The 115,343-nt window shown below is 67.0% G+C and carries 94 protein-coding genes and 1 riboswitch (2 of these 95 running past the window's edge); of the genes, 43 read left to right on the top strand and 51 right to left on the bottom strand.

Annotated elements, in window-relative coordinates; all coding sequences use genetic code 11:
- The 13 genes from ACEPA4_RS02990 to purL form a co-directional block, all read right to left on the bottom strand.
- A protein-coding gene (locus tag ACEPA4_RS02990; RefSeq protein WP_065186244.1) for a general secretion pathway protein GspN crosses the window boundary here: on the bottom strand, positions 1–507 show its 5' portion. Its footprint begins 282 nt before the window's first position; 507 of the gene's 789 nt are visible here — the first part of the coding sequence; its start codon is at positions 505–507; its stop codon lies beyond the left edge, outside the window.
- Positions 497–1,204 (bottom strand): type II secretion system protein GspM, encoded by a 708-nt coding sequence (gene gspM, locus ACEPA4_RS02985; RefSeq protein WP_231114026.1) that lies wholly within the window; start codon positions 1,202–1,204, stop codon positions 497–499. The genes ACEPA4_RS02990 and gspM overlap by 11 nt, the downstream gene beginning before the upstream one ends.
- On the bottom strand, positions 1,185–2,330 hold the full coding sequence (locus tag ACEPA4_RS02980; protein WP_065179642.1) for a PilN domain-containing protein: 1,146 nt from the start codon (positions 2,328–2,330) through the stop codon (positions 1,185–1,187). Before ACEPA4_RS02980 ends, gspM begins: the two co-directional genes overlap by 20 nt.
- Positions 2,327–3,190 carry a general secretion pathway protein GspK gene (locus ACEPA4_RS02975; protein WP_139726719.1) on the bottom strand — a complete coding sequence of 288 codons (864 nt, stop codon included), beginning with the start codon at positions 3,188–3,190 and terminating at the stop codon, positions 2,327–2,329. The genes ACEPA4_RS02980 and ACEPA4_RS02975 overlap by 4 nt, the downstream gene beginning before the upstream one ends.
- Positions 3,187–3,819, bottom strand: coding sequence for a type II secretion system protein J (locus ACEPA4_RS02970; RefSeq protein ID WP_053499709.1), 633 nt, complete (start codon positions 3,817–3,819; stop codon positions 3,187–3,189). The genes ACEPA4_RS02975 and ACEPA4_RS02970 overlap by 4 nt, the downstream gene beginning before the upstream one ends.
- On the bottom strand, positions 3,816–4,235 hold the full coding sequence (locus tag ACEPA4_RS02965) for a prepilin-type N-terminal cleavage/methylation domain-containing protein (protein WP_005415227.1): 420 nt from the start codon (positions 4,233–4,235) through the stop codon (positions 3,816–3,818). The genes ACEPA4_RS02970 and ACEPA4_RS02965 overlap by 4 nt, the downstream gene beginning before the upstream one ends.
- Entirely contained in the window at positions 4,232–4,726 is a 495-nt protein-coding gene (locus ACEPA4_RS02960) for a GspH/FimT family pseudopilin (RefSeq protein WP_049417201.1), read from the bottom strand. Before ACEPA4_RS02960 ends, ACEPA4_RS02965 begins: the two co-directional genes overlap by 4 nt.
- Before the next feature lie 6 nt (positions 4,727–4,732).
- Entirely contained in the window at positions 4,733–5,176 is a 444-nt protein-coding gene (gene gspG / locus ACEPA4_RS02955; protein ID WP_005415225.1) for a type II secretion system major pseudopilin GspG, read from the bottom strand.
- Between the two features lie 49 nt (positions 5,177–5,225).
- Complete coding sequence (locus ACEPA4_RS02950) at positions 5,226–6,446, bottom strand: type II secretion system F family protein (protein WP_005415224.1); 1,221 nt, start codon at positions 6,444–6,446, stop codon at positions 5,226–5,228.
- 24 nt (positions 6,447–6,470) lie between these two features.
- Complete coding sequence (gene gspE, locus ACEPA4_RS02945) at positions 6,471–8,192, bottom strand: type II secretion system ATPase GspE (RefSeq protein ID WP_053499707.1); 1,722 nt, start codon at positions 8,190–8,192, stop codon at positions 6,471–6,473.
- A 136-nt stretch (positions 8,193–8,328) separates the two neighbouring features.
- A complete protein-coding gene (locus ACEPA4_RS02940) occupies positions 8,329–10,182 on the bottom strand; it encodes a S8 family peptidase (RefSeq protein ID WP_262089856.1) in 1,854 nt (617 codons plus the stop codon).
- Between the two features lie 158 nt (positions 10,183–10,340).
- A complete protein-coding gene (locus tag ACEPA4_RS02935) occupies positions 10,341–18,248 on the bottom strand; it encodes an ESPR-type extended signal peptide-containing protein (RefSeq protein ID WP_374083000.1) in 7,908 nt (2,635 codons plus the stop codon).
- Between the two features lie 439 nt (positions 18,249–18,687).
- Positions 18,688–22,572 (bottom strand): phosphoribosylformylglycinamidine synthase, encoded by a 3,885-nt coding sequence (purL, locus tag ACEPA4_RS02930; protein ID WP_138953198.1) that lies wholly within the window; start codon positions 22,570–22,572, stop codon positions 18,688–18,690.
- Positions 22,573–23,390: 818 nt separating this feature from the next.
- On the opposite strand from purL, the gene ACEPA4_RS02925 reads away from it, so the two are divergent.
- Complete coding sequence (locus ACEPA4_RS02925) at positions 23,391–25,490, top strand: glycosyl hydrolase family 18 protein (protein ID WP_374082999.1); 2,100 nt, start codon at positions 23,391–23,393, stop codon at positions 25,488–25,490.
- Between the two features lie 110 nt (positions 25,491–25,600).
- Here the strand turns inward: ACEPA4_RS02925 and ACEPA4_RS02920 are convergent, their stop codons facing one another.
- Positions 25,601–26,386: a thioredoxin fold domain-containing protein gene (locus ACEPA4_RS02920; protein WP_053500398.1), complete on the bottom strand. Its 786-nt coding sequence runs from the start codon at positions 26,384–26,386 to the stop codon at positions 25,601–25,603.
- A 100-nt stretch (positions 26,387–26,486) separates the two neighbouring features.
- A complete protein-coding gene (gene xerD, locus ACEPA4_RS02915) occupies positions 26,487–27,464 on the bottom strand; it encodes a site-specific tyrosine recombinase XerD (protein WP_005415216.1) in 978 nt (325 codons plus the stop codon).
- Between the two features lie 56 nt (positions 27,465–27,520).
- Between xerD and ACEPA4_RS02910 the strand changes: the two genes are divergently transcribed.
- Positions 27,521–28,012: an RDD family protein gene (locus tag ACEPA4_RS02910; RefSeq protein WP_065179146.1), complete on the top strand. Its 492-nt coding sequence runs from the start codon at positions 27,521–27,523 to the stop codon at positions 28,010–28,012.
- A 90-nt stretch (positions 28,013–28,102) separates the two neighbouring features.
- Here ACEPA4_RS02910 and lptG read toward each other — a convergent pair whose 3' ends face one another.
- On the bottom strand, positions 28,103–29,209 hold the full coding sequence (gene lptG / locus ACEPA4_RS02905) for an LPS export ABC transporter permease LptG (protein WP_049414332.1): 1,107 nt from the start codon (positions 29,207–29,209) through the stop codon (positions 28,103–28,105).
- Complete coding sequence (lptF, locus tag ACEPA4_RS02900) at positions 29,206–30,288, bottom strand: LPS export ABC transporter permease LptF (RefSeq protein WP_111177817.1); 1,083 nt, start codon at positions 30,286–30,288, stop codon at positions 29,206–29,208. Before lptF ends, lptG begins: the two co-directional genes overlap by 4 nt.
- 104 nt (positions 30,289–30,392) lie before the next feature.
- On the opposite strand from lptF, the gene ACEPA4_RS02895 reads away from it, so the two are divergent.
- From ACEPA4_RS02895 to ACEPA4_RS02880, 4 genes are all read left to right on the top strand, one after another.
- The gene (locus tag ACEPA4_RS02895; protein ID WP_374082998.1) at positions 30,393–31,871 is read left to right on the top strand and encodes a leucyl aminopeptidase; all 1,479 of its coding nucleotides are present in this window, start codon (positions 30,393–30,395) and stop codon (positions 31,869–31,871) included.
- Positions 31,872–31,953: 82 nt separating this feature from the next.
- Positions 31,954–32,379, top strand: coding sequence for a DNA polymerase III subunit chi (locus tag ACEPA4_RS02890; protein ID WP_005415211.1), 426 nt, complete (start codon positions 31,954–31,956; stop codon positions 32,377–32,379).
- Between the two features lie 72 nt (positions 32,380–32,451).
- Positions 32,452–35,280, top strand: a complete 2,829-nt coding sequence (locus tag ACEPA4_RS02885; RefSeq protein WP_065196232.1) for a valine--tRNA ligase — start codon at positions 32,452–32,454, stop codon at positions 35,278–35,280.
- Positions 35,281–35,413: 133 nt separating this feature from the next.
- Positions 35,414–36,235 (top strand): EamA family transporter, encoded by an 822-nt coding sequence (locus ACEPA4_RS02880; RefSeq protein ID WP_111126810.1) that lies wholly within the window; start codon positions 35,414–35,416, stop codon positions 36,233–36,235.
- 142 nt (positions 36,236–36,377) lie between these two features.
- Here the strand turns inward: ACEPA4_RS02880 and rimI are convergent, their stop codons facing one another.
- Genes rimI through pssA form a run of 3 tightly spaced genes read right to left on the bottom strand, consistent with a single transcriptional unit; the run spans position 36,378 to position 38,154 of the window.
- A complete protein-coding gene (rimI, locus tag ACEPA4_RS02875) occupies positions 36,378–36,875 on the bottom strand; it encodes a ribosomal protein S18-alanine N-acetyltransferase (protein ID WP_005415208.1) in 498 nt (165 codons plus the stop codon).
- A complete protein-coding gene (locus ACEPA4_RS02870) occupies positions 36,872–37,381 on the bottom strand; it encodes a hypothetical protein (RefSeq protein WP_374082997.1) in 510 nt (169 codons plus the stop codon). The genes rimI and ACEPA4_RS02870 overlap by 4 nt, the downstream gene beginning before the upstream one ends.
- Positions 37,378–38,154, bottom strand: a complete 777-nt coding sequence (pssA, locus tag ACEPA4_RS02865) for a CDP-diacylglycerol--serine O-phosphatidyltransferase (RefSeq protein ID WP_005415206.1) — start codon at positions 38,152–38,154, stop codon at positions 37,378–37,380. Before pssA ends, ACEPA4_RS02870 begins: the two co-directional genes overlap by 4 nt.
- 80 nt (positions 38,155–38,234) lie before the next feature.
- Here pssA and ACEPA4_RS02860 point away from each other — a divergent pair, with 80 nt between their 5' ends.
- The 3 genes from ACEPA4_RS02860 to ACEPA4_RS02850 all read left to right on the top strand — a co-directional run bounded on the left by ACEPA4_RS02860 (position 38,235) and on the right by ACEPA4_RS02850 (position 41,459).
- Complete coding sequence (locus ACEPA4_RS02860) at positions 38,235–38,612, top strand: DUF4124 domain-containing protein (RefSeq protein ID WP_065196267.1); 378 nt, start codon at positions 38,235–38,237, stop codon at positions 38,610–38,612.
- Between the two features lie 535 nt (positions 38,613–39,147).
- Positions 39,148–40,851, top strand: a complete 1,704-nt coding sequence (locus ACEPA4_RS02855; RefSeq protein WP_065186252.1) for a proline--tRNA ligase — start codon at positions 39,148–39,150, stop codon at positions 40,849–40,851.
- A 224-nt stretch (positions 40,852–41,075) separates the two neighbouring features.
- Entirely contained in the window at positions 41,076–41,459 is a 384-nt protein-coding gene (locus ACEPA4_RS02850; protein WP_005415203.1) for an H-NS family nucleoid-associated regulatory protein, read from the top strand.
- A 109-nt stretch (positions 41,460–41,568) separates the two neighbouring features.
- Here the strand turns inward: ACEPA4_RS02850 and ACEPA4_RS02845 are convergent, their stop codons facing one another.
- Positions 41,569–42,828, bottom strand: coding sequence for a threonine/serine exporter ThrE family protein (locus ACEPA4_RS02845; RefSeq protein WP_046428410.1), 1,260 nt, complete (start codon positions 42,826–42,828; stop codon positions 41,569–41,571).
- Positions 42,829–42,920: 92 nt separating this feature from the next.
- Between ACEPA4_RS02845 and ACEPA4_RS02840 the strand changes: the two genes are divergently transcribed.
- Genes ACEPA4_RS02840 through ACEPA4_RS02825 form a run of 4 tightly spaced genes read left to right on the top strand, consistent with a single transcriptional unit; the run spans position 42,921 to position 46,439 of the window.
- Positions 42,921–44,042, top strand: a complete 1,122-nt coding sequence (locus ACEPA4_RS02840) for an ABC transporter permease (protein WP_065179137.1) — start codon at positions 42,921–42,923, stop codon at positions 44,040–44,042.
- 1 nt (position 44,043) lies between these two features.
- Complete coding sequence (locus ACEPA4_RS02835) at positions 44,044–44,871, top strand: ABC transporter ATP-binding protein (RefSeq protein WP_061480218.1); 828 nt, start codon at positions 44,044–44,046, stop codon at positions 44,869–44,871.
- A 3-nt stretch (positions 44,872–44,874) separates the two neighbouring features.
- Complete coding sequence (locus tag ACEPA4_RS02830) at positions 44,875–45,801, top strand: MlaD family protein (protein WP_005415199.1); 927 nt, start codon at positions 44,875–44,877, stop codon at positions 45,799–45,801.
- Positions 45,798–46,439 (top strand): ABC-type transport auxiliary lipoprotein family protein, encoded by a 642-nt coding sequence (locus ACEPA4_RS02825; RefSeq protein WP_065196227.1) that lies wholly within the window; start codon positions 45,798–45,800, stop codon positions 46,437–46,439. Before ACEPA4_RS02830 ends, ACEPA4_RS02825 begins: the two co-directional genes overlap by 4 nt.
- 75 nt (positions 46,440–46,514) lie before the next feature.
- On the opposite strand, the gene ACEPA4_RS02820 is transcribed toward ACEPA4_RS02825, so the two are convergent.
- From ACEPA4_RS02820 to ACEPA4_RS02810, 3 genes are read right to left on the bottom strand one after another with little or no spacing between them, the layout of a single operon-like run.
- The gene (locus ACEPA4_RS02820; protein ID WP_262089946.1) at positions 46,515–47,102 is read right to left on the bottom strand and encodes an alpha-ketoglutarate-dependent dioxygenase AlkB; all 588 of its coding nucleotides are present in this window, start codon (positions 47,100–47,102) and stop codon (positions 46,515–46,517) included.
- A 48-nt stretch (positions 47,103–47,150) separates the two neighbouring features.
- The gene (locus tag ACEPA4_RS02815) at positions 47,151–47,783 is read right to left on the bottom strand and encodes a CoA transferase subunit B (protein WP_065186253.1); all 633 of its coding nucleotides are present in this window, start codon (positions 47,781–47,783) and stop codon (positions 47,151–47,153) included.
- 1 nt (position 47,784) lies between these two features.
- Positions 47,785–48,516: a CoA transferase subunit A gene (locus tag ACEPA4_RS02810; protein WP_374082996.1), complete on the bottom strand. Its 732-nt coding sequence runs from the start codon at positions 48,514–48,516 to the stop codon at positions 47,785–47,787.
- 225 nt (positions 48,517–48,741) lie between these two features.
- On the opposite strand from ACEPA4_RS02810, the gene ACEPA4_RS02805 reads away from it, so the two are divergent.
- From ACEPA4_RS02805 to ACEPA4_RS02770, 8 genes are all read left to right on the top strand, one after another.
- The gene (locus ACEPA4_RS02805; RefSeq protein ID WP_065179131.1) at positions 48,742–50,130 is read left to right on the top strand and encodes a UbiA family prenyltransferase; all 1,389 of its coding nucleotides are present in this window, start codon (positions 48,742–48,744) and stop codon (positions 50,128–50,130) included.
- Entirely contained in the window at positions 50,130–51,434 is a 1,305-nt protein-coding gene (locus ACEPA4_RS02800) for an FAD-binding oxidoreductase (RefSeq protein ID WP_262089948.1), read from the top strand. The genes ACEPA4_RS02805 and ACEPA4_RS02800 overlap by 1 nt, the downstream gene beginning before the upstream one ends.
- 2 nt (positions 51,435–51,436) lie before the next feature.
- A complete protein-coding gene (locus ACEPA4_RS02795; RefSeq protein WP_053505585.1) occupies positions 51,437–52,174 on the top strand; it encodes an SDR family oxidoreductase in 738 nt (245 codons plus the stop codon).
- Positions 52,171–53,130: an NAD(P)-dependent oxidoreductase gene (locus ACEPA4_RS02790; RefSeq protein ID WP_204324509.1), complete on the top strand. Its 960-nt coding sequence runs from the start codon at positions 52,171–52,173 to the stop codon at positions 53,128–53,130. Before ACEPA4_RS02795 ends, ACEPA4_RS02790 begins: the two co-directional genes overlap by 4 nt.
- Before the next feature lie 2 nt (positions 53,131–53,132).
- Positions 53,133–54,419, top strand: coding sequence for an NAD(P)/FAD-dependent oxidoreductase (locus tag ACEPA4_RS02785; RefSeq protein WP_374082995.1), 1,287 nt, complete (start codon positions 53,133–53,135; stop codon positions 54,417–54,419).
- Positions 54,416–54,808 carry a GtrA family protein gene (locus ACEPA4_RS02780; protein WP_139726710.1) on the top strand — a complete coding sequence of 131 codons (393 nt, stop codon included), beginning with the start codon at positions 54,416–54,418 and terminating at the stop codon, positions 54,806–54,808. Before ACEPA4_RS02785 ends, ACEPA4_RS02780 begins: the two co-directional genes overlap by 4 nt.
- An 88-nt stretch (positions 54,809–54,896) precedes the next feature.
- Entirely contained in the window at positions 54,897–56,243 is a 1,347-nt protein-coding gene (locus tag ACEPA4_RS02775) for a phosphomannomutase (RefSeq protein ID WP_111126832.1), read from the top strand.
- 11 nt (positions 56,244–56,254) lie between these two features.
- Complete coding sequence (locus ACEPA4_RS02770; protein ID WP_065179127.1) at positions 56,255–57,658, top strand: mannose-1-phosphate guanylyltransferase/mannose-6-phosphate isomerase; 1,404 nt, start codon at positions 56,255–56,257, stop codon at positions 57,656–57,658.
- A 103-nt stretch (positions 57,659–57,761) separates the two neighbouring features.
- Here ACEPA4_RS02770 and rfbD read toward each other — a convergent pair whose 3' ends face one another.
- From rfbD to rfbB, 4 genes are read right to left on the bottom strand one after another with little or no spacing between them, the layout of a single operon-like run.
- On the bottom strand, positions 57,762–58,655 hold the full coding sequence (gene rfbD / locus ACEPA4_RS02765; RefSeq protein WP_065186259.1) for a dTDP-4-dehydrorhamnose reductase: 894 nt from the start codon (positions 58,653–58,655) through the stop codon (positions 57,762–57,764).
- Positions 58,652–59,209: a dTDP-4-dehydrorhamnose 3,5-epimerase gene (rfbC, locus tag ACEPA4_RS02760; RefSeq protein WP_329953639.1), complete on the bottom strand. Its 558-nt coding sequence runs from the start codon at positions 59,207–59,209 to the stop codon at positions 58,652–58,654. The genes rfbD and rfbC overlap by 4 nt, the downstream gene beginning before the upstream one ends.
- Entirely contained in the window at positions 59,206–60,093 is an 888-nt protein-coding gene (gene rfbA, locus ACEPA4_RS02755; protein WP_329953640.1) for a glucose-1-phosphate thymidylyltransferase RfbA, read from the bottom strand. The genes rfbC and rfbA overlap by 4 nt, the downstream gene beginning before the upstream one ends.
- 14 nt (positions 60,094–60,107) lie before the next feature.
- Positions 60,108–61,163: a dTDP-glucose 4,6-dehydratase gene (gene rfbB / locus ACEPA4_RS02750; RefSeq protein WP_164230063.1), complete on the bottom strand. Its 1,056-nt coding sequence runs from the start codon at positions 61,161–61,163 to the stop codon at positions 60,108–60,110.
- A 263-nt stretch (positions 61,164–61,426) separates the two neighbouring features.
- Here rfbB and ACEPA4_RS02745 point away from each other — a divergent pair, with 263 nt between their 5' ends.
- The 7 genes from ACEPA4_RS02745 (at position 61,427) to ACEPA4_RS02715 (ending at position 67,635) form a co-directional block, all read left to right on the top strand.
- A complete protein-coding gene (locus ACEPA4_RS02745) occupies positions 61,427–62,173 on the top strand; it encodes an electron transfer flavoprotein subunit beta/FixA family protein (protein ID WP_005415186.1) in 747 nt (248 codons plus the stop codon).
- Positions 62,173–63,111 carry an electron transfer flavoprotein subunit alpha/FixB family protein gene (locus ACEPA4_RS02740; RefSeq protein WP_374082994.1) on the top strand — a complete coding sequence of 313 codons (939 nt, stop codon included), beginning with the start codon at positions 62,173–62,175 and terminating at the stop codon, positions 63,109–63,111. Before ACEPA4_RS02745 ends, ACEPA4_RS02740 begins: the two co-directional genes overlap by 1 nt.
- A 77-nt stretch (positions 63,112–63,188) precedes the next feature.
- On the top strand, positions 63,189–64,439 hold the full coding sequence (locus tag ACEPA4_RS02735; protein ID WP_374082993.1) for a DegT/DnrJ/EryC1/StrS family aminotransferase: 1,251 nt from the start codon (positions 63,189–63,191) through the stop codon (positions 64,437–64,439).
- Positions 64,424–65,383, top strand: a complete 960-nt coding sequence (locus ACEPA4_RS02730) for a glycosyltransferase family 2 protein (protein WP_374082992.1) — start codon at positions 64,424–64,426, stop codon at positions 65,381–65,383. The genes ACEPA4_RS02735 and ACEPA4_RS02730 overlap by 16 nt, the downstream gene beginning before the upstream one ends.
- Positions 65,380–66,312, top strand: a complete 933-nt coding sequence (locus ACEPA4_RS02725; RefSeq protein WP_374082991.1) for a WxcM-like domain-containing protein — start codon at positions 65,380–65,382, stop codon at positions 66,310–66,312. The genes ACEPA4_RS02730 and ACEPA4_RS02725 overlap by 4 nt, the downstream gene beginning before the upstream one ends.
- Entirely contained in the window at positions 66,309–66,707 is a 399-nt protein-coding gene (locus tag ACEPA4_RS02720) for a GtrA family protein (RefSeq protein WP_164688246.1), read from the top strand. Before ACEPA4_RS02725 ends, ACEPA4_RS02720 begins: the two co-directional genes overlap by 4 nt.
- A 133-nt stretch (positions 66,708–66,840) precedes the next feature.
- Positions 66,841–67,635 carry an acyltransferase gene (locus ACEPA4_RS02715; RefSeq protein ID WP_374082990.1) on the top strand — a complete coding sequence of 265 codons (795 nt, stop codon included), beginning with the start codon at positions 66,841–66,843 and terminating at the stop codon, positions 67,633–67,635.
- Between the two features lie 75 nt (positions 67,636–67,710).
- On the opposite strand, the gene ACEPA4_RS02710 is transcribed toward ACEPA4_RS02715, so the two are convergent.
- From ACEPA4_RS02710 to ACEPA4_RS02645, 14 genes are all read right to left on the bottom strand, one after another.
- Positions 67,711–69,783: a hypothetical protein gene (locus tag ACEPA4_RS02710; protein WP_374082989.1), complete on the bottom strand. Its 2,073-nt coding sequence runs from the start codon at positions 69,781–69,783 to the stop codon at positions 67,711–67,713.
- 170 nt (positions 69,784–69,953) lie between these two features.
- A complete protein-coding gene (locus ACEPA4_RS02705) occupies positions 69,954–70,835 on the bottom strand; it encodes a hypothetical protein (protein WP_374082988.1) in 882 nt (293 codons plus the stop codon).
- A 76-nt stretch (positions 70,836–70,911) separates the two neighbouring features.
- Positions 70,912–71,463 (bottom strand): D-glycero-alpha-D-manno-heptose-1,7-bisphosphate 7-phosphatase, encoded by a 552-nt coding sequence (locus ACEPA4_RS02700; protein ID WP_374082987.1) that lies wholly within the window; start codon positions 71,461–71,463, stop codon positions 70,912–70,914.
- A 41-nt stretch (positions 71,464–71,504) separates the two neighbouring features.
- Positions 71,505–72,197: a sugar phosphate nucleotidyltransferase gene (locus ACEPA4_RS02695; RefSeq protein ID WP_374082986.1), complete on the bottom strand. Its 693-nt coding sequence runs from the start codon at positions 72,195–72,197 to the stop codon at positions 71,505–71,507.
- A 1-nt stretch (position 72,198) separates the two neighbouring features.
- On the bottom strand, positions 72,199–72,777 hold the full coding sequence (locus ACEPA4_RS02690) for an SIS domain-containing protein (protein WP_239499553.1): 579 nt from the start codon (positions 72,775–72,777) through the stop codon (positions 72,199–72,201).
- Positions 72,774–73,802 (bottom strand): dehydrogenase, encoded by a 1,029-nt coding sequence (locus ACEPA4_RS02685; RefSeq protein ID WP_164093331.1) that lies wholly within the window; start codon positions 73,800–73,802, stop codon positions 72,774–72,776. The genes ACEPA4_RS02690 and ACEPA4_RS02685 overlap by 4 nt, the downstream gene beginning before the upstream one ends.
- Positions 73,799–77,212, bottom strand: a complete 3,414-nt coding sequence (locus ACEPA4_RS02680) for a methyltransferase domain-containing protein (protein WP_374082985.1) — start codon at positions 77,210–77,212, stop codon at positions 73,799–73,801. The genes ACEPA4_RS02685 and ACEPA4_RS02680 overlap by 4 nt, the downstream gene beginning before the upstream one ends.
- Positions 77,209–78,567, bottom strand: a complete 1,359-nt coding sequence (locus ACEPA4_RS02675; RefSeq protein ID WP_111008194.1) for an ABC transporter ATP-binding protein — start codon at positions 78,565–78,567, stop codon at positions 77,209–77,211. Before ACEPA4_RS02675 ends, ACEPA4_RS02680 begins: the two co-directional genes overlap by 4 nt.
- Positions 78,557–79,351, bottom strand: a complete 795-nt coding sequence (locus ACEPA4_RS02670; protein ID WP_053497939.1) for an ABC transporter permease — start codon at positions 79,349–79,351, stop codon at positions 78,557–78,559. Before ACEPA4_RS02670 ends, ACEPA4_RS02675 begins: the two co-directional genes overlap by 11 nt.
- Before the next feature lie 2 nt (positions 79,352–79,353).
- Entirely contained in the window at positions 79,354–80,535 is a 1,182-nt protein-coding gene (locus ACEPA4_RS02665) for a cystathionine gamma-synthase (protein ID WP_374082984.1), read from the bottom strand.
- Positions 80,536–80,658: 123 nt separating this feature from the next.
- Positions 80,659–82,029: a pyridoxal-phosphate dependent enzyme gene (locus tag ACEPA4_RS02660; RefSeq protein WP_353089389.1), complete on the bottom strand. Its 1,371-nt coding sequence runs from the start codon at positions 82,027–82,029 to the stop codon at positions 80,659–80,661.
- Positions 82,030–82,329: 300 nt separating this feature from the next.
- Positions 82,330–82,566, bottom strand: a complete 237-nt coding sequence (locus ACEPA4_RS02655; protein WP_005407964.1) for a YdcH family protein — start codon at positions 82,564–82,566, stop codon at positions 82,330–82,332.
- A 324-nt stretch (positions 82,567–82,890) separates the two neighbouring features.
- Positions 82,891–83,775 (bottom strand): hypothetical protein, encoded by an 885-nt coding sequence (locus ACEPA4_RS02650; protein ID WP_374082983.1) that lies wholly within the window; start codon positions 83,773–83,775, stop codon positions 82,891–82,893.
- Positions 83,772–84,137, bottom strand: a complete 366-nt coding sequence (locus ACEPA4_RS02645; RefSeq protein ID WP_005415160.1) for a DUF4398 domain-containing protein — start codon at positions 84,135–84,137, stop codon at positions 83,772–83,774. The genes ACEPA4_RS02650 and ACEPA4_RS02645 overlap by 4 nt, the downstream gene beginning before the upstream one ends.
- A 121-nt stretch (positions 84,138–84,258) precedes the next feature.
- On the opposite strand from ACEPA4_RS02645, the gene ACEPA4_RS02640 reads away from it, so the two are divergent.
- The 3 genes from ACEPA4_RS02640 to ACEPA4_RS02630 all read left to right on the top strand — a co-directional run bounded on the left by ACEPA4_RS02640 (position 84,259) and on the right by ACEPA4_RS02630 (position 88,239).
- Positions 84,259–85,386: a PilT/PilU family type 4a pilus ATPase gene (locus ACEPA4_RS02640; protein ID WP_049416904.1), complete on the top strand. Its 1,128-nt coding sequence runs from the start codon at positions 84,259–84,261 to the stop codon at positions 85,384–85,386.
- A 128-nt stretch (positions 85,387–85,514) separates the two neighbouring features.
- Positions 85,515–86,798 carry a putative DNA modification/repair radical SAM protein gene (locus ACEPA4_RS02635; RefSeq protein ID WP_069139423.1) on the top strand — a complete coding sequence of 428 codons (1,284 nt, stop codon included), beginning with the start codon at positions 85,515–85,517 and terminating at the stop codon, positions 86,796–86,798.
- The gene (locus ACEPA4_RS02630; protein WP_374082982.1) at positions 86,779–88,239 is read left to right on the top strand and encodes a UdgX family uracil-DNA binding protein; all 1,461 of its coding nucleotides are present in this window, start codon (positions 86,779–86,781) and stop codon (positions 88,237–88,239) included. The genes ACEPA4_RS02635 and ACEPA4_RS02630 overlap by 20 nt, the downstream gene beginning before the upstream one ends.
- Before the next feature lie 43 nt (positions 88,240–88,282).
- On the opposite strand, the gene maiA is transcribed toward ACEPA4_RS02630, so the two are convergent.
- A complete protein-coding gene (maiA, locus tag ACEPA4_RS02625; protein ID WP_374082981.1) occupies positions 88,283–88,951 on the bottom strand; it encodes a maleylacetoacetate isomerase in 669 nt (222 codons plus the stop codon).
- A gap of 14 nt (positions 88,952–88,965) precedes the next feature.
- Complete coding sequence (locus ACEPA4_RS02620; RefSeq protein ID WP_374082980.1) at positions 88,966–89,955, bottom strand: fumarylacetoacetate hydrolase family protein; 990 nt, start codon at positions 89,953–89,955, stop codon at positions 88,966–88,968.
- 905 nt (positions 89,956–90,860) lie between these two features.
- Between ACEPA4_RS02620 and ACEPA4_RS02615 the strand changes: the two genes are divergently transcribed.
- The gene (locus ACEPA4_RS02615) at positions 90,861–92,279 is read left to right on the top strand and encodes a DEAD/DEAH box helicase (protein ID WP_005415154.1); all 1,419 of its coding nucleotides are present in this window, start codon (positions 90,861–90,863) and stop codon (positions 92,277–92,279) included.
- Positions 92,280–92,832: 553 nt separating this feature from the next.
- On the opposite strand, the gene ACEPA4_RS02610 is transcribed toward ACEPA4_RS02615, so the two are convergent.
- Complete coding sequence (locus ACEPA4_RS02610; RefSeq protein WP_235649869.1) at positions 92,833–95,427, bottom strand: M14 family zinc carboxypeptidase; 2,595 nt, start codon at positions 95,425–95,427, stop codon at positions 92,833–92,835.
- Between the two features lie 74 nt (positions 95,428–95,501).
- A complete protein-coding gene (locus ACEPA4_RS02605; RefSeq protein WP_374082979.1) occupies positions 95,502–98,141 on the bottom strand; it encodes a TonB-dependent receptor plug domain-containing protein in 2,640 nt (879 codons plus the stop codon).
- Between the two features lie 192 nt (positions 98,142–98,333).
- On the opposite strand from ACEPA4_RS02605, the gene queD reads away from it, so the two are divergent.
- Both queD and ACEPA4_RS02595 read left to right on the top strand, forming a co-directional pair.
- On the top strand, positions 98,334–98,696 hold the full coding sequence (queD, locus tag ACEPA4_RS02600) for a 6-carboxytetrahydropterin synthase QueD (protein WP_005407953.1): 363 nt from the start codon (positions 98,334–98,336) through the stop codon (positions 98,694–98,696).
- Between the two features lie 116 nt (positions 98,697–98,812).
- The gene (locus tag ACEPA4_RS02595) at positions 98,813–99,160 is read left to right on the top strand and encodes a phasin family protein (protein WP_329844428.1); all 348 of its coding nucleotides are present in this window, start codon (positions 98,813–98,815) and stop codon (positions 99,158–99,160) included.
- Between the two features lie 788 nt (positions 99,161–99,948).
- Here the strand turns inward: ACEPA4_RS02595 and asnB are convergent.
- Positions 99,949–101,850, bottom strand: coding sequence for an asparagine synthase (glutamine-hydrolyzing) (gene asnB, locus ACEPA4_RS02590; RefSeq protein ID WP_065196197.1), 1,902 nt, complete (start codon positions 101,848–101,850; stop codon positions 99,949–99,951).
- Between the two features lie 350 nt (positions 101,851–102,200).
- On the opposite strand from asnB, the gene ACEPA4_RS02585 reads away from it, so the two are divergent.
- Complete coding sequence (locus ACEPA4_RS02585; protein ID WP_005415149.1) at positions 102,201–102,890, top strand: winged helix-turn-helix domain-containing protein; 690 nt, start codon at positions 102,201–102,203, stop codon at positions 102,888–102,890.
- The gene (locus tag ACEPA4_RS02580) at positions 102,887–104,236 is read left to right on the top strand and encodes an ATP-binding protein (protein ID WP_053498029.1); all 1,350 of its coding nucleotides are present in this window, start codon (positions 102,887–102,889) and stop codon (positions 104,234–104,236) included. The genes ACEPA4_RS02585 and ACEPA4_RS02580 overlap by 4 nt, the downstream gene beginning before the upstream one ends.
- On the opposite strand, the gene ACEPA4_RS02575 is transcribed toward ACEPA4_RS02580, so the two are convergent.
- Positions 104,233–105,702, bottom strand: a complete 1,470-nt coding sequence (locus ACEPA4_RS02575; RefSeq protein WP_065179291.1) for an ATP-binding protein — start codon at positions 105,700–105,702, stop codon at positions 104,233–104,235. The genes ACEPA4_RS02580 and ACEPA4_RS02575 overlap by 4 nt on opposite strands.
- Positions 105,699–106,418 (bottom strand): response regulator transcription factor, encoded by a 720-nt coding sequence (locus ACEPA4_RS02570; RefSeq protein WP_065186281.1) that lies wholly within the window; start codon positions 106,416–106,418, stop codon positions 105,699–105,701. Before ACEPA4_RS02570 ends, ACEPA4_RS02575 begins: the two co-directional genes overlap by 4 nt.
- A 145-nt stretch (positions 106,419–106,563) precedes the next feature.
- Here ACEPA4_RS02570 and msrB point away from each other — a divergent pair, with 145 nt between their 5' ends.
- From msrB to ACEPA4_RS02550, 4 genes are all read left to right on the top strand, one after another.
- Positions 106,564–107,136, top strand: coding sequence for a peptide-methionine (R)-S-oxide reductase MsrB (msrB, locus tag ACEPA4_RS02565; protein WP_065179290.1), 573 nt, complete (start codon positions 106,564–106,566; stop codon positions 107,134–107,136).
- A 2-nt stretch (positions 107,137–107,138) separates the two neighbouring features.
- Positions 107,139–108,908, top strand: a complete 1,770-nt coding sequence (locus tag ACEPA4_RS02560; protein ID WP_262090896.1) for a cytochrome c biogenesis protein DipZ — start codon at positions 107,139–107,141, stop codon at positions 108,906–108,908.
- A gap of 14 nt (positions 108,909–108,922) precedes the next feature.
- The gene (gene msrA, locus ACEPA4_RS02555) at positions 108,923–109,660 is read left to right on the top strand and encodes a peptide-methionine (S)-S-oxide reductase MsrA (protein WP_065179295.1); all 738 of its coding nucleotides are present in this window, start codon (positions 108,923–108,925) and stop codon (positions 109,658–109,660) included.
- Positions 109,661–109,831: 171 nt separating this feature from the next.
- Positions 109,832–111,280: a PLP-dependent aminotransferase family protein gene (locus tag ACEPA4_RS02550; RefSeq protein ID WP_262090895.1), complete on the top strand. Its 1,449-nt coding sequence runs from the start codon at positions 109,832–109,834 to the stop codon at positions 111,278–111,280.
- A 64-nt stretch (positions 111,281–111,344) separates the two neighbouring features.
- On the opposite strand, the gene bioD is transcribed toward ACEPA4_RS02550, so the two are convergent.
- Positions 111,345–112,037, bottom strand: coding sequence for a dethiobiotin synthase (gene bioD / locus ACEPA4_RS02545; protein WP_164093533.1), 693 nt, complete (start codon positions 112,035–112,037; stop codon positions 111,345–111,347).
- Between the two features lie 68 nt (positions 112,038–112,105).
- On the opposite strand from bioD, the gene ACEPA4_RS02540 reads away from it, so the two are divergent.
- Positions 112,106–112,588 (top strand): GAF domain-containing protein, encoded by a 483-nt coding sequence (locus ACEPA4_RS02540; protein WP_004140850.1) that lies wholly within the window; start codon positions 112,106–112,108, stop codon positions 112,586–112,588.
- On the top strand, positions 112,585–112,947 hold the full coding sequence (locus tag ACEPA4_RS02535) for a TfoX/Sxy family protein (RefSeq protein WP_065179286.1): 363 nt from the start codon (positions 112,585–112,587) through the stop codon (positions 112,945–112,947). Before ACEPA4_RS02540 ends, ACEPA4_RS02535 begins: the two co-directional genes overlap by 4 nt.
- Positions 112,948–113,038: 91 nt before the next feature.
- Here the strand turns inward: ACEPA4_RS02535 and ACEPA4_RS02530 are convergent, their stop codons facing one another.
- On the bottom strand, positions 113,039–113,617 hold the full coding sequence (locus ACEPA4_RS02530) for a histidine phosphatase family protein (RefSeq protein ID WP_065179285.1): 579 nt from the start codon (positions 113,615–113,617) through the stop codon (positions 113,039–113,041).
- 143 nt (positions 113,618–113,760) lie between these two features.
- Positions 113,761–113,984: riboswitch (cobalamin riboswitch) on the top strand.
- Positions 113,985–114,099: 115 nt separating this feature from the next.
- Between ACEPA4_RS02530 and btuB the strand changes: the two genes are divergently transcribed.
- A protein-coding gene (gene btuB, locus ACEPA4_RS02525; RefSeq protein WP_164093532.1) for a TonB-dependent vitamin B12 receptor crosses the window boundary here: on the top strand, positions 114,100–115,343 show its 5' portion. The gene runs 598 nt beyond the window's last position; 1,244 of the gene's 1,842 nt are visible here — the first part of the coding sequence; the start codon lies at positions 114,100–114,102; its stop codon lies beyond the right edge, outside the window.

Genomic DNA, 115,343 nt, shown 5'->3' with positions numbered 1-115,343 from the left:
CAGCACCGTCGGCGGCTCACCGCCCTGGCCGTTGAACACGGCCAGTTCCAGGACCTGGTTGCCACCGGGGCCGATCACCGTCGCCTGGCGCGGCTGCAGCGCGACCAGCTGCCAGCCATCCACGGCTTCGCCGTTGAGACGCAGGCGCAGCGAGCGGTTCTGTTCGGTGGTGAAGGTGGCCATGCCGAAATCGCCGGTCAGCAGCACGCCGGTCAGGCGCAACGCGGCACTGGCCGCCGGTTCGCTGCCCCCCAGCAGATAGGGCCGCGGCCTGCGGTCTTCGGCGAATAGCGGGCGCTCACCGATCGCGCTGTAGCTGTCGGCGCTGGCCATGCGCTCGGCCGCCAGCGGCGGCAGCGATGGCAGCGATGGCGCGGCGTCGGCATCACCGTCGGCGCCCGGCAGCTGGCTGCCCAGCCCGAACACGGTTGACAGCCAGACCGCCGCCGCCCAGCCGGCCAGTGCCAGCAGGAAGCCGGTACGCAGGCTGATCTGCTCAAGCTTCATCGGCCACCTCCGGCCCTTCGGACGGGGGCGCCGGCTGGGGCGCAGGCGTGGCCTCGGCCGGCGACGTGGACGGTGCCGGTGCCGCAGCGGGTGCCGGTACCGTGCCGTCGGCGGCGGCGCCTGGCAGCAGATAGCCGGCCAGCTCGAAGGACACATCCAGGCCCAGCCCCGATTCGTTCGGCGATTGCTGGAAGCGCTGCGCGATCAGGTTGAGGTTGTCGACGAACAGGCGGGGGCTGCCGGTTTCGAGGCTGTGCAGCACGGTGGCCAGTTCGGCCACGCCGCAGCGCAGGCGCACCTGCATGGCGACGCGCACGAACTCGGCATCGCGCCGGTTGTCGGTCAGCGGCGTGCGGTTGCTGATGGTGCAGCTGCGGTTGCCCGGGCTGGCCATCGCCACCGCATCCTGCAGCCGGGCGCCCAATGCAGCGGCGGCAGCTTCGGCAGTGGCTTCGCGCAGGAAGCCTGGCCGCTGCTGCAGTGCCTCGCGGGTAGCGCGAAGGCGCTGTTCGATCTGCGGCTGCTGCTGCAGCTGCGCCTGCACGCGCGACTCGCGTTCGCGCAGGGCGGCGACATCGGCATCGATCGCACGCAGCGGCTGGGTGAACCAGGGGTGCACCAGCAGCAGATAAGCCAGGCCCAGCACTGCCAGCAGCAGTGCCAGCGCCAACCAGCGATCACGGCGTGCGCTTGGCATCGGCATCGGCCGCCTCCGGGGTCGGTGCTGCGGCCGGCAACGGCTGCAGTTCGGCGGTCATGGTGAAGCGGTCGCGGCCACTGGCCGCGCCATCGGCCTGCAGCACCCCGGTCAGGTTGACCTTGCGCCACTGCGGTGCATCCTGCAGCAGCTGCACCAGCTGCGATGCTTCGCGGCTCAGGCCGATCAGCTGCAGGTTGTTGTTCTCGATCGCCAGCTTTTCCAGGTAGGTGCCTTCCGGCAGGCGCCGGGTCAGTTCGTTCCAGATCTCCACGGTACCGGCGCGCTGGCTGCGCTGCTTCTCAAGGAATGCAGCACCATCGATCAGCGCCTGCAGCTGCGCGCGTTCGCTGGCCACGCCACGCGCGCTGCGCGCGCTGCGCTCGACCTGCGCACGCAGTTCGTCGGCGGCGGCCTGGCGGTTGTCCAGCAACTGCACCGCGGCCAGTACCAGCATCACGACGGATGCCGCTGCCAGCAGCAGGTTCCAGCGCCGCATCGGGTCTGGCCGCAATTGGCGCTGCGCGGGCGGCAGCAGGTTCACCTGCAACACGTTGCCCTGCGCATCGATGGCATCGACGCCGGCCAGCGCATCGGCCCATTGGCCCACCCGCGTGCGCCATGCTTCCAGCTGCCGCAGTGGCCACGCTACCAGTTCGACCTGCAACTGCCCTTCGCCGCCCGCGCCGAGTTCACGCACGTCATAGCTGACCTGGGACGCTTCGAACGGGGTCTGCCGGTCGATCTCGAAACCGACCACGGCACGCAGGCGGTCAGCCGCCGCGGCGGGCAGGCGCAGCGTGCGCCGCAGCACATCCGCCGCGGGCAGCAGCCACACCCGGGGCAGGCTGCGCAGGCGCGGCTCGAGTACCCGGTCCAGTTCCACCGGCGACAGCGGCCACGGCAGGCGCGCCACCACTTCGCGGCGTTCACCGGCCTCACGCCAGACCTGCAGCTGGTCGCTCTCAGGCTGCAGCAACAGGCGGGCCTGGCCCCAGCCCAACGCCCATTGCCAGCGCACCGGTACCCAGGCCAGCAGCGACTGCCGCCACCAGCGCAGGAAGCGGCCAGCACCCGGGCCGATCCGGCCCTGCACTTGCCGCAGACTGTCCTGCCACGCCGTCATCTTGCTGTCATTCCCTGCTCCCAGCGAAGCACTGTGTAGGTCCGCCCGGGAACCCCGCCCGAGCCACTGCGTACCACTGCCTGCAACACCGACCTGCGTCCACTGCTGTCGATGGCAGCGGACTCGATACTATAGGTGCCGCTGCTGCTGGCAAGCGTTGTCGTACCACCAGCGGAATCTGCATCACGCTCCTGCTGTGCGCGCTGCGCCATCACCCTGTCCGCATCCAGCCCCAGCGCGCTCAGCACCGGCGCACTGGCGAACTGCGGATCCGGCCGGGCCTGGCGGCTGTACAGGGTCAGGTGCGGCAACATCGCCCGGTACAGCGTGCCGCGCATGCCCAGCACGCGCTGCAGCTCGCCCAGGGTCTCGAAGCGCTTGTTGCGTGGGCCATAGGGCAACCCGGCTGCGGCGTAGTCCTGCGCTTCAGCACCACCGCCCGGCTGCAGCAGGCTGTCCTCGTCACGCCAGTCGATGATGGCCGCCGCCAGCTGCCGGGCCTGGGCATCGTCTTCACCCAGCGCCTTGAGGAAGGCGGCCAGCAGCGCGGCGTCGGCCAGGTTCAGGTTGATCTTGCCGTTCTCGTCCAGCACCTTGATCTCGATGCTGGCGTCGTCGAACTGCCAGCGATAGGTCCGGCCATCGGCACGCCAGGGCGCGCGCTGCGGATCGGCCGACAGGCGCAGCAGGGCATATTCGAGGCCGGCACGCGCACGTTCCTGCCCGCGTGCATCGTCATCCAGCACGCGCTGCTGCAGGTGTTCGACCCGTGCGCTCAGCGCGAATGCGCCGACCAGCGCGGTCATCAACGCGATCAGCCACAGCACCAGCACCAATGCCGCCCCAGCCTGACGCCTCATCGCGCGCCTCCGCTGCCACCGGCGCGCAGCGCCACCACCAGCGGTGGCCACGGCGCTCCACGGGCCGGCACGATCTGGATCTCCACCAGCATCGGCAGGCGGCGGGTGTCGTCCCAGCGCGGCATCCAGTCGGTCACCTGCCCAGTGCTGGCATCGATACCCCGATAGCGCAGCTGCACCGACTTCAGGTTCTCCACCAGCACCTCGGGCGGGCGCGGTGGATTCTCGGCGATGCGCTCGCCTTCCTGCAGCAGCACCAGGTCCAGCAGCAGGCGCTGTTGGCCATCGCGTCCGTCGACCTGCAGCGCGTGCAGGTAGGGGCCGCCACGGCCGAGGTAGCCGGGCAGGTCGGCGGCGAACAACATGCGTTGCTCCTCCCCCTGGAAGAAGATCGGTTCGCGGGTGGGGTCCGGAACCTCAAGCGGGGTGCGCAACGCGCCCGCCAGCTGCCTGCGAAGCAAGGACTCGACCGCGCGCATGCGTTCGCTCTCGGCGGCGATCTGCTCGCCACGCTGGCTGACCGCCATCGCCGAGCGCACGCTGGCAAAGGCCAACGCCAGGCCGCCGGCCAGCAGCACGGTGGCCAGCATCACTTCGACCAGGGTGAAACCTGCGGCGCGGCGCCTCACCGTGCATTCTCCAGGTCGGGCGGCAACAGGCGCAGGCTGCGCCAGCGCAGCTGCTCGCGCTCGCTGTCACCCCAACGCACCTGCAATTGCAGCTCTGCCAGCCATGGGGTCCCCGGTGACGTGGCCTGCACGACATTGCCAGCGCGTGGTTCCACCCACGGCTGAACCTGCAGTTCCCAGTGATAGCGCCCCTGTTCCCAGTCACCCTGCTGGCTGCCCACCTGCAGCGGTGCGTCGACGCCGGCCTCGGCCAGCAACGACTGTGCATGCAGCACCGCGCGCGTGCGCAGCTCGGCATCGCGCACCTGTTTTGCGCCGCCGGACAGGCTGCCCAGCAGCAGGGTCAACGCCAGGCCCAGCAGGGCGAAGGCGATGATCACTTCCAGCAGGGTGAAGCCACGCGCGCGCCGCTTCATTGCGCCCGCCAGGGGCCGGAGCGGACCTCGCCGGTGAGCCAGCCGACGTCGACGCGCCATTCGGCGCCGTCGCGCTGCAACCGGATGCGGCCACCGCTGGAGCCACCATCGGGATGGAATTCGATCACGCCCTGCCCCGGCGCGGTGGCCAGCTGCGCGGCGCCTTCGAACTGCACCTGCAGCTGTGCGGGCACCTCACCGTGGCGCTGGTTGGCGCCCTCCCAGCGCCGCCGCGCCGGCTCGATGACGAAGCGCTGCGGTTCGCCGCGGGCGATTGCCTGCGCGCGCACCATGCGCAGCTGGCTGGCGATGTCCTTGCCGGCGCTGCGCAGCTGCATGCCGGCGAAACCACGCGACAGGCCAGCGGCGGTGATCAGGCCGATCGCCGCGATCAGTGCGATCACCAGCAGCATTTCCAGCAGCGACAGTCCCGCCGCGCGCCTGCCGTGCAGGCGCGGGTGGGGCAACCGGCGCGGCAGGAAATACGTCATGCGCGGTTACGGCTGGTAGCGGATGTCAGCGTCGACGCTGCTACCGCCGGCCTTGCCATCCTTGCCCAGGCTGACCAGCTCATACGGCTGGCCTTCGCCCGGTGCGCGGTATTCCAGGGCGTGGCCCCACGGGTCGTTCAGGTCGGCCGGCTTGGCGTACGGACCGAGCCAGCCGCCAACACCGGCCGGTGCGGTCACCAGGTCATTGAGCGAGCCGGGCAGCTTGCCGGTGTCGATCTGGTAGTTGTCGATCTTGGACGCCACGGTCTGCACCTGCGCCTTGGCGATGTTGGCCTTGCCACGGTCGGCACCGCCCAGTACGCGGCTGGCGACCAGGGTCAGCACCGCGCCGATCAGCACGATGACGATGATGATTTCCAGCAGGCTCATGCCCGACTGGTTGCGCGCGGCGGTGAAGGAAAGGCGGATCGGTCGGCGACGGGCAATCATGGACGGTCCTTTCAGTTGCGGAGTGTCGGGGTTGCAGGGAGTGCCATCATCAACCGATGGCATTGGTCAGGTCGTACAGCGGCACCAGCACGGCCACGATCACCGCGCCCACCACCGAGGCCAGCACCAGGGTGATCGCCGGCACCATCGCCGCCAGCAGGCGGTCGATGCGCCGGGCACTATCCTGTTCGAAGGTGTCGGCGGCCTTCAGCAGCATGGTATCGAGGGCGCCGGATTCCTCGCCGACCTGGATCATCTGCAGGGCCAGGCGCGGGAAGCGCTTGCCGCGCGACAGTGCCAGCGACAGGCCGGCACCATTTTTCACTTCATCGGCGGCCGCTTCCACATCGGCGGCCAGCGCGCGGTTGCCCAGTACGTTGCGCGCGATGCCCAGTGCGCCCAGCAGGGGTACGCCGTTGCGCAGCAGGGTGCCCAGCGTGCGCGCCAGGCGCGCGGTCTCCAGTTCACCGACGAGACGGCCGATGCCACGGCGCTGCAGCAGCCAGCCATCCAGCGCCAGCCGGAACGCCGGTTGCCGCGCCTTGCGCTCGAAGAACAGCGCCAGCAGCGCCGGCACCACCAGCAGCAGCACCCACCAGTCGCGCACGAACAGGCCCAGCTGCAGCACCGCATTGGTGAACCACGGCAGCGCCACGTCCAGGCTCTCGTACATCTGCGCGAACTGCGGCACCACGTAGCCAAGCAGGAACAGCAGCGCACCGCCCACCACCACCAGCAGGATCGCCGGGTAGACCAGCGCGTTGATGACCTTGCCCTGCAGCGCGCGGCTGCGCTCGAGGTAGTCGGCCAGGCGTTGCAGGGTTTCATGCAGGCTGCCACCGGCTTCGCCGGCGCGCACCATGTTCACGTACAGCCGCGAGAACAGCCCATGCTGGCGTTCCAGCGCGGTGGACAGCGGTGCACCGCCGCGCACCACGTCGCGGATGTCGGTGATCGCGCGGCGCGATCGTTCGTCCTCAGGCAACCCCAGCAGGATCGACAGCGCGCGGTCCAGCGGCTGGCCGGCACCGAGCAGGGTCGCCAGCTGCTGGGTGAACTGCAGCAGGGCGGCGCCCTGCAGGGGGCGCTGCTGCAGCAGGTTGCGCCAGCTGCGGCCGCCGATCGCGCCGGCGTCGGCCAGCTGCGTCTCCATCGGCAGGTGGCCCTGGTCCTGCAGGCGCGCGATCAGCTCGGCCTCGCTGGCCGCTTCCATCTGCCCGTCGAAGACCTCACCGTGCGGATTGAGCGCCTTGTAGCGGTAGTTCGGCATGTCAGCCCCGGCGTCCTGCGCGCATCAGCTTTCCTCGGTCACGCGCAGCACTTCCTCGATGGTGGTCTGTCCGCTCAGCGCCTTGGACAGGCCATCCTCGTACATGGTGCGCATGCCGGCTTCGCGGGCGATGCGCTCGATCTCGCCCATGCCATCGCGACGCATCACCGCACGCCGCAGCGCATCGTTCATCACCAGGAATTCCATGATGGTGGTACGCCCCAGGTAGCCGGTCGGCGCCAGCGCCGAGGGCTTCGGGCGGTAAAGGTGGATCGGTCCCTCCGGCTGCAGGCGGCGCAGCTCGAAGCGTTCGATCTCCTCTGGCGAGGCTGCGTAGCGTTCGGCATGGGTGGGCTCCAGCCGGCGCACCAGGCGCTGGGCCAGGATGCCGTTGATGGTCGAGGTGAGCAGGTAATCCTCCACGCCCATGTCGAGCAGGCGGGTGATGCCACCGGCCGCATTGTTGGTGTGCAGGGTGGACAGCACCAGGTGGCCGGTCAGTGCCGACTGGATGGCGATGCGCGCGGTTTCCAGGTCGCGCATTTCACCGATCATGATGATGTCCGGATCCTGGCGGACGATGCTGCGCAGCGCGTTGGCGAAATCCAGGCCGATCTGCGGCTTGGCCTGGATCTGGTTGATGCCCTCGATCTGGTATTCGACCGGATCTTCCACCGTGATGATCTTGACGTCGGCGGTGTTGAGCTGGCTCAGCGCGGTGTACAGCGTGGTGGTCTTGCCCGAGCCGGTCGGACCGGTCACCAGCAGGATGCCGTGCGGCTGTTCCAGCACCTTGCGGAACTGCGGCAGGAAGGCGTCGGTGAAGCCGAGCCGGTGGAAATCGAAGACCACCGTTTCGCGGTCCAGCAGGCGCATCACCACGCTTTCGCCATGCGCGGTAGGCACGGTACTCACGCGCAGGTCCAGCTCCTTGCCCTGCACGCGCAGCATGATGCGGCCGTCCTGCGGCAGGCGGCGCTCGGCGATGTTGAGCCGGGCCATGATCTTGATGCGGCTGATCACCGCGGCGGTGAGGTTGGCCGGCGGGCTTTCGCCCTCCACCAGCACGCCATCGACCCGGTAGCGGACCTTCAACCGGCTCTCGAACGGTTCGACATGGATATCCGAAGCGCGCAGTTCCACCGCACGCTGGATCACCAGGTTGACCAGACGGATCACCGGCGCTTCCGAAGCGAGGTCGCGCAGGTGCTCGATATCGTCGACCGCGCCGCCTTCGCCATCGGCGGTTTCCACGATCGCGCCCATCGCGCTGCGGCCCTGGCCGAACCAGCGCTCGACCAGGTCATCGATCTCCGCGCGCATGCCCAGCACCGGTGTCACCGGAACCCCCAGCGCCAACTGCACGGCCTGCTGCGGATAGGCATCGTGGGCATCGGCCAGCCACAGACGCACCCCGTGTTCATTCAGCTCCAGCGGGCACACATGGAACTGCTTCAGGAAACGCAGCGACAGCGGCAGTCCCTCGGCCAGCGCCTGCGGCGGGGCCTCCGGCACCTGTTTGCCCTCCAGCAGCGGCAGGCCCAGCACCTCGGCGCTGGCCTGTGCCTGGTCGCGTTCAGACACCAGGCCCAGGCGCACCAGCAGGCCCAGCAGGCTGCCGCCGGCCTCGGCGTGCAGCGGCCGCGCGCGCGCCAGGTCTCCTTCCTTGAGCCGGCCGCGTGCCAGCAGCGCATCCAGGATGCGGCCTTCGGCATCGTCGGTAACGGTTGCAGCGAGCGCGTTCACGTGACTCTCCTGTCAATCGGACCGACTTTAGCAGTTAAGCCATGATTTCCGCCGCCCTGCGGCCAGCTTTCGTAAAAAGACGAAGCCCGTCACACAGGATGACGGGCCTCGGCCGTTCAACTACGACACGTCAGGCTTACTGCGTGGCGAGGATGCTCACGCCGTTGTAGGCCGCTTCGCCCACCACCTTGATGTAGTAGGTGCCTGCCACCGGCTTGTTCACCCGTACCGTTTCGGACGTGCCGGGACGGGTCGACTTGCCATCGTTGTCGCTGGCGCTCGGCTCGCGTCCCTGGGCGATGTAGACCGACACGTTGCCGGTGCCACCGTAGGTGATCACGCTGAGCTGCTTTCCGGCGGCTGCCTCGAAGCTGTACAGGCGGCTGCTGCCGGCCGTACCGTTCAGGCCCCCCACGGCGGCCTTGTTGGTCAGCGGCGTCGCCACCGGCCCGCAGTTCTCGGTGCACGGCTCTTCCAGTGCCTTGGCCAGCGCCGCCTTGGCATCGACGATGCCGGTGCCGATCGGAGTGGCGGCCGGGATACTGACCGGGAACGGGCGCGCGGTTTCCTTCAGCAGCGCGCGCATCGCGGCGGGGGCCAGCGGATCCTTGCCCTTGGCGATCAGCGCGCTCTGCACCAGTGCAGCGACGGCAGCCACGTGCGGCGAGGCCATCGACGTGCCACCCATGCCCATGTAGCTGTAGCTGCCTGACTCCGGCGTGGTGGCCGCATCGGAACCGGACTGCCAGACGTAGCCGCCCGGATTGCCATCGACGCTGCCGCCACCACCCGGACCGGACAGGTCCACGCGGGTGCCGTAGTTGGAGTAGTAGGTGATGCCGCCGGTGATGCGGGTGGCGCCGACGGTCACTACGCCGTCGCAACTGGCCGGACGGTACTTGGATGCGTTGTCGGTCTCGTTGCCGGCCGCCACGACCACGGTGGTGCCACGCGAGATCGCGCCATTGATCGCATCCTGGTAGGTTCCGTCACAGCTGCCACTTCCACCCAGGCTCATGTTGATGATCTCGGCCGGGTTGGCATTGGCGGGCACGCCCGCCACGGTGCCGCCGGAGGCCCAGGTGATGGCGTCGGCGATATCGGAAAGGTAGCCACCGCACTTGCCGAGCACGCGGACCGGCAGCACCTTGGCCTTGTGCGCGACACCGGCCATGCCGACGCCGTTGTTGGTCTGCTCGGCCACGGTGCCGGCCACATGGGTACCGTGCCAGGAGCTGTCCTCCGCGACGGAGCCGGTGTAGCACTCATTGTCGTTCTCGACCCAGTCGCCATAGTCCTGCGCGCCCGGCACGCGATCGTTGGTGGCACGGCGCGACGTCTCGGCGTCGCTGATGAAGTCGTAGCCTTCCAGCAGGTTGCCGACCAGGTCCGGGTGCTGCGGCAGGATGCCGGTGTCGAGCACGGCCACCACCACGCCCTCGCCCTGCGATACATCCCAGGCAGACGGTGCGTTGATGCCACCGGTGGCGTTGTGCAGGTGCCACTGGTACTGCTGGTAGTACGGATCGTTCGGCGCCAGCGCCGGCTGCACGTCACCGGCGCGCAGCTCGGTGCGGCGCAGCTTCACGTCGGCTTCGGCGTACTGCACGGCCGGGTCGGCATTCAGCTCCTTCAGCACGCGCTGCAGTTCCGCAGGCGCCAGGCGGCCCTGCAGGCGGATCAGGTCGGCACCGACGCCGAGCTTGCGCACGACCTGCGGGCCAAGCGTGCTGGCGCGGGCGGTGCCACCGGACAGGCTGGCGCGGGTCAGCGCGGACTGCACGGCGGACAGCTTGGCCGAACGGTCGTCCGCCGCAGCGGTGCCAGCACGATACTTGACGATGATGCGCTCGGCGCCCGGCTCGGCGGTGCTGGCCTGGCGCACCGGTTCACGGGTCGGCAACCCGGCGGCGTGGACGGCACCCACCGCGGTCATCGACAGCACGGCGGCGGCAAGCACATTGATGCGAAGGTTCTGCTTCTTGATCACGTCGAAATTCCTCTTCTGGGTCATGGATCGAACCAACACTGCGGCCATCATTCCTTGACGACTCCCGGCCGGCCCAGCCGGGATTGCCGTGACCTCCCCCCAGGCCCTGATTGCAGGTTTGGCGCCGGCGTGGGTGGCCACCGGCGCAGTGGTTTGGCTTACCAGCCGAAGCCGGCACCAACGCCGACCGAGCTGTCGTCACTGCTGAAGGCACCGCCGAAGGTGACCGTGGCGCGATCGCTGATCGCACGCTGGTAGCCCAGCGACAACGCCGACTCGCCGCCCTGGAAACCGATGCCGACGCCGACCCGGTTCTGGGTGCGGATACCGGCGGCACTGGTGGCCATGTTGAGCATCGCCGCGCTCATGGCGCCCTGGCGGTCGATGCGGCGATCCATGTGGCGCAGGCGCCCGTCGATCTCGCCCTTGAACACATCGAAGCTGTCGGCGACGGCCTGCACGCGGCTGTCGGTGTAGCTGTTGGCAGTGGCCATGCCACGGTCCAGCTGGCCCTTGTTGACGGCGTCGGTGGCAGTGGTGCCGGCGGCGACGTTGGTGACCTGGCGTTCGTTGCCTTCGCTACCGACCGACACGGTGTTGGCACGATCGGCAACCGAGCCCTGGCCCAAAGCCACCGCGTTGGCAGCCGTGGCACTGGCACCCTGGCCGATGGCGGTGGACGAGGCGCCACTGGCCACTGCGCCCTCCCCCATGGCGACGGCATTGAAGCCCGTGGCCGGGGTGCCAACCGGAATCCCGGCACCGGCGGCGGCGGCCGTCGGCGTGCCCTGCACGCGTGCGGTGCTGGCCGGTGCCGCGTCGGCGGTGGCCGGTGCGTCGGCGACGCTGGCCAGTGCGCTTTCATCCAGCGAGGCACTCATCGAACGCAGGCTTGCCGTTCCCGAACGCGTGCCTCCGGCGGTGCGGCGATCGATCTCGCTGACCTTGCGGTCCAGCGCACCGAGCGCATCGCCGACGTTGCTGTAGGTGGCGCCCTGGATCACGTAGTTCGGCGCCACGAACACGCCCTGCATGCCGACGCTGGCGCCACCGCCGAGGAAGCTGGCGGCATCACTGAGCGACTGGAACAACTGCCCGCCATTGATCGCCTGGCGGCTGCCGGCGGCGATGCTGCCGGCACCGACGTTGTCGATGGTGGTGCCCTGGAAGCCGGAGAGGGTCAGGCGATCACGGCTGCCGTCGTCATAGCCGACTGCACTGGCCGCCGTGGTCTCGACCGTCGCGATGCGCGAATCGAAATCACCGACGCGGGTTTCCACTGCGCCCACGCGCTGGTTGGTGACGTTGAGCTGCGAACCGGTGACCGCATCGGTGCTGCCGGCAGCGATGCGGCCGTCGGCCACATTGACGATGCGCCGCGTGGCCGGGCCATCGGTGCCATTGCCGCCGCCGACCGAGACCACGTTGGCATCGAGCGCACGCGAACCCGCCCCCAGAGCCACCGAGTTCGCACCGGACGCGCCGGCGCTGTTGCCCAGTGCAAGCGCACCATTGCCAATGGCCATCGCGTTGGCACCCAGCGCATTGCTGCGTGCACCACTGGCAGTGGCGGCCGAACCGACCGCAGCGGCATCGCTGCCGCTGGCACTGGCGGTACCCGCACCAGTGGCCTTGACGTAGCGTGCGGTGCCATCGGCGGTCGCCGCGACCGCATCGAGCTGGCCACGATTGACTGCATCGGTGCGCTCGGTACCGGCGGCGACACGGGTGATCTGACGATCACTGGTGCTGCTGCCCACTGACACGGTGTTGGCACGATCAGCCACCGAGCCGGCACCCAGTGCGATGCTGCCGGCTGCCGACGCATTGGCGCTGACACCCACTGCGGTGGCATTCGCGCCGGTGGCCTTGCTGCCGTAGCCGACCGCCGTACCAAGCCGGCCACTGGCTTCGGCATAGCTGCCCAGCGCGGAGGCACCGTCAGCCGAGGCGTTGGCGCGGAAGCCGATGGCCTGCGACTGCGTGCCGCTGGCCGTGGCCTGCGCACCACTGGCGGTGCTGTAGGCACCCTTGGCCTGGGCACCGGTGCCGCTGGCGCTGGCACCGAGTTCGCTGGCGCTGGCGCCGCTGCCCACCGCCACGCTGTCGACACCACTGGCCTGTGCGTTGTTGCCCAGAGCCGCGGCGTTGTTGCCGGTGGCCAGGGCATCGACGCCGACGGCGGTGGCGTTGACGGCCATGGCATTGGCTCCGCTGCCCAGCGCGGTGGCGCCGTTGCCGACGGCGTTGGCCGCGTTACCGGCGGCCAGTGCGTTGTCGCCGTCGACCAGGGCACCGGCTTCGCCGTCGGCGTTGCCGCTGGCCTGGAACTGCCGGGCAGTCCTGTCGGCAACGCTGGCAACCGCGTCCAGCTGGCCCTTGTTCACCGCGTCGGTGGCCTCGGTGCCGGCTGCCACATGCGTCACCTGGCGCTCACCGCCCGCGGTGCCCACGGCCACGGTATTGTCGCGCTCGGCCTTGGAGCCGGCGCCCAGCGCCACGCTGTTCAACCCACTGGCGGTGGCACTGGCGCCCAGTGCCGTGCCATCTGCGGCATCCGCCCACGAATTCCAGCCGATCGCGGTGGCGTAGTCTTCGGTCGCCCAGGCGCCGGCACCGAAGGCCGCCGCGCCGGTGCCGCTGGCACGCGACGGGATCAAGCCGAAGAAGGTGCTGCCACCAATGGCCACGCTCTCCTCGCCACTGGCCTCGCTGGACTGGCCCACGGCCACGGCACCGGTACCGGCTGCGGCGGCACCGAAGCCGACCGCGGTGGTGTTGGCCCCGCTGGCGGCCGAGCCGTAGCCCAACGCGGTGCCGAGGCGTCCGCTCGCTTCGGCATAGCCACCGACGGCGGTGGTGCCATCGGCAGAGGCGGCACTGCGGAAGCCACTGGCCAGTGCCTGCGTGCCACTGGCGTTGGATTCGGTGCCGGTCGCGGTGCTGTACGCACCACTGGCCTGCGCACGCGCCCCTACCGCGCTGGCGCCGAGCTCGCTGGCGCTGGCGCCGGTACCGAGCGCAAGGCTGTCTTCGCCGGTGGCCTGTGCGGTACTGCCCAGTGCTGCGGCGTTGTTGCCGGTGGCCAGCGCATCGATGCCGACCGCCGTGGCGTTGGCGGCCAGTGCATTGGCGCCGCTGCCGAGTGCGGTGGCACCGTTGCCGATGGCGTTGGCCGCATCACCGGCCGCCAGCGCGTTGTCACCCTCGACCAGGGCGCCGGTTTCACCCTCGGCGTTGCCACTGGCCTGGAACTGCCTGCTGGTCTTCTCCGCTGCTGCGGCTACGGCGTCAAGCTGGTTCTTGTTGACCGCATCATTGCCCTGCGTGCCATCGGCCACGTTGGTGATCTGGCGGGTGTTGCCAGCACCGCCTACCGACACGGTGTTGTCACGGTCCGCGATCGAATCGGCACCCAGCGCCACGCTGTTGGCAGCGCGCGATTCGGCGGCGTTGCCCAGTGCGGTGCTGTTGATGCCGCCGGACCAGGCGCCGCCACCGACGGCGGTGGAGTAATTGCCCGATGCTTCGGTGGCCAGCACGCCAAACAGCGAACCACCGACGGCGACGCTGTTGGTGCCGGTGGCCAGGCTACCCTGGCCGGTGGCGGTGCTGTAGGCACCCGACGCCTCGGAGTCGCCGCCCAGCGCCACGCTGTTGGAACCGGTGGCACTGGCGAAGTTGCCGAAAGCGGTGGCGTTGAACGCCGATGCCTGGGAATAGCCACCGATGGCGGTGCTGTAGCCACCGGTCGCTTCGGCGCCGATGCCGAACGCTGCCGACGCCGTGCCGCTGGCGACGCTTTCGCTGCCGACCGCGGTGGCGCCGCTGCCGCTGGCATTGCTGAAGTAGCCCACCGCCACGGCTTCCTCGCCGGAGGCTTCGGACAACACACCGTTGGCGGTACTGCCGGCACCACTGGCGATGCTGGCGGCACCGAACGCCGCGCTCTGCTCGCCGCTGGCTTCGCTTTCCGCACCCTGCGCGGTGGCGTACTCACCGGTCGCCTGTGCGTTGGCACCGACGGCGCTGGCGTTGGCGGCGCTGGCCAGCGCGTTGAGACCGATCGCCTGCGCGTTGTTGGCCAGCGCATTGGCACCACTGCCGAGTGCGGTGGCACCGTTGCCGATGGCGTTGGCCGCATCACCGGCGGCCAGCGCGTTGTCACCCTCCACCAGCGCACCGGCTACGTCGTCACCGCTGCCACTGGCCTGGAAGAAGCGGCTGGTGGTGGTGGCGGTACTCGCGACCGCATCCAGCTGTGCCTTGTTCACCGCATCGGTGGCCTGGGTGCCAGCGGCGACGTTGGTGATCTGCCGCTCGTTGCCGGTGCTGCCGACCGACACGCTGCGGGCGCGGTTGGCAACCGAGCCGGCGCCGAGCGCGACAGCGTTGCTGGCGCTGGCGTTGCTACCGGCCCCGAGCGCGATCGCGCTTTCACCACCGGCCACCGTGTTGGTGCCGATGGCAATGCTGTTGAGGCTGTTACCCAGCGCCTGGAAGCCCAGCGCCACGCTGTTGTCGCCATAGCCGAAGGCACCACGGCCGACTGCGGTTGAGCTGGCACCATTGGCCCAGCTGTTGTATCCGATGGAGGTTGCGCCACTGCCGCTGGCCCATGCCGCGTTGCCGAACGCCGAGGCGTTGGTGGCGGTGGCCCATGCACCGGAACCGAAGGCGCTCGCACCACTGGCCGTGGCCCAGCTGTAGCCACCGACAGCGGTGCTGTCATCGCGGCTGGCGAAGGCGCTGTCACCGACCGCAACGGCATAGCTGCCGGTCGCACGCGACTTGCCGCCGGCCGCGAAGCTGTTGTCGCCGCTGGCCTTGGCGGCATTGCCGAACGCGCTGCTCACGGCACCGGTGGCCTGCGCACCGCTGCCGACCGCCGTGGCATCGGCAACCGCCGTGGTGCCCACCTGTTGCGCCTTTCCGTCGGCGCCGATGATCGGCTGGTTGTACTCGTCGTAGGCCTGTCCGAGGCCACCGATGGCAACACCGCCGTTGCCGGTGGCGCTGCTGTTGCGACCCACCGCCACGCTGTCATCACCGATCGCTGACGCGGCAGCGCCATGTGCAACTGCACCAGCACCGACCGCGTTGCTCGAGGAGCCGGCCGCAACCGCACCTTCGCCCTCGGCGAACGCACCGGCATCACTGCCCGCTTCGGGCTGTGCCTGGAAGAAGCGCGCGGTGCCGTCGGCGGTGCTGGCCACAGCGTCCAGCTGCGCCTTGTTCACTGCATCCGTCGCCTGCGTACCCGCGGCCACGCTGACGATCTGGCGTTCATTGCCATTGGTGCCCACGGCCACCGTATTGGCCCGATTGGAGCCCGAATAGGCGCCCAGCGCGACACTGTTTTCGGCGCCAGCGGTGGCGTAGTAGCCGATGGCCGTGCTGTCCTTGCCGATGGCCCAGGTCTGCGCGCCCAGTGCACTGGCGTTGTCGCCTGCGGCATAAGCGAAGTAACCCAGCGCGGTGGATTCCGCGCCCACTGCTTCGGTGAAGCTGCCGTTGGCCAACGAACGGTCACCACTGGCGACCGCACCGCCGCCTACCGCGGTGGAGGACACACCGCTGGCCCGCGTCTGCACATACAGGCCCATGCCCGGCACGATGTCGGCCGGGCCACCGATGGCGACGCTGCCGGCGCCGGTGGCGCTGCTCTGCGTTCCCAGGGCGGTGGCGTTGCTGCCACTGGCGGTGGCCGCCGCGCCGAAGGCCGCGCTGCCCTGCCCCGAAGCCAGCGCATTGCTGCCGACGGCAGTGGCGCTCTGCGCGATGGCGACGGCGCCCGCACCCAGTGCACTGGTGCCATTGCCGATCGCGTTGGCCGCCTCGCCGGCGGCCAGCGCATCTTCGCCTTCGGCCAGCGCACCGGCATCGCTGTTGCTGCTGCCGGTGGCCTGGAAGTGCTTGGCGGTGGCATCAGCCACGGCAGCGACGCCCTTCAACTGGGCCAGATTGACCGCATCGGTGGCTTCACTGCCCGCGGCAACGCTGGTGATCTGCCGTTCGTTGCCTGCGCTGCCGACCGCTACGCTGTTGGCGCGGACAGCTTCGGAGTTCGCGCCCAGTGCAACGCTGTTGGCACCGCGAGCGGTGGCGTAATAACCGACGGCGGTGCTCTGCGCACCGCTGGCCCAGGTCTGCGCACCGAGCGCGCTGGCATTCTCACCCGGGGCATAGGCGAAGTAGCCCACGGCGGTGGATTCCACACCGGATGCTTCGGTCAGGCTGCCGTTGGCCACCGCACGATCACCGCTGGCGATAGCGCCGGCGCCGACCGCGGTGGCGGCTTCGCCGCTGGCCTGGGTCTGCACGAAGAAGCCCAGGCCCGGAATCAGGTCGGCCGGGCCGCCGATGGCGACGCTGCTGGTACCGGTGGCGGTACTCTGCGTACCCAGTGCGGTGGAGTAGTCACCGATGGCATTGGCGACCGCACCGAATGCCGACGACTGCGCACCGGCGGCATACGCGCCAACGCCGTAGGACGACGCCGCAAATCCACTGGCTTCGGCACTGGCGCCGACTGCGGTGCCACCGACACCTGCGCTGGTGGCGCCGGTTTCCACCGGCACGCCGCCACTGGTGATCAGCGGGTTGCCGTCGGCATCCACCGCAGCACCACCGACGGCGACACTGCCCGGGCCGTTGGCCTGTGCGTTGTTGCCGAACGCGGCGCTGTTCTGGCCCGACGCCAGCGCGTTGTTGCCGACGGCGGTGGCGTTCTGCGCAACGGCCGTGGCGCCGGCACCCACGGCGGTGGTGCCGTTGCCGATGGCGTTGGCCGCCTCGCCGGCCGCCAGCGCCTCGTCACCTTCGGCCAGCGCGCCGGCGTCGCTGTTGCTGCTGCCAGTGGCCTGGAAACGCTTGGCCGTGGCATCGGCCACGGCGGCCACGTTCTTCAACTGGCCGACATTGACCGCGTCGGTATCTTCAGTACCCGCAGCGACGCTGGTGATCTGCCGGGTCAGGCCATATTCGGCGGCGCCGACAGAGACGGTATCGACGCGGTCGGCCAGCGAGCCGGCGCCCAGCGCCACGCTGCCGGTGGCAACCGCCGCCGAGTTGGACCCCAGCGCGGTGCTGTACTCACCGACGGCGGTGCTGAACGCACCCACCGCGATTGATGCTTCATTGGCGGCAGTGGCGCCGCGGCCCAGTGCGGTACTGCCCGGGCCCATCGCCACGGCACCGCCACCCACGGCAGTGGCGCCATCGGCGGTGGCTTCGGACAGCGCACCCAGGGCGGTGGCCGCGCCATTCTCGCTTGCAGCGTAGGCACTGGCGCCGACGGCGGTGTCACCAAGACCGAACGCGGCAGCACTCTGCCCGACCACCACGCTGGCGTCACCGATTGCCAATGCGCCCTGGCCGAACGCGCTGGCGCCCAGGCCGGCGGCAATCGCCTGGGTACCGATGGCGGTGGTGGCATTGGCCAACGACTGCGCACCGGCGCCCGCTGCAACCGCGCCCTGCCCGTCGATCTTCGCCGCGTCGCTGTCATCACCTGCGCCATCGGCCTTGAAATAGCGGTTTCCATCTGCGGCGACATCCGCCAGCGCGGCCTGCGTGGCGCGCGCCTGCGCATCCAGCTGTGACTTGTTCACCGCATCGGTGGCCTGGGTACCAGCGGCCACGTTGGTGATCTGCCGTTCCTTGCCGGCGTCGCCGACGGACACGGTATTGGCCCGCGCTGCTTTGGAGCCAGCGCCCAGCGCCACGCTGTTGGCGGCGCTGGCATTGCTGTTGCTGCCGATCGCCACCGCGTTGCTGCCCTTGGCCGTGGCCGAGCCTTCGATCAGGCACTTTTCCAGCAGCTTGCCGCTGAATGCGACGCAGGTAGCGCTGCCGCCGATCTGCACTGACTGTGCAATGGCGGAACCGCTCATGCCCAATCCCAGTACCAGGCCCAGTGCCACCGCCAACAGCGCGGGCGTGGCCTGTGTCGTATCGCGGCGCTGGTCGACAACACCACCGCTGCTGTCGGAGGAGGCCAGTTCCGAGGCCACCACCAACTGACCCAATGCTTTGTTCCAGACCTTGCGATAAATCCGATTCATCGGTACGGCTCCTGATTGGACTGGTTTTGGGCAAAGCAACGCCACCGCCGGGCCTTGTGGCCCAACGTCCCCTGGGGGCGTTTATTCGCGTGATTTACTGCGGGGTATTGCCGAACGGCGCGCAGCGACAGAAAACCGAGCGCGTGCGCCGAGCGGTTACTGCGGAATGAATGGTTCTGAAACGGGGTTCAAGTGTTAACGGCAACTTTGCAGATCGTCAAGACTTTGACACGACAAATGCTATTGCCGTGAAGCAGTTCACCATTTCACGTGTTTATAAAAGTATTTTGTTAGGTACACGTGACGGACCGCTGGCGCATGAAAACCGATGTAACTAGCGGGCACGACAAGGGTTTCACGCGCGCAAAGAAAAACCCGCCGACGAAGCGGCGGGTTTTTCCATACGCGGTGGCATTGCGGCCTGCGCGGAACGATGCGATCAGCCGCACCACACCCGCGCGTTGCGGAACATGCGCATCCACGGCGAATCACCCTGCCATTCCGCCGGTGCCCAGCTCAGGTTGAGCGCGCGCGGGGTACGTTCCGGGTGCGGCATCATGATGGTGACGCGGCCGTCGCTGCTGGTCAGGCCGGTGATGCCGTCCGGCGAACCGTTCGGGTTCAGCGGGTACTGGCTGGCCACCTTGCCATTGCCATCGATGTAGCGCAGCGAGACACGTGCAGCAGCCTGGTCGACGGCATTGTCGAACACGGCCTGGCCTTCACCATGCGCCACCGCCACCTGCAGGCGCGAGCCGGCCATGCCACGCAGCAGGATCGACGGCGATTCCACCACTTCCAGCAGCGCGGTGCGGGCTTCGAACTGCTCGCTGGCGTTGCGACGGAACTGCGGCCAGTGCTCGGCACCCGGAATGATGTTCTTCAGCTGGCTCATCATCTGGCAGCCGTTGCATACGCCCAGCGCGAAGCTGTCTTCGCGCGCGAAGAACGCGGCGAAGGCATCACGCAGTGCGCTGCGCTCCAGGATCGAGGTGGCCCAGCCACGGCCGGCACCGAGCACGTCGCCATAGCTGAAGCCACCACAGGCCACCAGGCCGGTGAAATCCTGCAGGGCCACGCGGCCTTCAATCAGGTCGCTCATGTGCACGTCGAAGGCACGGAAGCCGGCACGCTCGAAGGCGTTGGCCATTTCGATCTGGCCGTTGACGCCCTGCTCGCGCAGCACCGCCACGCGCGGACGCGCACCACTGCTGATGAACGGTGCCGCCACATCCTCGTTGAGGTCGAAGCTGAGCTTCGGCTTCAGGCCCGGTGCGTTGAAGGCACGCGCGATCTCGCGCTCGGCATCGGCATTGGCCGGGTTGTCGCGGCGCTTCTGCATCGCGTGGGTGACCGACCACCAGGCATCGAACAAGGCCTCCCAGCGCCACTCGGCCAGGTTCTCGCCGCCCAGCGACACGCGCACCACCGGTGCGGTGGTTGGCTTGGCGATGCGCTGCGCGCATTCGGTCAATGCATGGCGTTCAACCAGGTCGGCAAACGCTGCACGGTCTTCGCGCGCGATCTGCACCACCGCGCCCAGTTCTTCGTTGAAGAGGCTGCGGAACGGATCGTCACCCCAGGCATCGAGGGCGATGTCCAGGCCCAGGCGCGAGGTGAAGGCCATTTCGCACAGCGCGGCGAAAGCACCGCCGTCGCTGCGGTCGTGATAGGCCAGCAGCAGGCCGGACTGGCGTGCATCGCGGATCAGCTCGAAGAAACCCCGCAGGCGCTGCGGATCGTCCAGGTCCGGGGCGGCACCGGCGAAGGCCGGCAGGTCGCCGTGGTCGGCATGCACCTGGGCCAGGATCGACCCCCCCAGGCGCTGCTTGCCGGCACCGAGGCCGATCAGCCACAGCTCGCTGTCCACCTCCCGGTCGAGCAGCGGGGTCAACTGCTGGCGCACGTCGGCGACCGGCGCGAACGCCGAGATCACCAGCGACACCGGCGACACACTCTTGTGCGCTTCACCCTGGTCGTGCCACTGCGCCTGCATTGACAGCGAGTCCTTGCCCACCGGGATGCTGATGTCCAGCTGCGGGCAGAGTTCCATGCCCACCGCCTTCACCGCGTCGTACAGCAGCGCGTCTTCGCCTGGGTGACCGGCCGCGGCCATCCAGTTCGCCGACAGCTTGATCTCATCCAGCGCATCGACCGGGGCCGCGCACAGGTTGGTCAGCGCTTCGCCCACCGCCATGCGTGCCGAAGCAGCGGCATCGAGCAGGGCCAGCGGGGTGCGCTCGCCGATCGACATCGCCTCACCGGCTACGCCGTCGAAGTCGGCCAGGGTGATCGCCACGTCGGCCACCGGCAGCTGCCACGGGCCGACCATCTGCTCGCGCGCGGTCAGGCCGCCGACGCTGCGATCACCGATGGTGACCAGGAAGTTCTTCGAGGCCACGGTCGGGTGCGCGAGCACGCGCAGGCCGGCTTCCTGCAGGTCCAGGCCACCGGTCTTCAGCGCCGGCCAGCGCGGTGCCGGCGGGTGCGCGGTATCGCGGTGCATCTTCGGCGGCTTGCCGAACAGCACGTCCATCGGCAGGTCGATCGGTGCATCGGCCGGGGTGTGGCCCGGCACGGCACCGTAGGCCACCACCAGATGTTCCTCGGCGGTGGCCACACCGACCGCAGCGAACGGGCAGCGCTCGCGGGCGCACAGCGCGGCGAACTCGGCCAGGCGTTCCTGGGCCACGCCCAGCACGTAGCGTTCCTGCGACTCGTTGCACCACAGCTGCATCGGCGACAGCGACGGATCATCGGTGGGCACCTTGCCCAGGTCGATGACACCACCGACGTTCGAGTCGTGCAGCAGTTCGGGGATGGCGTTGGACAGGCCACCGGCGCCGACGTCGTGGAAGAACTTGATCGGGTTGTTGGCGCCCATCGCCACGCAGCGGTCGATGACCTCCTGGCAGCGGCGCTCCATTTCCGGGTTGTCGCGCTGCACGCTGGCGAAGTCCAGGTCCTCGGCGCTTTCACCGGAGGCCACCGAACTGGCCGCACCGCCGCCCAGGCCGATCAGCATCGCCGGGCCACCCAGCACGATCACCGCATCACCGGCCTGCAGCGGGATCTTGTCGACCTGCACGCGGTCGATCGCGCCGAGGCCACCGGCCAGCATGATCGGCTTGTCGTAGGCGCGCACCAGATCGGCGCCTTCCGGCAGCTCGAAGCTGCGGAAGTAGCCGAGCAGGTTCGGGCGGCCGAACTCGTTGTTGAACGCGGCGCCGCCGAGCGGGCCGTCGGTCATGATTTCCAGCGCCGGTGCCATGCGCGGGTTCAGCGCGCGCGGCGCCTCCCACGGCTGCGGCAATTCCGGAATGCGCAGGTGCGAGACCGAGAAGCCGGTCAGGCCCGCCTTCGGCTTACCACCGCGGCCGGTCGCGCCTTCGTCGCGGATCTCGCCACCCGCGCCGGTCGAGGCGCCCGGGAACGGTGCGATCGCGGTTGGGTGGTTGTGGGTTTCCACCTTGATCTGGAAGGCACTGGGCACCTGCGCTTCGCGGCGGTATTCGCCACTGGCCGGATCGGGGCGATAGCGCGAGGCCGGATGGCCTTCGATCACCGCGGCGTTGTCGCTGTACGCGCTGAGCGTGTGCTGCGGGGTCTGCTGGTGGGTGTTCTTGATCATCCGGAACAGCGAGCGGTCCTGCTCCTGGCCGTCGATGGTCCAGCTGGCGTTGAAGATCTTGTGGCGGCAGTGCTCGGAATTGGCCTGCGCGAACATCATCAGTTCCACGTCCGACGGCGAGCGGCCCAGCGCGGTGAAGCGTTCACGCAGGTAGTCGATCTCGTCCTGGGCCATGGCCAGGCCGAGGCGCTGGTTGGCGGCCTCCAGCTGGTCCACCGGCACGCGTTCCAGCTCGCCACGCGCTGGCGCCGAGAACAGCGCCTGGCCCTGCTCCACGGTCTCCAGCACCGACTGCGTCATCGGGTCGTGCAGCGCCTTGACCAGCGCCTGCTGAGCGTCGGCATCGGCCGGCCAGCCCTGCACGTCGATGCGCAGGCCACGTTCGACCCGGCTGACCGGCTGGCCGGCACCGCGGACCAGTTCGGTGGCCTTGCTCGACCACGGCGACAGCGTGCCCAGGCGCGGCACCACGATGCGGCTGACTGCGCCTTCGGCCACGGCTTCGGCCTGCGGCGCCGCTTCGAGGATGCGGCACAGCGTGGTCAGGTCGGGGGCGGCGCTGCCTTCGGGCTGCACGAAGTAGACGTGCCAGGCGCCGCTGATGCGCAGGGAGGGAGCGATGGACTGCAGGCGGGATTCAAGACGTTCGCGGCGGAACGGCGACAGGGCGGGCGCGCCCTCGAGGACCATCATGTCCGGGGAACCGTAGTTGGGAAACGGGCCCGACATTGTACCGGAAGCGGGGGGTGGGCTTTGGCCGGGCGGCGCCCGGCACCCGCCGAGGCCACGGCCGAAGCAACGGCAACGGCCAAAGCAACAGCAAGAGCTGGCTTCTGTGAGCTGGCGGGGCGGTGGGAGCCAGCAGGACACGCCGTAAACCCATCCGTGGGGGCTCGATGGCGCCATCCATGGCGCCAACGGTCCTGCTGGCTCCCACCACCCCGCCCCGACAGTTTCCCGCGATCTGCGGCCATGCGTGGACGCTTCCCGGTAGTGCCGGCCGCTGGCCGGCAACCAGGAAATGTCAGAAATCAGGCATTGAAGAGCGCAGCGACCGGCTTTTGCCTTTGTTTTTTTCTTCTGTCTTTCGTGGCTGGCCGCGCAGGAACCTGTCCGTGGCCGGGCGGGTGGGCTGCGCAGGGGCGTGAGCCGCATGGATGCGGCGACCGAGCTTACATGGACGTACTTGCAGCGCCCCCTGCGCAGCCCACCCGCCCGGCCAACCCCCAGAAATCCGCTGTTCGCGGCAAGCCCCAGCCACGAGGGGGCTCCGCCGATGGCCGCCGACCGCGCGCCAGCGCCGCTTTCCGCCCAAATCGCCGAACCATGCGCTTGCTCACGGATTGACCACGCAATTGATGACAACGTTGTCCCCACCTGGTGCCGGACTCTCTCCCCGGCCTCCCAGGTGCCTCCGTCCGGCCCCTCCGTCGCCTTCCCGGGCGATGCCCGGACCTGCGTCACGCGCGGCGCCATCGGGGCCCGCGCGCCCTTTGATCGGAGACTCACCCATGTACGACCCGATTGTGCGCAGTGCCGAACGTTCGACCCGAAGCTGTCGTCCCCGCCATCTGGCCTGGCTGCTTGCCCTGGCCGCCGGCAGCGCCGCCCTGCCCGGCCTGGCGCAGGCTGCCAGCTGTGCCGGCGTGGCCCAGTGGGACCAGGCCAAGATCTACCGGGCCGGCGATACCCTGCAGAAAGGAGGCGTCCTCTATCGGGCGAACCAGGACATCTGGAACGCGCCACCGGACCATCCGGCCGGTGCGCCCTACTACACCAACCTCGGTGCCTGCGATGGCAGCGGCACCAACCAGCCGCCGGTGGTCAGCCTGACCTCGCCGGCCAACGGCGCCACCTTCAGTGCCGGCAGCACGGTCAACGTGACCGCCACCGCCAGCGATCCGGACGGCAGCGTCGCCAAGGTCGAATTCTTCCGCGACGGCAGCACGCTCGGCGTGGCCACCAGTGCGCCGTATGCGGCCAGCTGGACCAATGCCAGCGCCGGCAGCCACACCCTGCGTGCGGTCGCTACCGACAACAACAACGCCACCAGCAGCACCGCGACCATCACCATCACCGTCAACGCTGCCGGTGGCGATACCACCGCGCCGAGCGTGCCCGGCGGGCTGGCGGCCGGAACGCGCACTGCCAACAGCATCGCGCTCAGCTGGAGCCCATCCACCGACAACACCGGTGGCAGTGGCCTGGCCGGCTATGACGTGTACCGTAACGGAAGCCTGGTCGGTTCGCCGTCCAGTGCCAGCTATGTGGATGGGGGGCTGACCGCATCGACCACCTACCGTTACCGCGTGCGGGCGCGCGACAACGCCGGCAACGCGTCGGCGCAGGGCACCGAGATCAGCGCCACCACGCTGGCCGGTGACGGTGGCACCACCGGCAAGCGGGTCATCGGTTACTTCACGCAGTGGGGCATCTACGGCCGCAACTACCGGGTCAAGAACATCGACAGCAGCGGTTCGGCGGCGCGCCTGACCCACATCAACTACGCGTTCGGCAACGTGCGCAACAACCGCTGCGAAGTCGGCATCACCCAGCCGTCGGATCCGAACAGCGGTGCCGGTGGCGATGCCTTCGCCGACTACACCAAGGCCTTCAGTGCCACCGAGAGTGTCAGCGGCAGCGCCGATACCTGGGACCAGCCGCTGCGCGGCAACTGGAACCAGCTCAAGCAGCTCAAGGCCAAGTACCCGAACCTGAAGGTACTGATCTCGCTGGGTGGCTGGACCTGGTCGCGCGGCTTCTCCAGCGCGGCGCGCCCGGAAAACCGCCAGGCCTTCGTTGCCTCGTGCATCGACGCCTACATCAAGGGCAACCTGCCGGTGACCGACGGTGCCGGCGGCGCCGGTGCGGCGCTGGGCGTGTTCGACGGCATCGACATCGACTGGGAATACCCGGTGGCCTGCGGCATCGAATGCGGCAAGCCGGAAGACAACGCCAACTTCACCGCGCTGATGGCCGAGTTCCGCCGCCAGCTCGATGCGGTGCGTCCGGGCCTGTTGCTGACGGTGGCGGTGGGTGCCGGCATCGACAAGATCCGCGTCACAGATCCGGCGGCGTACCACCCGTACCTGGACTACATCAACGTGATGACCTACGACTTCCACGGCGCGTGGGATGCGAAGACCAATCACCAGTCGGCGCTGTTCGATTCGCCGAATGATCCGTCCACCGGCGACCAGAAGCTGTACAACAGCAACGACGCCATCGAGGCCTTCATCAGCCGTGGCGTGCCCGCCGCCAAGCTCAACCTGGGCATCGGCTACTACGGGCGTGGCTGGACCGGCGTGGCCAATGCCAACAACGGCCTGTACCAGACCGCCAGCGGTGCCGCCCCGGGCACGTATGAAGCCGGCATCGAGGACTGGAAGGTGCTGAAGAACCTGGCGTGGCCGGGCTACACCGACAGCACCGCCGGTGCCACCTGGATCTACAACGGCAGCACGCTGTGGAGCTTCGACACCCCGGCCAACATCACCCGCAAGATGGGTTACGTGAAGACCCAGGGCCTGGGCGGCGCGTTCGTCTGGGAGTTCAGCGGTGACGATGCGCAGGGCACGCTGACCAAGGCAGTCAGTGATGGCCTGAAATAAGGGAAAAGCCGGGGGCGCATTTTGCGCCCCCGGCCTCTGATCTGTAGAGCCGAGCCCATGCTCGGCTGATGTTTCCGCAGTCGAGCATGGCTCGACTCCACAATTCTGCGTCAGCGCTTGGCCGACAGCTTCTCCAACGCCGCACGCAGCTGTGCCGGCGGCAGGTAGCCCCCCAGCTGGGTGCCGTCCGGCGCGAAGATCGCCGGCGTACCATTCACGCCCAGCTGCTGGCCCAGCGCGTACTGCATCGCCACCGGATTGGTGCAGTTCCTGGCGGGAACGTTGCCGCCGCGCTTGGCGTTGGTCAGCGCCTGGCGACGATCCGCTGCACACCAGACCGAAATCATGTCGGTGTAGTCCTTGCTGCCCAGGCCCATGCGCGGGAACGCCAGGTACTCGACGGTGATGCCGTTGCGGTTGAGCTCGGCGATGTCCTGGTGCAGCTTGCGGCAGTAACCACACTCGATGTCGGTGAACACGCTGATGGTGTACTTGGCGTTCGGCGCGGCGAACACGATGCGATCGCCGTGATTGGCCTTGGCCAGCAGGCCGCGGCGATAGCCGAGCAGGCCTTCGCTGTTGGCCGGGCCCTTGGCGCGGGTGTCGTAGGGCTGAGACTGGAACAGGTAGCGGCCGTCATCGGACACATACAGAAGCTGGCCTGAAACGACGACCTCGCGGAAGCCGGGGAACGGCGCGGCGCCAATGTAGTCCACCTGGAAACCGGGGTTCAACGCGGTCAATGCGGCGCGTACCGCCTGGTCGGCCGGCGCATTCGCGGCCGGATTGGCCTTGGCCGCAGCGGCGGCGGGTGCCTTGGCGGCCGGCGGAGCCGGCTGGGCGCAGGCGGTCAGGCTGAGCGCACCGAACACGGCGGCGATGGCAAATCGGAGCATGGAGCGGTCCGCGACAGAAGAAGACCCCGGATTCTGACACAGCCGCCGGTACCGGGCAGCGACGCCCGGCAGCGCCCCGGGCAGCGATTCAGCCCGGCACTCAGCCACGCGGATGGTGGCGGGCGTGCAGCTTCTGCAGGTGCTCGCGCGCTACCAGGGTGTAGATCTGGGTGGTCGACAATGAACTGTGGCCGAGCAGCATCTGCAGCGCGCGCAGGTCGGCACCGCGGTTGAGCAGATGGGTGGCGAAGCTGTGCCGCAGCCCATGCGGGCTGATCCGCGCCGGGTCGATGCCGGCCACCTGTGCGTGGCGCTTGACCAGATGCCAGAACGCCTGCCGGGTCAGCGCATGCAGCGTCGGTTCAATGAACAACGGGGCCTGCCCATCCGCCAGGGCATGCACCTTGCCCTTGCCGACCAGCTGCGGGCGCGACTGCTGCAGGTAACGCTCCAGCCAGTGCTGGGATTCCTCTCCCAGCGGCACCAGCCGTTCCTTGCTGCCCTTGCCGGTGACCCGCAGCACGCCCTGGCGCAGGTTGACCGCCGTCGCGGGCAGCAGCACCAGTTCACTCACGCGCAGGCCCGCGGCATACATCAGTTCCAGCATGGCGCGATCGCGCAGGCCCAATGGGCTGTCGACGTCCGGGGCCGCCAGCAGCGCATCGATCTGGCTCTCGGCCAGCGCCTTGGGCAGCAGCCGTGGCAACTTCGGCGGGTCCAGCAGCGCGCTGGGATCCTCGCTGCGTTCGCCGCGGCGCACGCCATCGGCGAAGAACGCCCGCAACGCCGACAGCAGGCGCGCGTTGCTGCGCGGTGACCAGCCATGCCGGGTGCGCCAGGCCAGATAATCGAACAGCCCAGGACGCTCGATGCCGGCCAGGCCACCGTCGCGCCCATCCATCCAGCGCGCCAGCCCTTCCAGGTCACGCCGGTAACTGTCGAGGGTGGCACGGGCCAGGCCGTTCTCGGCCCAGATCGCATCGAGGAAGCGCTGGATGCGCACGCCGTCGTCGGCGCGAAGCTCGGGCAGTTGCTGGACCAGCTGGCGGCGTTCTGCGGGGGTGGAGACAAGGGCCATGCGTGCAGGATACGAGGGCCACTGCGGGCACGGCCAGCTTTGCGTATGCTCGGCGCATGTCCCGCCCTGCCACCGACACGGCCCCTGCGGCCGCTACCGAAATGCCCCGCCCACGTGCCTTGTTGGCCTGGCGCGTGCTGGCGATGGTCTACGACGCACTGCCGGTGCTGGCGCTGTGGATGCTGGCCGGCACGCTGTTCACCCTCGCCTACACCTTCAGCGGCCACGCGCAACGCGAGAACATCGCGCCGTTCAGTGCCTGGCAGTGGCTGCTTTGGGCGGTGTGCTGGGCGATCACGGGCTGGTACGCGACGGCCAGCTGGCGCCGCGGTGGACAGACCCTGGGCATGCGCCCGTGGCGGCTGACAGTGCGATCAATCGATGGCACGCCGTTGCGGCGCGGCCAGTTGTGGCTGCGCTTTGCGGTGGGCACGCTGTCCCTGCTGCTGGGCGGACTGGGATTCTGGTGGGCGTGGGTCGACCGCCAACGCCTGACCTGGCACGACCGCGCCAGCGGTACCCGCCTGGTGCGGATGCCGAAACGGTAAGGCGCTGTCTGTAGCGCCGAGCCCGTGCTCGGCTGCTTTCCGCACTGTACGTGACAGCCGAGCACAGGCTCGGCTCTACAACAATCAGAATCAGCCCGACTTGCGCCGGAACAGAAGTCCGGATACCGCCAGCATCACGATCGGCGGCAACGCGTAGGCAATGCGGTAATCGAACTTCAGCGCGCCGGCCATGCGGCCGAAGAACAGCTGCAGCAGCCAGAAGCCCAATGCGAACAGGATGCCCAGGAACAAGCGCTTGCCCATGCCGCCGCTGCGCAGCGATCCGAACGCGAACGGCACCGCCGCCAGGCACAGGGCCAGCACGTTCACCGGATAGAACCAGCGGCTCCAGTACACATCCTCGAAATCGCGCGCGTCCAGCCCGTTGCGTTCGCGGTAGGCAATGCTGGTGCTCAGCTCGGACACGCTGAGGTTGCGCGGCTTGGCGATACCGGTCGCCAGCGCGGCCGGGTCCAACTTCGAGTTCCAGGGCTCACGTGCCACTTCCTGACGGGTTGCCGAGCGCTCGCCAAAGGTGTCGCGGCGCACGCCGGTCAACACCCAGCCGTCCTTGTCGTGCTCGGCGGTGGCGGCATGGGTCAACGAGGCGATCTTGCCGTCTTCGGCGACCCGGTACAGGCGCACATCACGCAGGATCAGCCGCGTGCCCTTGTCGCCCACCAGCTGCTCCTCGCCGCTCTGCGCATTGAGGAAGGTGTCGCCTTCGCGTGCCCACAGCCCCGAGTAACGGGTAGTGGCAATATCCCGCCCCCATTTGGCGCTGGATTTCAGCGCATCGGCACGGTCCTGGCCCCACGGGCCCAGCGTCTCGGCGCTGAGCACCATCACCGCGGTCAGCAGCGACAGCGCAATCGCCACCGACACGCTCAGGCGCTTGCGCGACAGGCCCAGTGCACGCAGTGCGGTCAGCTCCGAGGTCGCGGCCAGCTGGCCCAGGCCCATCAGTGCGCCGATCACCGCGGCCGTCGGGAACATCGTGTAGGCGCGGCGCGGCACCGTGTACAGCACCCACGCGGCGGCATGGCCCAGGGTGTAGCCGTTCTTGCCGATGTCCTTGAACTCGCCGGAGAAGGCCATCACCACGTCCAGGCCCACCAGCACCGCCCAGGTCAGCAGCACGGTGGTGAACACCGACCGGCCCAGGTACAGGTCGAAACGCATCGGGCGCAGCCTCATGCGCGGGCTCCCTTCGGACGGCCCAGGCGGCCATCACGTACATACATCCAGATCGCCAGCGCCAGCAGCGGCAGGGTCAACCACCACAGGCCGAGCGCGGGCGGAATCTTGCCGTTGGCAATCCAGCCGCTGCCGATGAACATCAGGTTGGTGCCCACCATGTAGGCCAGCAGGGCCAGCATCATGCGGCCGTAGCGCTGCTGGCGCGGCGAGCTGCGGCCCAGCGGCACGGTCAGCAGGGCGAACGCCAGCGCGATCAGCGGCGGTGCCAGCCGGCGATGCAGCTGCGCCTGTGCCTGCGGCCGTGCATCACCGATCAGCTGCAGGGTTGGCATCAATTCCGGGTCGTCCTCGGTGCGGGTCTGTGCGCCATCGGGCAGGGCCACGTCGTTGCGGGCGAAGGTCGCGAGCCGGTAATCCAGCCCAGCGGCCACCGGGCCTTCCACCTGGTGGCCATCATCCAGCTCCAGGAAACGCTGGCGGGTGCCCTCGAAGTACATGCGGCCACTGTTGGCCGACACCACTTCCAGGCGATCGTCCTTCTGCCGCTGCAGGAACACCTTGCCCAGCTCGGTGCCGTCAGGCGAGATCGAGGACAGGTAGACCACGCCGCCATTGGGCAGCGGCGTGAACCGGCCCGGCTCCAGGCCGGCCATCAGCACGCTGCGGTTGGCCTCGATGATCATCTGCTCGGCCACCCGGCCTGCCCACGGGCCCAGCCACAGCGAGCAGGCGCCGACCAGCAGCACCACCGGCACCACCAGCATCAGCAGCGGTCGCAGCAGTCGCTTGGGGCCAACACCAATGGCGGTGATGACCGCCATTTCCGAGTCGCGGTACAGCCGCGCCACGGCCAGCAGCAGGCCCAGCATCAATGCCAGCGGCAGGATCAGCGGCAGGTAGGCGATGAACTGCAGGCCCAGCTGGGAGAACAGCAGCTTGGCCGGCAGGCGTCCGTCGGCGATGTTGCCGAGGATGTCCACCAGCACGCCGCCCACGCTGACCACCAGCAGGACGATCAGGGTAGCCAGGAAACTCTGGACGAAATCGCCCAGCAGGTATCGGTCGAGCTTCAGCATGGGGCGGTGGTTTAAACTCTGGGGTTCGTTCGCGGTGCCGCCCAGTCTACTGTCTGGGCGTAAACGGCCTGCGATTGTACGGACTCGCCAATGGAATCTGCTCAATGGCCCTCGAATTCACCCTGAACCACGTTGCTCCGGCCGCCGCCACCGTTGATTGCCTGGTGGTCGGCGCGTATGCCGACCATACCCTGACCCCGGCCGCGCAGGCCCTGGATGCCGCCAGCGGTGGCCGCCTGGCCGCCCTGGCCCAGCGTGGCGATCTGTCCGGCAAGACCGGCGCAACCACCTTGCTGCACGACCTGCCGGGCGTGACCGCCCCGCGCGTGCTGGTGGTCGGCCTCGGTGAAGCCGCCCGTTTCGGCGTGCCGCAGTACCTGAAGGCCGTGGGCGACGCCGTGCGCGCGCTGAAGGCCGGCGCCACCCGCAGCGCGCTGTTCACCCTGTCCGAAGTGGCGGTGAAGGACCGCGACGCGGCCTGGGCGATCCGTCAGGCGGTGATCGCCGCCGATCACGCCGCCTACCGCTATACCGCCACCCTGGGCAAGAAGAAGGCCGACGACGCCGGTCTGACCCAGCTGGCCATCGCCGGTGACGACGCGCAGGCGCTGGCCCAGGGCCAGGCCATCGCCGCCGGTGTCGAGTTCGCCCGCGAGCTGGGCAACCTGCCGCCCAACTACTGCACCCCGGCCTATCTGGCCGACGTGGCAGTGAAGTTCGCCGGCGAGCACGAGGGTGCCGAAGCCGAGATCCTCGACGAGCACCAGATGGAAGCGCTGGGCATGGGCTCGCTGCTGGCCGTGGCCCGTGGCTCGGCCAACCGCCCGCGCCTGGTCGTGCTGAAGTGGAACAATGGCGGTGACGCCAAGCCGTACGTGCTGGTCGGCAAGGGCATCACCTTCGATACCGGTGGCGTCAACCTGAAGACCCAGGGCGGCATCGAGGAAATGAAGTACGACATGTGCGGTGGCGCCAACGTCATCGGCACCTTCGTCGCTGCGGTCAAGGGCAAGCTGCCGCTGAACCTCGTCGTGGTGGTCCCGGCGGTGGAAAACGCCATCGATGGCAACGCCTATCGTCCGTCGGACGTGATCACCTCGATGTCGGGCAAGACCATCGAAGTCGGCAACACCGACGCCGAAGGCCGCCTGATCCTGTGCGACGCGCTGACCTACGCACAGCGCTTCGAGCCGGCCGCGCTGGTCGACGTCGCCACCCTGACCGGTGCCTGCATGGTCGCCCTCGGCCACCAGACCGCCGGCCTGATGAGCAAGCACGACGACCTGGCCAATGAACTGCTGGCCGCCGGCGAGCATGTGTTCGACCGCGCCTGGCGCCTGCCGCTGTGGGACGAGTACCAGCCGATGCTGGATTCGACCTTCGCCGACGTCTACAACATCGGCGGCCGCTGGGCCGGCGCGATCACCGCCGGCTGCTTCCTGTCGCGCTTCACCGAAGGCCAGCGCTGGGCCCATCTGGACATCGCCGGCGTGGCCAGCGATGAAGGCAAGCGTGGCATGGCCACCGGCCGCCCGGTCGGCCTGCTGAGCCAGTGGCTGCTGGACCAGGCCGCCCGCGCCTGATGCCGTACCCGCCCCTGGCCGGCAGACGCCGGCCGGGGCCTCGCCCGGCACTGCCGGGCCCCTGCCTGACCCGGACCCTGCCATGCCCCGCGCCGACTTCTACCTGATCGCCAAGCCCCGCTTCCTGACCGAGCCGCTGCGCCTGGTCTGTGAGCTGGCGCGCAAGGCCAACGACGCCGGGTTGTTCACCCTGGTGCTGGCCCGTGACCAGGCCCAGGCCGAGGAGCTGGACGAGCTGCTGTGGGCCTTCGACAACGACGCCTACATCCCGCACCAGATCGCCGGCGAAGACATGGACGAGGAAGAGGCCCTGGTACTGATCGCGGTACCCGGCACCGAGGCACCGGCGCGTCCGCTGGTGATCAACCTGCGCGACGAGCCCTGGCTGGGCCAGTGCGAGCGCGTGCTGGAAGTGGTGCCGGCCGATCCGGAAGCGCGCGAACCGCTGCGCGAGCGCTGGCGCCAGTACAAGGCCGCCGGTTACGACCTGAACAAGCATGACATGTGAGCGCGCCCCGGCCCCCTTGATGGGCCGCCGCCGCGCCCTGATCCTTCAACGATTACCTCCTGGTTCCCCCGCATGACCCAACTCGCCTCCAGCTACGACCCGAAGTCCTTCGAGACCGACCTCTACGAGGCCTGGGAGAAGGCCGGCCACTTCAAGCCGTCCGGCACGGGCGAGCCGTATACCATCCTGCTGCCGCCGCCGAACGTGACCGGCACCCTGCACATGGGCCACGCCTTCCAGCAGACCCTGATGGACGCGCTGGTGCGCTACCACCGCATGCGCGGCTACGACACGCTGTGGCAGGTCGGTACCGACCACGCCGGCATCGCCACCGAAATGGTGGTCAGCCGCAACCTGGCGCTGGAAGGCAAGGGCGAGACCCGCGATTCGCTGGGCCGCGAGGGCTTCATCGGCAAGGTCTGGGAGTGGAAGCAGCAGTCCGGCGACACCATCGAACGCCAGATGCGTCGCCTTGGCACCTCCGCCGACTGGTCGCGCAGCACCTTCACCATGGACCCGCAGCCGTCGGCGGCAGTCAATGAAGCCTTCGTGCGCTGGTACGAGCAGGGCCTGATCTACCGCGGCCAGCGCCTGGTGAACTGGGACCCGGTGCTGAAGACCGCCATTTCCGACCTGGAAGTGGAGAGCGCCGAGGAAGACGGCTTCCTGTGGTCGATCGCCTACACGCTGGACGAAGGCCTGAGCTACGAGCACGTCGAGCGCGATGCCGACGGCGTGGAAACGCTGCGCGAAACCCGCGACTATCTGGTCGTCGCCACCACCCGCCCGGAAACGCTGCTGGGCGATACCGCGGTGATGGTGCATCCGGAGGACGAGCGCTATGCGCACCTGATCGGCAAGAGCGTGGTGCTGCCGCTGACTGGCCGCCGCGTGCCGGTGATCGCCGACGACTACGTGGACCGCGCGTTCGGCACCGGCGTGGTCAAGGTCACCCCGGCGCATGATTTCAACGACTACGAAGTGGGCGTGCGCCACAGCCTGCCGATGATCAACCTGTTCACCCCGGTGGCGGCGCTGAACGAAAACGCGCCGGAACGCTTCCAGGGCCTGGACCGCTATGAAGCGCGCAAGGCCGTGCTGGCCGAACTGGAAGACCTGGGCATCCTGGTCGAGACCAAGGCGCACAAGCTGCAGGTGCCGCGCGGCGACCGTACCGGCCAGGTGATCGAGCCGTACCTGACCGACCAGTGGTTCGTGAAGATGGACGACCTGGCCAAGCGTGGCCTGGAACTGGTCGAGGACGGAAGCATTTCCTTCGTGCCGCCGAACTGGATCAACACCTACCGCCACTGGATGAACAACATCCAGGACTGGTGCATCAGCCGCCAGCTGTGGTGGGGCCACCGTATCCCGGCGTGGTTCGATGCCGCCACCGGCAACTGCTACGTCGGTCGCAGCGAAGAGGACGTGCGCGCGAAGCACAACCTGGGCAGCGACGTGGTGCTGAACCAGGAAAGCGACGTGCTGGAGACCTGGTTCTCCTCGCAGCTGTGGCCGTTCTCCACCCTGGGCTGGCCGAACGAGCAGGCCATGGCCGAGCGTGGTTTCGACCGCTACCTGCCGTCGTCGGTGCTGATCACCGGCTTCGACATCATCTTCTTCTGGGTGGCGCGCATGATCATGGCCACCGACAACCTGGTCGGGAAGATCCCGTTCAAGGATGTCTACTTCACCGGCCTGATCCGCGACGGCCAGGGCCAGAAGATGTCCAAGAGCAAGGGCAACGTGCTCGACCCGCTGGACATCATCGACGGCATCACCATCGACGATCTGGTTGCCAAGCGCACCGGCGGCCTGATGCAGCCGAAGATGGTCGAGAAGATCGAGAAGGCCACCCGCAAGGAATTCCCGGACGGCATCGCCGCCCACGGTGCCGATGCGTTGCGCTTCACCATCGCCGCGCTGGCCACCCATGGCCGCGACATCAAGTTCGACATGAACCGCGCCGAGGGCTACAAGAACTTCTGCAACAAGCTGTGGAACGCCAGCCGCTTCGCCCTGATGAACACCGAAGGCGCTGCGTTCACCGGCGTGCCCAAGCCGCGCACCGATGCCGAGCGCTGGATCCTCGCGCGCCTGGCCGCCACCACCGCCGAAGCTCAGGGCCATTTCGCCGCGTATCGCTTCGACCTGCTGGCGCAGTGCCTGTACGAGTTCGCCTGGAACGCGTTCTGCGACTGGTTCCTGGAGCTGAGCAAGCCGGCCTTGAACGGTGCCGACGCGGCTGATGCCGAAAGCACCCGCCACACCCTGCTGTACGTGCTGGAAGCACTGCTGCGCCTGCTGCACCCGCTCACGCCGTTCATCACCGAACAGCTGTGGCAGCAGCTGGCCCCGCGCCTGGGCCTGGCCGAAACCACGCTGTCGCTGCGCCCGTACCCAACCGCCGCCGAATTCGCCGGTGATTTCGCCCAGGCCGAGGCCGACGTGGAATGGCTGAAGGCGGTGATCAGTGCCGTGCGCCGCGTGCGCAGTGAGCTGAACGTCGCACCGTCCAAGCTGGTGCCGCTGCGCCTGCAGGCCGGCCTGGCACAGGACCGCGTGCGTATCGAACGCTTCAGCGCTTCGCTGTCGTTCCTGCTGAAGCTGGACAGCATCCAGTGGCTGGCCGAAGGCGAAAGCGCACCGCCGGCGGCCGCCGCGATCGTGGGCGAGCTGAAGCTGCTGGTGCCGCTGGAAGGCCTGGTCGATCTCGATGCCGAGCGCGTGCGCCTGGACAAGGAAATCGCTCGCGTCGAAGCCGAAAAGGAGAAGAGCGAGACCAAGCTGGCCAAGTTCACCGACAAGGTGCCGCCGGCCGTGGTCGAGCAGGAACGCGTGCGCCTGGCCGACTGGAACACCCAGCTGGCCGGCCTGCGCGAACAGCGCGCGAAGCTGTAACGCCGCGCTCTGGTGCGTGCCAACCAAGGTTGGCGCCTACCAGGCCGGGAGAGGTTGGCACCCACCCAAGCGGAATCGGAAACGCCGGGCGATGCCCGGCGTTTCCATTTCCGCCGCATGGCATCATCGCCGGATGCCTCTTTCGATCTTCCTGCTGGTTCTCGCCGCTGCGGCACTGCATGCCAGCTGGAATGCGATCGTCAAGCGCGGGCCGGACAAGTTCCTCGGCACCGTGCTGGTCACCGGCAGCGCCGCGCTGCTGTCGGCCGCCGCCCTGCCCTTCCTGCCTTTTCCCGCCGCGCACAGCTGGCCCTGGCTGGGCGCATCGGTGCTGTTGCAGGTGATCTATTACGGGCTGGTCGCACGCTGTTACCAGCAGGTCGACATGAGCCTGGCCTACCCGCTGATGCGTGGCAGCGCGCCGATCCTGGTCGCACTGGCGGGCACCCTGCTCGGTGAACCATTGCCCGCCGCAGCGTGGCTGGGTGTGGTGCTGGTGAGCACCGGCATCCTGTGCATGGCAGTGGGTGCGCGTGGCGGCCAACTGCGCCTGCCGCTGCTGACCGCAGCGATGATCGCCACCTACACGCTGGTCGATGCGCAGGGTGCGCGCCAGTCCGGCAGCGCGCTCAGCTACACGCTGTGGTTGTTCCTGCTGTCGGGCGTTCCGCTGCCGCTGTGGGCGTTGTACACGCGCGGCGGCGCGGTACTGGACTATGCGCGGCAGCATTGGCCGCTGGGACTGGCCGGTGGCGTCGGCACCACCGCCTCCTATGCGATGGCGTTGTGGGCCATGACCCAGGCGCCGGTGGCGATGATCTCGGCGCTGCGCGAATCCTCGATCCTGTTCGCGCTGCTGATCTCGGTGTTCCTGCTGCGCGAACGGATACCACGCGCGCGCTGGCTGGCAGCGTCGCTCATCGTCGGTGGCGTGCTGGCGTTGCGCCTGGCGTGAGCAGAGCGTGCCAACCAAGGTTGGCACCTACCGGATATGCCATTGCACGCCTTGGTAGTAGCCGACCTTGGTCGGCGCATTGCTGCCAACCAAGGTTGGCGGCAACCGGTAGTGCCGGCCGCTGGCCGGCAACCCGTCTGCGTTAAAGCGGCGGCATCACCTGCAGGTCGCCGTCGACCAGCTCGATCGCCATCACCACCGCGTCCTCGCGGCCCTGTGCGGCCGGATAGTAACGCGGGCGGCGGCCGATCTCGTTGAAGCCTTCGCTGTGGTACAGCGCCAGCGCCGGCGTGTTGGACGGACGCACCTCCAGGAAGACGCGCTGGGCACCACGGTCGGCGGCCAGTTGCACCATCGCGCGCAGCAGCTGGCGGCCCAGCCCGCGCGACTGTGCCAGCGGGTCGATGCAGATGTTGAGCACGTGCGCTTCATCCGCGGCGATGCTGAGCACGCCATAGCCGACCAGCAGGCCATCGCGCTCCATCGCCAGGCCGGGATAGCCGGCGCGCAGGCAGTCGATGAAAATGCCGCGGGTCCAGGGAAAAGGATAGCCCCGCAGCTCGATCGCCATCACGGCATTGAGGTCGCTCTCGCGCAGCGCACGCAGGCTGACCGGGCCGGGCCGGGTCACCGCGCTCACCGCGCACCCCGCTTGCGCAGGGCACGCAGCTGCGGCCACAGCGCACGCTTGGCGGCCGGGTCACGGCGCAGCTGGTCCAGCGGCCAGCTGTCCATCAGCACCTGCGTCGCCGGGTCGTTCGGGTTGCAGCCGGACGCGCGCAGCAGCGCGATCTGCAGGCGATCGGGCAGGCGTACCACCGGCTGTCGTGCGTTGCCGCTGGGCAGCGGGCGCTCAGCCGCCGGCACGGTATCCGGGGCACTGACCGGCGTTTCGCGGCGCGGCGGAGCCGGGCGTTCCGCGCGTACTGCGGTCGCCGTCGCGGCGCGGGCGTCGCGCGGCGGCACAGCGGCCCGCACCGGCTCCGGTTCCGGCGGGGCAACACTGGCGTCGGCTTCGGCCACGCTCAACTGCAATGCGGCATCCAGCTCGGCGGCCAGCTGGCCGTCGTGATAGACGGTATAGCCCATGGCCTGCAGCCAGGCCTGCTGGGCCGGCGACCACAGCACGGGCAGGTCCTGGCTCACGCGGCCTCGGGCTTCTTGCGCAGGCGCTGCACGGCCCACATCACCGGGCCGGACAGGGCGTACAGGATCCCGACCGCGAACAGCACGCGCGGCAGGTCGATCACCGCGATGGCAATGGCGACCGGCACCAGCGCCAGCACCAGGAACGGCACGCGATCCGAACGGGTGCCCTTGGCCGCGCCGCCCTTGAAGCTCCAGAAACGGATACGGCTGACCATCAGCAGCGCAGCGATGATCGTCACTGCCAGCGCCACGTAGCGCAGCTGGTTGCCATCCCAGCCCAGGTTGCCGTCGGCGAACGCCCAGACGAAGGACATCATCAGGCCCGCTGCGGCCGGGCTGGCCAGGCCAACGAACCAGCGCTTGTCGACCACCGCCACCTGCGTGTTGAAGCGGGCCAGGCGCAGTGCCGCGCAGGCCGCATACAGGAAGGCCACGGCCCAGCCGACGCGGCCGAGCAGCGGATCATCGAACTTCAGCCACGACAGCGACCAGTGGTACATCACCAGCGCCGGGGCCATGCCGAAGCTGACCAGGTCGGCCAGCGAGTCGTACTGCACGCCGAATTCGCTGCTGGTACCGGTCAGGCGCGCCACGCGCCCGTCCAGGCCATCCATCACCGCCGCCACGAACACGGCGATGCTGGCATTGACGAAATCCCCGTTGGCCGCGGCGATGATCGCGTAGAAACCGGCGAACAGGCCGGCGGTGGTGAACAGGTTGGGCAGCAGGTAAATCGTGCGCGAGCGCGGCGGCGGTGTGATCGGGTCCATGGAATCCAGTTTAATCGACTTGCCAGTGCTCGGCGCCAATGCTGCAATCGGCGTTCTACGCCCATTCCGTGGAGTTTGCCATGCGTGCCCTGTCCTGCCTTGGATGCCTGCTGCTGTTGGCCAGTGCCAACGCCGTGGCCGGTCCCGTCTACAAATGGAAGGACGCCCATGGCGTGACCCAGTACTCGGAGACCCCACCGGCGGGCAAGAAGTACGAGACCCGCGAGCAGGCCCGCACCCCGCAGGCCGCGGCCAGCACCGAGACCCCGGCCGCGCCGGTTCCCGAGCAGTGCAGCACGGCCCGGGCCAACCTGGCCCTGCTGGACGGCGGTGGCCAGGTGATGCAGGACACCGATGGTGATGGCAAGGCCGATACCCCGTTGACCCCGGAGCAGCACACCGCGCAGAAGGGGCTGGCGCAGGCCGCCATCAAGGCGTACTGCCCACCGGCCGGTTAAGGGTATCGGCAGGGCTGCGCCCTGCACCTGCCGAGGCTGCAAGCAACGGCAACGTCAAAAGCGGGCATTCCGTGGAATGGCGGGGCGGTGTCGGATTGCGGGGACGCCGCAATCCGACACCGCCCACCCCCGACAGATTTCCGGTGGCCAGTAGATCCACGCCATGCGTGGATAAAATCTGTCGGATCTCGAATTGAATCCGGGGTCAGATCCGTTTTCCTGCGGAAAACGGATCTGACCCCGGGAGCCATTCCGACAGCTCGCAGGAAACTGTCGAAGGCGGGGTGGGTCCGCTTGCGGGAGTGTCCGCGGCATGGATGCCGCGGCCAAGCCCCCATGGATGGGTTTACGGCGTCTCCCGCAACCGGACCCACCCCGCCATCCCACGGGAAACCCGCTGTTGCTTCGGCTGTTGCTTCTGAGGTTGCCGGCCAGCGGCCGGCACTACGGCGGGTGCAGGGCGCAGCCCTGCCGATACCCCTCCCCCCGGCCGGGCTGGCAGAATAGACGTCTCTGCCGTTATCCGAAGCCGACGATGCGCCTCTCCCAGTTCCACCTGCACACCACCAAGGAAACCCCCAGCGACGCCGAGCTGACCAGCCACCGGCTGATGCTGCGCGCGGGCATGATCCGCAAGCTGGCATCGGGCCTGTACACCTGGTCGCCGCTGGGCCTGCGCGTGCTGCGCAAGGTCGAGCGCATTGTTCGCGAGGAAATGGACCGGGCCGGCGCGGTGGAATTCCAGATCCCGACCATCCAGCCGAAGGAACTGTGGGAGCAGACCGGCCGCTGGCAGAAGTTCGGCCCGCAGCTGCTGAAGATCAAGGACCGCAAGGACCAGGTGTTCTGCTACAGCCCGACCGCCGAAGAAGCCGCCTGCGACTTCGCGCGCAGCGAGCTGTCCAGCTACAAGCAGCTGCCGGTGAACTTCTACCAGATTCAGACCAAGTTCCGCGACGAGATCCGCCCGCGCTTCGGCGTGATGCGCGCGCGCGAATTCCTGATGAAGGACGCCTATTCGTTCCACCTGCACGATGAGTGCCTGGTGCGCGAGTACGAGAACATGAAGTCGGCCTACAGCCGCATCTTCACCCGCCTCGGCCTGGATTTCCGCATGGTGCAGGCAGACTCCGGCGCGATCGGCGGCGATGCCTCGCAGGAATTCCACGTGATCGCCGATTCCGGCGAAGACGCGCTGGTGTTCTCCACCGGTTCGGACTACGCGGCGAACATGGAGGCGGCGATCGCCGCCGATCCGGCACCGCGTGCGGCCGCCACCGAAACAATGCGCAAGGTGGATACCCCCACCCAGAAGACCTGCGAGGACGTCGCGGCCCTGCTCGGCATCGACCTGCAGCGCACGGTGAAGTCGGTGGCACTGATCGCCGGCGAAGGCGAGGCACAGCAGTTCGTGCTGGTGCTGGTGCGTGGCGACCATGAGGTCAATGAAATCAAGCTGGCCAAGGTGGCCGGGCTGGACGAGCAACGCTTCGCCAGCGAGGCGGAAATCGCCGAGCACCTGGGCAGCGTGCCAGGCTTCCTCGGCCCGGTCGCGCCGGCCAAGGCCATCCGCGTGGTCGCCGATCGCGAAGTGGCGGCAATGGCCGACTTCGTCGTCGGCGCCAACGAGGCCGGTTTCCACCTGGCCGGCGTCAACTGGGGCCGCGACCTGCCGGAACCGGAAGTGGCCGACATCCGCAACGTGCGTGCCGGCGATCGTGCCGTGGACGGCGGTGAACTGAAGATCGCCCGTGGCATCGAAGTCGGCCACGTGTTCCAGCTCGGCCGCAAGTACGCCGAAGCGCTGGATGCCACCGTGCTGGATGAAAACGGCAAGGCGGCGGTGATGGCGATGGGCTGCTACGGTATCGGTATCTCGCGCGTGGTGGCTGCCGCGATCGAACAGAACCATGACGATGCCGGCATCATCTGGCCGGACGCGATGGCGCCGTGGCAGGTCGTGGTGTGCGTGATCAACCCGAAGGGCGATGCCGTTGTGGCCGACGCTGCAGCCAATCTGCTGCAGGAGCTGCGCGACGCCGGCCTGGACGCCGCGCTCGACGATCGCGGCCTGCGCCCGGGCGCGATGTTCGCCGACATGGAACTGATCGGCATCCCGCACCGCGTGGTGGTCAGCGAACGTGGCCTGGCCGCCGGCACCTACGAGTACCGCGCGCGCCGCGCCAGCGAGGCGGAGAGCCTGGACAAGGCCACCCTGCTGCAGCGACTGCAGGGCTGACGTGGAAAGACCGGGGCCTGCCCCGGTCTTTTTTTTTGGGGGCGCGCGGCCTTTCCCTATATTGCAGCGGACATAATCCGGTCAAAATCACCGCGATAGCGTCTGCATGCCGCCACGCCATGACCCGCCTGCATTTGTGCTGTGATTAATTCATCTCTATTCTGTCCGCCGACGCCATGGACTGGCTTGTCCCGTCCACACATTAGTTTCCGGAGTAACCGTAAATGAGCATTGACCTGACCGGCCTGTCAGCACGCGAGCTGGGCGCCCTGATCCGTACCGCCAAGAAGCAGCAGACCATCGTCGCCAAGCGCCGGCCGATCACCAAGGTGCGCGCCCAGCTGACCAAGCTGGCCAAGACCGAGGGCTACACCATCGAGGAACTGTTCGGCGACGCCCCGGCACCGCGCGCGCGCAAGGTGGCCAAGGTCGCCAAGGCACCGTCGAAGACCGCCGGCCGCAAGCTGGGCAAGGTTGCCCCGAAGTACCGCAACCCGGCCAACCCCAAGGAAACCTGGACCGGCCGTGGCAAGCAGCCGCGCTGGATGGCTGAACTGACCGCCAAGGGCAACAAGAAGCCGGAAGATTTCCTGATCAAGAAGGCCTGAGGCCGGATCGGGGAGCAATAAAAAACGCCGGCGAAAGCCGGCGTTTCCTGTTTGTAGAGCCGCGCCCACGCTCGGCTATCCATATGCAAAGCCGAGCGTGGGCTCGGCTCTACAGGGTCTTGCGCGCCGGCATCAGCAGGTTGCCGAACAGCAGGCCCGCCACCAGCGCCATCACCACGTTCAGAACGGTGAGGAACACGCTCTGGCCGGCGCCCACGTCCTGCTGCTGGACCAGGGTCAGCACGCCACGCAGGCTGGTGCTGCCGGGCACCATCATGATGATGCCCGGCAGGCGGATGATCGCGCCCGGACGCCCGACCAGGCGACCGAACAGGTTGCCACCGGCGGTCAGCAGCATTGCCGACAGGAAGATGCCGGCCGGCGCGCCCCAGGCGTGGCCGCCGAACTTGGAGATCGCGTAACCGGCCACCGAGGCGGCGATCACCCACGGATAATCGCGGCGATTGGCCTTGAACAGCATCGCGAAGGCAAATGCGGCGGTCAGCAGCGAGCCCCACTCCACCCACGGCCCCTGCGGACGCGCGGCCCGGATCACCGGATCCAGGCCGAGCACATCGGCCAGGGTCACCGCGATCATCGCGCCGACGCTGAGCTTCATGATGGTGGTCAGCGCGCCGGCAAAGCGCGCGGTACCCGATACCCAGTGCTGGCTGGCCAGCTCATTGACCGCATTGGTCAGCGACATGCCGGGCAGCAGCACCACCAGCGAGGCGATGATCACCGTATTGAGGTTGAGCGCACCAATGAACGACGCGACCAGGGTGGCGACCATGCCGGCCAGCAGCGCGGCCAGTGCCTCGGCGGCTTCGCGGGTGGCCGGGCGGCGATCGGTGACCATGCCGAGCAGGCCGATCATCAGGCCGATGACACCGGCGGTGGCGATGTCCAGCCACGGCAGCTTCCACATGCCCGCCACGCCCGCCGCGCCGAGGGTGAACGACAGGATGGTGCGCAGCTTGCCGCGCCGGCCCGGATCCTTGTCCAGCTGGCGCAGCGCAGTGTGGCCCTGGGCGATGCTCATCCGCCCGTTGGACACTTCTTCGGCGATGTGGTCGGCAACGCTGAGCTTGTGCAGGTCGTTCTCACCCGGTGCCAGGCGGATCACGCGGGTGATGTCGCTGGAGCCGATCGCCTGGGCCGGATCGCTGAAGCTGAGGATGATACCGGTGGGATTCGACCACGGTTCACAATCCAGATCGAGCTGGCGGGCCAGTGCAACCACCGCCGTTTCCAGGCGCTGGGCCGTGGTGCCATAGCTGTGCAGGCGTCCGGCGATCTCGGAAACAAAGGCCACGCGCTGTGCGTAGGTGGCCTGGGGTGTGGGGATCGTGTGAGCATCTGCGGACATGCGCCGTAGTATTACCTACGCTGGGGCCCGCCGGAGAAATTCATCCAAGTTCGACGCGAAGCCCGATACAGAACGGTTATGCTGCGACCCGAATGGCCCACGTCACCCCGAACCTCGCTCCCCAGCTCGAACAGGATGCCCACGACCCGGGCCTGATCCGCCTGTCCGGCACCTGGACCTTGAAGACCGCGCTGGCCGCGGCCGAAGTCCTGCGCGGCGTTCCCGACGCGCTGACCGGCATCGATGCCACCGGCATCGAGCAGCTCGATTCGGCCGGCGTGCTGCAGGTGCTGCGCGTGGCCCATCGCGCCGATCTCCACGAAGACGCGCTGCAGTTCCGCCCGGACCACCAGGCGCTGGTGTGCACCATCGAGGAAGTGGCCGATGACCGGCCCAAGGCCAAGCGCGATTTCGGCGTGCTGGCCGCGCTGGAGCGGCTGGGCGTCAGCGTCCACGCCACCGGCCACAACATCAAGGCCCTGTGCAGTTTCCTCGGCGAGAACCTGGTCAAGGCGGCGCGGCTGGTCAAGGAACCCCGCCGCTTCCGGCTGACCGCCACCGTGCATCAGATGGAGCAGGTCGGGCTGGATGCGGTGCCGCTGGTGGCGCTGTTGTCCTACCTGGTGGGTGCGGTGATCGCCTTCCTCGGCTCGACCATCCTGCGCGACTTCGGCGCCGAGATCTACGTGGTCGAGCTGGTCAACATCGCCTTCCTGCGCGAGTTCGCCGTGCTGCTGACCGCGATCGTGCTGGCCGGCCGTACCGCCAGCGCGTTCACCGCGCAGATCGGTGCGATGAAGGCACGCGAGGAGATCGATGCGATGCGTACGCTGGGCCTGGACCCGGTCGACCTGCTGGTGCTGCCACGCTTGCTCGCCCTGCTGGTCACCCTGCCCTTGCTGACCTTCATCGCGATGATCGCCGGCCTGGCCGGCGGCATCACCGTCGGTGCGTTCGACCTCGACATCCCGCCGCAGATGTACATCGCGCGCATGCACGAGACGATGGAAGTGCGGCACCTGCTGGTGGGCCTGTCGAAGGCGCCGGTATTCGCCCTGGTGATCGGCCTGATCGGCTGCCTGGAGGGCCTGAAGGTCGAGGGCACCGCGCAGTCGGTCGGCGAGCGCACCACTTCCAGCGTGGTGCAGACGATCTCGCTGGTGATCATCATCGACGCCTTCGCAGCGTTGTGGTTCATGCACATGGACTGGTGACATGAGCACATCCGCCCTCCCCGAATCCATCGACATGCGCGACGACCAGGGCCACGAACTGGCCATCCGCGTGCGTGGTCTGGTCAACCGGTTCGGCAGCCAGACCGTGCACGAAGACCTGGATCTGGACGTACGCCGCGGCGAGATCCTGGGCGTGGTCGGCGGCTCCGGCACCGGCAAGTCGGTGCTGATGCGCTCGATCCTCGGCCTGCGTGTGCCGGATGCTGGGCAGATCGAAGTCCTCGGCCGCGATGCGCGTGCCGACGACGCCGAGAGCCGCCTGCACATCGAACGCAATACCGGTGTGCTGTTCCAGGACGGTGCCCTGTTCTCGTCGCTGACCGTGGGTGAGAACGTCCAGGTTCCATTGAAGGAACACCACCGCGAACTGCCCGAGCGCTGGCACTACGAACTGGCGCTGCTGAAAGTGAAACTGGCCGGCCTGCCCGCCGACGCGATCAACAAGCTGCCTTCGCAGCTGTCCGGCGGCATGCGCAAGCGCGCCGGCCTGGCCCGGGCGCTGGCGCTGGATCCGCCGTTGCTGTTCCTGGACGAACCCACCGCCGGCCTCGACCCGATCGGCGCGGCCGCGTTCGACCGCCTGATCAAGACGCTGCAGGAAGCGCTGGGGCTGACCGTGTTCCTGATCACCCACGACCTGGACACGCTGTACGCCATCTGCGACCGCGTCGCCGTGCTGGCCGACCGCAGGGTGGTGGCCAATGCGCCGCTGCCGGACATCGAGAAACTGGATCATCCGTGGATCCAGGAATACTTCCACGGACCCCGCGCGCGCGCCGCGCGTGGCGAACAGATCGAGAGTGCCTGAGCCATGGAAACCAAAGCCAACTACGTGCTGATCGGCGCGTTCACCCTGATCACCGGCCTGGCCCTGCTGGCCTTCGGCCTGTGGGCGGCCAAGTACTCCTCCGACCGCACCTGGCAGGAGTACCGCGTGGTGTTCCGCGAAGCGGTGACCGGCCTGTCGGTGGGCAGCCCGGTGCAGTACAACGGCATCGCGGTGGGCTCGATCACCGAACTGAACCTGGTGCCGGACGACCCGCGCCAGGTGGTCGCGCGCATCCGCCTGAACTCCAACACGCCGGTCAAGACCGATACCCGCGCCAAGCTGGCGATCACCAGCCTGACCGGCCCGTCGATCATCCAGCTCAGCGGCGGCACGCCGCAGTCGCCGGCACTGACCACGGTCAACAAGGATCCGGCACCGATCATCCCGACCACGCCCTCGGCGCTGCAGAACATCACCGACGTGGCCAACCGCATCGTCGAGCGCATGGACCAGATCCTCAGCGACCGCAACGTGGCCTCGATCAACGCGACGCTGGCCAACCTGGAGACGATCAGTGGTGGCCTGGCCGACCGTGACCAGGGTACGCAGGCGCTGCTGCTCAGCGCGCGCGATGCCGCCCGCAGCCTGGACACCACGCTGAAGACCACCAACGGCACCATCGAGCGCCTGGACAGGAACCTGGTGCAGCAGCTGCCCGGCATCATCGACAAGCTCGACACGACCCTGGCCAAGCTCGATTCGGCCGCCGGCAACGCCGATTCGATCCTTGGCGAGAACCGAGCCGCGATCAACAGCTTTGCCAACGATGGCCTTGGCCAGCTGGGCCCGACGCTGACCGAACTGCGCGGCCTGATCCGCGACCTGCGCCGGGTCAGCGACCGCCTCGAGAACAACCCCGCGCGCTACCTGCTGGGCCGCGACGCACCGAAGGAGTTCGAACCCAAATGAGCCCGACCACCCTTCCGCGCCTGCTGCTGGCCGCTTCGATGGTCACCCTGCTGGGCGGCTGCTCCATCCTCGGCAGCAGCGAGAAAACCGCGGTGACGCTGTACTCGCCGTCCGTGCAGGTCAAGGCGGACCCGGCATGGCCGCAGGCCAGCTGGCAGCTGGTGCTGGCCAAGCCCAGCGCCGCGCGCATGGTCGACAGCCCGCGCATCAATGTGCGGCCGACACCCTCCCAGCTTGAGATCTACAAAGGGGCCAGCTGGGCGCAGCCGGCCACCGACATGATCGAGGACACCCTGCTGCGTGGCTTCGAGGATTCCGGCCGCATCCGCGGCGTGGCCCGCAGCACTGCCGGCATCCGCGCCGACTACAAGCTGTCCACCGACGTGCGCCGCTTCGAATCGGATTACCAGGGCCAGGCCACGCCGACCGTGGTGATCGAGGTCAACGCCAAGCTGATCCATGTCGCCGACCAGCGCGTGGTGGCTGACCGCACCTTCCGCCAGGCGCAGCCGGTCGGCAGCACAGACATACCAGCGGTGACCGCAGCCTTCGAGCGCGGCCTGCAGCAGCTGGCGCAGGACATGGTGGGCTGGACGTTGACCAGCGGCCAGGCCGACCAGCCGAACGTTGCGCGCTGATCTCCGCATTCGCCGGGCACGTGGTTGCGGGGTCAGATCCCTTTCCTGCCGGAAAGGGATCTGACCCCTTCTTCGTCAACGCGGCGCAATCCAGCGGAACGTCAGGTTGATGCGCTCGCCCTGCACCCGCGTCATCTTCGGCAACGCGTGCTGGTAGAAGCGCTGGGTATGCCCGGCCATCAGCAGCAGGTCACCATGGCCAAGCACGAATTCAGCCTTGCGCGCCGGATCGTCGCGTCGGCGCAGCAGGAAACGGCGCGCCGCACCCAGGCTCAGCGACGCGATCACCGGGGCCGGCCCCAGCTCCGGCTCGTCATCGCTGTGCCAGCCCATGTAGTCGCCGCCACCGCGATAGCGGTTCAGCAGCACGCTGTTGAAGCGGCCGTAGCCTTCAGCCCGCAGGCGCTCGCGCACGGCCTGCAACACAGGCGGCCACGGATGCGGCACGAACTCGGCACCGGAGTAGCGGTAGCGCGCCTGCGGGTCGCCGATCCAGCAGCTCAGCCGCGGCGAATCCACCCAGTTGCCGAACATGCGGATGCGGTGGACGTCCCACCGCACGTCGGCCTGCAGCGCCCCCATGAGCCGGTCGGCGTCGGCAGCAGCCAGCCAGCCCGGCAGGTGCTGGACGTCGGCGTCGGGCAGGTCATGGGGGAACAGCATGGCGGCACCTCAAAAAACAGGGCGGCACGCTTGGCCGCCCTTGCAGCCTCAGCCGCGCTGGAACGCGACGCCGGTCTTTTCCTCCAGTTCTTGATCGCTGACACCCGGCGCGGCCTCCACCAGCAGCAGGCCCTTGTCAGTCACGTCGAACACGGCCAGATCGGTGATGATGCGGTCGACCACGCCCACGCCGGTCAACGGCAACGTGCATTCGGCCAGGATCTTGTGCTCGCCGTTCTTGGCGGTGTGCTCCATCAGCACCACCACGCGCTGCACGCCGGCCACCAGATCCATCGCGCCGCCCATGCCCTTGACCATCTTGCCGGGCACCATCCAGTTGGCCAGGTCGCCCTTGTCGGTCACCTGCATGGCACCGAGGATGGCCAGATTGACGTGTCCACCACGGATCATCGCGAAGCTGTCGTGGCTGCCAAAGTAGCTGGCGCCCGCACGTGCGGTGACGGTCTGCTTGCCGGCATTGATCAGGTCGGCGTCGACTTCAGCGTCGGTCGGGAACGGGCCGATGCCGAGCAGGCCGTTCTCCGACTGCAGCCACACGTCCACGCCTTCGGGAATGTGGTTGGCGACCAGGGTCGGCAGGCCGATGCCCAGGTTCACGTAGGCACCATCGGTCAGTTCCTGGGCGGCACGGGCCGCCATTTCATCGCGGGTCCACGCCATGTCAGTTGCCCTCCGCGCGGATGGTGCGCTGTTCGATTCGCTTCTCGGGATGCGGGTTGTGCACGATGCGGTGCACGTAGATGCCCGGCAGGTGCACCTGGTCCGGGTCGATGGCGCCGACCGGCACTACCTCTTCAACCTCCACGATGCAGACCTTGCCGGCCATCGCGCAGGCAGGGTTGAAGTTGCGCGCGGTCTTGCGGAACACCAGGTTGCCAGCCTCGTCGGCCTTCCAGGCCTTGATCAGTGCCACGTCGGCGCGCAACGCGGTCTCCATCACGTAGTGCTTGCCATCGAACGCGCGGGTTTCCTTGCCCTCGGCCACCACCGTGCCATAGCCGGTGGCAGTGAAGAACGCAGGGATGCCCGCGCCGCCGGCACGCAGGCGCTCGGCCAGGGTGCCCTGCGGGTTGAATTCCAGCTCCAGCTCGCCGGCCAGGAACTGCCGCTCGAATTCCTTGTTCTCGCCCACGTAGGACGAAATCATCTTCTTGATCTGCCGCGTTTCCAGCAGCTGGCCGAGGCCGAAGCCATCGACGCCGGCATTGTTGGAGATCACGGTCAGGCCCTTGACGCCGCTGTCGCGCAGCGCAGCGATCAGCGCCTCGGGAATGCCACACAGGCCAAAGCCGCCCACGGCCAGGGTCTGCCCATCGGCGACCACCCCCTGCAGGGCCTCCGCCGCACTGGCGAAGCGCTTGCCGCGCTTTCCGCCGGAAGTCGATTGCTGCATTGCTGTAGTACCTGCGAATGGATAAGCGCATTCTAGCCGCAGGCCTGCACCCGACGGGTTTGCGGCGCAGCAAACCGCGCGGATGCAGCGGCCCGGGGCCGGGATGCCGCTTTCTGGCCCATGCCCCAACGCGGATACAATGGACGATCCCGCCGCGTCAGCCCGCGAACGATGCCCCCAGCGCCTCCTGCCCCCTCTCCTGCAGCCCACGACCGCGCCCTGTGCGTGGACCTGGATGGCACGCTGCTGGACACGGACCTCCTGTATGAATCGCTGCTGGTGCTGTTGGCGCGCAATCCGCTGTACCTGTTCCTGCTGCCGTTCTGGCTGCTGCAGGGCAAGGCCGCACTGAAGCGGCAGATCGCTGCACGCGTCACCATCGATCCACGCCGCCTGCCTTACAACCCGAAAGTTCTGGAACTGCTGCGCGACACGGCGCAGCGCCCGCGGGTGCTGTGTACCGCCTCGGACCAGCTGCTGGTCGCGCCGATCGCCGCACACCTGGGCCTGTTCGAGCAGGTGATCGCCAGCGATGGCCAGCGCAACCTGTCCGGCACGCACAAGGCACAGGCCCTGGTGGATGCCTTCGGCGAGCGTGGTTTCGACTACGCCGGCAATGGCACGGTCGATCTGGTGGTCTGGGCCCGCGCTGCAGGTGCCTGGGTGGTCAACAACGGCAGCGCACTGGCGGGCGCCGCAGCGCAACGCACGCAGGTACTGGGGCACTGGCCTGCACCGTCCAGGCCGCAGGCGTGGTTGAAGGCACTGCGTCCGCACCAGTGGCTGAAGAACCTGCTGGTGTTCGTTCCGCTGTTGACCGCCCACCGCTTCCTGGAAGCACCGGCAGTGGCCGATGCGCTGCTGGCCTTTGCGGCCTTCAGCCTGTGCGCCTCCGGCGTCTATGTACTCAACGACCTGCTCGACCTTGATGCAGATCGCCGCCATCCGCGCAAGCGCCATCGCCCTTTTGCTGCCGGCCGCTTGCCGCTGCTGCACGGCCTGATTGCGGGCCCGCTGCTGACGCTGTGCGGGCTGGCCGTTGCACTGGCCTGCGGCCCGGCATTCGCCGCAGTGCTGGCGGGCTACTACGTGCTGACCGTCGCCTATTCGTTGCGGCTGAAGCGCATCGTCATGCTCGACGTGGTGCTGCTGGCCAGCCTCTACACCCTGCGCATCATCGGCGGAACCGTGGCCATCGGTGCGGAACTGTCGTTCTGGCTGCTGGCCTTCAGCATGTTCATTTTCCTCTCGCTGGCTCTGCTCAAGCGCTATACCGAACTGCACGCGGTGCTGGCACGTGGCAAGACCCGCGCCAACGGCCGTGGCTACGGCGTGGAAGACCTGCCGCTGCTGCAGTCGCTGGGCGCTGCCGCCGGCTATTGCGCCGTGCTGGTGATGGCGCTGTACATCAACAGCCCCGATAGCGTGGAGCTGTACCGCAACCCGAAGCTGCTGTGGTTCATCTGCCCGGTCCTGCTGTACTGGGTCAGCCGCGCCTGGGTGATCGCCCATCGCGGCAACATGCACGATGACCCGATCGTGTTTGCCGCCACGGATCGGCCCAGCCAGGTGGTGGCCGTGCTGTGCGCCGGGTTTGCCCTGGTGGCGATCTGATGCGGGCCGACGCGCATTCCTGGGGGCGGTATCCGCGCGCGCCACAGTCGCTGATCAGGGTGCACGATCGGCTCGCCACGCTGCCAACCTTCGAGGGCACTGCGTTGCCGCATGGTAACGGACGCAGCTATGGCGACAGCTGCCAGAATCCGGGGGCCACCCTGCTCGACTGTCGCGGTCTGGACCGCTTCATCGCCTTTGACCCGGCCAGCGGACGGCTGCAGTGCGAAGCTGGCGTCACCTTGGGTGAGATCATCGCGCTCGTTCTGCCGCAAGGCTGGTTCCTTCCGGTTACCCCAGGCACGCGTCACGTCACCGTGGGCGGTGCGATCGGCAATGATGTGCATGGCAAGAATCATCATCTGGCCGGCAGCTTCGGTCACCACGTGCTGTCCTTCGAGCTGCTGCGCAGCGACGGCGAACGCCACGTGTGCCGTCCTGGCAATGGCGACGGCTGGTTCGAAGCCACCCTCGGTGGGCTTGGCCTGACCGGAGTGATCACCCACGCCGAGCTGCTGCTGCGCCGCGTGCCGGGCAGCTGTCTGGAGGTGGAGACCATCCGTTTCTCCAGCCTGGCAGATTTTTTTGCGCTGTCACAGGACAGCAGCGAAAGCCACGAGTACAGCGTGGCCTGGATCGACTGCCTGGCACGTGGCCACGCCCTCGGCCGCGGGCATTTCACCCGTGCCAACCATGCCGCGCAGCCGGCCGACGAACGTCCAGCCACGCCCCGGCGGCAGTGGTCGATGCCGCTGATACCACCGATATCACTGGTCAACCGGCTCACTCTGCGCCCGTTCAATACGCTCTATTACTGGCGCCAGCCGGCGCAACGCCGGCGCCACGTCTCACACCTGTTGCCCTTTTTCTATCCGCTTGATGGCATCAGCCAGTGGAACCGGATGTATGGTCCGGCTGGCTTCGTGCAGTACCAGTGCGTGCTGCCACCGCACGCGGCCGCGGATGGAGTTCCCGCCCTGCTGCAGGAAATCGCCCGCAGTGGCCAGGGGTCGTTCCTGGCGGTGCTCAAGCAGTTCGGTACGCGGCCGTCCCTTGGCATGTTGTCCTTTCCGCGCCCGGGTACCACCCTGGCCCTGGACTTCCCCAATACCGGCGAGGCACTGTGGGCCCTGCTGCGGCGCCTGGACCAGATCGTCGATGCCGCCGACGGTGCCCAGTACCCGGCCAAGGATGCGCGGATGACCGCCGCCTCATTCCAGCAGGCGTACCCGCGCTGGCAGGACTTCAGCCGATTCATCGATCCACGTTTCTCGTCCGGCTTCTGGCGCCGGGTGACGGAGTAAGCATGCAGAACGTCCTCATCATCGGCGCCACGTCCGCGATCGCCGAAGCCGTCGGACGGCGCTATGCCGCACGCGGCGCGGCGCTGTTCCTGGTTGCTCGCCGTTCCGAACGGCTCGCCGCCATCGCCGACGACCTGCGCGTGCGCGGTGCACGCGCCACGCACACTTCTTCGATGGACATCAACGATCTGGCCGCCCACGCCGAGCTGCTGGCGCAGGCCTGGCAGGCGCTGGGGCGGGTGGACGTGGTGCTGGTTGCACATGGCACGCTGCCCGATCAGGCAGCGTGTGAGGCCTCGGTGGAAACCTGCATGGCCGAGTTCGCCACCAACGGCAGCTCGACGCTGGCCTTGCTGGGGCCTGTGGCCAATCGGCTGGCCGACGCCGGCAGCGGCACGCTGGCGGTGATCACTTCGGTGGCCGGCGACCGCGGCCGCCAGAGCAACTACGTCTACGGCGCCGCCAAGGCTGCGGTCAGTACCTACCTGAGTGGCCTGCGCCAACGCCTGGCCAAGCAGGGCGTGGCGGTGGTCGACATTCGTCCGGGCTTCGTCGACACGCCGATGACGGCCCACCTGCGCAAGGGCCCATTGTGGGCAACGCCGGACCAGGTCGCGCGCCGCATCGTCGCCGGCATCGGGCGCGGCACCCCGGTGCTGTATGCCCCGGGCTTCTGGCGGTTGATCATGACGGTGATCCGCCTGCTGCCGCAGGCCCTGTTCAACAGGATCTCGCTGTGAGCACTGCAACGGACTCCGAGCTGGAGCAGAAGATCATCATTCCCGGTGGTGCCGGCCTGGTCGGCCAGAACCTGGTCGCCATCCTCAAGCGCCAGGGCTACCGCCGACTGGTGGTGATCGACAAGCACGCTGCCAATCTCGAGGTACTCGCGCGTCTGCATCCGGATGTGGTGACCGAACACGCCGACCTGGCAGAGCCGGGCACCTGGGAGCGCCATTTCGCTGGTGCCGACGCCGTGGTGATGCTGCAGGCGCAGATCGGCGGCACCGATCCTCTGCCATTCGTGCGCAACAACATCACTGCCACCGACCTCATCCTCGATGCCATCGAGCGTCACGCCGTGCCCTACACGGTGCACGTCAGCTCCTCGGTGGTCTGTTCGGTGGCCGATGACGACTACACCCGCACCAAGCGTGAGCAGGAGCAACGGGTCGCCGCGCGCGGCATCCCTGCGGTCATCCTGCGCCCGACCCTGATGTTCGGCTGGTTCGACCGCAAGCACCTGGGATGGCTGTCGCGCTTCATGCGCAGGGTTCCGGTATTTCCGATTCCTGGCGATGGACGCTACATGCGCCAGCCACTGTATGCCGGCGATTTCGCCACCATCATCGCCAGCTGCCTGCGCTCGCGCATTGCTGGCCAGCGCTACAACATCACCGGCCTGGAGAAGGTCGATTACATCGACATCATCCGCCAGATCAAGCGCAGCACGCGTGCCCGCACCCTGCTGCTGCACATCCCCTACCGCCTGTTCCACCTGCTGCTGAGGACCTGGGCGCTGTTCGACCGCGACCCACCGTTCACCGCGGCGCAGCTGCAGGCACTGGTGGCCCATGATGAGTTCGAAGTCATCGACTGGCCTTCGATCTTCAACGTACGGCCGACGCCCTTCGCGCAGGCCATCGACGCCACCTTCAACGACCCCGAGTACGGCGACATCGCCCTGGAGTTCTGATCATGAGCGAGCGCATCGCCGTTCTCGGCGCCGGCCCGATGGGCCTTGCCGTGGCCTACCAGCTGGCCCGCGACGGCCATCAGCCCGTGGTATTCGAAGCCGATGACCGGGTTGGCGGAATGACCGCGAGCTTCGACTTCGGCGGCATGCCGATCGAACGCTACTACCATTTCCATTGCACCTCCGATCACGATTTCCTGACCGTGCTCGACGAGCTGGGGCTGGGCGAACGCATGCGCTGGACCGAGACCCGCATGGGCTACTGGTTCGGCAAGCGCCTGCAGCCATGGGGCAATCCGATCGCCCTGCTGCGCTTCAGGGGCCTGGGGATGATGGCGAAGATCCGTTACGGCCTGCATGCTTTCCTGTGCACGCGTCGCAACAACTGGCGCCCGCTGGACCACGTTGAAGCCTCCTCCTGGATCCGCCGCTGGGTTGGCGCCGAAGCCTACGAAACGCTGTGGCGCCGGTTGTTCGACTACAAGTTCTACGACTATGCCGGCAACCTGTCCGCGGCCTGGATCTGGAGCCGGATCCGGCGCATCGGGCGCTCCCGTTACAGCCTGATGCGCGAAAAGCTCGGGTATCTGGAAGGCGGTTCATCCACCCTGCTCGATGCCCTGCATGCGGACATCCTGCGCCATGGTGGCGAGGTGCGGCTGTCCAGCCCGGTGCAACGCATCGTGATCGAGGACGGCCGCGTACGCGGTGTCCAGGTCGGCGGCGAGCATCTGACCTTCGACAAGGTCATTTCCACGGTACCGCTGCCGTTCGTGCCACGCCTGGCGCCGGACCTGCCGGAGTCCATCCTGGCGAAGTTCCGCGCCTTGAACAACATTGCGGTGGTCTGCGTGATCGCCAAGCTGCGCAGGCCGGTCTCGGCCAACTTCTGGGTCAACACCAACGACCCGGACATGGACATCCCCGGCATCGTCGAGTACACCAACCTGCGCCCGATGGATGCCCATATCGTCTACGTGCCGTTCTACATGCCCGGCGAGCACGAGCGTTATGGCGACAGCGACGACGTGTTCGCCGACAAGGTGCGCCGCTACCTGTGCATGATCAATCCGCAGCTGGGCTCAGATGACTTCATCGACGTGCGGGTCAGCCGCTACCGCCACGCGCAGCCAATCTGCGAACCGGGCTTCCTCGACCGGCTGCCGCCGCGCCGGCTGCCGGTGGAAGGACTGTGGGTGGCCGATACCTCGCACTACTACCCCGAAGACCGCGGCATCTCCGAGAGCATCGGCTTCGGACGCGCCATGGCCCGCGAGGCGGTGGCGTGACCCTGTCCCGCCCGTTCCTGCTGTTCCTGCTGGCCGGCGGCATCGCTGCGCTGGCCAACATCCTGTCGCGCATGCTGTACAGCCACTGGATGCCGTTCACCCCGGCGATCATCGCCGCCTACCTCACCGGCATGGTTACCGCCTTCGTGCTGACCCGCTGGTTGGTGTTTTCCGGCAGCACACGCCCCCTGCACCACTCGGCGTTCTACTTCGTGCTGGTCAACCTGTTCGCGGTGGCCCAGACCTGGCTGGTTTCCACCGTCCTGGCCTACCACCTGCTGCCATGGCTGGGCGTGGACCTGCTGCGCCTGGAAATCGCCCACGTGGTAGGTGTGGCGGTGCCGGTGGTGTCCAGCTACTTCGGCCACAAGTACCTGTCGTTCCGATGACTGCTCCCGGGGTGCCGTTTGCGGAAAACGCTTCCCACACATCCATGGCCGTAAACTACGGCGCTGACCTCACCCAGGATCCCGATCGATGCCCCTGCCCGCCTTCAAGGCCTATGACATCCGCGGCCGCGTGCCGGAAGAACTGAACGAAGATCTGGCCCGCCGCATCGGCGTGGCGCTGGCGGCGCAGCTTGCACCGGGCCCGGTGGTACTGGGCCACGACGTGCGCCTGACCAGCCCCGCGCTGCAGGATGCACTGGCCGCAGGCCTGCGCGGTACCGGGCGCGAGGTGATCGACATCGGCCTGTGTGGCACGGAAGAAGTCTATTTCCAGACCGACCACCTGGGCGCGGCCGGCGGCGTGATGGTCACCGCCAGCCACAACCCGATGGACTACAACGGCATGAAGCTGGTCAAGGAGAACGCGCGGCCGATCAGCTCCGATACCGGCCTGTTCGCGATTTCCGATGCGGTCGCCGCCGACACGTCCGAGGCGCAACCGCCGCGTGCCGCGCAGAGCGCCCGGCACGACAAGAGCGCGTATATCCAGCATCTGCTGAGCTATGTCGATGCTGGCAAGCTGCGCCCACTGAAGCTGGTGGTCAACGCCGGCAACGGCGGCGCCGGTGCCATCGTCGACCTGCTGGCACCGCACCTGCCGTTCGAATTCATCCGCATCTGCCACGAACCGGACGGCAGCTTCCCCAACGGCATTCCCAACCCGCTGCTGCCGGAGAACCGCGCCGCCACTGCCGACGCGGTGCGCGAACACGGCGCCGATTTCGGCATTGCCTGGGATGGTGACTTCGACCGTTGCTTCTTCTTCGACCACACCGGCCGCTTCATCGAGGGCTACTACCTGGTCGGCCTGCTGGCCAAGGCAATCCTGGCGCGCACCCCCGGCGGCAAGGTCGTGCATGACCCGCGCCTGGTCTGGAACACCGTGGACATGGTCGAGCAGGCCGGCGGCGTACCGGTGCAGTGCAAGAGCGGCCACGCCTTCATCAAGGAAAAGATGCGCGCCGAAGATGCGGTGTACGGCGGCGAGATGAGCGCCCACCACTATTTCCGCGAGTTCGCCTATGCCGACTCGGGCATGATCCCGTGGCTGCTGATCGCCCAGCTGGTCTCTGAAAGCGGGCGCTCGCTGGCCGACTGGGTGGAAGACCGCATGGCGGCCTACCCGTGCAGCGGCGAAATCAATTTCAAGGTCAGCGATGCCAAGGCGGCCGTCGCACGCGTGATGGAGCACTTCGCGGCGCAGTCGCCCACGCTGGACCACACCGACGGCATCAGTGCCGACTTCGGCGACTGGCGCTTCAACCTGCGCAGCTCCAACACCGAGCCACTGCTGCGCCTGAATGTTGAAGCCCGTGGTGATGCCGCGCTGATGCAGGCGCGCACCGACGACATCTCCCGCCTCATCCAGCAGTAACCGAGGAACGCATGAGCAGCATCCAGCCCGTCATCCTGTCCGGTGGATCCGGTACCCGCCTGTGGCCGCTGTCGCGCGAGGCGTACCCGAAGCAGTTCCTGCCGCTGGCGGGTGAACTGACGATGCTGCAGGCCACCTGGAAGCGCGTGGCGCCGATCGCCGCGCGCGGACCGCTGGTGATCGCCAACGAAGAGCATCGCTTCGTCGCCGCCGAGCAGCTGCAGCAGGTTGGCGCCGAGCCGGCCGCGATCATCCTCGAGCCGGTCGGCCGCAACACGGCCCCGGCGATCGCGGTGGCCGCGCTGGAGGCCACCCGCGACGGTGCCGACGCCCTGCTGCTGGTGTTGCCGTCCGATCACGTGATCACCAACGAGACTGCGTTCCGCAGCGCCGTGCAGGCGGCGGCCGGCGCTGCCGAGGCCGGCAAGCTGGTGACCTTCGGCATCGTGCCGACCGGGCCGGAAACCGGCTACGGCTACATCAAGGCCGCCGATGGCCAGGGCCTGCGTGCGGTCGAGCGCTTCGTCGAGAAGCCGGACCTGGATACCGCGACCGGCTACGTCAGCAGCGGCCAGTACTACTGGAACAGTGGCATGTTCCTGTTCAAGGCCTCGCGCTACCTGCAGGAACTGGAACGCTTCCAGCCCGCGATGCTGGCTGGCAGCCGCCAGGCCTGGCAGCAGGCGCGCCGAGATGCCGACTTCACCCGCCTGGACAAGGACGCCTTCACTGCCGTTCCGTCCGATTCGATCGACTACGCGGTGATGGAGAAGACCGCCGATGCGGTGGTGATTCCATTGGATGCGGGCTGGAACGATGTCGGTTCGTGGACTGCCCTGCGCGACGTCTCGCAGCAGGACGGCGATGGCAACGCGCACCAGGGCGACGTGATCGCCATCGACTGCCGCAATACCTATGCCTACGGCCAGCGCCTGGTGGCCATGGTCGGCCTCGATGACGTGATCGTGGTCGAGACCGACGATGCGGTGCTGGTGGGCAAGGCCGACCGCATGCAGGAGGTCAAGACCGTGGTGGCACAGCTCAAGGCCGAAGGCCGCAGCGAGGCCACCTGGCACCGCAAGGTCTATCGCCCGTGGGGCGCCTACGATTCGATCGACAACGGCGAGCGCTTCCAGGTCAAGCGGATCACGGTCAAGCCCGGCGGCACGCTGAGCCTGCAGATGCACCACCATCGCGCCGAGCACTGGATCGTGGTCAGCGGCACCGCCGAGGTGACCCGTGGCGATGAAGTGATCCTGCTCAGCGAGAACCAGAGCACCTACATTCCGCTGGGCGTAACCCACCGCCTGCGCAACCCGGGCAAGCTGCCGCTGGAACTGATCGAAGTGCAGTCCGGCAGCTACCTCGGCGAGGATGACATCGTGCGCTTCGAGGATACCTACGGGCGCAGCTGAGGTTTGCCCGGGGTCGGAACCCGTTGCTGCGCAGCGGGCTCTGACCCGTTCCTGATCGGCCCGGCCGCGCTGCATCGCCGGGCATGGCCCGGCGCTACGGCCATCAGGCAATCTCCGCCATCACCCGCTTCAGGCCATCCTGCCAGGTCGGCAGCACGATGCCGAAATCCTGCTGCAGCTTGCGGTTGTCCAGCACCGACCAGGCCGGGCGCTTGGCCGGGGTCGGATACTCGGAACTGGGAATCGCCTCGACCGTCGGCACCTTGGCCAACACGCCGCTGGCCAATGCCTCGGCGAAGATCGCTTCGGCGAACCCATGCCAGCTGGTCTGGCCGCTGGCGGTCAGGTGCCAGGTCCCGGACAGCTGCTCCGGATGCTGCAGCGCCTGCAAGGTGACATCAGCGATCAGCGCGGCCGGCGTTGGCGTGCCGATCTGGTCGGCCACCACCCGCAACGCATCGCGTTCGGCCCCGACGCGCAGCATGGTGCGCAGGAAGTTCGCGCCGTGCGAGGCATACACCCACGCCGTGCGGAAAATCAGATGGCGGCCACCGGCCGCACGCACCGCGTCCTCGCCATCGCGCTTGCTGGTGCCATACACGCCCAGTGGCGCGGTCGGCTCGTCCTCGCGGTAGGGGGCGCTGCCCTGGCCATCGAACACGTAGTCGGTGGAGTAATGCACGAACGGCACGCCGTGCGCCGCACACCAGCGCGCGATCACGCCCGGTGCCTGCGCGTTGGCAGCGAACGCAGCGTCCGCATCCTGTTCGGCACGATCCACCGCCGTGTAGGCCGCGGCATTGACCACCAGCGACGGCTGCACGCGATCCAGCAGTGCCGGCAGGCTGTCGGGCTGGCCGAAGTCGGCCGTTTCGCACGCACTGCCGTCCGGCAGCTGGCCGCTGCGGGTAGTCGCGACCACCTTGCCCAGCGGCACCAGCGCGCGCAGCAGCTCCTGGCCGACCTGGCCATTGCCACCGAACACCAGCACGGTCATGGCACGTAGACCGGCAGGCGGTCTTCAGCAATGTCCTTCAGGAATGGCGCGTTCTCGTCCTTGGCCGACAAGGTCGGGGCACTGACCGGCCAGTCCACGGCGATGTCAGCGTCGTTCCAGCGGATACCCGCATCGACCTCCTTGACGTAGACATCCGTGCACAGATAGCTGAACAGAGCGCGCTCGGACAGCACGGCGAATCCGTGGGCGAAGCCTTCGGGAATCCAGAACTGCTTTTTGTTTTCCGCGCTCAGCACCACCGCCTCCCACTGGCCGAAGGTGGGCGAGCCGCGCCGGATATCCACAGCGACGTCGTAGACCTCGCCCTCCAGCACGGTCACCAGCTTGCCCTGCGGGCGCGGCCACTGGTAATGCAGGCCGCGCAGCACGCCCTTGGCAGAGGTGGAGACATTGCTCTGCACGAAGCGCTCCGGCAGGCCCAATGCAGCGAAGCGCTCGGCGTTCCAGGTTTCGTAGAAGAAGCCACGTTCGTCGCCGAACACCGCCGGCTCGATGACCCGGCATCCCGGCAGTGACGTCTCGATTACTTTCACGGAACCACTCCGCGCTGGGCCAGCGTGTGCAGGTACTGGCCGTAGCCATTCTTGATCAGTGGTGCAGCCAGTGCTTCCAGCTGCTCGGCGTTGATCCAGCCCTGGCCGAACGCAATTTCCTCCGGGCAGCAGACCTGCAGGCCCTGGCGGGTCTGGATGGTCTCGATGAAGTTGGACGCCTCCAGCAGCGACTGATGAGTACCGGTGTCCAGCCAGGCGTAGCCACGGCCCAGCGCTTCCAGATGCAGGTTGCCTTCGGCCAGGTAGCGCTTGTTGAGATCGGTGATTTCCAGCTCACCACGCGGCGACGGCTTGAGTTCGGCCGCATGCGCGCTGGCATTGCCGTCGTAGAAGTACAGGCCGGTCACTGCGTAGTTCGAGCGCGGTTTCTCCGGCTTCTCGACCAGGTCGATGACCTTGCCACTCTTGTCGAACTCGGCCACGCCATAGCGCTCCGGGTCATTGACCCAGTAACCGAACACCGTGGAGCCTTCCACGCGCTCATCGGCGCGCTTGAGTACGTCGCGCAGGCCATGGCCGTGGAAGATGTTGTCGCCCAGCACCAGGCAGCTCGGCTTGCCGGCGACGAAATCACGGCCGATCAGGTAGGCCTGCGCCAGGCCGTCCGGACTCGGCTGCACCGCGTACTGGATGTCCATGCCCCACTGCGAGCCGTCGCCCAGCAACTGCTGGAACAGCGCCTGCTCGTGCGGGGTGTTGATGATCAGCACTTCGCGGATGCCCGCCAGCATCAGCACGCTGAGCGGGTAGTAGATCATCGGCTTGTCGTACACCGGCAGCAGCTGCTTGCTGACGCCCTTGGTGATCGGATACAGCCGGGTGCCGGAGCCACCAGCCAGAATGATGCCTTTACGCTGCGTCATGTCGTCTCCAGGATTCAGGCCGCAGTGCCGATGCGCTGCAGACGGTAGCTGCCGTCCAGCACGCCGTTGACCCAGTCCTGGTTGTCCAGGTACCAGTCGACGGTGAAGGCGATGCCCTGCTCGAAGGTGTAGGCCGGTTCCCAGCCCAGATCGTTCTTCAGCTTGGACGCATCGATCGCATAGCGGCGGTCATGGCCGGGGCGGTCAGTGACATAGGTGATCTGGCTGCTGCGCGGCTGGCCGTCTTCGCGCGGACGGCGCTGGTCCAGCAACGCGCAGATGGCCTGCACTACTTCGATGTTCTGCTTTTCCGAATTGCCGCCGACGTTGTAAGTCTCGCCGACCTGGCCCTTGGCCAGCACGGTGCGGATCGCTTCGCAGTGATCGGACACGAACAGCCAGTCACGCACCTGCTTGCCATCGCCGTACACCGGCAGCGGCTCGCCGGCCAGCGCCTTGGCGATCACCAGCGGGATCAGCTTCTCGGGGAAGTGGTACGGGCCGTAGTTGTTGGAGCAATTGGTCGTCAGTACCGGCAACCCGTAGGTGTGGTGGAAGGCACGCACCAGGTGGTCCGAAGCGGCCTTCGACGCCGAGTACGGCGAATTCGGGGCATACGGGGTGGTTTCGCTGAACTTGCCGGTCTCGCCCAGGGTGCCGTACACCTCGTCGGTGGACACGTGCAGGAAGCGGAAGGCCGCGCCCTGTTCGGCCGGCAGCGCCTTCCAGTAGTCACGGACCGCTTCCAGCAGGCCCAGGGTGCCCACCACGTTGGTCTGGATGAACGCACCCGGGCCGTCGATGGAACGGTCCACGTGGCTCTCAGCGGCGAAATTCAGTACGGCGTCGGGCTGGTGTTCGGCCAGCAGGCGGGTCACCAGAGCGCTGTCGCCGATGTCACCCTGCACGAATTCGTGGTTCGGGTTGCCGTCCAGGCTGGACAGGGTCTTCAGGTTGCCGGCGTAGGTCAGCGCGTCGAGGTTGATGACCTTGATGCCACGGGCGACCGCTTCGAGAACAAAGTTACCGCCAATGAATCCGGCACCGCCGGTGACAAGCCATGTGGGCACTACTTGTTCTCCTGATCGAAATTCATCCAAGGGGTGCCATGAAGCACCCCAGCACAGCAGCACAGGATACATGTGGTTCGTCTTCACGACTGCCTGCGTGACGTGAACGACGCACTGGATTCACGCGAGCCATGCCGCAGCGCAGCATAACCATACGCATTCGCATGGTCGCCCCAAGCCAGCTAGAATCGGGATCCCACCCCCGAACCGGTTGCTGTGCGAGGACCGGACGTTCTCTCCGTTATTGAAGGACCCCGTACCAGATGAAAATCCTCGTCGCGTACAAGCGCGTGGTGGACTATAACGTCCGCATTCAGGTCAAGCCGGACGGTTCCGGCGTGGTCACCGACGGCGTCAAGCTGTCCCCCAACCCCTTCGATGAAATCGCCCTGGAAGAAGCCCTGCGCCTGCGCGACAAGGGCATCGCCAGCGAAGTCGTGGTTGCCACCATTGCCCCCGCAGATGCCCAGGCGCACCTGCGCAACGGCCTGGCCATGGGCGCCAACCGCGCCATCCATGTGGTCACCGACCAGGCCATCCAGCCGCTGACCGCCGCACGGACCCTGCTCAAGCTGATCGAGAAGGAACAGCCGGACCTGGTGATCCTCGGCAAGCAGGCCATCGACGACGACGCCAACCAGACCGGCCAGATGCTGGCCACGCTGTGGGGCCGCCCGCAGGCGACCTTCGCCAGCAAGCTGGACATTGCCGACGGCAAGGCCACGGTGACCCGCGAAGTCGACGCCGGCCTGGAAACGCTGGAAGTCGATCTGCCGGCGGTGGTCACCACCGACCTGCGCCTGAACGAGCCGCGCTTCATCAAGCTGCCGGACATCATGAAGGCCAAGGCCAAGCCGCTGGAAACCCTGCAGCTGGCCGACCTCGGCGTTGAAGCCGCCGACACCTTCAAGACCACCCAGTACGCCGCACCGTCCAAGCGCAGCAAGGGTGTGATGGTCAAGGACGCGGCCGAACTGGTGGCCGCACTCAAGCAGAAGGGGCTGCTGTAATGAGCAAGATTCTCGTCATCGCCGAGCACCACGACGGCAAGCTCAACGCCGCCACCGCCAAGACCGTCAGCGCTGCCGCCGCCATCGGCGGTGCCAGCATCGATGTCGTGGTGCTGGCCGCCGATCCGGCCGCCGTCGCCGCCGAGGCCGCGAAGATCAGTGGCGTCGCCAAGGTCCTGACCGTGGCCAACGCCGCCAACGCGCAGCCCATCGCCCAGGTGCTGGCGCCGCAGATCGCGCAGCTGGCCAAGGGCTACACCCACGTGTTCGGCCCATCGACCACTTTCGGCAAGGACCTGATGCCGTGCGTGGCCGCGCTGCTGGGCGTCAACCAGGTCTCCGACCTGATGACCGTTGAAGGCAGCCATACCTTCAAGCGCCCGATCTACGCCGGCAACGCGATCATCACCGTTGAAGTCCCGGCCGACCAGATCGTGGTCGCCACCGTGCGTGCCGCCTCGTGGCCGGAAGCCGCCCAGGGCGGCAGCGCCGCCATCGAAGCGGCCAGCGTCGATGCTGCCCTGCCGACCCACACCCGCTTCGTCGGCCTCGCCGCGGGTGCCAGCGACCGCCCGGACCTGCAGAGCGCCAAGCGCGTGGTCTCCGGTGGCCGTGGCGTCGGTTCGGAAGAGAACTTCAAGGTGATCTTCCAGCTGGCCGACAAGCTCGGTGCCGCCGTGGGTGCCTCGCGTGCCGCGGTCGATGCCGGCTACGTGCCCAGCGACCTGCAGGTCGGCCAGACCGGCAAGATCATCGCCCCGGAGCTGTATGTGGCGGTGGGCATCAGCGGTGCGATCCAGCATCTGACCGGCATCAAGGACGCCGGTACGATCGTGGCAATCAACAAGGATCCGGATTCGCCGATCTTTGAAATTGCCGATATTGGGTTGGTGGGGGATCTGTTTGCGATCCTGCCGGAGCTGGAAGCGGCGCTGTAAGACCGAACGTCGCCATTCGCTGCCGGATGGCGACGTTTTGCCGGAGGTGATCCCACCGGCATGAGCCAAGGCGTGGAATGGGCTGCCGCTCAAGCCATCGCCTCAGGAATGGTTACAATCGGCATGGTATTGCCCAGCCCCGGCAGCCCGCTGCCGGCGCACTTACTCGAAGCGCGCTTGGAACTTTGCTTCCAATGACTTCTACCACAGCAGAATCCATTTCAATGACGCTTGAAGCCATTCCTGTCAATTCCCTTTCCCGTCATATCGAGCCGCTGAAGGATGCCCTCGCGGCAGCCGCCACCGAAGTGGTGGGAAGTGGTTATTACGTGCTGGGCCCGAACGTCCGTGCTTTCGAAGCGGCCTTCGCCGCATATTGCGGCGTCGAGCACTGCATCAGCGTCGCCAACGGCACCGACGCGCTGGAGCTGTCGTTACGCGCACTGGAGGTCGGCAGCGCGGACCGCGTTGCGGTCGTGGCGAACGCGGCGATGTACGGCACCTCGGCGGTGCTGGCCTGCGGTGCAGAGCCGGTCTTCATCGACATCAGCGCCGACAGCGCGACGATGGATCCGTCCAAGCTGGAGGCAGCTCTGACTGACGGCAGCATCAAGGCTGTCATCGTCACTCATCTGTACGGCCAGCTGGCCGACATCGAGGCCATCGCGGCCCTGTGCAAGGCGCGCGGCGTTGGCCTGGTAGAAGACTGCGCGCAGGCGCATGGCGCCCACAACGGAAGCGGCATGGCCGGCTCGTTCGGTGATATCGCCAGCTTCAGTTTCTACCCAACCAAGAACCTCGGCGCGCTGGGCGATGGCGGTGCAGTAGTCACCGGTCGCACCGACCTGGCTGATCGCGTCCGCATGCTGCGCCAGTACGGCTGGACGCAGAAGTACACCAACGGGCTGGCGGGTGGCCGCAACAGCCGCCTGGATGAGATCCAGGCCAGCATGCTGCTGCTGATGCTCCCGCATCTGGACCAGTGGAACCAGAATCGCCGGAGCGTTGCCGAGCGCTACGCCGCTGGCATCCGCAACCCCAAAATTCGTACCAATGCCAGCGCCGGTCAGGACTACGTTGCGCACCTGTATGTCATACGCACCGAAGAACGCACCGCGCTGCAGCAGCACCTGACCGACAACGGCATCCAGACCGACGTGCATTACCCCATCGCCGATCACAAGCAGCCCTGCCACGCGGGTCGATTCGACCACGTCACGTTGCCGCAGACCGAGCTGGACTGCACCACCGTGCTCACCCTGCCGTGCTTCCCCGAACTGACGGATGCCGAAATCGATCGAGTCATCGACGCATGCAACCGCTTCTGAGCCCCTCGCTGACCGTCGTTGTCCCGGTTTACGGCAATGAAGGCTCGATCGCGCCACTGATCGCCGCACTTGCATCGATCAAGCAGGAGGCAGGCGTCGCATTCGAGACGGTATTCGTCGTCGACGGCAGCCCTGACCAGAGCTATGCGCGCCTGCGCGAGCAGCTTCCTACGGCAGGATTCGATGCCCAGCTGATCGCGCTGTCACGCAACTTCGGCGCATTCTCGGCGATCCGGGTCGGCCTTGAACACGCCAGGGGATCGATCATCGCCGTGATGGCAGCCGATCTGCAGGAACCGCCGGCACTGGTGATCGATCTGTTCAAAGCACTTCTGGCGGGCGACAAGGATATCGCCATGGGCGTGCGTGAGTCGCGCGAGGACCCAGGCCTTTCCAAAGTCGCCTCGGGAACCTTCTGGTCGCTGTACCGGCGCTTTGTGATGCCGGACATCCCCAAGGGTGGCGTGGACATCTTCGCGGTAACCTCGGAGATGCGTGATCGCCTGCTTCTACTGAAGGAAAGCAATACCAGTCTGCTGGCACAGCTGTTCTGGCTGGGTGGGCGACGCGCCTTCGTGCCCTACCAGAGGCTCCGCCGGGAACACGGCAAAAGTGCCTGGACGCTGAAAAAGAAGCTGCGCTACCTGTCCGACAGCGTCTTCGCTTTCACCGACCTGCCGGTGCGCCTGCTGATGGCCATCGGCACGCTTGCCCTGATCGCTGCCATTGGGCTGTCCGTCCTGATCCTGGCCGCCAAGCTCTCCGGGCTGGTGGCGGTGCCGGGCTATGCTGGAACGATGGTGACCATTCTGTTCTTCGGCGCACTCAACTCGCTCGGCCTGGGCGTAGTGGGTGCCTACGCATGGCGGACCTTCGAGAACACCAAGGCACGCCCGCTCTCCATCCTGCAGTCGCTTGAAACCTTCCCGGAACGTCACCCATGAGCTTCTACTGCCATCCCAATGCACTCTGTGAATCCGACCGGATCGGCGACGGCACTAGGATCTGGGCATTTGTCCATGTACTCCCCGGTGCAGTGATCGGCGAAGACTGCAACATCTGCGATGGCGTGTTCGTTGAAGACGATGTCGTGGTCGGCAACCGGGTCACCGTGAAGTCGGGCGTCCAGCTGTGGAATGGCACGCGCCTCGGCGATGACGTATTTGTGGGCCCCAACGCCACGTTCACCAACGACCGCTTTCCGCGCTCCGGCCAGCATCTGGACGGCTTCCCGGAGACGGTGGTCGAAGCAGGCGCTTCGATCGGCGCCAATGCGACCCTGCTGCCGGGCGTGCGCATCGGCAGCGGTGCCATGGTTGGTGCCGGCGCGGTAATCACCCGCTCGGTTCCACCCAATGCCATCGTGGTGGGCAACCCAGCCCGCATCGTCGGCTACGTCGCCGATGGCAAGACGCAGACCCGCCCGACTGCAGTATCCAGCGATGAAACACCACACAGCAGCGTGTCAGGGGTAAAGCTGCACAAGCTGCCGCGCTACCAGGACCTGCGTGGCGCGTTGTCGGTGGGTGAGTTCTCCAATGACCTGCCCTTCCAACCCAAGCGCTACTTCCTCGTCTTCGACGTACCCAGCCAGGAAACGCGTGGCGAGCATGCGCATCGCATCTGCCATCAGTTCCTGATCTGCGTCAAAGGCAGCGTACGCGTGCTGGCTGACGATGGTACCCGTCGCGAAGAATTCACCTTGGACTCGCCAAGCGTCGGCCTGCATCTGCCGCCGATGATCTGGGGCACCCAGTACCAGTATTCGCCGGGAGCCGTACTCTTGGTGTTCGCCTCGGAAGAATACGACTCGGACGAATACATCCGGCACTACGATGAGTTCATCGCCCTGACCTCCGCGGCCAAAGCGTGAGCCTGCGCGCATCCCTGCCAACCATCGTCCGATTCCTGGCAGGTGGTGCGCTCAATACCGGCAGCACCTTCGTCCTGTACTGGCTGCTGTTGCTGGTCGTTGAGTACCGCATCGCCTACGCGATCAGCTTCGTAGCCGGCATCCTGCTCAGCTACGTGATCAACACCAAGTTCGTGTTCCGGACCAACTACAGTCTACGCAAGGTCATCCTGTTTCCTCTGGTCTACCTCGCCACGTATCTCGCAGGCGCGGTGGTTCTGGATCTCTCGGTGTCCCGCTTCGGAGTGGATGCGCGGCTTGCACCGTTCATCTCGATCTGCGCCACCTTGCCACTGACTTACCTGCTTTCCAAGCTGGTACTGGCAGGCAGCCACACGCCCGCACAGCGCAATTGATCACCAGGTAGTCGTCGGCGCCGCGCCCGATTCGGAGCTGTCCTTACATGCGAGAATCTCCAGAATCTTCTACCGCTGTGTCTGTATTGCTGCGGCGGCAGAAGGCAACCATCCAGAGCCCAGGGACACAACCATGAAGAACTACTTCGGCATCCACCCCACCGCTCTCATCGGTGAGAACGTCAGCCTCGGCCAGAACGTTACCGTCGGCGCTCGCACGATCGTCTACGACAACGTCGTGATCGGCGATGACACCTTCATCGGCCCGGACTGCATCATCGGTGAGCCGAACGTGGCCATCCACTCCGAGCGCGACGCGTACGTCAATCCGGTACTGTCGATCGGCAACAACTCACTGATCCGTTCCGGCACCATCGTGTATGCCGGCAGTACCTTCGGCGATCATTTCGAGACCGGTCACCGGGTCACGATCCGCGAAAGAGCCAACATCGGCCACCACGTACGCATCGGCACTCTGTCGGACATCCAGGGCCACTGCGACATCGGCAACTACGTGCGCCTGCACAGCAACGTGCACGTTGGCCACAAGAGCACCATCAAGGACTACGTCTGGATCTTCCCGTACGTGGTCCTCACCAACGATCCGCACCCGCCGTCGAGCACGCTGGTTGGTGTGACCATCGAAGAGTTCGCCGTCGTCGCCACCATGAGCGTGGTACTGCCGGGCGTGACCATCGGCAAGGATGCGCTGGTCGGGGCATCCTCGCTGGTGCGTTCAGACGTGCCGGCCGAGGCCGTCATCGTCGGCAATCCAGGCAAGCAGGTGGCGAGCGTGCGCGATATCAAGTCGAAGTTCGACGGCACCCCGGTGTACCCGTGGCGCGAGACCTTTGACCGCGGCATGCCGTGGCAGGGCGTGGGCTACGAGCAGTGGGTGGGCGCGAGGGCCGGCCAGTCCGCGGAGTAAACCACCCGCAGAAAAAGACCACGCCACCATCGGTGGCGTGGTCCATTCAATGCTGTCGCTGCGTGACTGAAGCGTCTACGCGCTCTCGATGACGGTCTTGGTCTTACGCCGTGGTCGTACAAACCCGCCGCCTACAGCCATCAGCAGTCCGATGAAGACGCACAAATAGGCTGGAAGCACGGACGGCGAATGGTAGCGAAGCTTGACGGTCCAATTGCCGGGCGGCACCTCCCACGAGCGGAGTGCCTGACTCGTGGGGACTGCTGGGCTTTCGGCGCGGCATCCCTGATCATTGCATAGCGACACCATCCAGCCAGGCCACCAGATCTCATTCTCGACCACCCGGTGCTTGCGCAGCGTAGCGATGCGATAGTCGACCGCGTCACTGCCATAGGCAACAAACTCAACGTTCACCCCATCGCCGTCGCCGAACAGAGGTGCATCCTGCGGCAAATTAAGCTCCGGAACCCTATCACTTGCGTTGTCTGCCAAGATCAACAGCTGCTGCGGGCGTGCTGCAAACGCGGCCAGCTGGTCGCCGCCCTCACCGCCAACGGCCTCGCTGAACTTCCGGTGCGGCTCTGACAGCCGCAGATTGTTATAGCCGAACGTACAGAAACTGTGCGCATACCAGCAGCGGTTGTACCTTGTGTTGTCCTTGTGAATCAGCGCATCGGCGGCGTTCTCGCCAAGCTGATACCGCGCTGGACGTCGCTTGAGTTCTCCCTCCCGCTGCTGGGCGATGAATCCATCGAATTCACCACCGAATGAGTCCTGCTCAGCGGCTTTGTTCCACGACGGACGCCATGTCGAAGGCTGGCTGCGGTAGTAGGCGTAGCCATCCAGGGCAGTGAAGATCAGCAGGAGCACAGGTGCCAAGGAACGCAAGCTCTTAAGCTGGATGACACCGTGTTGGCTGAGACCGGCGAACACGCTCAACGCCATCAGGACAAACAGCCCTGCCAGAACTCGCGGCAGCATCGATGCCGGATAACCGAAGCGAATAGCGACGATGACGAGAAGACCAATAATCGCAAGTGCGCAGAAGGCGCCCAAAATGGTACGCAGAAGGGGAAGCTGCTGGTCGAATAGCCGCTTCCAGCCCGACGCTCCCACCAAAATGACACCCAAGTGAAGCACGGGCCGCCAATCAGAGACGGGGAACCGGCTCATGCGAGCGCCAGGCAACAGTTGCTGGAGCAACTCAAGACGCGGCACAACAAAGCCCATCACAAGCGCCAGTGCGATAAACCCCAGGCCTGTCAGTACCAGCCTGTCCCGCATCCTGGCAAATGCAATGCCCCACAGAGCCGCCATCGGCAACCACAACGCGCGCATGGTCAGATCGTTCGACAGCCCGTCAAACTGGTATGGCATGATCATGGTCAGCAGATGATGAGCCATGATGGGCGTGGGCACCACGGGATCCATCCCCAATCCCGAGCCGCTGTACATGGCGACCGGCAGCCATTTCGGCATCGACATCAGCGTGCCGCCGATCACTGCCACAGCCACCTTGAGGATGTAACTCTTCAGTTCTCCTGGTTGCTGCCTGGCGAACAGGCACGACAGCACCCAGATAGCACAGGCGTATGCGCTCGAAATGATGTTTCCTGGATAGCCCGAGATCAGCAGCTGGGAGAGCACCACCGCAGAAAAGAGTGGCCCCCATATCTTCCTGCGCAACATCGCCGGATGGAGCGACAGGAGCAGCCAAGGCATCCACGCGACCGCACGAACGATATCTACATGCTGTTGGTTGGAGTAGAAGGTAGAGCTGTAGTGGTAGACAATGGCGGCAAACAGCGCGACCAGCTTTCCCCAACCAAGAGTGCGCCCCAGACAGTAGGCGCCAACAGCACCGAAGAGCACGTGCAGCACCTGCACCAGGGTCGCGACATGGATCGTGTAGGTGACGCCGGCGGCATCAAGCAGTGCCAGTGGCAGGTACCAGGCACCGGACTGAATGGCCAGGAACGCAGGGAAGCCCATGTCCGACCAAGGCAGCCAGGTCGGAGGCGCAAATATGCTGCCCGCGTCGAACCACCCGAATGCCTGGGCATGGTAGCCCCCTAGGAAGTCCCAAGGGAACGTCGCTTTCCCACGATAGTGTCGGGCGAACGTGGCGTAGTTGATGATCGCCAGCACCAGCAAAGGGATACAGCCAGCAAGGATGGATCTGAATCTATTGGGCTTCAAGGCTTCCCTCTCCATCACGGTTCATCGGCCCGCGACAACAATGAACGCATTCTACAGCAGCGCCCTGCCACGGCCGTACAACCCTCGCCTCTGGAAACCCTCTGACCCGCCGGATCAGCTCAACGATAGGCCCTTGCGCTTTCCCGGGCGAGAATGTGCATGACCGTGCCCATGCTGCTATCTGTCAGCAGGTCGATGTTGGCCTGCGGTGCATTCCAGATTCTGTCGTGCAAAGGCATCTCTTGTCGTGCCCCCTCGCAGGGAATCTCGACCACAAATGCCCAGCTCTTGCCGGCCAGTGGCAGCACGCTAAAGCCCTGCGGCTCGAAGACCTGGCGCGCAGCGGTAACCGACCAGACGGTTATATGGCCGCGACGAAATGGATCGAGGTAGCCTGGATCCTCATCGCGCACGTAACTGGTCAAGCCGGTGTTGAACAGAAACAGCGAACCAGGCACGGCCACTTTGCGCAGCGATTCAGCCAGGGATCTGGCCATGGCCGGGGTCAGGTGTTCTAACACCTCCACGCACACGCCGCACTCGAAAGACATACCCATGTCCCCAAGATCAGCGCACACGTAATTGGCATGGCGGGAACGCAGTTCAGGCTCAGGCGGAAACTTCTCCACGCCAAAGAAGCGACTGGAGCTTGCGGGCAAATAACACTCTACCGCGTCGAGCAGGAAGCCGGGACCAGTACCTATATCGATGAACTTCTGCACAGGTACCGAGCAGTACAACAGCGCCTCGCCAAGGCGGGCCAGCGACGATCCATAGGAGCGCTCCCTTGCCGATTGCAGTTCGGATCGCCAGTACTCCTCATCATATTCGCGTGGAGAATCTCCAGCGTCGATGGAAGCGATCAATTCCGGGTCCGCAAACATGAAGTCGCACTGCGGGCATTCAAAATACTGAACACCATCGACCACGCGGTAGAGCATTGCCGGTGAAGAACACAACAGACAATCGCCCTGCATCGCTACAGAAGTAAATCGCGCCACGGACCTCTCCTTCCCAGGCTGATAGAAGCATCCTAACAGGCATGGGAAAGATGACTGGGTATTCCGCAGGCACTGTCTATAAGTACTGAAGCACAGCGGCCAGATCGGGGACGAGCATCACAGTTCTGGGCAGTATTCCATCGCCCGTATCACCTGACAGCAGGAATAAACCACCCAGTCCGGCCGCATGCCCAGCCCGCATGTCGCTGATTTTGTCCCCTACCAGAAGTGACCGGCCGAGGTCGATCGGATAACGCCGCGCCGCCTCCAGGAACATGCCCGGCGCCGGCTTCCGACAGCCGCACTCCGTGGTGTACGGCCCTAATCCTGCCTGCGGATGGTGCGGACAATACAGCGTGGCGGCGATAGCGATGCCGCGCTGGGCGAACTGCGCATGCATCCAATGCGTGTAGGCTTCGAACGCGGGAATGTCGTAGTAGCCCCGTGCAATGCCGGCCTGATTTGTAGCAATGACCAGCGCGTAGCCGCGGGCCTGCGCCGTTGCGCAGAGCTCGAAGATACCCGGCACCCATCGAGTCTGTTCAGGCGTGTGCACATAGCCGAGATTGACGTTGATGACGCCATCACGGTCAAGAAACAGCACCCGCCCGGCAGCCTGATCGGTCATTCGCCCCCCCTCCACCAGCCCGGGGGCCGCAGATACGTGACTCATCGCTCTGCGAACTCCATCTGCGCTCGGTGGAAGTCTTCAGGCACGCCGATGTCGATGAAGCCAGCGGTGTCCACCAGCACACCAACCTGACCGCTGGCGGCGGCAGGCTCCAGCACCCGCTTCTCGAACGAAAAAGCTACTTCATCCGGCATCGCAGCAAGCGCCGCAGCACTCAGAAAATAGCTGCCGGCATTGATCAGCCCGGCGCCGCCCAGTCGCTTCTCATGGAAGCGCAGCACCCTGCCCTGCTCGACATCCACCGTGCCGTAGCGTGAGACATCATCCACACGCGCCAGCGCGATCGACATCGGCAGACCCTTTGCAGCCGCTTCCAGTGCTGCCGGCGAGTACTCGAGGTAGGTGTCGCCATTGCAGACGTGCAGCCCGTCACCCTGCGCCAGCCGTGCTGCGGCAGCGATCGCGCCACCGGTGCCGAGCGGCGTCTCCTCACGCGAGTAGACCACTTCCATGCCCGCCCACTTCCTGCCGATGGTCTGCTCGACAACATCACCGAGGTAACCGGTCGCCAGGATCACACGACGCATGCCGGCGGCCGCATAGCGATTCAACAGATAGGCCAGGAACGGGCGTCCGGCCACCGGGGCCAGGGGCTTGGGCAGGTCGGGCACTTCGCTTCGCAGCCGGGTGCCGAAGCCGCCGGCCAGGATCAGGATCTCGTCGGCAGCCATGTCAGCGCGGGAACATTTCGCTTTCGATCAGCGCACACAGCAGATGACCGATGAACTCATGCCCCTCCTGGATGCGCGGCGTCTCGTTGGAAGGCACGCGGAAACAGATGTCGCAGCGGTCCTTCATGTCGCCGCCGTGTTCGCCAGTGAATCCGATGACGCGTACACCCTTGGCTTCGCAAGCCTCCAGTGCGCGCATGATGTTCTTCGAACGGCCCGAGGTGGAGATTGCCACGAACACATCGCCTTCCTGGCCAAGTGCTTCGATCTGGCGGGCAAAGGTGTAGTCGTAACCGTAGTCGTTGCCGATGGCGGTCAGGATCGAGGTATCGGTGGTCAGCGCGATCGCCGGCAGGCCCGGACGGTCGTAATAGAAGCGGCTCACCAGCTCGCCTGCCCAGTGCTGTGCATCGGCAGCACTGCCGCCGTTGCCGGCAAACAGGATCTTGCGACCGGCCTTCAGCGCGTCCACGCACAGCGCCACTGCCTGCTCGATCTGCGACGCCAACGCGGCATCCGCCGACATGCGCTGGAAGTTCTCGAGAGTCTTGCCGAACTCGGCCTTGATGAATTCGTTCATCCGATTTTCCATGCCGTTGCACCTTGGTGGGTGAAGTGTGTATCAAAAACAGTGCCGCCGGCGCCAGCAAGCGCGCGCACCAGGTCGACCCGGTGTGCCGGGTCGCAGAGGAACATCATGAAACCGCCGCCACCCGCGCCCGATACCTTGGTCGCGCGCGCGCCGTGGCGCATTGCCAACGCTTCGATCTCATCGATCATCGGATTGGAAATACTGCTGGCACTGAGCTTCTTCGCTTCCCAGCCGGACTGCATCACCTGCGCCAACCGCTCGAAATCACCGCGCAGCAGCGCTTCCTTCATCTGGCTGGCTTCGACCTTCAACCGATGCATCGCATCGAGCGAACTGGCCTTGCCTTCCTTGATGTTGCGGGACTGCTCATCAATGATCTTGGCCGAAGCACGCGACACGCCGGTGAAGTACAACACCAGGCCCGCTTCGAGTTCGGACCAGATCCAGTCCTTGATGCGCAGCGGATTCACGATCACCCGATCGGCGTCGTAGAACTCCATGAAATTGAAACCGCCGAAGGCCGCTGCGTACTGGTCCTGCTTGCCACCGGACAGCTGCAGGTCGACGCGCTCGATGCGGTAGGCCAGCTGCGCAATCTCGTACTCGCCCAGCGGCAACGCGAAGTACTCGGCGAAGGCGGTGACCAGCGCGACGACCATCGTCGAGGACGAGCCCAGGCCCGAGCCCGGCGGCGCATCGGAATGCGCGCGGATGCGGATGGCTGGCCGCTCGCCCTGCAGGTAGTCGTTGCAGACCCTCAGGTAGACACCCTTCATCAACTGCAGTGGGCCGGGGCCGGCCTCCACGGCCTGCGGATCGACGCGCTCGCAGGCGCCCGCATCCTGAGCATGGAATCCGACCAGGCCATCGGGCGAGTCATCGAGGGTCGCATAGGCGAACTTGTCGATGGTCACGTTCATGACGAAGCCACCGAACTGGTCGCAGAACGGCGACACATCCGTGCCACCACCGGCCAGGCCCAGCCGCAGGGGTGCGCGTGAACGAACGATCATGCTTTCTTCTCCAATGCGAATGCCGATTCCAGTGCACGACCCAGTGCATCGCGCGAGAACTGGCTGCGACAGTAGCTCGCCGCTGCACGCGACCGCTGCAGCCACAGCGCATCATCTTCCAGTAACGACAACAGCCCTGCGGCAAGGCCATCGGCCTCGTCTGCCACGGTGACCACCGCCTCCAGACCGACCAGGCCCTGGGCACCAATACCGGTAGTGACCAGCGGCAGACCCTGCTGCATGGCTTCGACAACCTTGCCCTTGACGCCGGCACCAAAGCGCAGCGGCACAATGGCCACGCGCGCGACACCGTAGCGCCGTGCCAGCTCCTCGTCGCTGACGAAACCGGTCACCTCGACATGTTCGCCCGCCAGGGCGCGTACAGCATCGGTCGGGTTGGAGCCAACCAGTGACAGCTTCACGCCGGGGTGCCGCGCCCAGACCTGCGGCATCACCGACTCGACCAGCCATCGCGCGGCATCGACATTGGGGCCGTGGGCGAAGCCAGCGACGAACAGGATGCCGGCACGCTGCGCGGGCACGGCTTCATCGTTGAAGTGGTCGAAAGCGTACGGCAGGATCGCGCGTGCATCGACGTCCGGCTCCAGCGCGCGCACGTCCTGCGCCTCTTCGGCCGACGGGTAGAGGACGCGGTCGACGGCCTTCCAGATGCGCCGCTCCAGCAGTTCCATCGAACGCGCCTCGCCATCGCTGCCGCCATTGCGGGTGGCTTCCATTTCCATGCGACGGAAGTGCAGGTCGTGGCCGTAGTAGACGCTGCGGACACCCGGGTGCTTGCACAGGGCATCGAGGTAATGCTCAGCGATATGAGGCCGCGACAGCATCACCGTGCGCACGTGCGGATTTTCGTCCAGGTAGCGCGCGAAGCCGCCCACCCACTGGCCGCCATACATCACTTCCACACCACGGGCCTGCAGTGGCGGAGTGTAGATCGGATCGAAGTACAGGTTGTCGGCCCAGAACTTGACCACGCAGCCACGTTCCAGCAGCGCGTTGATGAAGGCGATCATGGTCCGCGAACCGGCATCACGGTCGGGCTGCGGTACGTAGTGGTCGACGATCAGGACAGTTTCCTTCTGCCAGGCACGGTCGCGGGCCAGCACCACGTGCTCGCCGTTGGGTTCGTGCCGTGCCAGCTCATCCTGCCAGCGTTCGCGCAGCTTCTTCTGGTTGGCAACCTGGTAGGCCTTGATGCCGCTGCCGGTATCGGTGCCGTGGGAGATGCCCTCGTAGTGCACGACTTCCGAGGTCGGGCAGTAATAGAGCTGGTAACCCGCCTTGCGCACGCGGAAGGCAAGGTCGGAATCCTCGCAGTAGGCCGGCACGAACTCGGGATCGAAGCCACCCAGCTCACGCAGCAGCGCGCTGGGAATGAGCAGGCTCGCGCCGCTGCAGTAGTCCACCGGGCGCAGGTAGTTGTACTGACTGTCGGCCGGGTTATCCAGGCGGCCGTAGTTCCAGGCCGAGCCGTCACGCCAGATGATGCCGCCCGCTTCCTGCAGGCGGCCGTCGGGGTAGACCAGCTTGGAACCGACCATGCCGCAGTCGGGCATGCGCTGGAATACATCCAGCATCTGGTCCATCCAGCCCGGACGCACTTCGGTATCGTTGTTCAGGAAATAGGTATAGCGGCCACGCGCCAGTTCCAGCGCCTGGTTGCAGGACAGCAGGAACCCAAGGTTCTGCGGGTTGTGGTGGAAGCGCAGGCCCGGAACCGGCACCAGCTTCTCGATCTCCACGTCGCCGGACGCATCTTCCAGCACCAGCACTTCATAGCTCACCGCAGGCGGATGCGCGGCGATGGAGCGCAGGCAGGCCAGGGTATGCGGCAGGTTGCCGTAGGTAGGAATGACGATGCTGACTTCCGGCGCCTCATGCACCGGGAAGGACAGCGTCTTCAACACTTCTTCGGCGTCTTCCACCACCGCCGGCAGGGCCAGGCCCGCGGGCGGTTCGACCTGGCCCTTGTCATGGCGCAGGAGCCAGTTACGCACCGGGCGTGCCAGCGGCGCCAGCAATGGATGGCGGGCCAGGCCACTGGCACGCAGCGACGCAATAATGGCCGGCACATCGCCACGCAGCAGGCGCGAAGCGAAACGCATCGGGCGCGTGATGCGCCAGGACTTGGAGGCGAGCACCTTCGCGAAGGCATCGTTCAGGCTCTCCAACTGCTCGTCGTATTCGTGGATGACGCGCTTCACTTCCAGCTCGGAGGTGCCTTCCGCACCGGGCCGGAACGCGAGACCAGAGCGCCGCTGCAGTTCGCGGCTGACTTCCGAACGGCTGGCAACGGTTTCGTGGGCCGTCTGCAGCAGTCGGCGCAGCTCGGCCGCTTCGTGCTGCGATGCTGCCTGATGCCGTTGCAGATCAGCTTCGACGTCCGCCTTCTCGCCCCGCACCTGTTCCAGCTGCGCCTGCAGCGCATCATTCCTCGCACGCAGCTCAGCGGCGCCGGCAAGGCCGCCACCGGCCTGGACAACCTGGTCCAGCTCCAGCGCCCAGCGCGTACGATCCTCGAACTCGACTTCCAGGCGGTGGTAATCGGCACGGGATTTCTCAAGCTCCGCTTCCAGCGAACGTGCCCAACGAATAGTGTCTTCCCGTTCGTTGTCCAGTCCCTGGGCCCAGCGTGCGATGTCATGCTGCTGGGCATACAGATCCTCGCTTTCGGCATAGAGCACAGAAGCAGGTGTATCCGGCAACAATGACGCGTCAGCCGCAGCGACGACAACAAAGTAGACCGCATCTGGAACGCTGGCCACGCGGGCTTCGACACCCGAGCCGGTATCGGTCAGCGCCTGGTAGCTGTCCGTGCGTTCCGCCTCTGACATTGGAGTGATAGTCGAGCACACCGCCATGCGGTGCCCACACAGCCGCGAAGCCGGGAAGTAACGCCCGACCAACGCCTGGAACTCTGCCTGGTAGAGCTCCTTTACGTGGAAATCGTTGTGATAGCCGGCCCGATCGGAGTAAACCTCCTTGTTGGGCGAGGACATGACCAGAACACCATCGGGCCGCAGCACACGACGGATCTCGGCCATCATCTCCTCCTGCTCCATCAGGTGCTCGATGGTCTCGAAGGAAACAACCACATCCACACTGTCGTCGGCCAATGGAATGGCAGCAGCGGAGCCCTGCAGGTACTTCAGGTTGGTCTGCGCCGAATAACGCCCGGCAGCGTGATCCACGGCCTCATGCGAGATATCCACGCCACATACCGAGCGCGCCCGGGAGGCCAGCATCGCGCTGCCGTATCCTTCGCCGCTGGCGACATCCAGCACATCCTTGCCTTCCACCAACGGCAGGCACCAGGCATAACGGTGAAGATGTTCCTGCCTGATTACACCCTGTTCGGTCGGCACGAAGCGCTCACCGGTGAACTCGATCATTGAGACTCCTTGGAAACTTCGATGGCCAGCATCGGCAGGCCGACGAGGCCGAAGCGCATCGTTTCGTCCATCGCGCGGAACTCCAGCGCGTCGTGGATCCAGTGCTGCTGCGTATGGTCATGCTGATCACCGGAAGCGACTGCAGCATCAATCATGTAGGAGCCTGATGGCATGATCGGCATGCGGAACACGAAGGTGCCCCGGACGATGCTTCCGGCCTGCCCGGAAACGGGTGTCTCCCGGCAAGCGAAGTAGCTGTTGTCACCGAACAGACGCTGGCCCAGACGATCCTTCACATAGAACCCGACGATGAGGTTCTCCAGCGGCTGCAGCAACTCCACGCGGATCTCCAGCCTTACCAGTTCACCGCCCTCCAGAACGCCGACCCGCCGCCCCTGCTCGTCGGTCATGCTCACATCGATGATGCGTGCACCACGTGCACCGAACTCCTGGCCCACGTTGTTCGGGTCGAACTCGAAGAGCGCGATCCGATTGACAACACCGGCTTCCAGCAGGGCATCGTGGCGGAAGTCCGGCGCATCGGAAACAAGCTTGCGCTGCTTCTTTTCCACGACGATCTCAGCATCACCCGCCTCACGCCGCCCGACCACATGCTGCTCGGTCATGTACGCCTCGACCACCTCCTGCGAGGTGCCGGACAGGCGCATGCGGCCGTTCTGCAACCACACGGCGTTCTCGCACAGGTTGGTGACGGCGGCCGCATCATGGCTGACGAACAACAGCGTGCCGGTCTTCTGGAATTCCCGCAGGAAGCGCATGCACTTCTGGGAGAAAAAGGCATCACCGACTGCCAGTGCTTCGTCAATGATCAAAATGTCAGCGTCAACATGGGCGATCACCGCAAAGGCCAGACGCACCGACATGCCGCTGGAGTAGCTGCGTACCGGCTGGTCGATGAACTCGCCGATATCGGCGAAGGCCAGGATGCTCTCCAGGCGATGGTCGATCTGCGCACGGGTGAGGCCAAGGATGGTGGCGTTGAGATAGACGTTCTCGCGGCCGGTGAACTCGGGGTTGAAGCCACTGCCCAGTTCGAGCAGCGCGGCCACGCGCCCCTTCACAGTAATGTTGCCCTCGGTGGGATTGAGGGTGCCGGCGATCATCTGCAGCAGGGTCGATTTGCCCGAGCCGTTGCGACCGACAATTCCCACTGTCTGGCCACGGCGGATCGAGAAGCTCACGTCGCGCAGCGCCCAGAAATCCTTGTAGAAGGACTTGCGCTTGCCTGCCAGCGTTTGCCACAAGCGGTGCGAAGGACGTTCGTACATGTGGTACGACTTGCCAACCCCTTTGACCTCGATGACGGTCTCGGCCACGGCGACTTCAGAGGACATCGGCAAACCCCACGCGCAGCTTGTTGAACAGGCGATGGCCAATGACGGCCACCACACAGGCGATGAGGGTGTACAGACCCAGCCCAGCCCAATCTGGCAGGCGGCCCCAGATCACCACTTCGCGCACCTGGTTGATGATGAAGGTCAGCGGATTGAGCTCGAACACGATGCGGTAGCTGGCCGGCACCGACTCAACCGGAATAATCGCCGAGGACAGGAACAGCATGGCAGCTGCGATGACGCCGGCGATCTGCCCGATATCGCGCAGGTACACACCCAGTGCCGAGGTAATCCAACCAATGCCGACCGTCAGGATCACCAGCGGCAACACCACAACCGGCAACAGCACCGCGGTGGGATGGATGCTGCCCTTGACGCACAGGTACAGCAGCAGCAGTACGACCATGTTCATCAGCAGATGGAACAGCGCCGACAGCGTCATGCTCCACACCAGGATATCCAGCGGGAACACCACACGCTTGACGTAGCTGGTGTTGCTGACGATCAACTGCGGCGCACGGGTAAAGCATTCCGCGAAGAAGCCATGCACGGTAAGGCCCGCGAACAGGATCAACGCGAAATCGGTGGTGGACCCGGTCGATCCGGGCCAGCGTCCCTTCATGATGAAACCGAAGGCCATGGTGTAGACCAGCAGCATCAGGAACGGGCTGATCAGCGACCACAGCAGACCGAAGCTGGCACCGCGATAACGCCCGAGGACTTCACGCTGGGTCAGTTCGAAGGTAAGCGAACGATGCTTCCCGAAGACCGAGAGAATGCTCATGCTCAGCGGTTCCCACCCAGCGCATTTTCCAGATCCACCTGCAGATCCCCCAGCTCCTCCACACCCACGCTCAGCCGCACCAGCGCATCGCTGATCCCCAGATGCTCCCGGCGCGCGACCGGGATCGAGGCATGCGTCATCACCGCCGGGTGGTTGACCAGGCTTTCCACGCCGCCCAGCGACTCGGCCAGGGTGAACAGCTCGGTCTTCTCGCAGAAGCGCTTGGCCGCCTCGAACCCGCCCTTGAGCACGATCGAGACGATGCCGCCGTAGCCCGCCATCTGCTTGCCGGCCAGCTCATGCTGCGGGTGCGAGGGCAGGCCCGGGTAGATCACTTTCTCCACCGCTGGATGCTTGTCCAACCACTGCGCCAGCGCCATCGCATTGGCGCAGTGCGCCTTCATGCGCAGCGGCAGGGTCTTCAGGCCACGCAGGGCCAGGAAGCTGTCGAACGGGCCCTGCACGCCACCCACCGAGTTCTGCAGGAACGCCATCTGCTCGGCCAGCGGCGCGTTGTCGCCGACCACGACCATGCCACCGACCATGTCCGAGTGGCCATTGAGGTACTTGGTGGCCGAGTGCAGCACAAGATCGGCGCCCAGCAGCAGCGGGCGCTGCAGCATCGGCGAGGCGAAGGTGTTGTCCACCACCACGATCAGGCCATGGCGCTTGGCGATGGCAGCGACCGCGGCGATGTCCACGATCTTCAGCATCGGGTTGGTCGGGGTTTCAATCCAGACCATCTTCGTCTTCGGCGTGATCGAGGCTTCAAAGGCCGCCAGATCGGTCAGGTCGACGAAGCTGAAGTCCAGCCCGGCGGTACGGCGGCGCACGCGCTCGAACAGGCGGAAGCTGCCGCCGTAGATGTCGTCCATCGCCACCACGTGGCTGCCGGCGTCCAGCAGCTCGATCACCGTCGAGCTGGCCGCCATGCCCGAGGCGAAGGCGAAGCCACGGGTGCCGCCTTCCAGCGAGGCCACGCAGCGCTCATAGGCAAAGCGCGTCGGGTTGTGGGTACGCGAGTACTCAAAGCCCTGATGCTCGCCCGGGCTGGACTGGGCATAGGTCGAGGTGGCGTAGATCGGCGGCATCACCGCGCCGGTGCTGGGATCGGGCGACTGGCCGCCATGGATGGCCAGCGTGGCCAGAGCCAGCGCGCGGTCGGGCGAAGAGGAGTTGGACATGTCGTTTCCTGAATGGCGCCGACGTGCGACGCCGTCAAAGGATCGGGAGTCTATCAGCGCAGCCTTAACGAGCTTTGACGCGAATAAACCGGAATTCAGCGGTGAACGGCAGCGATCAGCGGCTTACTGCACGCGACGGCGCAGATAGTTCAGCAGGTCGATGCGGGTGATCAGGCCGAGGAAGGCGTCACCGTCCATCACGATCGCCACCTGCCCGCGGTCGAACACCGGCAGCAGGGCCTCGATCGGCGACTTCACGTCCAGCCGGTCCAGCTTGCTGACCATCGCGGTGGCCACGGTGTCGCGGAAGCGCGCTTCGTCACCATAGACATGCAGCAGCACGTCGCTTTCATCGACGATGCCGACCAGCTGCTCACCGTTCATCACCGGCAGCTGCGACACGTCATACAGCTTCATGCGCTGGTAGGCGGTGGTCAACAGGTCGTTCGGGCCGATCACCACCGTGTCGCGCTGGCCGTACGGGCGCAGGATCAGGTCGCGCAGGTCACCGTGCTGCGGGCGCTCCAGGAAGCCGTTGTCCAGCATCCAGTAGTCGTTGTACATCTTCGACAGGTACTTGTTGCCGGTATCGCAGACCAGCACCAGCACCTTCTTCGGCGTGGTCTGCTCCTTGCAGTACTTCAGTGCCGCGGCCAGCAGGGTGCCGGTGGACGAACCGCCGAGGATGCCTTCCTTGCCCAGCAGCTCGCGCGCGGTGTGGAAGCTCTCGGCGTCGCTGATGGCATAGGCCTTCTTGACGCGGCTGAAGTCGGAGATCGAGGGCAGGAAGTCCTCGCCGATGCCCTCCACCAGCCAGCTGCCCGACTTGTCGTTGAGCACGCCGTCGTTGATGTACTCGGCCAGGATCGAGCCGACCGGATCGGCCAGCACCAGCTCGGTCTTGGGCGACAGCCTGGCGAACGCACGCGACAGGCCGGTCATGGTGCCGGAGCTGCCGCAGCCGAACACGATGGCGTCGAGGTCACCGCCCATCTGCTCGAGGATCTCCGGGCCGGTGCCGAACTCATGCGCGGCCGGGTTGTCCGGGTTGCCGAACTGGTTGATGAAGTAGGCGCCCGGGGTCTGCTCGGCGATGGTCTTGGCCAGGTCCTGGTAGTACTCCGGGTGGCCCTTGGCGACGTCCGAACGGGTCAGGCGCACTTCGGCGCCCATCGCCTTCAGGTTGAAGATCTTTTCGCGGCTCATCTTGTCGGGAACGACCAGGATCAGCTTGTAGCCCTTCTGCTGGGCCACCAGTGCCAGGCCCAGGCCGGTATTGCCAGCGGTACCCTCGACCAGGGTCGCCCCCGGCTTCAGGTCACCCCGCTGCTCCGCTGCCTCGATCATCGACAGGCCGATGCGATCCTTGATCGAACCGCCCGGGTTGGCGCTCTCGAGCTTCAGGTAAAGCTCGCAGACGCCGGTGTCCAGGCGCTGGGCCTTGACGATCGGGGTCTGGCCGATGAGTTCGAGGACGGAAGAATGGATGGGCATTCGGAGGACTTTCGATTCGCGCCACGCAGGGCCGGACCGATGATTATCCGACGGATGGCGCTGAATGTCAGGTCGGCGCGGGCATGCCGCCCGCCGTCCCGTAGAGGGATGCGGACGGCCCCGGGTCGACGAGGAGACCGGTACCGCCCGCATCGGTGAGTTGTGCCTGCAGGCCAAGGCACCACCGCCTGTGGTGCCTTGGCGCGGCCGCCTCATCGGCGGTGCCGCGATGCCGGGGCAGGAGCGCCCGGCCGGGCCATCGATGGCCGGGTCACGCCGTTCCGGGCGTGACGGGGTGCGTCAAAGCGTGGGGGACGTCGTTGGGAGCGGTGTTTCGTACATTCGCAGAAGTCGTTGCTTGGCCAGCAGCTTCTCGCGCTTCATGCGACCCAGGGTGACATCATCGATCGGGAGTACACCCAGCTCCGCGTCCATGCACTTCTTGTTCAACTTGCGGTGCTGGTCATGGAGTGCCCTGAACTCCGGATCACGCGCGCGACGTGCGTCGATCTCGCTCTGGGGCTGATCTTCAAACATGATGGACCTCCTTCGACAGATACACGAACGCCCCGGCCGCAAGGCACGGGGCGTTGTTCATGGAGGAGTGCCGGCCGATGGCCACCTGGACGCCTGCAACGACCTGCGGCACTGGCCTGCGCACGTCGATCTGCTGCGGTTCGCGCCCTGCTTGCATCGGCCCGGCCCTCCCATCGTCCGGTCCGCGGCATTGCGTCCCGGACGATTGACCCTACGCCTGCTCAAGGCGGGGTACAAGACCCCTGCGTCAAAAAGACCGAACCCCGCCGGGGCGGGGTTCAGGCTGAATGCTCATCGCAACGAAAAACAAACAATATCAATGCATTACGGCGCGATGATGACCTCGGCCGAGCGCGCCCGGGTGGACGCAGCCTTCTTGCCGCTGACCTGGATCCGGTTGCTGGCGACACCACCCGCGACCAGGGCGTCGCGCAGCGCTTCGGCACGCTTCTGGCCCACGCCGTTGGCACTGTCGTAGGCCTCGATGCGCAGGCGCCCCTTCTTGCCGATGTTCACGTACTCGGCCAGGGCCTTGGCCTGGTTGCGGGCGCCCCCCGACAGGCTGGAGGCGCCTGCGGCGAACGCGTCACCACCGAAGGTGAAGACCTCACCGCGAGCGTCGAACTTCGAACCGGGCAGCTTCTGCCCGGACACCAGCTCGGCTTCCTCCCGGGCCAGCCTGGCAGCGTTCTGCTGGGCAGCGCTCAGACGCTGCTGCTGCTTGCCGGCCACGCTGGTCAGGGCATTCTCGGCGTCCTGGCGGGCCAGGGTCTCGGCCTCGGCCGCCTGGCGCAGGCGTTCGGCCTCCTCGGCCTGCATCTGCGCCTGCATGCGCAGCTGCTCGGCTTCCTGGCGGGCACGGGCGGCATCGCGGCGGCTGGCCTCGATCAGCAGGTCGCTGCGGGTACGCTCCAGGCGGTCGACCTCGCGCGCGGCCAGCGCGGTGCGCACGGCGGTCTCGGCAATCTCCACCCGGCGCTCGGCCAGGTACGTGGCCAGCTCCTGGTCGCGGCGCTTGGCCTTGTCCAGGGTGGCGATCGCCTGCTGCGCCTGCATGCGCTCGAAGGCGCCCAGCTCAGCGGTATCGGGGTTGGCCTGGATGGCCATCAGGCGCTGGCTCAGCTGCGCCACCATCGGGTTGTCGGCGGCCGTGGCCAGGGTCGGCAGCGCCAGCAGCGCGGCCAGGGTTGCGGCGGTCATCGGCTTCACCGGCGGTCCTCCCCGGTCGACAGCTGGCGTTGCAGCTGGTTGACCTCGTTGCGGCGCAGCTGCAGCTGCGCGGTGACGGTGGCTTCCTCACTGCGGACGCGGGCCAGGTCGGCATCGGCGGCGGCGCGCAGGGCCATCGCCGGGGCGTTCTTGCGCTCGCGGCGGTCGCCGGCGGCGCGCTGGGCCTGCTCCAGCCCCTGCCGGGCCAGCCCGATCAGGTCCGGGGCGTACTGGTCGGCATCGGCCTGGGTGGCCTTGTCGACCGCCTGCCGGGCCTGCGCCAGTTCCAGGGCAGCGTCCTGCGCCCAGGCGGGGGCAGACAGTGCGAATGCAAACGCCATCACATACAGGCCATGGCGCATTCGTGCGAAGCTAAGTCGTTTCATTGGGGAGGCCGTACCGGTTGTCGGTTCACGGCCATTGTCGTCAAGCCGACACCGTGCTGGCAACGGGCGTCGGCCGTTTCGTTGGGGAAAATTCGCAATGGATATCGGCTACTTCCTGAAGCTGATGACCGAAAAGAACGCTTCGGACATGTTTCTGACCACCGGGGCACCGGTCTACATCAAGATCGAAGGGAAGCTCTATCCGCTGGGCAACACCGGCCTGCCGCCGGGCATGGTCAAGAAGATCGCTTACTCGCTGATGGACGAGGGCCAGGTGCCGCAGTTCGAGCGCGAGCTGGAGCTCAACATGGCCATCGCGCTGCCCGATGCCGGGCGCTTCCGCGTCAACGTGTTCAAGCAGCGGGGCGAGGTCGGCATGGTCATCCGCGCCATCCGCAGCCGGATTCCGAGCATCGAGGAGCTGAACCTGCCGCAGGTGCTGAAGGACGTCATCATGACCCCGCGCGGGCTGGTGCTGGTGGTGGGGTCCACCGGTTCCGGCAAGTCCACCTCGCTGGCGTCGATGATCGACCACCGCAACAGCACCACCACCGGTCACATCCTCACCATCGAGGATCCGATCGAGTACCTGCACAAGCACAAGATGTCGATCGTCAACCAGCGCGAGGTCGGCCTGGACACCCACGCCTTCCACAACGCGCTGAAGAACGCGATGCGTGAAGCGCCGGACGTGATCCTGATCGGCGAGATCCTGGATGCGGAAACGATGGAGGCGGCGATCGCCTTCGCCGAGACCGGCCACCTGTGCCTGGCCACCCTGCACTCCAACAACGCCGACCAGACCATCGAGCGCATCCTCAACTTCTTCCCGGAAAGCGCGCACAAGAACGTGCTGATGAACCTGGCGCTGAACCTGCGTGCGGTGATCAGCCAGCGCCTGGTGAAGAACAAGGAGGGCCGTCGCCTGCCGGCCACCGAGGTACTGATCAACACGCCGATGATCCGCGACCTGCTGCGCCGCGGCCAGGTGCACGAGATCAAGGCGGCGATGGAAGCCTCGCTGGAAGAAGGCATGGAGAGCTTCGACCAGTGCCTGTTCCGGCTGGCCAAGGCCGGCACCATCGAGCAGGAGGAAGCGCTGCGCGCGGCCGACTCGCGCGATGGCCTGGCCCTGAAGTTCCGCCTGTCCGAAGGCAGTAGCGGCGAGCACGACCCGTACGCCGATTTCTCGGCAGGCGCACCCAGCATCACTCACGGCTTCTGATCCCACGAAAAAGGGGACGGAGGGGATCAAGTCGTTTGTGCACTTGCGACTTGATCCCCCGTCCCCTTTTTCTGAAGAATTCAGGGGCGGTCTCATCCAATGAGACCCCTCATCCGTAGGTTTCCTCAATGGAAACCATCCGCAAGCTGGCCATTCTGGCTGATGCCGCCAAGTACGATGCCTCCTGCGCCTCCAGCGGTTCGGGCAAGCGCGATTCGCGCGCCAGTGGCGGTATCGGCAGCACCGAGGGCATGGGCATCTGCCACAGCTACACGCCCGATGGCCGCTGTGTTTCGTTGCTGAAGATCCTGCTGACCAACTTCTGCGTCTACGACTGCGCCTATTGCGTGAACCGGGTTTCCAGCAACGTGCCCCGTGCACGTTTCAGCGTGGATGAGGTGGTCACGCTCACCCTGGACTTCTACAAGCGCAACTACATCGAGGGCCTGTTCCTGTCCAGCGGCATCATCCGCAATGCGGACTACACCATGGAACAGATGGTGGAGGTCGCCCGGCAACTGCGCGAAGAACACCGCTATGCCGGCTACATCCACCTCAAGACCATTCCCGAGGCCTCGCCGGAACTGCTGGCCAGTGCCGGGCGCTATGCCGACCGCCTGTCCATCAACGTGGAACTGCCCACCGAAGCCGGCCTGAGCGCCTTGGCGCCGGAGAAGACGGTTCATTCCATCCGTGGCGCGATGGGGGAACTGCGCTGGCGCATCGAGGAAGCCAAGGAAGCTCGCAAGGCCCCCGCAGCGGTGGCACCGACGGCCAGCCGCAGCACTCGCCCGCGCCCTCCCCGTTTCGCACCGGCCGGGCAGAGCACCCAGATGATCGTCGGCGCGGACGGGGCAAACGACCAGCAGATCCTGGCCAGCGCCGACAGCCTGTACGGCAACTACCGCATGCGCCGGGTCTACTACTCCGCGTTCAGCCCGATTCCGGACGCCAGCCGGCAGCTGCCACTGCAGCCGCCACCGCTGCAGCGCGAACATCGCCTTTACCAGGCTGACTGGCTGCTGCGCTTCTACGGGTACGGCGTGGATGAGATTACCGATACCACCCAGGACGGCATGCTCGACCTGGATATCGACCCGAAGATGGCCTGGGCAATCCGCCATCCCGAGCGCTTTCCGGTCGATCTGAACCGGGCACCGAAGGAGATGCTGCTGCGCGTGCCCGGCCTTGGCGTGCGCAACGTCAAGCGCGTGCTGATGGCGCGCCGTCACGGGCGGCTGCGCGTGGCCGACATCGCACGCCTGAAGGCACCGATGAGCAAGCTGCTGCCGTTCGTGCTGCTGGCCGACCATCACCCGCGCAAAGCACTGGACGATCCGGCGGCGCTGCGCGCGCAGCTGGCCCCGCCGCCGCGACAGGGTTCGCTGTTCGATGCCCCGTCCGCGGCCTGACGCGCAGCGCTGGTCGCTGCGGGTGGATCCGCCATGGTCGCTGGAGGCCTGGCGCAGCGGTGCGCGCGAAGCCCTGCTGCGCGGCGTCGCGCCGGAGCAGCTGGACTGGCTCGAGGGCAGCGACGCATCACTGCTGGACGCGCCAGCGGTCACCTCGGCGCCCGCACAGGCCGACGCTGGCGCACCGACGGTACCGCGCGACTTCCTGGAGCTGGCGGACACCTGCCTGTGCCATCGCGACGGACAACGCATGGCCCTCCTGTACCGGTTGCTGTGGCGCATCGCCCATGGCGAACGCTCGGTGCTGTCAAACCCTGCCGATGCCGACGTACTGAGGGCGATGTCCATGGCCCAGGCGGTCCGCCGCGACACGCACAAGATGAAGGCATTCGTGCGCTTCCGCGAAGTGCCTGGCCAGCCTGATGCGTTCATCGCCTGGTTCGAGCCACAGCACCACATCGTCGACCGGGTCGCGCCGTTCTTCGCGCGCCGCTTCACCGGCATGCGCTGGGCCATCCTCACGCCTTCGCGCAGTGCCTCCTGGGATGGGCAGGCGCTTGCCTTCGGCCCCGGTGCACGACGCGAGGATGCCCCGGCCGAGGATGCACGCGAGTCGCTGTGGCAGACCTATTACGCCAGCATTTTCAATCCGGCCCGGCTCAACACGCGGATGATGATGCAGGAGATGCCGGCCAAGTACTGGCGCCACCTGCCTGAAGCCCGATTGCTGCCTCGCCTGGTACGCGACGCCGCCGACCGCGTGCAGGAAATGCATGACCGTCCCGCGCAGGCACCGCAACGCAGGATTCCGCTGCGAGCGAACCCTCCGGCATCGGCAGCCGAAGCCAGCAGCCTGGACAATCTGCGCGGGCAGGCCAGCGCCTGCCGCCAGTGCCCGTTGTGGGAGCAGGCCACGCAGACCGTATTCGGACAGGGGCCGGCAGGGGCCGGGGTGATGCTGGTCGGAGAGCAACCCGGTGACACCGAAGATCTGCGTGGGCAGCCATTTGCAGGACCTGCCGGCCAGGTGCTGGACCGCGCATTGGCGGAACTGGGGATCGATCGCGCCACGCTGTACCTCACCAACGCGGTGAAGCACTTCCACCATGAACGGCGCGGCAAGGTGCGGCTGCACAAGCGGCCGGAGAGCCGTCACATCCAGGCCTGCCGGCCCTGGCTGATGGGTGAGATCGCGCGCGTGCGGCCCCAGGTGATCGTGTGCCTGGGCGCGACTGCGGCAGCCTCGGTATTCGGTCGAGATTTCGACCTCTCACGCGACCGCGGGCGCTGGCACACCCTCGAAGACGGCACCCGCGGCTACGCCACGGTGCACCCGGCATGGGTGCTGCGACAGACCGACGATGCCCGCCGCGAGGAGGCCTACCGGTTGTTCCGCGATGACCTGGCCCGATTGCAACAGAAAAGGGACGGAGGGGATTAAGTCGTAAGTGCATATACGACTTAATCCCCTCCGTCCCCTTTTTTCAGGCGGCGTCGAGCTGGTGTTCCGGGCGGGCGCGGTCGAAGGCATCCAGTGCCTGGCAGGCCGCTTCGATGCGGCGCAGGGTCGGGTACGGTGCCAGGTCCAGGCCGAAGCGGTGGGCGTTGTACAGCTGCGGCAACAGGCAGATGTCGGCCAGGCCAGGGCGGTCGCCGTGGCAGAAGGTGCCGGTGTCGCGGCTGTTGGCCAGCATCGCTTCCATCGCGTCAAAGCCTTCGGCGATCCAGTGCAGGGTCCACTGCGTGCGGGCGTCGGCAGGCAGCTGCAGGTCGCGTTCCAGGTACTGCATCACCCGCAGGTTGTTGATCGGATGGATATCGCAGGCCACAAGCTGCGCCAGCGCCCGCACCCGTGCGCGGCCCGCAGCATCGGCCGGCAGCAGCGGCACCTGTGGGAAGCGCTCTTCCAGGTACTCGATGATCGCCAGTGACTGGGTCAGCGTGTGCCCATCAAGCAGCAGGGTCGGCACCAGCTGCTGCGGATTGAGCGCGCGATAAGCCTCATGGTGCTGCTCGCCACCGTCACGCACCAGATGCACCGGCCGCGCCTCCCAGGCCAGGCCCTTCAGCTCCAGGCCGATGCGCACGCGGTAGGCGGCGCTGGATCGCCAGTAGGTGTACAGCACGATGCTGTCGTCGACCGGGATCTCCATCGCCGCCTCCATGCTCAGGGCTTGGCCGCCTGTTCGATGCGCTGCTCGATCGCACCGAAGATGCTGTTGCCGGCAGCATCGAGCATCTCGATGCGGACCACGTCGCCGAAGGACATGAACGGCGTGCTCGGCTTGCCGTGACGCAGGGTCTCGACCACGCGCTGCTCGGCGAAGCACGAGGCACCCTTGCTGGTGTCTTCGTTGGCGATGGTGCCCGAGCCGACAATGGTGCCGGCACCCAGCGGGCGGGTCTTGGCCGCATGCGCGACCAGCTGGGCGAAGTTGAACTGCATGTCCACGCCCGCCTCCGGCGCACCGAACCACCGGCCGTTGATGTGGGTCAGCAACGGCAAGTGCACCTTGCTGTCCTGCCACGCAGCGCCCAGCTCATCGGGGGTGACGAACACCGGCGACAGCGCCGAACGCGGCTTGGACTGCAGGAAGCCGAAGCCCTTGGCCAGCTCGCCCGGGATCAGGTTGCGCAGCGAGACATCGTTGACCAGGCCGACCAGCTGGATGTGGCTGGCGGCCTGTTCCGGGGTGGCCGCCATCGGCACGTCGTCGGTGATCACCACGATCTCCGCTTCCAGGTCGATGCCGTAGTCCTCGCTGACCACCTTGACCGCATCGCGCGGGCCGTAGAAGCCTGCGCTGGTGGCCTGGTACATCAGCGGGTCGGTATAGAAGCTCTCCGGCACCTCGGCACCGCGGGCGCGGCGCACGCGCTCGACGTGCGGCAGGTAGGCGCTGCCATCGACGAACTCATAGGCACGCGGCATCGGTGCGGCCAGCGCCTGCGGATCGAGGTCGAACACGCCATCGGCGTCGCCAGCGTTGAGCGATTCGTACAGGGCGTTCAGGCGCGGTGCGATGTGGCTCCAGTCCTCCAGGGCCTGCTGCAGGGTGGCGGCGATGCCGGTGGCGCGCACGCCGTGGCGCAGGTCACGCGAAACGACGATCAGGGTGCCGTCGCGGCCGCCTTCCTTCAAAGAACCAAGCTTCATGGGTGGGTGTCCGGAGTCGTGGGCAAACAAGTTTCAAGTGTAATCAAATCTGCGGCGGCGCCAAGCTGCAGCGCGGCATCGGCCCACACTACCGCAGGAGGGGGTTCGGCAGGGCTTGCAGCCCTGCACCTGCTTCAAGCCAAGGCAACAGCCGATGCAACAGCAACAGCGGACATTCCGTGGGATGGCGAGGCACTGTGGGTTTGCGGGGACGCGGTAAACCCATCCATGGGGGCTTGGTCGCGGCATCCATGCCGCTCACACCCCGCAAACCCACAGTACCCCGCCTTCGACAGTAGACCGGTGGCCAATAGATCCACGCTATGCGTGGATGAAATCTGTCAGATATCGAATGAAATTCCGGGGTCAGATCCGTTTTCCTGCGGAAAACGGATCTGACCCCATGCCATTCCGACAGATCGCGGGAAACTGTCGAAGGCGGGGTGGGTCCGGTGGCGGGAGTGTCCGCGGCATGGATGCCGCGGCCAAGCCCCCATGGACGGGTTTACGGCGTCTCCCGCCACCGGACCCACCCCGCCATCCCTCAGGAAACCCGCTTTTGACGTTGACGTCGCTTTGGCCTCTGCGGGTGCAGGGCGCAGCCCTGCAGAGAGCCCCCCCTTACCTGAACGGGGCTTTTTGCGCGAGGTCTCAGCCATCGGTTAGACTAGGCAGGTCTGCAGCGGCCGTCCGTTTCCCTCCGGGATCGCCGGCGACCAGGGTCCGCCCTCTTCGCCCGCCCCCACTCCGACGCCGTTCGTCACGCATTCCAGCCTGCGCTTCGTGCCGGCTGCACCCAACTTCTCGCAGCGCGGTTCACGGGAACGCTCCGAGTCAGCCGATCACTTTGATCTGCCCCCGTCTGTCCGCTCGGACAGGCGTTTCTTGTACCTGGAGCAATCTCAATGTCTTTTGAATCGCTGGGCCTGGCGCCCTTCCTGCTGCGTGCGCTTGCCGAGCAGGGCTACGAAACCCCGACCCCGATCCAGCAGCAGGCGATCCCGCTGGCGCTGGCCGGTCGCGACCTGCTGGCCGGCGCACAGACCGGTACCGGCAAGACTGCTGCGTTCGGCCTGCCGTTGCTGCAGCACCTGGGCACCGCCTCGCAGGAGGTGCGTGCCGGCCCGCGCAAGCCGCGTGCGCTGATCCTGGCCCCGACCCGCGAACTGGCCACCCAGGTGCATGACAGCCTGCGCGGCTACAGCAAGTACCTGCGCATTCCCAGCGCCTGCATCTACGGCGGTGTCGGCATGGGCAACCAGCTGGACATCCTGCGCCGTGGCGTGGACCTGCTGGTGGCCTGCCCGGGCCGCCTGATCGACCATCTGGAACGTCGCAGTGTCGACCTGTCCGGCATTGAGCTGCTGGTGCTGGACGAAGCCGACCGCATGCTCGACATGGGCTTCCTGCCGTCGATCAAGCGCATCCTGGCCAAGCTGCCGAAGCAGAACCGCCAGACCCTGCTGTTCTCGGCCACCTTCGAGGACAACATCCGCCAGCTGGCGCTGGAGTTCATGCGCAACCCGGAACAGATCCAGGTGACGCCGAAGAACACCGTGGCCGAAACCATCACCCATCGCGTGCATCCGGTCGATGCCGGCCGCAAGCGCGACCTGCTGCTGCACCTGCTGGCGCAGGACAGCCGCGAGCAGACCCTGGTGTTCGCACGCACCAAGCACGGCAGCGACAAGCTGGCCACGTTCCTGGAAAAGTCAGGCATCAAGACCGCGGCGATCCATGGCAACAAGAGCCAGGGCCAGCGCCTGCGTGCGCTGGGCGACTTCAAGGCCGGCCGCGTGACCGTGCTGGTGGCCACCGACATCGCTGCGCGCGGCATCGACATCAACGAGCTGCCGAAGGTGATCAACTTCGACCTGCCGATGGTGGCCGAGGACTACGTGCACCGCATCGGTCGTACCGGCCGCAACGGCGCGACCGGCCAGGCGATTTCGCTGGTGGCGCAGGATGAAGTGAAGCTGCTGCGCGCGATCGTGCGCCTGCTGGGCCGCGACATGGACATCCGCGATGTGCCGGGCTTCGAACTGCAGGTTCCGATCCGCTGGGGCAACAGTGCGCCGGGCAAGGCCGAGCACGATACCGGCGAGCGCGCACCGCGCAAGAGCCACGCACGCCGTCCGCACGGTGATGCACCGCGCCATGCGCATGCCGGCCCGAAGAAGGCCGGCGGTGGCCGTCGCGAGGGCGGTGGCAACGGCCAGCAGCGTGCGGGTGCAGGCGCCGGTCAGGGCCAGCGTCGTGGCGGTGGCGGTAATGGTGGCGGCCGTGGCCGCGGCCAGGGCGGCGGCGGCGGTCGCGCCGGCTGATCCCAGCTGCCAGGGAGGGTGCTTCCCGCTGCGCGGGGGGCTATCGAGGGACGGCGCTGACGCGCCGTCCTTTTTTTTGCTGGCTACCGGGTGACAAAGCACGCGGTGGCAGTACCGAGGGCGGATGGGCATGGGGGCAGCGCAGAACACGCTGTAAATACGTCCATGTAAGCTCGATGGCGCCATCCATGGCGCCAACGGTTCTGCGCTGCCCCCATGCCCATCCGCTTCAAGCATTGCCTGCGCCTTCTTCTCCCGCCGGGTAGCCGGGAGAAGAAAGATCAAATTCAAATTCAAATTCAAATTCAAAGTCAAAAGCCGAAGCCGCAATTCCTGGCTTTGCCTTTGCCTTTGCCTTTGCCTTTGCCCTTGCTCCCGCCTTGGGGTCTGATGCGTCCGCGCCCGCAGGAAACTGTCATGGGAGGCAGGGGGCCTCAGCCAGGACCGTTGGCGCCAAGGATGGCGCCATCGAGCCCCCATGGATGGGTTCACGGCGTGTCCTGGCTGAGGCCCCCTGCCTCCCAAGCACAACAACGACTCGGCGCCAAACGCCTCAACCCCGCGCTTTACTCGGATTCACCAGATTCCCGAAGAAGATCGCGTTGATCAGCAGCCGATCCGTCCCGTGCCAGTACTTGCGGTGCGCCGGGTCATCGGCAAACAGCACCACGTTGCCCTGCCCCTGCGCCGACACCAGCAGCCACGCGCTGCCCGCCACCCGCGCACGGTTGCGCTCGGAAAGATAGCCATTCACCCGCGGCGGCGTGTCGATGCGTACCACCGTCGAGAATGGGTTCGCACTCGGCTGCAGCGTCACCGTGTTCTCCTTGTTGATCGCCAGTTGCCGGCGCGGCACACCGAACGCCAGCGGATGACTGGTGTCCACATCGGCGCTGAGGATGTTGCCGCTGACCCGCTCGATCGCGGCGATGTCGCGCTGGTCGCCGAATGCACGGCGGCTCTCGTCGGCAGTCTCTTCGTCCTTGCCGAGCTTCTCGCCGTCGGCGAGCTTCTGTTCGATCGCCCACTTCGAGGCACTGCCATAGGTCACCAATGAACCACCGGCCTGCACCCAGCGCTTCAGTGCAGCCACCGCCGCGGCATCGACGCCGGTATAGGTGCCACCGGACAGCACGATCGTGGTGTAGCGGTCCAGCGGCACCTTGGCCAGCTGCTGTGGGTCCAGCTTGCTGGCCGGAAGGTGCAGTTGCTGGTCGAGCAGGAACCAGGCCGAGCCGATCTCGGTGGCGGCCACGCCCTCCCCCATCACCAGCGCAACCGCGGGTTTGCGCAGCGCCTTGATGCCGTCACTGCCCAGATCGATGCCTTCGCGGCTGCGGCCACTGGACAGCGCGTGCACCTGCACACCTGCCTCGCGCGCGGCAGATGTCACTGCCTCAAGCAGCGCCGCGCCCTGCAGCGTTTGCCCGGCAACTGGAATCACCAGGCTGCCGGCGGCGAAGCTTACGTCGCCCTGCGCGGTCGCGGTGGTGAACGGCTGGAATGCCGCACGTGCGCTCACGCCCTTGCCCTGCAGCGCGGCCAGCGCGCGCCCGGCGTTGTAGTCGCGCCAGTCGATCGCGTACGCGAATCCGGCCTGGCCACCCAGCACCGTGCCCTGCTCAGCCGGCAGCGCAGTCACGCGTGCGCCACCCTCGATACGGCTACGGCTGCCGGCGAAAGCCACGCCGTAGGCCGGTGCGATCGCATAGCTGGTGCTGCCGTAAAACACATCCCCCTTGATCGGCGGTGTCTCGGCAAAGATCGAATGCACCAGGCGGAACTGCGCCTGCTGCACCGGCACCACATAGGCGCTGCCGGCATCGAAGCGCTGCCCATCGACGGTGATTGCACGCTCCAGCGCGCGTACCTCGATGCGATGCAGCAGCAACAGTTCCAGCAGGCGGCGGGTCAGCGCCGGATCATGCACATCACCGAACACGAAGCTCTTCACCGGCTGCTGTGCGGCCTGCTTCAGCGCGCTCTGGAAGAACTGCTTCTGCAGGTCGAATAGGCCGCTGCGCTCAGTTACCGCGCCACGCACCGTGCCCAGCCCGGTGGCGACCTGGTTGCGGATGGTGAACGGGAAGGTCAGCAGGCCGTTCACCGATTCCTGCACGCGGCCACGCGAACTGGCCTGCTCGACGGTAACGCCGACGGCACCATGGAAGTCCGGGTAGGTGGAACCGTACACCGGCGAGAAGTTGTCGAAGTTCTCGCCGGTGTAGTACAGCGAACCCAAGGCATCCAGCGCCTGCGCGTGGTACTTGGCCAGGGTCTTGTTGAATTCATACGACGCCGCCGGAATCAGCGGGCTGTGCATGCTCTTCGGCGAGGGCTCGAAGTAGTAGGTGCTGTCCTTGCCCATTTCGTGGAAGTCGATCTGCACGTTCGGGTACCACTGGTGGAACACCTCCACCTTCGGCCGCGAGTCCTGCTGTGTGAGGGCAAGCCAGTCGCGGTTGAGATCGGTGAAGTAGTGGTTGGTGCGGCCCTGCGGGAACGGTTCGACGTGTTCCTTGTCGGCCGGGTCGGCCGAGGCCGGATCGGAGGCCCAGGCGTTGTGCCAGTTGGCCGCACGATCGCGGCCATCCGGGTTCTGTGCCGGATCGAACAGCACCACCGCGTGCTGCAGCCACTGCTGGGTTTCAGCACTGCGGTTGGCCACCAGGTAGTAAGCAGTCAGCATCGCCGCCTCGGCACTGGACGTCTCGTTGCCATGCACGCTGTAACCCAGCCACACCACCACCGGGCTGTCACCGGCCGCGCTGCGCGGTTGCGCCGGATCGGCCAGGGTCGCGTGCTGTTGGCGCAGCTGTTCCAGCCGCGCGTGATTGCCGGCGGCGGTGACGGTGGCGATCAGCAGCGGCCGGCCCTCGTAGCTTCGTCCGATCTCGCGCACGCTGATCTTGTCCGAGCGTCTGGCCAGCTCCTGGAAGTACGCCACCAGTTGGTCGTGCCGGGTGTAGCGGCTACCGATCGGGTAGCCGAGGAACTGCTCTGGCGTCGGCACCGCTGCATCGAAGGCTGCCGCATCCGTGACCTGCGGGAAGAAATAGGCACTCTGTGCCTGCGCCGGCTGCGGGCAGGACAGTACAGTGGCGGCGGCAAGCAGCAACGGAAGAACGGCACGGCGATGCAAGGACACGGTGACTCCCCTGGAACACAACGGCAGACAGTTGCGCGGCCGGTCCCTTCAGGTGGCCGGCCGCGGCGGATGGATCAGAAGCGGTAATCGAAGCCCAGCGTGAAGTAGCGGCCGCGCAGGTCGTACTGGCTGAAGTCGTATGGCGCGCGGATGCCCGGGAACGAGGCGTCGTACGGCGGCGTCTTGTCGGCCAGGTTCTGCACCTTGGCATACAGCGTCAGCTTGTCGATGCCGGTGTAGGCCAGGTACAGGTCGTACTGGCTGTAGCTGCCGACGCGCTGCTGCACGGCCTTGGCTGCGGTGCTGGCTTCCTGGCGGTAGCTGCTGGTGTAGTACCAGGTCACGGCTGCGTTGAAATCACCGTACTTCCAGTCCAGCGTGGTGGTGGCCTTGTCCTTGGGCAGGGTCGCGCCCAGGTTGCTGCCGGCGTAGTCGACCAGCGGGCCACCGACCACGGTCGGGCGACGGTAGTCGCGCACGTGGGTGTAAGCCGAGGACACGGTGAAGTCACCCAGCACCGCGGTCGGGATGCGCTGGCGCAGTTCGACGTCGATGCCCGAGGTCCTCAGCTCGCTCAGGTTCTGGTAGCGGTTGTAGACCGCCTGCAGCTTGCCGCGCTCATCGCGCTGCACCGCGCCAGCCACGTTGTCGTTGACCAGGGTCTGGGTGTTGTTGGTGCCGACCAGGTTGTCCAGCTGGATGCGGTAGTAGTCCACGCTCAGGTTGGTGTTGGCCCACGGCGACAGCACCACACCGAAGTTCACGCTCCTGGTGCGCTCGGGCTTCAGTTCGTTGTTGCCGACGGTGAAGAAGGTCGGGTTCTGCCGCGAACCCGGCACGTCCGGATCACGCGGATCGACCACGCTGCCATAGGCGATGCTGGTGCTGTTGGAGTTTTCCGACAGCGACGGTGCGCGGAAGCCCTTGGAAGCGGACGCACGCACCAGCAGGACATCCAGGGGCTGCCAGCGCAGGCCGATCTTCGGCGAGAATGCATCGCCGAAATCGTCGTAGTGGTCGGCGCGCGCGGCGGCGGACAGCTCCAGCGTCGAGGCCAGCGGCACGTTCACTTCGGCGTAGGCCGCACTGACCTGGCGCTTGCCGTGTACTTCGGCAATGGCCGGGCGCACCTGCAGGCCGGCATCGATCTGCCACGGGTTGTTGGAGTCGAGCTTTTCGCGGCGCCACTCGGCACCGGCCGCGAAGCCGATCTCACCCGCCCAGGTGTGGCCCAGGCTGCCGGAGATCTTTGCATCGATGCCCTGCAGCTTGGATTCGGCCGGACGCAGCGTGGCGATGTTGATCGAGTCGCGCACCGACTGCGGCGTCGCCGCCGGGTTGAGCAGGTTGTAGCTGCCCGTGGCCAGCGCATCGGCCAGCGCCCAGCGGTTGGCGAAGCCGCCGGACACGCTCTCGCGTTCGCTGCTGCGCGCACCGAATGCAGCGACTTCCCAGTCCCAGTTGGCGGTGGTGCCGCGCAGGCCGAACACGCCGCGATAGGCCGTGGATCGGTTGGTCTTGATGGTGCCGCCAAGGTCGAAGAACGTGTACTCGATCGGGATCGCACGGCCGTACGGGTTGTACGGATTGTTGGCCGGCAGCAGCGACGACACCGGCTCGGCCAGGCCGCTGTTGGCGTTCAGTGCGAAGCGGCCGCTCTCCAGGGTGAAGAACGGGCTGCTGCCGAACCACGCGGCGCTCTTGATCTGGCTGTACAGCACTTCGCCGAAGGCCTCGACGTTGTCGTTCAGGCGGAAGGTGCCGTTGGCATAGGCCTGGTAACGCTTGGTCGAGGGGATCAGCGTGGTGAACGGCGCCTGGTTGAAGCCGCAGGTGTCACCGGACAGGCCATCAATCGGCGCGCTGGCAACGCGGGTGGTGCCGGCCGGGCAGTTGCCGTTGGCGTCGAGCATCGGTACCGACACGCCGTTGACCAGGTAGCGCGCACCCTTGGCCGACCAGCCGTTCCAGCGGCCACCCGGCTTGTCGGTGTAGATGCCGCTCCTGGTCAGGTTGCGTTCGTCCTGGTCCAGGCGCTCACGGTTGTACCCCTGCAGGCTGAAGAGGATGTTGTAGCCATCGGTGTCGAGATCACCCAGGCCGCCGACGAACTTCAGGTTCTGCTCGTGCAGGCCGCCCTGGTCGGCACCGCCGAAGCTGCCGCCGATCTCGGCGCCTTCGAAGTTCTGCCGGGTGATGATGTTGACCACGCCGGCCACGGCATCGGAGCCGTACACCGCCGAGGCGCCGTCCTTGAGCACTTCGATGCGCTCGACGGCCACCAGCGGCAGCGCGTTGAGATCGACGAATGTGTCGGACAGACCGCCGGCCGGGAAGCCGTAGTTGGCCAGGCGGCGGCCGTTGAGCAGCACCAGCGTGTTCTTCTGCGACAGGCCGCGCAGGCCGATGCCGGCCGAGCCGGAGGCCCAGCCGTTGTTGGTGGTTTCGTTGGCGGCGTTGCCGGTGTTGGCCGAGATCGAACGCAGCACGTCGGCCACGGTGGCCTTGCCGGTCTGTTCCAGCTGCTGGCGACCGATCACCTGCACCGGGTTGGAGGCCTCGGTATCGGTGCGCTTGATGTTGGAACCGGTGACACGCACGGCGGCCAGGGTGCTGGCTTCGCCACTGGCGTCGGCGGAGGTTTCGGCGGCGGCAGGCAAAGGCGCGGCCAGAGCGACGGCCAGGGCCGCCACGAGCAGGGTGTGCTTGGGCATGACGATGTGGGGGAGGTGGTAAGGACGACGAAGTTCCGCAGTAGTCCATGCCTGGCCGGCGCCCGGCCAATAACATCTCTTCATACGGATATAAGAGAAACTATCATCTCTTCATCCGGATGGAAAGAGTCACTTCACGAAAGCCCGGCGTCCGCTCAGGCTGCCGGGCCGCCTGCGGCGTACAATTGCGCCATGGAAATCTTCAAAGTCTTCATGCTCGAGGCGGCGCACCGCCTTCCCAACGTGCCGCCGGGGCACAAGTGCGCGCGCCTGCACGGCCACTCGTTCCGGGTGGAACTGAAGGTCGAGGGCGAGCCGGGTGCGCAGACCGGCTGGATCATGGACTTCGGCGACGTGAAGGCGGCCTTCCAGCCGATCTACGACCGCCTGGACCATCACTACCTCAATGACATCCCCGGCCTGGAGAATCCGACCAGCGAGAACCTGGCGGTGTGGATCTGGAACGAACTCAAGCCCAGCCTGCCGGCGCTGAGCGAGATCACCGTGCACGAAACCTGCACCTCCGGCTGTCGCTACCGCGGCCCGACGGCCTGATCAACCCATTGATCTGAAAGGCTTTCTAAAGGCGCCCTGAGCGCCTTTGTTATTTTTGTTGCATTGCCGCATCAACGGCGTATGCTGCAATGCATCAAGCCACTCCCTGATGCCACATGGCCGCCGCCTTCAGCGATCGCTTCAGTGATGCCACCCGCCAGCTCGCCGCCGCTGCAACCCGCGCGAACCGGTTGGCGTTGGAGAACGCGGAAAGCATGTTTGGGGTGCAGCTGAAGGCGATGGAGCGCAACCTGACCGCGACCGGCGGCTGGCTGGGTGAACTGGCCCGCAGCGACGACGCGGCCGGGATGCTCAACAGGGGCACACAGCTGTGGCAGGACAACCTGCAGCGGCTGGGCCAGGCCCAGCAGGATGTGGTCGGTCTCGGCCTGCAGGCCAGCAAGGCCTGGTCCGAACTGGTGCAGGGTTACAACGAATCAACGGCGGACGCGAGCAACCACTGACGCGACGCAACGCTCATTGCGTGGGTCCCTCCCCCCATGCAATCCGGACCCGGCAGATCCCTCCCTCTGCCGGGTCTTTTTTTGCCTGGTGTTCGGATTCCGAAGTGCGTCTTCGTCCGATGTCTCTGCGAGCTGAGGGGCCCCGCCGTGACAGGCAGGGGCCTGGGCAAATGTCCCCCGGCGCCGGCCGTTGGCCGTCACCTCCTCCTTTACTTTGCCCAGACCCCTGCCCGCCCCGACGAGGCTCGGCTTGCGGTGGGTAGAGCGCAGTGCTCGCGGCAACCTTTCAATGACGCGCCGACGAACTCCGAACGCAGGGCGGAGGCCCTTGCGTACGAAGTAAAGGAGGAGGTGACGGCCAACGGCCGGCGCCGGAGGACATTCGTACGCGAGGGCCTCCGCCCTGCTCCACGCAGAATGAGCCCGCCACAAGCGTGTCTTCGTCTCGATTCCCCGCGAACTGATGGGCCCCGCCGGGGCAGGCAGGGGTCTGGGCAAATGTCCCCCGGCGTCGGCCGTTGGCCGTCACCTCCTCCTTTACTTTGCCCAGACCCCTGCCCGCCCCGACGAGGCTCGGCTTGCGGTGGGTAGAGCGCAGTGCTCGCTGCAACCTTTCAATGACGCGCCGACGAACTCCGAACGCAGGGCGGAGACCCTTGCGTACGAAGTAAAGGGGGAGGTGACGGCCAACGGCCGGCGCCGGAGGACATTCGTACGCAAGGGTCTCCGCCCTGCGCCACGCAGAACGAATCCGCCACACGCCACGCAGAACACACCGCGAAGGAACCTCAGCGCCCGCGACCACCGTGCCAGTGCTGGTGCCACGCCTGGAACATCAACACGTTCCACAGGTGCGTGTGCCACTTGCGCTCGCCGCGCAGGAACGCTTCCCAAATGCCGCGCACGCGTGCCGGATCGAAACAGCCCTGATTGCGAAGCAGCTGCGGGTCCAGCAGCGCCTCCGCCCAATCGCGCAACGGACCAGCCAGCCAGCGCGCCATCGGCGGGCCAAAGCCGCGCTTGGGACGGTACACCAGCGGCTCGGGCAGGTAGCGTGCCAACAGGTGCTTCAGGATCAGTTTGTGTTCGCCGTCGTGGTACTTCAGGTGCTGCGGCAGGCGCCAGGCCAGTCGCACCACCTCCATGTCCAGCAGTGGCGCACGGGTTTCAACGCCCGCCGCCATGCCCGCGCGGTCGACCTTGGCCAGGATGCCCTCGGCCAGATCCATGCGGAAATCCAGCAGCTGGATGCGCGCTTCGGCCGGCAGCGCCGAGTCCTGCTGCTGGAAGATCGTCACCGGTTCACGCGCGCCCAGCACCACCTGCGCCGGCTGCCGCCAGCGGGTCACCCGCTGCAGGTAGTGGCCTTCCACATCGTTGGCAGCAACTTCGGCCACCAAGGCACGCCATCCACCGAGACGACCACGCTCGGCGTTCATGCGGTTGCCGCTGCGCCGCGCCAGGTCGCGTACCCAGTCCGGCAAGCCACCGCACAGGCGCGCATTGCGCAGCGCGCGGCCATAGCTGGGGTGGCCGAAGAACAGTTCATCGCCACCGTCACCGGTCAGCGCCACCGGCTTGCGTGCCCCCAGCAGTTCACTGGCCAGCAGCGTCGGCAGCTGCGAGGCGTCGGCGAACGGTTCGCACCAGACCTGCGGCAGGCGCTGCAGCAGATCCAGGCCCTGGCGCGCGTCCATGCGGTGCAGGTGGTGCTGCACACCCAGATGGCGCGCGACCTGCGACGCCCAGTCGCTCTCGTCATGTCCCGGATCGTCGAAGCCGACCGTCCAGGCTTCGATCGGCAGGGTCGATTGGGCCTGCATCATCGCCGTCACCAGCGATGAGTCGGTGCCGCCGGACAGGAACGCGCCACAGGCCAATGGCGAGTGCATGCGTGAAGCGATGGCCTTCTGCAGTACCGCTTCGAGCTGGTCGGTGGCCTGTTCCAGGCTTGGCGCCGGCTGCAGCGGCTCCTGCAGTGCACGCTGCATCGCGTCGCGTGCGCACCAGTAACGCGCCCCCCCCTGCGCGGCCTGGCTGGAGTAACCGGCGGCGTGGTCGCTGAGATCGATGCGCAGCATCGCGCCCGCCACCAGCTTGTGGATGCCGCGGTAGATGGTGTGCGGCGCCGGCACATAGTCGTGACGCAGCAGAAGGCTCAGCGCATCCTGGTCGATGCTCGGTGCGAACCCGGCGAAGGCCTGCAGCGCCTTCAACTCCGAGGCGAACAGGAACTGGCCCTGGTACCAGCCGTAGTACAGCGGCCTCTCGCCCACCGGATCACGGGCCAGCCACAGCACGCGCGACTCGCGGTCCCAGACGCTGAAACCGAAGGCGCCCTCGATACGCGACAGCGCCCGCTGCACGCCCCATTCGACGATCGCCTGCAGCAGCAGCCGTGCATCGCTGCAGCTGCGTGGCAGATCGCGCAACTGCGCCTGCAGGTCAGCGCGGTTGTACAGGCGGCCGTCCAGGCACAGCACGTAGCGACCGCAGTCCGAGCTCAGCGGCTGCAACGGCGTATCGGTCGGCGCCCGGCAGTGGCCCAGCGCGAGGCCGGCCTCGGCGTCGGTCCAGTAGCCGATGCGGCCACGCCCACGCTGCTGCAGCGCCCGCAGCATCGGCGCCAGGTGCTGCAGCAACTGCTCGTCCTCGGCGGGCGGCAACCAGGCCCCGACCACGCCGCTCATCGGGAGCCTCCGCACTGGCGGCGGCGGGACGGGTTCAGCAGGCAGAGGGCGGCGGGCGACATGGGGGACGGCACGCGGAGCGGAGGAGACTCCATGCTCGGCGCCGGACCGCGCGGCGTCAGTCGCTTTGCTGTCAGCGATCGTCACCCGTCGTATCACGAAGGTAACGTTTTGTAACAGCATCAGGCTATGCTGAACGCCAAGTTGTTGCCGGGACTGAGACCCGGCCCCTGCGCCAGCAACCCCGGCTGAATGGCGCCCGCCCCCGGGACCCGGGCGGCCCGATGGCTGGGATAGCATCGCCGCGCTCGTGCCGTGGCGGTACGTTTGCGCCTACGGAGGCCTTGGAAATGCTGGATATCGTACTGGTCGAAGACGATGCCCGCCTGGGAACGATGGTCAGCGACTACCTGCAACGGCATGGCTACCAGGTGGCCCACGAGCGCAGCGGCGAGCGCGCAGTGGCCCGCATCCTGGCCGAGAAACCAGCCCTGGTGCTGCTCGATGTCGGCCTGCCCGACCAGGATGGTTTCGAAGTGTGTCGGCAGATCCGGCCCCTCTATGACGGCATCATCTGCGTGCTGACCGCCCGCACCGACAACATCGACCAGGTTCTGGGGCTGGAGCTGGGGGCCGACGACTACATCGGCAAACCGATCGAACCGCGGGTGCTGCTGGCGCGGCTGCGCGCCCACCTGCGCCGCCACCGCCGGGTCGAACCGCGTGACGGCAGCCTGCGCTTCGGCGAGCTGAGCATCGACCCGTCCACCCGCAACGTGCACCTGCAGGGCAGCCTGCTGGAGCTGACCACCGCCGAGTTCGACCTGCTGTTCCTGCTGGCCAGCAATGCCGGCCAGATCCTGGACCGCGACGCGCTGCTGCGCGGCCTGCGTGGCATCGCCTTCGACGGCCTGGACCGTTCGATCGATGCCCGCATCTCGCGCCTGCGCCGCAAGCTGGGCGACAACCCCGAGCAGCCGGAACGGATCAAGACCGTCCGTGGCCGCGGCTACCTGTTCAGCCGCTCGGCATGGGGATGAAGCGCACGCCCTCGGCGATGCGCGGCCACGCCTTCCACTTCCTGCGCTACGGCATCGGCTTCCTGGTTGCCCACCTGTTGCTGATCGTGCTGGGCCTGTGGGCCTGGGATGCCCTGCTGGAGGACCGCACCGAAGCCGGGCTGCAGGCCGAAATGCGTGGCACCCATGCCCTGCTGCAGCACCGCTTCGCCGAAACCCCGCGCGACCAGTGGCCGGTGCTGGCACGCGAACTCGACGCCGATTTCGCCTACGCGCTGCGCATGGTGCCGCTGGCTGAGGCAGTGAAGGCGTTGCCGGCCAGCCAACGTCCGCCGTTCAACAACGGCCGCGTGCAGATCGACCTGGAGCACATGCGCAGCCTGCAGCGCATCGGTGACAGCGACTACGCGGTGATGCTGGGGCCGCTGGATGAAGCGCTGCCGGACGAGGGCTGGCAGGACAGCGAAGTGTCGGGCGTGGCGATCCTGCTGCTGATCCTGATGGTGGCGGTGGCATTGCCGATGTACGTGATGGTCTATCGGTTGTGGCGCGACGTCTCGCAGCTGGCGCAGGCGGCCAGGCAGATGCGCGATGGCCAGTTGGACACGCGTGCGCCGCGTGCGGGCACCGCGCTGGTGCGGCCACTGGCCAATGCCTTCAACCACATGGCCGAGCAGCTGCAGCAGCTGCTGGAAAGCCAGCGTGTGCTGGCGCAGGCGGTGGCGCACGAAGTGCGCACGCCATTGGCGCGGATGCGTTTCGGCCTGGCCGACCTGGAGGACACCGCGCTTGATGATGGGCAGCGCGATGCACTGGGCGGATTGCGCACCGATGTGGATCGGCTGCAGCACCTGACCGATGCAGGCGTCGAGTACGCCGCACTGGGCCGCTGCCATCAGCTGACCCGCCAGCGCCTGCAGCTGGCGGCGCTGGTGCGCGGCGTGGTCGCCCAGTTCGCGCCGCTGCCGATGCCGGTGCAGCAGGCGCTGTCGCCGGTGGGTCTGGTCAACGTCAACCGGCATATGCTGGAGCTGGCACTGCGCAACCTGCTCGGCAATGCACTGCGCTACGCGCGCCGGCAGATCCGTATTGCCAGCAGCGTCAATGACGGCTGGCTATGCCTGCAGGTGGAGGACGACGGCCCCGGCATTGCACCCGAACTGCGCGGCCAGGTACTGCAGCCCTACGTCCGGCTGGACCCGGGCAGTCCCGGCTTCGGCCTCGGCCTGGCACTGGTGCAGGTGGTGGCCGACAAGCATGGCGGCCACGTCGAAGTAACCGATTCGTCGCTGGGCGGTGCCTGCATCCGCCTGCACCTGCCGCTGGAAAACGGCGGCGGCATCGTCGAATGCGAAGCGGCCTGCTAGGCCGCCGGTTCCGCACGCGGCAAGGCAAACACGAACAGCGCGCCACGCTCGCTGTCGCGCAGTTCGATGCGGCGGCCGTGCAGCTGCACGATGCGCTGCACGATCAACAGCCCCAATCCGCCGTTCTCGCCGCGCCGCGCGCCCAGCGCGGCCGGTGCCTGGAACAGCTGGGTGCGCAACGCCGGCGCCACCCCTGGGCCGTCATCAGCCACGCTGACCTCCACGCTGTCGGGAGTCGCGCAAAGGCGCACCTCGATCTGTCCACCATCGGGTGCATGGCGCAGCGCGTTGTCGAGCAGGTTGGTCAACACCCGTTCGACCAGGCCCAGGTCGGCGCGCACCAGCGGCAGGCCGGGGGGGAACGCTGCGTGCAGCTGCTGGCCGCGCGCCTGTGCCGCCAGTTCGAACTTCTGCAGCACGTCCTGCAGCAGCTCCGGCAGCGCGAACACCTCCCACTCCAACCGCACTTCGCCATGCTCCAGCCGCGCCAGCTCGAACAGCGCGCGCGCCAGCCGGCCGACCTTGGCGCTCTGCGCCAGCGCGATACCGAGATAGCGGCGGCGCTCGTCCGCTGACAGCGTGGCGTCCTTCAATGCCAGCGTTTCCAGGTAGCCATGCAGCGACGACAGCGGCGTGCGCAGGTCGTGCGAGATATTGGCAACCAGTTCGCGGCGCTGCAGGTCCTGCTGGCGCAGCTGCTGCCACTGCTCGCCCAGCCGCTGCGCCATCTGCGCGTGTGCGTGTTCGAGGATCACCAGCTCGTCGCGCTCACCGGGGCGCAGCGGCTCCGGCGGTGGCAACGGCGTGGGTGCGTCGATGTCGAAGGCCTGGATGCGTCGGGTCAGCCGCCGCAGCGGACGGGTCACCCAGTAGAACGCCACCAGCCCGGCCAGCAGGCCGAGGCCACCGACCAGCACCACCGACCACAGCGTGGTGTTCCACTGGCTGCCGGCCGCAAGATCGTCGGCCAGCATCTGCCGGTGCTCGCCGACCAGTACCACGTACACGTAGCCCGCCTGGCGACCCTGCACGACCAGCGGGGCGACGCTGAACACCTTGCGGCCATCACGGCTGCGCGGGTCATCGCCGAGGATCGGCAACGGCGCACCGGCCAGCAGGTGGCGCAGCGGCGCCACGTCCACCCGGTTTCGCACCAGGTGCCCACTGGGTGCATCGTGGCCGAGGATGCGGCCCTGGTCATCCAGCAGGTAGACCTCGACGCTGGGATTGACCGCCATCAACTGGCCGAACAGCGCCCGCACCGCCGCATCACGCATGCCGCTGGTATCCATCAGCTCGCTGCGCTGGGCGATGTGCTCGGCCAGGCCCAGCGACAACCGCTGTACCACCTCCTGCTCGTGGCGGGTATTGGCACGCATCTGCAGTGCAAGCAGCGCCATGCAGCACGTCAGCATCAGCGCAGCGGTCACCACTGCCAGCTTCTGCCACAGGTTCGGCTTGATCATGCCGCTGCTCCGGCCGGGTCGACCAGCTTGTAGCCACGGCCCCACACCGTCAGCAGCCGCCGCGGATTGGCCGGATCGGGCTCGATCTTGCTGCGCAGGCGGTTGATATGGGTGTTGACCGTATGCTCGTAGCCATCGTGCTGGTAGCCCCAGACCTGGTTGAGCAGTTCCATGCGCGCGAACACCTGGTCCGGGTGACGGGCGAAGAACAACAGCAGGTCGAACTCGCGCGGGGTCAGCTCCAATGGATTGCCATCCACCGAGGCGGTACGCGCGACCGGGTCCAACTGCAGTCCCCCCAGCTCGATCGCGCCGGCATCGATGCGTGCGCTCTGCGCCATCGCCTCGGCGCGGCGCAGCAGCGCGCGCACGCGTGCCACCAGTTCCGGCATCGAGAAGGGTTTTGCCAGGTAATCGTCCGCGCCCAGTTCCAGGCCGACGATGCGCTGGGTTTCGCTGCCGCGCGCACTGATGATGATGATCGGCACATACCGCGCCATCGCGCGTGCGCGCTGGCACACCTGCAGGCCGTCCACGCCGGGCAGCATCACGTCCAGCACCAGCGCATCCCACGGGCCGTCCTGCTCGAGCAGGCGCAGGCCGGCATCGCCGCTGGCAGCATGGGCGACGTCGTAGCCCTCATCGCCCAGGTGCATGCGCAGCAGGTCGGCGATGTGGGCATCGTCTTCAACGATCAGCACGCGTTTGGTCGACATCGTCAGCTCAAGGCCAGTGGGGAGGCGGGTTGCATTGTGGCGCGGGACGGCCGCCGATACCTCACGAAAAATTGAATCCTGCGTGAGGATTCGTTGACCCGGGCGGGCGCAGCATGGCCCCGTCATCCCCTTCCCGGAGTCCGCCATGTCCTTGTCCCGCCGCCATCTGCTGGGCCTGGGAGGTGTTGCCACCGCCGCCGGCCTGCTCGGCCTGGGGGCCTGCAGCCGCGCCGCCCCGGCCGCCGCTGAAGCGCGTCCGTCGCGACAGTTCGAGGTCATGCACAGTGATGCCGAGTGGCGCCAGCGCCTGACCCCGGCGCAGTACGCGGTGCTGCGCCAGCAGGCCACCGAACGGCCGTGGAGCAGCCCGCTCAACAAGGAACACCGGCAGGGCACCTTCGCGTGTGCCGGCTGTGCGCTGCCGCTGTTTTCCTCGTCCACCAAGTTCGAGAGCGGCACCGGCTGGCCCAGCTTCTGGGCGCCGCTGCACAACGCCATCGGCGAAGACCGCGACGTTACCTTCGGGATGCTGCGGGTGGAGGTGCACTGCCGTCGCTGTGGCGGCCACCTCGGCCATGTGTTCAACGATGGCCCACGCCCGACCGGGCTGCGCTACTGCATGAACGGTGCAGCGATGGTGTTCGTTCCCGGCGCCACGGATGGCACTGCCGACGGCTGGCGGGTGCCGGTCGGTTCTTCCCCTGTTTCCGGAGCCTGACGATGCTGCTGTTGCTGCTTGCCTACCTGGGGGGCGCACTGACCCTGCTCAGCCCCTGCATCCTGCCGGTGCTGCCGTTCGTGTTCGCGCGTGCCGACCGTCCGTTCCTGCGCAGCACGCTGCCATTGCTGCTGGGCATGGCGCTCACCTTCACCGTGGTTGCCAGCCTGGCCGCGGTGGGCAGCCAATGGGTGGCACAGGCCAACCAGGTCGGGCGCTGGATCGCCCTGCTGCTGATGGCGCTGTTCGCGGTCGCCCTGCTGTGGCCACGAGTGGCCGACCATCTGCTGGCGCCGTTCCAGCGCGTGGGTGCCCGTCTGAGCGCGCGCGCCGATGCCGCGGATGCCGCTGGGCGCGGCGGCGCGTGGACCTCGCTGCTGATCGGCATCGCCACCGGCCTGCTGTGGGCACCGTGTGCAGGTCCGATCCTCGGCCTGGTGCTGACCGGTGCCGCCCTGCATGGTGCCAGCGTGGGTACCAGCGCCCTGCTGCTGGCGTATGCGCTGGGCGCGATCACCGCGCTGGCACTGGCGGTGTGGGTGGGCGGCCGGGTGTTCCGTGCGCTGCAGGCGCGGCTTGGACTCGGCAATGCACTGCGCAAGGTGCTGGGCGTGGCCGCCCTGCTGGCGGTGGTGGCAATCGGCTTGGGCTGGGATACCGGCCTGCTGACCCGTCTTTCCACGCTCAGCACCGCGCGTATCGAGCAGGGCCTGCTGGACGCGGTACCCGGCGCGCAGCCGGCGGTACCACCGATGATGATGATGGCCGGTGCCGACGCCGCTGGCGATGCACCGCTGCCGGTCGAAGGCACCCTGCCCGCGCTGGACGGGGCCACCGGCTGGCTCAACAGCCCACCGCTGACGGCCCAGCAGCTGCGCGGCAAGGTCGTGCTGGTCGATTTCTGGACCTACTCCTGCATCAACTGCCTGCGTGCGATGCCGTTCGTTCACGAATGGGAGCGCCGCTACCGCGACCACGGCCTGGTGGTGATCGGCGTGCACACGCCGGAGTTCGCCTTCGAGCGTGACCCGCGCAACGTGATGAAGGCGGTGCAGCAGCTGAAGGTCGAGTACCCGGTGGCGCTCGACAACCAGTACACGATCTGGCGCGCGTTCAACAACCGCTACTGGCCAGCGCAGTACTTCGTTGATGCGCAGGGCAACATCCGCGGCCACCAGTTCGGCGAAGGCAACTATGCGCGTTCGGAACAGATGATCCGTCGCCTGCTGACCGAAGCCGGGCAGGCCAACCTGCCGCCGCCTGCCGATCCTGCTGCCGCCGACCTGAAAGGCGTGGCCGTGCAGGCCGACATGGGCAACCTGCGCTCGCCGGAAACGTATCTGGGCCACGCCCGCGCCGAACAGTTCGCCTCGCCCGGCGGGCAGCGCAGTGATGCCGCGTTCGACTACTCCTTGCCGACGACCCTGGCGCTGAACCAGTGGGGACTGTCGGGGCGCTGGACCGTCACCGATGAAGCCGCACAGCTGCAGCAGGCCGGTGGCCGCATTGCCTTCCAGTTCCATGCGCGCGACCTGCACCTGGTGCTGGCGCCCAGCCGCGACGGCAGGCCGGTGCGCTTCCGCGTCTGGCTGGATGGCAAGGCGCTGCCCGCCGCCGATGCCGGTAGTGATGTCGGCGCCGATGGCAGTGGCGTGGTCGACGAGCATCGCCTGTACCAGCTGGTACGCCAGCGCGGCACGGTCGGTCCGCATCGCTTCGAGATCGAATTCCTCGATGCGGGCGTGCAGGCCTATGCCTTCACCTTCGGTTGAACCGGGAGCACATGATGAAACTCTCCTTTGAACAGGGCATCGCCGCCGGTGTGGCCGGCCTGGTGGCCATGGCATTGATTGCCGGGGTGCTGCTGGTCGATCACGGTGCGGCTGCGGCGCCGGTCGAAGCCAGCGCGCAGATCCAGGCACTGCCGGCCCCCACCGGCGATGCGGCGTTCCGCGATGACGCCACCCACGCCAGCGTGGTGTTTGCCGGCGGTTGCTTCTGGGGCGTGCAGGGCGTGTTCCAGCACGTCAAGGGCGTGAGCAATGCGGTGTCCGGCTATATCGGTGGCAGTGCAGCCAATGCGCGCTATGAGCGCGTCAGCGGTGGACAGAGCGGTCATGCCGAAGCTGTAAAGATTGACTACGACCCGCGCCAGGTCAGCTATGGACAGCTGATGCAGGTGTTCTTCTCGGTCGCGCACGACCCGACCCAGCTCAACCGCCAGGGTCCGGACCACGGCAGCCAGTATCGCTCGGCGATCTTCAGTGATGACGCCCGCCAGCAGGCGGCCAGCCGTGCCTACATCGCCCAGCTCAGCCAGGCCGGCAGCTACCGCGCACCGATCGTCACCCAGCTGGTCAGCGGCCAGCGCTTCTACCCGGCCGAGAGCTACCACCAGAACTACATGACCAACTACCCGCAGGCCGCCTACATCCGCTACTACGACGCACCGAAGCTGGCGGCCCTGGCCAGGCAGTTCCCGGCGCTGTACCGGCGCGAGGCGGTGCTGGTGCCGATGCGCTGACGGCATTTGCCCTGGGGCTGATCGGTGCTCGGCTCTACACACAAAAAAAGACGCACGGCGGTCCCGCCGTGCGCTTGGAATGCGCCAGCCACGCCCCGATCAGGCCCGGCCGACGACGACATGCTAGGCTCGCCATCATCATGGGTACAGCACCAGATGGCGGGATGTTCGATGGATACAGATGACCAGGCCACGATGATCCCTCCACGCTACCAGCGGCTCTCCGACGAACTGGCTGAGGCCATCCACGGCGGTCGCCTTCCGGTCGGCAGCCGCCTGCCTTCGCTGCGGCAGATGGCGTCACAGCGCAGGCTCAGCCTCAACACGGTGATCGCCGCCTATCGCCAGCTGGAAGATGCGGGCCTGGTCATTCCGCGGCCCAAGGCCGGCTTCGAGGTGGCGCCGCGGCTGTCGGTGCCGGAACGATCATTGCGCGATGCGCCCTCGGCACCCACCGCACCGCTGCAGCAGGTGCTGATGGCGCGCGTGCTGGAAGCGCAGCGCCGCCCGGGTGTGGTCGACCTGGCCTTCGCCGGCCCGCGTGGTCGCCAGTTCTATCCCGGCGCGCAGTTGGCCAAGCACACCGCGCAGGTACTGCGCCATGGCCAACAGACGGTGGAGACCTACGCGCGCCCGAATGGTTCACCGCGGCTGCTGGCGCAGATCGTGCGCCGCAGTCCGCGCATGGGCCTGCACACCCACGCCGAGCGACTCCTGCTGACCCATGGTGCGATGGAAGCCCTGCAGCTGGCGTTGCGCGCGGTCACCCAGCCCGGTGATGCGGTGGGCATCGAGGCGCCGTCCTACTTCAACCTGTATCCGTTGCTGGCCAACCTCGGCCTGCAGGCCATCGAGTTACCCACCCACCCGCAGCACGGACTGGATGTAGGTGCACTGGATGCGCTGCTGGAGCACACGCCGCTGGCCGCACTGGTGGTGATGCCGACCGTGCACAACCCGCTCGGCTGCACCATGCCGACCGCCGCCAAGCAACGCTTGGCCGAGCTGGTCAACGGACGGCAGCTGCCCCTGATCGAGGATGCGGTGTACGCCGAGCTGCAGTTCTGCGAGCCACCGGCCCCGTTGCTGAAAGCCTTTGATCGCGATGGCTGGGTGATGGTGGTCGGTGGCTTCTCAAAGACACTGGCGCCGGATTACCGCATCGGCTGGCTGGATGGCGGTCGCTTCGCAGAGCGCATCGCGCTGCTGAAGTTCCAGTCCACCGGCGGTGAGCCGCAGCTGCTCGGCGATGCGGTGGCCGCGTATCTGGAAGCAGGCAGCTACGAGCACCATCTGCATCGCATGCGCCGCCTGTACCGCGAACAGGTGGGACGGCTGCGCCAGCTGGTAGCCGAGCATTTCCCGGCAGGCACCCGCGCCACCGAACCACAGGGCGGATTCCTGCTGTGGCTGGAACTGCCGGGCGTTGACACGCGCGAGCTGTTCGAGCGAGCGCTGCAGGAGGACATCGTGTTCATGCCCGGCCAGGTCTATTCGCGTGGTGCGCGCTATCGCCACTGCCTGCGGCTGTCGTGCTGCCAGAGCCTGGATGCGCGCTTCATCGGTGCGGTGGAACGGCTGGGTGCGATCGCGCGGGAGCTGGCGGCTGCAGCACGGTAGTGCCGGCCGCTGGCCGGCAACTGCACGGACGTGATTCATCGAGGTTGCCGGCCAGCGGCCGGCACTACCCCAGGTCGTCGAGCAGGTGCGCCGCCAGCGCTTCACCACTGGCATCCGGCAGATGCGGCAGCCGTCCCCAGCACGGCATCGGCAGGCGCTGCTGCAGCGTGGCGATGTTCTCGTCCTGGCGCTGCATTGCCGGGTCGATGTGGTTGCCGATCCAGCCCAGGCAGTCCACGCCGCTGGCCTGCAGCGATTGCGCGGTCAACCGCGCGTGGTTGACGCAGCCCAGCCGCATGCCCACCACCAGCAGCACCGGCAGCTGCAGCGCACGCACCAGGTCGAGCTGGTCCAGCGTGGCCGAGACCGGCGCCAGCCAACCGCCCACGCCCTCCACCACGACGATATCGGCCTTCGCGCGCAGGCGTTCGAACGCGGCCACGATCGGCGCCAGCGCCACCTGCACGCCGTCCTCGGCAGCAGCCAGCTCCGGTGCCAGTGGCTGCCGCAGCGCATAGGGATTCAGATCGGCATAGTCCGGCACCGGCCAGCTGGCCGCCTGCAGCGCCAGCGCGTCCTCGTTGCGCAGGCCCTGCCCCAGATCCTCGCTGCCGCTGGCCACCGGCTTCATGCCCACCGCGCGCAGGCCACGCTGGCGCAGTGCATGCAGCAGCGCGGTGCTGGCCGCGGTCTTGCCGATTTCGGTATCGGTGCCGGTAACGAACAGGGCGGGCGGCAGCGTAGCGGGCAACGGCATCGATCGGCTCCAACAGGGCAACAGTGCGTGCATTATCGCCGGCCCGGTGCACTTGCTAGACTGCGGGCATGTTCGCCAATGCCTCGCTCACCGGCAGCAAGCCGGAACAATACGCCCAGCTGCTGGAACAGGCCCGTGGCCTGGTCTACGCCGAGTCCGACCGCATCGCCAACGCGGCCAACCTCTCCGCACTGGTCTATCACGCCCTGCCCGACCTGAACTGGGTGGGCTTCTACCTGTATGACGGCAAGGAACTGGTGGTCGGCCCGTTCCAGGGCCTGCCGGCCTGCGTGCGCATCCCGCTGGACAAGGGTGTGTGCGGTGCCGCCGCCAGCCAGCGCGTAACCCAGCGCGTGGACGACGTCGATGCCTTCCCCGGCCACATCGCCTGCGACTCGGCCTCGCGTTCGGAGCTGGTGGTGCCGCTGCTGCGCGGCGATGAACTGATCGGCGTGTTCGATATCGACAGCCCGAAGGTCGGCCGCTTCGACGCCGACGATCAGGCCGGCCTGGAAGCCATCGCCCGCGTGTTCGTCGAGGCACTGGGATGAGCGCACCGAAGCTGCGCAACATCGGCCCGAAGAGTGCAGCGTGGCTGCGCCAGGTCGGGCTGCGCAGCCGCGAGGACCTGGTTGCGATCGGCGCAGTTGGCGCCTTCGTCAAGGTCAAGCGGGCCGGCTTCAAGCCCAGCCTGAACCTGCTGTACTCGCTGGAAGGCGCATTGCTGGACTGCCACTGGCAGGAGCTGAGCGAGCCGCAGCGTGAAGCGCTGGTGCAGGACTACGAAGCGCGCATCGCCGCGCATCCGCTGAAGTCGGCCGGCCCGGCGTCGGGCCCGGTGCATGAGCAGCGCTTCGATGCCGACGATGACGCTGAAGACAGCGTTGCCGAGGGCGCGGACGAGGATTGACTGCACCGGTAGTGCCGGCCGCTGGCCGGCAACTGCGTGATCCTTGCAACGTTCCTGAGGCTGCCGGCCAGCGGCCGGCACTACCGATGGACTACGGCTGCTGCAGTTCCAGCAGCTCGCCCACCAGCCCGACCTCGCCCCGCTCCAGCCACACCCGCAGGCGCGTGCCGTGGTCGATGCGCAGGGCCCAGCACAGCGACATCGGCAGGCCGCAAACCTGCGACAACACCATGCGCAGCGGGCCACCATGGCTGACCACCAGCGTCGGCACCGGATCATCATCATCGAGCAGGCGATCCAGCGCGCGCGCGATACGCCGCTCGAAATGACCCCAGCTCTCGCCGTTCGGCGGCGGGAACGCATGCGGATCGGCATGGAAGGCGGCCAGCGCATCTTCCGGCAGGTCGAACAGCGACTGCCCGTCCCAATCGCCGAAATCCAGTTCTTCCCATTCCTCGTCCGCTTCGACGTCCAGCCCGCGTGGGGTGGCCAGCGCCATCGCCGTGTGCAGGGCGCGCAACCGCGGTGAACTGATCACCCGCTCCCAGCGTTGCCCGGCATAGGCCTCGACCAGCTCCTGCGGCAGGCCGGCCAGCTGCGGTGGATCGCTGCGGCCATCAAGGAACTCATCGCGACCGTTGCCGGCATGGCGGACCAGGTCGAGGATCATGCGTGCGTCCCGGACGGGCGACGCAGGTACAACGGAGAACGGGCAGACATCGGTAACGGCACCACGGGATCGAGCAACCATTCTAAAGGCACAGCAGAGGCAGCCGCGCAGGCGCGACGCAACGGGACGGCCTGCGATGCCGTAGACTGCGCGCACTTCCAGGTGACCTGCGGCCGTGGCCGGCAGGTTGAAACGGGAAGCCGGTGACGCGTGATTCCATGCCAGGCCGGCGCTGCCCCCGCAACGGTAAGCACGTCAGTTCCAGGCAACACCGCCACTGTGCCGCAGGCATGGGAAGGCGCCTGGACGGTGGCCTCGCGCCACCCGGCGGCAAGCCCGGAGACCGGCCCGGAAGCCTCAGGTCGCGATGCGGTGGGCATGGCGCTGGATGACCGTGGCGTGCGCTGCGGCATCGGCGCGTGCCTGCCTTCGCGGCTCCTCCCCTTCGCCACGCGGGCGTGCGTGGCACCTGGAGTCCCCCCATGAAGCTGCAGTCCCGAATGCTGTCCCTGGCCGTACTGGCCGCCCTGCCCGCGCTGGCACAGGCCGCCGATGACACCACCGCGCTCGACCAGATCCTGGTCACCGCCACGCGCACCCCGATCGCCCTGCAGGACAGCATCGCGCCGGCCCAGGTGATCGACCGCGCGCAGATCGAATCCAGCCAGGCCACCTCGCTGCAGGAACTGCTGCGCGGCCGCGCCGGCATCAACCTGACCAATGCCGGCGGGCTCGGCAAGCAGAGCTCGCTGTTCCTGCGCGGCACCAACTCGGGCCACACCGTGGTGCTGGTCGACGGCGTGCGCATCAACAGTGCCGACCTCGGCCTGGCGATGTACCAAGACCTGCCGCTGGCGCAGATCGAGCGCGTGGAAATCGTGCGTGGCCCGCAGTCGAGCCTGTACGGCGCCGATGCCATTGGCGGCGTGATCCAGATCTTCACCCGCCGCAACCAGGGTGATTTCGCCCCGCACTTCCAGCTCGGTGGCGGCAGCAACGGCCTGCGCGAAGCCAGCGGCGGGATCGGCGGCGGGACCGAACGCGGCTGGTTCGGCGCCGACATCGCCTACCAGCATTCCGATGGCATCGATGCCTGCCGCGGCTCGGCAACGCTGTTCACCGGCTGCTTTGCCGACGAACATGACCGCGATGGCTACCGCAACCTGTCCAAGAGCCTGCGCGGTGGCTACACCTTCAACGACCAATGGAACGTGGAAGGCAGTGCATTGCGTGCCGACGGAAAGAACCATTACGACGGCTACTACAACTATTCGGAAACCCGCCAGCAGGTGCTGGCCGGCAAGGTGCGCTACACCCCGTCCGAACGCCTGTCGTTCACCGCCAATGTCGGGCGCAGTGACAACGAGTCGGACAACTTCGGTGACTTCGATGCCCGTGGCAGCGCTCAGACCCACCGCGACAGTGCCTCGCTGCAGGGTGACTTCGCCTTGGCCGAAGGCCAGCTGCTGAGCACCGGCGTGGACTGGAGCGAAGACAACCTGGATGGCAGCAGTGCCGGATATCGGGTCGACAGCCGCCGCAACACCGGCGTGTTCGTGCAGTACCAGGGACGCTTCGGTCGCCACCAGCTGCAGGCCAGCGCGCGCAACGACGACAACCAGCAGTTCGGCAACCACGCCACCGGCAGCCTCGGCTGGGCGATGGAGCTCGGCCACGGCCTGCGTGTCAATGCCAGTTACGGCACTGCGTTCAAGGCGCCGACCTT

It is taken from the genome of Stenotrophomonas sp. P2112 (genome assembly GCF_041897515.1).
In the GTDB taxonomy this organism is placed as follows: Bacteria; Pseudomonadota; Gammaproteobacteria; order Xanthomonadales; family Xanthomonadaceae; genus Stenotrophomonas; species Stenotrophomonas sepilia.
Note: the sequence above shows the minus strand (reverse complement) of the source record. Positions and strands in the feature narration are given on the sequence as shown.

Bases quoted from the DNA above. Each gene is read 5' to 3' on its own strand.
- ACEPA4_RS02830 (WP_005415199.1), top strand. From the start codon at position 44,875: ATGGAAACCAAAGCCAACTACGTGCTGATCGGCGCGTTCACCCTGATC.
- ACEPA4_RS02690 (WP_239499553.1), bottom strand. From the start codon at position 72,777: ATGAACGAATTCATCAAGGCCGAGTTCGGCAAGACTCTCGAGAACTTC.
- ACEPA4_RS02620 (WP_374082980.1), bottom strand. From the start codon at position 89,955: ATGAAGCTTGGTTCTTTGAAGGAAGGCGGCCGCGACGGCACCCTGATC.
- ACEPA4_RS02700 (WP_374082987.1), bottom strand. From the start codon at position 71,463: ATGACCGATCAGGCTGCCGGGCGGGTGCTGTTTCTTGACCGTGATGGC.
- purL (WP_138953198.1), bottom strand. From the start codon at position 22,572: ATGATGGTCCTCGAGGGCGCGCCCGCCCTGTCGCCGTTCCGCCGCGAA.
- ACEPA4_RS02685 (WP_164093331.1), bottom strand. From the start codon at position 73,802: ATGATCGTTCGTTCACGCGCACCCCTGCGGCTGGGCCTGGCCGGTGGT.
- rfbD (WP_065186259.1), bottom strand. From the start codon at position 58,655: ATGACCGTGCTGGTGTTCGGTGGCAATGGCCAGGTCGGCCAGGAGCTG.
- ACEPA4_RS02595 (WP_329844428.1), top strand. From the start codon at position 98,813: ATGGCCGCCGCCTTCAGCGATCGCTTCAGTGATGCCACCCGCCAGCTC.
- msrA (WP_065179295.1), top strand. From the start codon at position 108,923: ATGAAACTCTCCTTTGAACAGGGCATCGCCGCCGGTGTGGCCGGCCTG.
- pssA (WP_005415206.1), bottom strand. From the start codon at position 38,154: ATGGACCCGATCACACCGCCGCCGCGCTCGCGCACGATTTACCTGCTG.
- ACEPA4_RS02640 (WP_049416904.1), top strand. From the start codon at position 84,259: ATGGATATCGGCTACTTCCTGAAGCTGATGACCGAAAAGAACGCTTCG.
- ACEPA4_RS02850 (WP_005415203.1), top strand. From the start codon at position 41,076: ATGAGCATTGACCTGACCGGCCTGTCAGCACGCGAGCTGGGCGCCCTG.
- ACEPA4_RS02880 (WP_111126810.1), top strand. From the start codon at position 35,414: ATGCCTCTTTCGATCTTCCTGCTGGTTCTCGCCGCTGCGGCACTGCAT.
- ACEPA4_RS02670 (WP_053497939.1), bottom strand. From the start codon at position 79,351: ATGAGCATTCTCTCGGTCTTCGGGAAGCATCGTTCGCTTACCTTCGAA.
- ACEPA4_RS02845 (WP_046428410.1), bottom strand. From the start codon at position 42,828: ATGTCCGCAGATGCTCACACGATCCCCACACCCCAGGCCACCTACGCA.
- ACEPA4_RS02570 (WP_065186281.1), bottom strand. From the start codon at position 106,418: ATGTCGACCAAACGCGTGCTGATCGTTGAAGACGATGCCCACATCGCC.
- ACEPA4_RS02835 (WP_061480218.1), top strand. From the start codon at position 44,044: ATGAGCACATCCGCCCTCCCCGAATCCATCGACATGCGCGACGACCAG.
- ACEPA4_RS02770 (WP_065179127.1), top strand. From the start codon at position 56,255: ATGAGCAGCATCCAGCCCGTCATCCTGTCCGGTGGATCCGGTACCCGC.
- ACEPA4_RS02800 (WP_262089948.1), top strand. From the start codon at position 50,130: ATGCGGGCCGACGCGCATTCCTGGGGGCGGTATCCGCGCGCGCCACAG.
- ACEPA4_RS02695 (WP_374082986.1), bottom strand. From the start codon at position 72,197: ATGGCTGCCGACGAGATCCTGATCCTGGCCGGCGGCTTCGGCACCCGG.
- ACEPA4_RS02815 (WP_065186253.1), bottom strand. From the start codon at position 47,783: ATGGCGTGGACCCGCGATGAAATGGCGGCCCGTGCCGCCCAGGAACTG.
- ACEPA4_RS02910 (WP_065179146.1), top strand. From the start codon at position 27,521: ATGTCCCGCCCTGCCACCGACACGGCCCCTGCGGCCGCTACCGAAATG.
- ACEPA4_RS02575 (WP_065179291.1), bottom strand. From the start codon at position 105,702: ATGATCAAGCCGAACCTGTGGCAGAAGCTGGCAGTGGTGACCGCTGCG.
- ACEPA4_RS02825 (WP_065196227.1), top strand. From the start codon at position 45,798: ATGAGCCCGACCACCCTTCCGCGCCTGCTGCTGGCCGCTTCGATGGTC.
- ACEPA4_RS02895 (WP_374082998.1), top strand. From the start codon at position 30,393: ATGGCCCTCGAATTCACCCTGAACCACGTTGCTCCGGCCGCCGCCACC.
- ACEPA4_RS02585 (WP_005415149.1), top strand. From the start codon at position 102,201: ATGCTGGATATCGTACTGGTCGAAGACGATGCCCGCCTGGGAACGATG.
- rfbA (WP_329953640.1), bottom strand. From the start codon at position 60,093: ATGACGCAGCGTAAAGGCATCATTCTGGCTGGTGGCTCCGGCACCCGG.
- ACEPA4_RS02715 (WP_374082990.1), top strand. From the start codon at position 66,841: ATGAAGAACTACTTCGGCATCCACCCCACCGCTCTCATCGGTGAGAAC.
- ACEPA4_RS02950 (WP_005415224.1), bottom strand. From the start codon at position 6,446: ATGCCGAACTACCGCTACAAGGCGCTCAATCCGCACGGTGAGGTCTTC.
- ACEPA4_RS02560 (WP_262090896.1), top strand. From the start codon at position 107,139: ATGCTGCTGTTGCTGCTTGCCTACCTGGGGGGCGCACTGACCCTGCTC.
- ACEPA4_RS02605 (WP_374082979.1), bottom strand. From the start codon at position 98,141: ATGCCCAAGCACACCCTGCTCGTGGCGGCCCTGGCCGTCGCTCTGGCC.
- ACEPA4_RS02860 (WP_065196267.1), top strand. From the start codon at position 38,235: ATGCGTGCCCTGTCCTGCCTTGGATGCCTGCTGCTGTTGGCCAGTGCC.
- ACEPA4_RS02810 (WP_374082996.1), bottom strand. From the start codon at position 48,516: ATGCAGCAATCGACTTCCGGCGGAAAGCGCGGCAAGCGCTTCGCCAGT.
- ACEPA4_RS02660 (WP_353089389.1), bottom strand. From the start codon at position 82,029: ATGCCCATCCATTCTTCCGTCCTCGAACTCATCGGCCAGACCCCGATC.
- ACEPA4_RS02680 (WP_374082985.1), bottom strand. From the start codon at position 77,212: ATGATCGAGTTCACCGGTGAGCGCTTCGTGCCGACCGAACAGGGTGTA.
- ACEPA4_RS02665 (WP_374082984.1), bottom strand. From the start codon at position 80,535: ATGTCCAACTCCTCTTCGCCCGACCGCGCGCTGGCTCTGGCCACGCTG.
- asnB (WP_065196197.1), bottom strand. From the start codon at position 101,850: ATGAGCGGCGTGGTCGGGGCCTGGTTGCCGCCCGCCGAGGACGAGCAG.
- ACEPA4_RS02775 (WP_111126832.1), top strand. From the start codon at position 54,897: ATGCCCCTGCCCGCCTTCAAGGCCTATGACATCCGCGGCCGCGTGCCG.
- ACEPA4_RS02655 (WP_005407964.1), bottom strand. From the start codon at position 82,566: ATGTTTGAAGATCAGCCCCAGAGCGAGATCGACGCACGTCGCGCGCGT.
- ACEPA4_RS02745 (WP_005415186.1), top strand. From the start codon at position 61,427: ATGAAAATCCTCGTCGCGTACAAGCGCGTGGTGGACTATAACGTCCGC.
- ACEPA4_RS02740 (WP_374082994.1), top strand. From the start codon at position 62,173: ATGAGCAAGATTCTCGTCATCGCCGAGCACCACGACGGCAAGCTCAAC.
- xerD (WP_005415216.1), bottom strand. From the start codon at position 27,464: ATGGCCCTTGTCTCCACCCCCGCAGAACGCCGCCAGCTGGTCCAGCAA.
- ACEPA4_RS02885 (WP_065196232.1), top strand. From the start codon at position 32,452: ATGACCCAACTCGCCTCCAGCTACGACCCGAAGTCCTTCGAGACCGAC.
- ACEPA4_RS02535 (WP_065179286.1), top strand. From the start codon at position 112,585: ATGAGCGCACCGAAGCTGCGCAACATCGGCCCGAAGAGTGCAGCGTGG.
- ACEPA4_RS02960 (WP_049417201.1), bottom strand. From the start codon at position 4,726: ATGACGTATTTCCTGCCGCGCCGGTTGCCCCACCCGCGCCTGCACGGC.
- ACEPA4_RS02920 (WP_053500398.1), bottom strand. From the start codon at position 26,386: ATGCTCCGATTTGCCATCGCCGCCGTGTTCGGTGCGCTCAGCCTGACC.
- ACEPA4_RS02935 (WP_374083000.1), bottom strand. From the start codon at position 18,248: ATGAATCGGATTTATCGCAAGGTCTGGAACAAAGCATTGGGTCAGTTG.
- ACEPA4_RS02630 (WP_374082982.1), top strand. From the start codon at position 86,779: ATGCCCCGTCCGCGGCCTGACGCGCAGCGCTGGTCGCTGCGGGTGGAT.
- ACEPA4_RS02795 (WP_053505585.1), top strand. From the start codon at position 51,437: ATGCAGAACGTCCTCATCATCGGCGCCACGTCCGCGATCGCCGAAGCC.
- ACEPA4_RS02855 (WP_065186252.1), top strand. From the start codon at position 39,148: ATGCGCCTCTCCCAGTTCCACCTGCACACCACCAAGGAAACCCCCAGC.
- ACEPA4_RS02925 (WP_374082999.1), top strand. From the start codon at position 23,391: ATGTACGACCCGATTGTGCGCAGTGCCGAACGTTCGACCCGAAGCTGT.
- ACEPA4_RS02820 (WP_262089946.1), bottom strand. From the start codon at position 47,102: ATGCTGTTCCCCCATGACCTGCCCGACGCCGACGTCCAGCACCTGCCG.
- gspM (WP_231114026.1), bottom strand. From the start codon at position 1,204: ATGCCAAGCGCACGCCGTGATCGCTGGTTGGCGCTGGCACTGCTGCTG.
- ACEPA4_RS02645 (WP_005415160.1), bottom strand. From the start codon at position 84,137: ATGCGCCATGGCCTGTATGTGATGGCGTTTGCATTCGCACTGTCTGCC.
- lptF (WP_111177817.1), bottom strand. From the start codon at position 30,288: ATGCTGAAGCTCGACCGATACCTGCTGGGCGATTTCGTCCAGAGTTTC.
- ACEPA4_RS02965 (WP_005415227.1), bottom strand. From the start codon at position 4,235: ATGAAGCGGCGCGCGCGTGGCTTCACCCTGCTGGAAGTGATCATCGCC.
- gspG (WP_005415225.1), bottom strand. From the start codon at position 5,176: ATGATTGCCCGTCGCCGACCGATCCGCCTTTCCTTCACCGCCGCGCGC.
- queD (WP_005407953.1), top strand. From the start codon at position 98,334: ATGGAAATCTTCAAAGTCTTCATGCTCGAGGCGGCGCACCGCCTTCCC.
- ACEPA4_RS02675 (WP_111008194.1), bottom strand. From the start codon at position 78,567: ATGTCCTCTGAAGTCGCCGTGGCCGAGACCGTCATCGAGGTCAAAGGG.
- maiA (WP_374082981.1), bottom strand. From the start codon at position 88,951: ATGGAGATCCCGGTCGACGACAGCATCGTGCTGTACACCTACTGGCGA.
- ACEPA4_RS02530 (WP_065179285.1), bottom strand. From the start codon at position 113,617: ATGATCCTCGACCTGGTCCGCCATGCCGGCAACGGTCGCGATGAGTTC.
- bioD (WP_164093533.1), bottom strand. From the start codon at position 112,037: ATGCCGTTGCCCGCTACGCTGCCGCCCGCCCTGTTCGTTACCGGCACC.
- ACEPA4_RS02785 (WP_374082995.1), top strand. From the start codon at position 53,133: ATGAGCGAGCGCATCGCCGTTCTCGGCGCCGGCCCGATGGGCCTTGCC.
- msrB (WP_065179290.1), top strand. From the start codon at position 106,564: ATGTCCTTGTCCCGCCGCCATCTGCTGGGCCTGGGAGGTGTTGCCACC.
- ACEPA4_RS02615 (WP_005415154.1), top strand. From the start codon at position 90,861: ATGTCTTTTGAATCGCTGGGCCTGGCGCCCTTCCTGCTGCGTGCGCTT.
- ACEPA4_RS02730 (WP_374082992.1), top strand. From the start codon at position 64,424: ATGCAACCGCTTCTGAGCCCCTCGCTGACCGTCGTTGTCCCGGTTTAC.
- lptG (WP_049414332.1), bottom strand. From the start codon at position 29,209: ATGAGGCTGCGCCCGATGCGTTTCGACCTGTACCTGGGCCGGTCGGTG.
- ACEPA4_RS02725 (WP_374082991.1), top strand. From the start codon at position 65,380: ATGAGCTTCTACTGCCATCCCAATGCACTCTGTGAATCCGACCGGATC.
- ACEPA4_RS02840 (WP_065179137.1), top strand. From the start codon at position 42,921: ATGGCCCACGTCACCCCGAACCTCGCTCCCCAGCTCGAACAGGATGCC.
- ACEPA4_RS02550 (WP_262090895.1), top strand. From the start codon at position 109,832: ATGGATACAGATGACCAGGCCACGATGATCCCTCCACGCTACCAGCGG.
- ACEPA4_RS02635 (WP_069139423.1), top strand. From the start codon at position 85,515: ATGGAAACCATCCGCAAGCTGGCCATTCTGGCTGATGCCGCCAAGTAC.
- ACEPA4_RS02735 (WP_374082993.1), top strand. From the start codon at position 63,189: ATGGGCTGCCGCTCAAGCCATCGCCTCAGGAATGGTTACAATCGGCAT.
- ACEPA4_RS02890 (WP_005415211.1), top strand. From the start codon at position 31,954: ATGCCCCGCGCCGACTTCTACCTGATCGCCAAGCCCCGCTTCCTGACC.
- ACEPA4_RS02980 (WP_065179642.1), bottom strand. From the start codon at position 2,330: ATGACGGCGTGGCAGGACAGTCTGCGGCAAGTGCAGGGCCGGATCGGC.
- ACEPA4_RS02540 (WP_004140850.1), top strand. From the start codon at position 112,106: ATGTTCGCCAATGCCTCGCTCACCGGCAGCAAGCCGGAACAATACGCC.
- ACEPA4_RS02975 (WP_139726719.1), bottom strand. From the start codon at position 3,190: ATGAGGCGTCAGGCTGGGGCGGCATTGGTGCTGGTGCTGTGGCTGATC.
- ACEPA4_RS02580 (WP_053498029.1), top strand. From the start codon at position 102,887: ATGAAGCGCACGCCCTCGGCGATGCGCGGCCACGCCTTCCACTTCCTG.